The sequence below is a fragment of the Ensifer aridi genome (genome assembly GCF_002078505.1).
Lineage (GTDB): Bacteria > Pseudomonadota > Alphaproteobacteria > Rhizobiales > Rhizobiaceae > Sinorhizobium > Sinorhizobium aridi.
Genome location: NZ_LUAV01000013.1, coordinates 1 through 112,417, shown reverse-complemented (window position 1 = coordinate 112,417; position 112,417 = coordinate 1). Strand labels below are relative to the sequence as shown.

The 112,417-nt window shown below is 61.9% G+C and carries 107 protein-coding genes, 1 pseudogene and 1 riboswitch (1 of these 109 cut by a window edge); of the genes and pseudogenes, 50 read left to right on the top strand and 58 right to left on the bottom strand.

The window, feature by feature from the left end; translation table 11 throughout:
* The 5 genes from AYK65_RS13195 to AYK65_RS13175 form a co-directional block, all read left to right on the top strand.
* Nucleotides 1-522, top strand: the end of a protein-coding gene (locus AYK65_RS13195) for a helicase HerA domain-containing protein (RefSeq protein WP_081158686.1). 993 nt of this gene lie to the left of the window's left edge; only the last 522 of its 1,515 coding nucleotides appear in the window; the start codon falls outside the window, past its left edge; it ends in the stop codon at nucleotides 520-522.
* Nucleotides 523-768: 246 nt separating this feature from the next.
* Nucleotides 769-1,386, top strand: coding sequence for a 30S ribosomal protein S4 (rpsD, locus tag AYK65_RS13190; protein ID WP_081158684.1), 618 nt, complete (start codon nucleotides 769-771; stop codon nucleotides 1,384-1,386).
* 149 nt (nucleotides 1,387-1,535) lie between these two features.
* Nucleotides 1,536-2,483, top strand: coding sequence for a glutaminase (locus AYK65_RS13185; protein ID WP_081158682.1), 948 nt, complete (start codon nucleotides 1,536-1,538; stop codon nucleotides 2,481-2,483).
* Between the two features lie 120 nt (nucleotides 2,484-2,603).
* On the top strand, nucleotides 2,604-3,494 hold the full coding sequence (gene ttcA, locus AYK65_RS13180) for a tRNA 2-thiocytidine(32) synthetase TtcA (protein WP_081158680.1): 891 nt from the start codon (nucleotides 2,604-2,606) through the stop codon (nucleotides 3,492-3,494).
* Nucleotides 3,491-4,315 (top strand): inositol monophosphatase family protein, encoded by an 825-nt coding sequence (locus tag AYK65_RS13175; protein ID WP_081158678.1) that lies wholly within the window; start codon nucleotides 3,491-3,493, stop codon nucleotides 4,313-4,315. The genes ttcA and AYK65_RS13175 overlap by 4 nt, the downstream gene beginning before the upstream one ends.
* A gap of 61 nt (nucleotides 4,316-4,376) precedes the next feature.
* On the opposite strand, the gene AYK65_RS13170 is transcribed toward AYK65_RS13175, so the two are convergent.
* The 7 genes from AYK65_RS13170 to AYK65_RS13140 all read right to left on the bottom strand — a co-directional run bounded on the left by AYK65_RS13170 (nucleotide 4,377) and on the right by AYK65_RS13140 (nucleotide 12,411).
* Nucleotides 4,377-5,690: a multidrug effflux MFS transporter gene (locus tag AYK65_RS13170; protein ID WP_026613991.1), complete on the bottom strand. Its 1,314-nt coding sequence runs from the start codon at nucleotides 5,688-5,690 to the stop codon at nucleotides 4,377-4,379.
* A 72-nt stretch (nucleotides 5,691-5,762) separates the two neighbouring features.
* Nucleotides 5,763-7,001 carry a multidrug effflux MFS transporter gene (locus AYK65_RS13165; protein ID WP_081158676.1) on the bottom strand — a complete coding sequence of 413 codons (1,239 nt, stop codon included), beginning with the start codon at nucleotides 6,999-7,001 and terminating at the stop codon, nucleotides 5,763-5,765.
* Nucleotides 7,002-7,397: 396 nt separating this feature from the next.
* On the bottom strand, nucleotides 7,398-7,733 hold the full coding sequence (gene grxD / locus AYK65_RS13160; protein WP_081158674.1) for a Grx4 family monothiol glutaredoxin: 336 nt from the start codon (nucleotides 7,731-7,733) through the stop codon (nucleotides 7,398-7,400).
* Nucleotides 7,734-7,964: 231 nt separating this feature from the next.
* Entirely contained in the window at nucleotides 7,965-8,210 is a 246-nt protein-coding gene (locus AYK65_RS13155) for a hypothetical protein (RefSeq protein WP_026613994.1), read from the bottom strand.
* 6 nt (nucleotides 8,211-8,216) lie between these two features.
* The gene (locus tag AYK65_RS13150) at nucleotides 8,217-8,450 is read right to left on the bottom strand and encodes a BolA/IbaG family iron-sulfur metabolism protein (protein WP_014328481.1); all 234 of its coding nucleotides are present in this window, start codon (nucleotides 8,448-8,450) and stop codon (nucleotides 8,217-8,219) included.
* Nucleotides 8,451-8,578: 128 nt separating this feature from the next.
* Nucleotides 8,579-10,807 (bottom strand): phosphoribosylformylglycinamidine synthase subunit PurL, encoded by a 2,229-nt coding sequence (gene purL, locus AYK65_RS13145; RefSeq protein ID WP_081158672.1) that lies wholly within the window; start codon nucleotides 10,805-10,807, stop codon nucleotides 8,579-8,581.
* A gap of 185 nt (nucleotides 10,808-10,992) precedes the next feature.
* On the bottom strand, nucleotides 10,993-12,411 hold the full coding sequence (locus AYK65_RS13140; RefSeq protein ID WP_081158670.1) for an aminotransferase-like domain-containing protein: 1,419 nt from the start codon (nucleotides 12,409-12,411) through the stop codon (nucleotides 10,993-10,995).
* An 82-nt stretch (nucleotides 12,412-12,493) separates the two neighbouring features.
* On the opposite strand from AYK65_RS13140, the gene AYK65_RS33840 reads away from it, so the two are divergent.
* Together AYK65_RS33840 and AYK65_RS13130 are read left to right on the top strand one after the other, a co-directional pair.
* Entirely contained in the window at nucleotides 12,494-12,736 is a 243-nt protein-coding gene (locus AYK65_RS33840; protein ID WP_244559971.1) for a DUF1127 domain-containing protein, read from the top strand.
* 396 nt (nucleotides 12,737-13,132) lie between these two features.
* The gene (locus AYK65_RS13130; protein WP_026613997.1) at nucleotides 13,133-13,444 is read left to right on the top strand and encodes a DUF1330 domain-containing protein; all 312 of its coding nucleotides are present in this window, start codon (nucleotides 13,133-13,135) and stop codon (nucleotides 13,442-13,444) included.
* Nucleotides 13,445-13,550: 106 nt separating this feature from the next.
* Here the strand turns inward: AYK65_RS13130 and AYK65_RS13125 are convergent, their stop codons facing one another.
* The 4 genes from AYK65_RS13125 to purC form a co-directional block, all read right to left on the bottom strand.
* Entirely contained in the window at nucleotides 13,551-13,955 is a 405-nt protein-coding gene (locus AYK65_RS13125; protein ID WP_046120906.1) for a hypothetical protein, read from the bottom strand.
* Between the two features lie 51 nt (nucleotides 13,956-14,006).
* Nucleotides 14,007-14,678 carry a phosphoribosylformylglycinamidine synthase subunit PurQ gene (purQ, locus tag AYK65_RS13120; RefSeq protein ID WP_026613999.1) on the bottom strand — a complete coding sequence of 224 codons (672 nt, stop codon included), beginning with the start codon at nucleotides 14,676-14,678 and terminating at the stop codon, nucleotides 14,007-14,009.
* A gap of 143 nt (nucleotides 14,679-14,821) precedes the next feature.
* A complete protein-coding gene (gene purS / locus AYK65_RS13115; RefSeq protein WP_003531405.1) occupies nucleotides 14,822-15,064 on the bottom strand; it encodes a phosphoribosylformylglycinamidine synthase subunit PurS in 243 nt (80 codons plus the stop codon).
* A 17-nt stretch (nucleotides 15,065-15,081) separates the two neighbouring features.
* Nucleotides 15,082-15,846: a phosphoribosylaminoimidazolesuccinocarboxamide synthase gene (gene purC / locus AYK65_RS13110; RefSeq protein ID WP_026614000.1), complete on the bottom strand. Its 765-nt coding sequence runs from the start codon at nucleotides 15,844-15,846 to the stop codon at nucleotides 15,082-15,084.
* 229 nt (nucleotides 15,847-16,075) lie between these two features.
* On the opposite strand from purC, the gene AYK65_RS13105 reads away from it, so the two are divergent.
* Nucleotides 16,076-16,390, top strand: coding sequence for a DUF1476 domain-containing protein (locus tag AYK65_RS13105; RefSeq protein ID WP_026614001.1), 315 nt, complete (start codon nucleotides 16,076-16,078; stop codon nucleotides 16,388-16,390).
* Between the two features lie 82 nt (nucleotides 16,391-16,472).
* Here the strand turns inward: AYK65_RS13105 and AYK65_RS13100 are convergent, their stop codons facing one another.
* Nucleotides 16,473-17,027, bottom strand: coding sequence for an RBBP9/YdeN family alpha/beta hydrolase (locus AYK65_RS13100; RefSeq protein WP_081158668.1), 555 nt, complete (start codon nucleotides 17,025-17,027; stop codon nucleotides 16,473-16,475).
* 164 nt (nucleotides 17,028-17,191) lie between these two features.
* Here AYK65_RS13100 and AYK65_RS13095 point away from each other — a divergent pair, with 164 nt between their 5' ends.
* Nucleotides 17,192-18,022 (top strand): DUF2189 domain-containing protein, encoded by an 831-nt coding sequence (locus tag AYK65_RS13095; protein WP_081158666.1) that lies wholly within the window; start codon nucleotides 17,192-17,194, stop codon nucleotides 18,020-18,022.
* Nucleotides 18,023-18,103: 81 nt separating this feature from the next.
* On the opposite strand, the gene AYK65_RS13090 is transcribed toward AYK65_RS13095, so the two are convergent.
* From AYK65_RS13090 to AYK65_RS13060, 7 genes are all read right to left on the bottom strand, one after another.
* Entirely contained in the window at nucleotides 18,104-18,433 is a 330-nt protein-coding gene (locus AYK65_RS13090) for a PilZ domain-containing protein (protein WP_420810249.1), read from the bottom strand.
* Nucleotides 18,434-18,515: 82 nt separating this feature from the next.
* The gene (purB, locus tag AYK65_RS13085) at nucleotides 18,516-19,823 is read right to left on the bottom strand and encodes an adenylosuccinate lyase (protein ID WP_081158664.1); all 1,308 of its coding nucleotides are present in this window, start codon (nucleotides 19,821-19,823) and stop codon (nucleotides 18,516-18,518) included.
* Between the two features lie 63 nt (nucleotides 19,824-19,886).
* Nucleotides 19,887-20,444, bottom strand: a complete 558-nt coding sequence (locus AYK65_RS13080; protein ID WP_081158713.1) for a hypothetical protein — start codon at nucleotides 20,442-20,444, stop codon at nucleotides 19,887-19,889.
* A complete protein-coding gene (locus AYK65_RS13075; protein WP_081158662.1) occupies nucleotides 20,444-21,181 on the bottom strand; it encodes a DUF2259 domain-containing protein in 738 nt (245 codons plus the stop codon). The genes AYK65_RS13080 and AYK65_RS13075 overlap by 1 nt, the downstream gene beginning before the upstream one ends.
* Complete coding sequence (rpe, locus tag AYK65_RS13070; protein ID WP_139793178.1) at nucleotides 21,178-21,858, bottom strand: ribulose-phosphate 3-epimerase; 681 nt, start codon at nucleotides 21,856-21,858, stop codon at nucleotides 21,178-21,180. The genes AYK65_RS13075 and rpe overlap by 4 nt, the downstream gene beginning before the upstream one ends.
* Nucleotides 21,859-21,936: 78 nt before the next feature.
* Nucleotides 21,937-22,944: a P1 family peptidase gene (locus AYK65_RS13065; protein ID WP_081158660.1), complete on the bottom strand. Its 1,008-nt coding sequence runs from the start codon at nucleotides 22,942-22,944 to the stop codon at nucleotides 21,937-21,939.
* Nucleotides 22,941-24,029 carry a branched-chain amino acid ABC transporter substrate-binding protein gene (locus AYK65_RS13060; RefSeq protein ID WP_081158658.1) on the bottom strand — a complete coding sequence of 363 codons (1,089 nt, stop codon included), beginning with the start codon at nucleotides 24,027-24,029 and terminating at the stop codon, nucleotides 22,941-22,943. Before AYK65_RS13060 ends, AYK65_RS13065 begins: the two co-directional genes overlap by 4 nt.
* A 159-nt stretch (nucleotides 24,030-24,188) precedes the next feature.
* Here AYK65_RS13060 and AYK65_RS13055 point away from each other — a divergent pair, with 159 nt between their 5' ends.
* The 7 genes from AYK65_RS13055 (at nucleotide 24,189) to AYK65_RS13025 (ending at nucleotide 30,013) form a co-directional block, all read left to right on the top strand.
* The gene (locus tag AYK65_RS13055) at nucleotides 24,189-24,716 is read left to right on the top strand and encodes a flavin reductase family protein (protein ID WP_046120914.1); all 528 of its coding nucleotides are present in this window, start codon (nucleotides 24,189-24,191) and stop codon (nucleotides 24,714-24,716) included.
* 24 nt (nucleotides 24,717-24,740) lie between these two features.
* The gene (locus AYK65_RS13050; RefSeq protein ID WP_081158656.1) at nucleotides 24,741-25,667 is read left to right on the top strand and encodes an AAA family ATPase; all 927 of its coding nucleotides are present in this window, start codon (nucleotides 24,741-24,743) and stop codon (nucleotides 25,665-25,667) included.
* Between the two features lie 4 nt (nucleotides 25,668-25,671).
* A complete protein-coding gene (locus tag AYK65_RS13045; RefSeq protein ID WP_081158654.1) occupies nucleotides 25,672-26,934 on the top strand; it encodes a vWA domain-containing protein in 1,263 nt (420 codons plus the stop codon).
* A gap of 104 nt (nucleotides 26,935-27,038) precedes the next feature.
* Nucleotides 27,039-27,371, top strand: a complete 333-nt coding sequence (locus AYK65_RS13040; protein ID WP_046121035.1) for an XdhC family protein — start codon at nucleotides 27,039-27,041, stop codon at nucleotides 27,369-27,371.
* Nucleotides 27,372-27,374: 3 nt separating this feature from the next.
* On the top strand, nucleotides 27,375-28,079 hold the full coding sequence (locus tag AYK65_RS13035) for an XdhC family protein (protein WP_046120917.1): 705 nt from the start codon (nucleotides 27,375-27,377) through the stop codon (nucleotides 28,077-28,079).
* Nucleotides 28,076-29,692 carry an NTP transferase domain-containing protein gene (locus tag AYK65_RS13030; RefSeq protein WP_081158652.1) on the top strand — a complete coding sequence of 539 codons (1,617 nt, stop codon included), beginning with the start codon at nucleotides 28,076-28,078 and terminating at the stop codon, nucleotides 29,690-29,692. The genes AYK65_RS13035 and AYK65_RS13030 overlap by 4 nt, the downstream gene beginning before the upstream one ends.
* A 3-nt stretch (nucleotides 29,693-29,695) precedes the next feature.
* Nucleotides 29,696-30,013 (top strand): TfoX/Sxy family protein, encoded by a 318-nt coding sequence (locus AYK65_RS13025; RefSeq protein WP_026614016.1) that lies wholly within the window; start codon nucleotides 29,696-29,698, stop codon nucleotides 30,011-30,013.
* A gap of 72 nt (nucleotides 30,014-30,085) precedes the next feature.
* Here AYK65_RS13025 and AYK65_RS13020 read toward each other — a convergent pair whose 3' ends face one another.
* The 5 genes from AYK65_RS13020 to AYK65_RS13000 form a co-directional block, all read right to left on the bottom strand.
* Nucleotides 30,086-30,493, bottom strand: a complete 408-nt coding sequence (locus AYK65_RS13020) for an NUDIX hydrolase (protein ID WP_046120920.1) — start codon at nucleotides 30,491-30,493, stop codon at nucleotides 30,086-30,088.
* Between the two features lie 10 nt (nucleotides 30,494-30,503).
* Nucleotides 30,504-31,991, bottom strand: a complete 1,488-nt coding sequence (locus tag AYK65_RS13015; protein ID WP_026614018.1) for a DEAD/DEAH box helicase — start codon at nucleotides 31,989-31,991, stop codon at nucleotides 30,504-30,506.
* Nucleotides 31,992-32,188: 197 nt separating this feature from the next.
* Entirely contained in the window at nucleotides 32,189-33,517 is a 1,329-nt protein-coding gene (locus AYK65_RS13010; RefSeq protein ID WP_081158708.1) for a M23 family metallopeptidase, read from the bottom strand.
* An 89-nt stretch (nucleotides 33,518-33,606) separates the two neighbouring features.
* Complete coding sequence (locus tag AYK65_RS13005) at nucleotides 33,607-34,434, bottom strand: ferritin-like domain-containing protein (RefSeq protein ID WP_026614020.1); 828 nt, start codon at nucleotides 34,432-34,434, stop codon at nucleotides 33,607-33,609.
* A 16-nt stretch (nucleotides 34,435-34,450) separates the two neighbouring features.
* Nucleotides 34,451-34,918 (bottom strand): peroxiredoxin, encoded by a 468-nt coding sequence (locus tag AYK65_RS13000; protein WP_046120923.1) that lies wholly within the window; start codon nucleotides 34,916-34,918, stop codon nucleotides 34,451-34,453.
* 533 nt (nucleotides 34,919-35,451) lie between these two features.
* Between AYK65_RS13000 and AYK65_RS12995 the strand changes: the two genes are divergently transcribed.
* Entirely contained in the window at nucleotides 35,452-38,838 is a 3,387-nt protein-coding gene (locus AYK65_RS12995) for a YhdP family protein (RefSeq protein WP_081158706.1), read from the top strand.
* Between the two features lie 127 nt (nucleotides 38,839-38,965).
* Here AYK65_RS12995 and tyrS read toward each other — a convergent pair whose 3' ends face one another.
* Nucleotides 38,966-40,219 carry a tyrosine--tRNA ligase gene (gene tyrS / locus AYK65_RS12990; RefSeq protein WP_026614023.1) on the bottom strand — a complete coding sequence of 418 codons (1,254 nt, stop codon included), beginning with the start codon at nucleotides 40,217-40,219 and terminating at the stop codon, nucleotides 38,966-38,968.
* A gap of 166 nt (nucleotides 40,220-40,385) precedes the next feature.
* Here tyrS and AYK65_RS12985 point away from each other — a divergent pair, with 166 nt between their 5' ends.
* Entirely contained in the window at nucleotides 40,386-41,540 is a 1,155-nt protein-coding gene (locus AYK65_RS12985; protein ID WP_081158650.1) for an anhydro-N-acetylmuramic acid kinase, read from the top strand.
* 107 nt (nucleotides 41,541-41,647) lie between these two features.
* Nucleotides 41,648-42,838, top strand: a complete 1,191-nt coding sequence (locus tag AYK65_RS12980; RefSeq protein ID WP_081158648.1) for a GGDEF domain-containing protein — start codon at nucleotides 41,648-41,650, stop codon at nucleotides 42,836-42,838.
* A 66-nt stretch (nucleotides 42,839-42,904) separates the two neighbouring features.
* Here the strand turns inward: AYK65_RS12980 and AYK65_RS12975 are convergent, their stop codons facing one another.
* Entirely contained in the window at nucleotides 42,905-43,582 is a 678-nt protein-coding gene (locus tag AYK65_RS12975; protein ID WP_026614026.1) for an alpha/beta hydrolase, read from the bottom strand.
* A 222-nt stretch (nucleotides 43,583-43,804) separates the two neighbouring features.
* Here AYK65_RS12975 and AYK65_RS12970 point away from each other — a divergent pair, with 222 nt between their 5' ends.
* From AYK65_RS12970 to sufA, 7 genes are all read left to right on the top strand, one after another.
* Nucleotides 43,805-44,971, top strand: coding sequence for a cysteine desulfurase family protein (locus tag AYK65_RS12970; RefSeq protein WP_046120926.1), 1,167 nt, complete (start codon nucleotides 43,805-43,807; stop codon nucleotides 44,969-44,971).
* A 154-nt stretch (nucleotides 44,972-45,125) separates the two neighbouring features.
* Nucleotides 45,126-46,595 carry a Fe-S cluster assembly protein SufB gene (sufB, locus tag AYK65_RS12965; protein WP_026614028.1) on the top strand — a complete coding sequence of 490 codons (1,470 nt, stop codon included), beginning with the start codon at nucleotides 45,126-45,128 and terminating at the stop codon, nucleotides 46,593-46,595.
* Nucleotides 46,596-46,672: 77 nt separating this feature from the next.
* Entirely contained in the window at nucleotides 46,673-47,428 is a 756-nt protein-coding gene (gene sufC / locus AYK65_RS12960) for a Fe-S cluster assembly ATPase SufC (protein ID WP_026614029.1), read from the top strand.
* Between the two features lie 22 nt (nucleotides 47,429-47,450).
* Nucleotides 47,451-48,728 (top strand): Fe-S cluster assembly protein SufD, encoded by a 1,278-nt coding sequence (gene sufD, locus AYK65_RS12955; protein ID WP_081158646.1) that lies wholly within the window; start codon nucleotides 47,451-47,453, stop codon nucleotides 48,726-48,728.
* A gap of 13 nt (nucleotides 48,729-48,741) precedes the next feature.
* On the top strand, nucleotides 48,742-49,983 hold the full coding sequence (locus tag AYK65_RS12950) for a cysteine desulfurase (protein ID WP_046120927.1): 1,242 nt from the start codon (nucleotides 48,742-48,744) through the stop codon (nucleotides 49,981-49,983).
* Between the two features lie 10 nt (nucleotides 49,984-49,993).
* Nucleotides 49,994-50,374, top strand: coding sequence for an SUF system Fe-S cluster assembly protein (locus AYK65_RS12945; protein ID WP_026614032.1), 381 nt, complete (start codon nucleotides 49,994-49,996; stop codon nucleotides 50,372-50,374).
* A gap of 98 nt (nucleotides 50,375-50,472) precedes the next feature.
* Nucleotides 50,473-50,865 (top strand): Fe-S cluster assembly scaffold SufA, encoded by a 393-nt coding sequence (sufA, locus tag AYK65_RS12940; protein WP_026614033.1) that lies wholly within the window; start codon nucleotides 50,473-50,475, stop codon nucleotides 50,863-50,865.
* A gap of 105 nt (nucleotides 50,866-50,970) precedes the next feature.
* Here sufA and gcvP read toward each other — a convergent pair whose 3' ends face one another.
* The 3 genes from gcvP to gcvT are packed head-to-tail and all read right to left on the bottom strand — an operon-like array spanning nucleotide 50,971 to nucleotide 55,353.
* A complete protein-coding gene (gcvP, locus tag AYK65_RS12935) occupies nucleotides 50,971-53,835 on the bottom strand; it encodes an aminomethyl-transferring glycine dehydrogenase (RefSeq protein WP_081158644.1) in 2,865 nt (954 codons plus the stop codon).
* Nucleotides 53,835-54,197: a glycine cleavage system protein GcvH gene (gene gcvH, locus AYK65_RS12930; RefSeq protein ID WP_026614035.1), complete on the bottom strand. Its 363-nt coding sequence runs from the start codon at nucleotides 54,195-54,197 to the stop codon at nucleotides 53,835-53,837. Before gcvH ends, gcvP begins: the two co-directional genes overlap by 1 nt.
* Nucleotides 54,198-54,213: 16 nt before the next feature.
* Nucleotides 54,214-55,353, bottom strand: a complete 1,140-nt coding sequence (gcvT, locus tag AYK65_RS12925) for a glycine cleavage system aminomethyltransferase GcvT (protein ID WP_026614036.1) — start codon at nucleotides 55,351-55,353, stop codon at nucleotides 54,214-54,216.
* Nucleotides 55,354-55,496: 143 nt separating this feature from the next.
* Nucleotides 55,497-55,584: riboswitch (glycine riboswitch) on the bottom strand.
* A gap of 166 nt (nucleotides 55,585-55,750) precedes the next feature.
* Here gcvT and AYK65_RS12920 point away from each other — a divergent pair.
* Both AYK65_RS12920 and AYK65_RS12915 read left to right on the top strand, forming a co-directional pair.
* Nucleotides 55,751-56,146, top strand: a complete 396-nt coding sequence (locus AYK65_RS12920) for a hypothetical protein (protein ID WP_081158704.1) — start codon at nucleotides 55,751-55,753, stop codon at nucleotides 56,144-56,146.
* Between the two features lie 97 nt (nucleotides 56,147-56,243).
* On the top strand, nucleotides 56,244-57,230 hold the full coding sequence (locus tag AYK65_RS12915) for a DUF1775 domain-containing protein (RefSeq protein ID WP_081158642.1): 987 nt from the start codon (nucleotides 56,244-56,246) through the stop codon (nucleotides 57,228-57,230).
* A 64-nt stretch (nucleotides 57,231-57,294) separates the two neighbouring features.
* Here AYK65_RS12915 and AYK65_RS12910 read toward each other — a convergent pair whose 3' ends face one another.
* Both AYK65_RS12910 and AYK65_RS31670 read right to left on the bottom strand, forming a co-directional pair.
* Nucleotides 57,295-57,675, bottom strand: coding sequence for a hypothetical protein (locus AYK65_RS12910; protein WP_046120929.1), 381 nt, complete (start codon nucleotides 57,673-57,675; stop codon nucleotides 57,295-57,297).
* A 1,047-nt stretch (nucleotides 57,676-58,722) separates the two neighbouring features.
* Nucleotides 58,723-58,878 carry a hypothetical protein gene (locus AYK65_RS31670; protein WP_139015644.1) on the bottom strand — a complete coding sequence of 52 codons (156 nt, stop codon included), beginning with the start codon at nucleotides 58,876-58,878 and terminating at the stop codon, nucleotides 58,723-58,725.
* A gap of 186 nt (nucleotides 58,879-59,064) precedes the next feature.
* On the opposite strand from AYK65_RS31670, the gene AYK65_RS12905 reads away from it, so the two are divergent.
* Nucleotides 59,065-59,712 carry a glutathione S-transferase family protein gene (locus AYK65_RS12905; protein ID WP_046120930.1) on the top strand — a complete coding sequence of 216 codons (648 nt, stop codon included), beginning with the start codon at nucleotides 59,065-59,067 and terminating at the stop codon, nucleotides 59,710-59,712.
* A 28-nt stretch (nucleotides 59,713-59,740) separates the two neighbouring features.
* Here the strand turns inward: AYK65_RS12905 and AYK65_RS12900 are convergent, their stop codons facing one another.
* Entirely contained in the window at nucleotides 59,741-60,169 is a 429-nt protein-coding gene (locus AYK65_RS12900) for a GNAT family N-acetyltransferase (protein ID WP_026614041.1), read from the bottom strand.
* Between the two features lie 92 nt (nucleotides 60,170-60,261).
* Complete coding sequence (locus AYK65_RS12895; RefSeq protein WP_081158640.1) at nucleotides 60,262-64,053, bottom strand: vitamin B12-dependent ribonucleotide reductase; 3,792 nt, start codon at nucleotides 64,051-64,053, stop codon at nucleotides 60,262-60,264.
* A 441-nt stretch (nucleotides 64,054-64,494) separates the two neighbouring features.
* Here AYK65_RS12895 and AYK65_RS32385 point away from each other — a divergent pair, with 441 nt between their 5' ends.
* Nucleotides 64,495-64,632 carry a hypothetical protein gene (locus AYK65_RS32385; RefSeq protein WP_172401994.1) on the top strand — a complete coding sequence of 46 codons (138 nt, stop codon included), beginning with the start codon at nucleotides 64,495-64,497 and terminating at the stop codon, nucleotides 64,630-64,632.
* Between the two features lie 146 nt (nucleotides 64,633-64,778).
* Here the strand turns inward: AYK65_RS32385 and AYK65_RS12890 are convergent, their stop codons facing one another.
* Nucleotides 64,779-65,585: a DUF72 domain-containing protein gene (locus AYK65_RS12890; RefSeq protein ID WP_081158638.1), complete on the bottom strand. Its 807-nt coding sequence runs from the start codon at nucleotides 65,583-65,585 to the stop codon at nucleotides 64,779-64,781.
* A 79-nt stretch (nucleotides 65,586-65,664) separates the two neighbouring features.
* The gene (uvrA, locus tag AYK65_RS12885; RefSeq protein WP_026614044.1) at nucleotides 65,665-68,586 is read right to left on the bottom strand and encodes an excinuclease ABC subunit UvrA; all 2,922 of its coding nucleotides are present in this window, start codon (nucleotides 68,584-68,586) and stop codon (nucleotides 65,665-65,667) included.
* Nucleotides 68,587-68,873: 287 nt separating this feature from the next.
* Between uvrA and AYK65_RS12880 the strand changes: the two genes are divergently transcribed.
* Nucleotides 68,874-69,383 (top strand): single-stranded DNA-binding protein, encoded by a 510-nt coding sequence (locus AYK65_RS12880; RefSeq protein WP_026614045.1) that lies wholly within the window; start codon nucleotides 68,874-68,876, stop codon nucleotides 69,381-69,383.
* Between the two features lie 169 nt (nucleotides 69,384-69,552).
* On the opposite strand, the gene AYK65_RS12875 is transcribed toward AYK65_RS12880, so the two are convergent.
* Nucleotides 69,553-70,182 (bottom strand): MarC family protein, encoded by a 630-nt coding sequence (locus AYK65_RS12875; RefSeq protein ID WP_046120707.1) that lies wholly within the window; start codon nucleotides 70,180-70,182, stop codon nucleotides 69,553-69,555.
* A 297-nt stretch (nucleotides 70,183-70,479) separates the two neighbouring features.
* On the opposite strand from AYK65_RS12875, the gene gyrA reads away from it, so the two are divergent.
* Nucleotides 70,480-73,263 carry a DNA gyrase subunit A gene (gyrA, locus tag AYK65_RS12870; RefSeq protein WP_081158636.1) on the top strand — a complete coding sequence of 928 codons (2,784 nt, stop codon included), beginning with the start codon at nucleotides 70,480-70,482 and terminating at the stop codon, nucleotides 73,261-73,263.
* A gap of 148 nt (nucleotides 73,264-73,411) precedes the next feature.
* Here the strand turns inward: gyrA and AYK65_RS12865 are convergent, their stop codons facing one another.
* The 7 genes from AYK65_RS12865 to trxB form a co-directional block, all read right to left on the bottom strand.
* Entirely contained in the window at nucleotides 73,412-73,951 is a 540-nt protein-coding gene (locus tag AYK65_RS12865) for a LysR substrate-binding domain-containing protein (RefSeq protein ID WP_081158634.1), read from the bottom strand.
* A 130-nt stretch (nucleotides 73,952-74,081) separates the two neighbouring features.
* On the bottom strand, nucleotides 74,082-75,017 hold the full coding sequence (locus AYK65_RS12860; RefSeq protein WP_081158632.1) for a glycosyltransferase family A protein: 936 nt from the start codon (nucleotides 75,015-75,017) through the stop codon (nucleotides 74,082-74,084).
* A 207-nt stretch (nucleotides 75,018-75,224) separates the two neighbouring features.
* Nucleotides 75,225-76,163, bottom strand: a complete 939-nt coding sequence (locus AYK65_RS12855) for a transglycosylase SLT domain-containing protein (RefSeq protein WP_420810245.1) — start codon at nucleotides 76,161-76,163, stop codon at nucleotides 75,225-75,227.
* A gap of 289 nt (nucleotides 76,164-76,452) precedes the next feature.
* Nucleotides 76,453-77,574: an alkene reductase gene (locus AYK65_RS12850; RefSeq protein ID WP_081158628.1), complete on the bottom strand. Its 1,122-nt coding sequence runs from the start codon at nucleotides 77,572-77,574 to the stop codon at nucleotides 76,453-76,455.
* 47 nt (nucleotides 77,575-77,621) lie between these two features.
* A complete protein-coding gene (locus AYK65_RS12845; RefSeq protein ID WP_046120937.1) occupies nucleotides 77,622-77,912 on the bottom strand; it encodes an ArsR/SmtB family transcription factor in 291 nt (96 codons plus the stop codon).
* A gap of 612 nt (nucleotides 77,913-78,524) precedes the next feature.
* Nucleotides 78,525-79,421, bottom strand: coding sequence for a LysR family transcriptional regulator VtlR (locus tag AYK65_RS12840; RefSeq protein ID WP_026623134.1), 897 nt, complete (start codon nucleotides 79,419-79,421; stop codon nucleotides 78,525-78,527).
* Between the two features lie 116 nt (nucleotides 79,422-79,537).
* Nucleotides 79,538-80,512: a thioredoxin-disulfide reductase gene (gene trxB / locus AYK65_RS12835; RefSeq protein WP_026614052.1), complete on the bottom strand. Its 975-nt coding sequence runs from the start codon at nucleotides 80,510-80,512 to the stop codon at nucleotides 79,538-79,540.
* A gap of 291 nt (nucleotides 80,513-80,803) precedes the next feature.
* Between trxB and AYK65_RS33475 the strand changes: the two genes are divergently transcribed.
* The 5 genes and pseudogenes from AYK65_RS33475 (at nucleotide 80,804) to AYK65_RS12815 (ending at nucleotide 84,440) form a co-directional block, all read left to right on the top strand.
* The gene (locus tag AYK65_RS33475) at nucleotides 80,804-80,926 is read left to right on the top strand and encodes a hypothetical protein (protein WP_275531663.1); all 123 of its coding nucleotides are present in this window, start codon (nucleotides 80,804-80,806) and stop codon (nucleotides 80,924-80,926) included.
* 41 nt (nucleotides 80,927-80,967) lie between these two features.
* Nucleotides 80,968-81,438 (top strand): Lrp/AsnC family transcriptional regulator, encoded by a 471-nt coding sequence (locus tag AYK65_RS12830; protein ID WP_026614053.1) that lies wholly within the window; start codon nucleotides 80,968-80,970, stop codon nucleotides 81,436-81,438.
* An 88-nt stretch (nucleotides 81,439-81,526) separates the two neighbouring features.
* A complete protein-coding gene (locus tag AYK65_RS12825; protein ID WP_139793177.1) occupies nucleotides 81,527-82,369 on the top strand; it encodes a glycosyltransferase family 2 protein in 843 nt (280 codons plus the stop codon).
* Between the two features lie 22 nt (nucleotides 82,370-82,391).
* Nucleotides 82,392-83,423, top strand: a complete 1,032-nt coding sequence (locus tag AYK65_RS12820; RefSeq protein WP_081158702.1) for a glycosyltransferase — start codon at nucleotides 82,392-82,394, stop codon at nucleotides 83,421-83,423.
* Nucleotides 83,420-84,440, top strand: a pseudogene (locus AYK65_RS12815) (glycosyltransferase). The gene AYK65_RS12820 and the pseudogene AYK65_RS12815 overlap by 4 nt, the downstream one beginning before the upstream one ends.
* Nucleotides 84,441-84,481: 41 nt before the next feature.
* On the opposite strand, the gene AYK65_RS12810 reads toward AYK65_RS12815, so the two are convergent.
* Both AYK65_RS12810 and greA read right to left on the bottom strand, forming a co-directional pair.
* Nucleotides 84,482-85,537 (bottom strand): glycosyltransferase family 4 protein, encoded by a 1,056-nt coding sequence (locus AYK65_RS12810; protein ID WP_081158626.1) that lies wholly within the window; start codon nucleotides 85,535-85,537, stop codon nucleotides 84,482-84,484.
* Nucleotides 85,538-85,615: 78 nt separating this feature from the next.
* Nucleotides 85,616-86,092, bottom strand: coding sequence for a transcription elongation factor GreA (greA, locus tag AYK65_RS12805; protein ID WP_026614055.1), 477 nt, complete (start codon nucleotides 86,090-86,092; stop codon nucleotides 85,616-85,618).
* Between the two features lie 280 nt (nucleotides 86,093-86,372).
* Between greA and AYK65_RS12800 the strand changes: the two genes are divergently transcribed.
* Entirely contained in the window at nucleotides 86,373-87,857 is a 1,485-nt protein-coding gene (locus AYK65_RS12800) for an MFS transporter (RefSeq protein ID WP_081158624.1), read from the top strand.
* 83 nt (nucleotides 87,858-87,940) lie between these two features.
* Here AYK65_RS12800 and carB read toward each other — a convergent pair whose 3' ends face one another.
* The 3 genes from carB to AYK65_RS12790 form a co-directional block, all read right to left on the bottom strand.
* Entirely contained in the window at nucleotides 87,941-91,432 is a 3,492-nt protein-coding gene (gene carB / locus AYK65_RS12795; protein ID WP_081158700.1) for a carbamoyl-phosphate synthase large subunit, read from the bottom strand.
* A 79-nt stretch (nucleotides 91,433-91,511) separates the two neighbouring features.
* On the bottom strand, nucleotides 91,512-91,655 hold the full coding sequence (locus AYK65_RS32380; RefSeq protein WP_172401992.1) for a hypothetical protein: 144 nt from the start codon (nucleotides 91,653-91,655) through the stop codon (nucleotides 91,512-91,514).
* Between the two features lie 3 nt (nucleotides 91,656-91,658).
* Nucleotides 91,659-92,687 (bottom strand): zinc-dependent alcohol dehydrogenase family protein, encoded by a 1,029-nt coding sequence (locus tag AYK65_RS12790; protein ID WP_081158622.1) that lies wholly within the window; start codon nucleotides 92,685-92,687, stop codon nucleotides 91,659-91,661.
* Nucleotides 92,688-92,908: 221 nt separating this feature from the next.
* Here AYK65_RS12790 and ypfJ point away from each other — a divergent pair, with 221 nt between their 5' ends.
* Nucleotides 92,909-93,829, top strand: coding sequence for a KPN_02809 family neutral zinc metallopeptidase (gene ypfJ / locus AYK65_RS12785; RefSeq protein ID WP_081158620.1), 921 nt, complete (start codon nucleotides 92,909-92,911; stop codon nucleotides 93,827-93,829).
* A 38-nt stretch (nucleotides 93,830-93,867) separates the two neighbouring features.
* Here the strand turns inward: ypfJ and AYK65_RS12780 are convergent, their stop codons facing one another.
* Entirely contained in the window at nucleotides 93,868-94,866 is a 999-nt protein-coding gene (locus AYK65_RS12780) for an aldo/keto reductase (protein ID WP_081158618.1), read from the bottom strand.
* A 105-nt stretch (nucleotides 94,867-94,971) separates the two neighbouring features.
* Between AYK65_RS12780 and AYK65_RS12775 the strand changes: the two genes are divergently transcribed.
* The 3 genes from AYK65_RS12775 to AYK65_RS12765 all read left to right on the top strand — a co-directional run bounded on the left by AYK65_RS12775 (nucleotide 94,972) and on the right by AYK65_RS12765 (nucleotide 98,972).
* Complete coding sequence (locus tag AYK65_RS12775) at nucleotides 94,972-95,895, top strand: LysR family transcriptional regulator (protein ID WP_081158616.1); 924 nt, start codon at nucleotides 94,972-94,974, stop codon at nucleotides 95,893-95,895.
* A gap of 249 nt (nucleotides 95,896-96,144) precedes the next feature.
* Nucleotides 96,145-97,404: a TCR/Tet family MFS transporter gene (locus tag AYK65_RS12770; protein ID WP_081158614.1), complete on the top strand. Its 1,260-nt coding sequence runs from the start codon at nucleotides 96,145-96,147 to the stop codon at nucleotides 97,402-97,404.
* 164 nt (nucleotides 97,405-97,568) lie between these two features.
* On the top strand, nucleotides 97,569-98,972 hold the full coding sequence (locus tag AYK65_RS12765; protein ID WP_081158612.1) for an MATE family efflux transporter: 1,404 nt from the start codon (nucleotides 97,569-97,571) through the stop codon (nucleotides 98,970-98,972).
* A gap of 153 nt (nucleotides 98,973-99,125) precedes the next feature.
* Here AYK65_RS12765 and AYK65_RS33470 read toward each other — a convergent pair whose 3' ends face one another.
* The gene (locus AYK65_RS33470) at nucleotides 99,126-99,254 is read right to left on the bottom strand and encodes a hypothetical protein (RefSeq protein ID WP_026614063.1); all 129 of its coding nucleotides are present in this window, start codon (nucleotides 99,252-99,254) and stop codon (nucleotides 99,126-99,128) included.
* Between the two features lie 213 nt (nucleotides 99,255-99,467).
* Between AYK65_RS33470 and coaD the strand changes: the two genes are divergently transcribed.
* The 5 genes from coaD to tgt all read left to right on the top strand — a co-directional run bounded on the left by coaD (nucleotide 99,468) and on the right by tgt (nucleotide 103,383).
* Entirely contained in the window at nucleotides 99,468-99,959 is a 492-nt protein-coding gene (coaD, locus tag AYK65_RS12760; RefSeq protein WP_026614064.1) for a pantetheine-phosphate adenylyltransferase, read from the top strand.
* A gap of 25 nt (nucleotides 99,960-99,984) precedes the next feature.
* Nucleotides 99,985-100,557 (top strand): peptidylprolyl isomerase, encoded by a 573-nt coding sequence (locus AYK65_RS12755; RefSeq protein WP_026623150.1) that lies wholly within the window; start codon nucleotides 99,985-99,987, stop codon nucleotides 100,555-100,557.
* A gap of 25 nt (nucleotides 100,558-100,582) precedes the next feature.
* Nucleotides 100,583-101,092, top strand: coding sequence for a peptidylprolyl isomerase (locus AYK65_RS12750; protein WP_026614066.1), 510 nt, complete (start codon nucleotides 100,583-100,585; stop codon nucleotides 101,090-101,092).
* Between the two features lie 77 nt (nucleotides 101,093-101,169).
* Nucleotides 101,170-102,252 (top strand): tRNA preQ1(34) S-adenosylmethionine ribosyltransferase-isomerase QueA, encoded by a 1,083-nt coding sequence (queA, locus tag AYK65_RS12745; protein ID WP_081158610.1) that lies wholly within the window; start codon nucleotides 101,170-101,172, stop codon nucleotides 102,250-102,252.
* Complete coding sequence (gene tgt / locus AYK65_RS12740; protein WP_026623152.1) at nucleotides 102,253-103,383, top strand: tRNA guanosine(34) transglycosylase Tgt; 1,131 nt, start codon at nucleotides 102,253-102,255, stop codon at nucleotides 103,381-103,383. It abuts the gene before it with no gap.
* A 56-nt stretch (nucleotides 103,384-103,439) separates the two neighbouring features.
* On the opposite strand, the gene AYK65_RS12735 is transcribed toward tgt, so the two are convergent.
* The 6 genes from AYK65_RS12735 to AYK65_RS12710 all read right to left on the bottom strand — a co-directional run bounded on the left by AYK65_RS12735 (nucleotide 103,440) and on the right by AYK65_RS12710 (nucleotide 107,492).
* The gene (locus AYK65_RS12735; RefSeq protein WP_081158608.1) at nucleotides 103,440-104,303 is read right to left on the bottom strand and encodes an SDR family NAD(P)-dependent oxidoreductase; all 864 of its coding nucleotides are present in this window, start codon (nucleotides 104,301-104,303) and stop codon (nucleotides 103,440-103,442) included.
* Nucleotides 104,300-105,085 carry a hypothetical protein gene (locus AYK65_RS12730; protein ID WP_081158698.1) on the bottom strand — a complete coding sequence of 262 codons (786 nt, stop codon included), beginning with the start codon at nucleotides 105,083-105,085 and terminating at the stop codon, nucleotides 104,300-104,302. The genes AYK65_RS12735 and AYK65_RS12730 overlap by 4 nt, the downstream gene beginning before the upstream one ends.
* A gap of 10 nt (nucleotides 105,086-105,095) precedes the next feature.
* On the bottom strand, nucleotides 105,096-105,683 hold the full coding sequence (locus AYK65_RS12725) for a protein-S-isoprenylcysteine O-methyltransferase (RefSeq protein WP_046120949.1): 588 nt from the start codon (nucleotides 105,681-105,683) through the stop codon (nucleotides 105,096-105,098).
* A 143-nt stretch (nucleotides 105,684-105,826) separates the two neighbouring features.
* A complete protein-coding gene (locus tag AYK65_RS12720; RefSeq protein ID WP_026614072.1) occupies nucleotides 105,827-106,414 on the bottom strand; it encodes a hypothetical protein in 588 nt (195 codons plus the stop codon).
* 166 nt (nucleotides 106,415-106,580) lie between these two features.
* Nucleotides 106,581-106,721, bottom strand: a complete 141-nt coding sequence (locus AYK65_RS12715; protein WP_026614073.1) for a hypothetical protein — start codon at nucleotides 106,719-106,721, stop codon at nucleotides 106,581-106,583.
* A 189-nt stretch (nucleotides 106,722-106,910) separates the two neighbouring features.
* Nucleotides 106,911-107,492, bottom strand: coding sequence for a L,D-transpeptidase (locus AYK65_RS12710; protein ID WP_026614074.1), 582 nt, complete (start codon nucleotides 107,490-107,492; stop codon nucleotides 106,911-106,913).
* Nucleotides 107,493-107,834: 342 nt separating this feature from the next.
* Here AYK65_RS12710 and AYK65_RS12705 point away from each other — a divergent pair, with 342 nt between their 5' ends.
* The gene (locus AYK65_RS12705; protein ID WP_026614075.1) at nucleotides 107,835-108,590 is read left to right on the top strand and encodes an SDR family NAD(P)-dependent oxidoreductase; all 756 of its coding nucleotides are present in this window, start codon (nucleotides 107,835-107,837) and stop codon (nucleotides 108,588-108,590) included.
* Nucleotides 108,591-108,669: 79 nt separating this feature from the next.
* Complete coding sequence (locus AYK65_RS12700; RefSeq protein WP_046120950.1) at nucleotides 108,670-109,095, top strand: ester cyclase; 426 nt, start codon at nucleotides 108,670-108,672, stop codon at nucleotides 109,093-109,095.
* A 124-nt stretch (nucleotides 109,096-109,219) separates the two neighbouring features.
* On the opposite strand, the gene AYK65_RS12695 is transcribed toward AYK65_RS12700, so the two are convergent.
* Both AYK65_RS12695 and AYK65_RS12690 read right to left on the bottom strand, forming a co-directional pair.
* Nucleotides 109,220-110,422 (bottom strand): MFS transporter, encoded by a 1,203-nt coding sequence (locus AYK65_RS12695; protein ID WP_046120951.1) that lies wholly within the window; start codon nucleotides 110,420-110,422, stop codon nucleotides 109,220-109,222.
* Between the two features lie 13 nt (nucleotides 110,423-110,435).
* Complete coding sequence (locus AYK65_RS12690) at nucleotides 110,436-110,705, bottom strand: DUF1127 domain-containing protein (RefSeq protein ID WP_234706876.1); 270 nt, start codon at nucleotides 110,703-110,705, stop codon at nucleotides 110,436-110,438.
* 134 nt (nucleotides 110,706-110,839) lie between these two features.
* On the opposite strand from AYK65_RS12690, the gene AYK65_RS12685 reads away from it, so the two are divergent.
* Nucleotides 110,840-112,348 (top strand): winged helix-turn-helix domain-containing tetratricopeptide repeat protein, encoded by a 1,509-nt coding sequence (locus AYK65_RS12685; RefSeq protein ID WP_081158606.1) that lies wholly within the window; start codon nucleotides 110,840-110,842, stop codon nucleotides 112,346-112,348.
* Nucleotides 112,349-112,417: the final 69 nt, after the last annotated feature.

The window sequence follows — 112,417 nt, the reverse complement described above, 5'->3', positions numbered from 1 at the left end:
GAGCGGGAAGCGCTGCTCGACAGTCTCTTTGTCGAGATCCTGGGAAATCCCGAGGCTGCATTCCGGCCCGATGCCGAGCTTTTCCAGGATTTCCTCGTCCGTTGCCGCATTCGTCGCGTGCCCGGCCCAGCGCTCTCGCTCAGTGCTTTCCGCCGCAAAATGGCGATCGCCCGGTCCGGCGTCGATGCCGACACAGCGGCAAGCGAGACCTGGTCCTCCACGCTCCGGCTTGCCGACCGGGTGACGGAGGACCTGCAAGGTGTGTTCCTGATGATGGCGCAGGCGGCCCTGCGCGGGCTGCCGTGCCCTTCGGACGCGATGATCGCGCGGGCTTACGGCACACACTCCGCCCGCCGCGCTCGGCGGCTGCTTGGCTACTTCGAGGAGCAGGGGCTCATCGTGGTGCATGCGGATTTCTCAGGCAAGCGCATCGTCGCTTTCCCCGATCTTGGCAAGGAGACGGCTCCGGGCGACGCAAATGCCCCGGATATCGGCGGCTCCGAGCGCGCCGCTGCGGAGTGAGCGGTGGAATTAGCGGAAATCGCTATATTTCCGTCCCATCTCATTGACAATTCGGCGGTCAGTGCTTAAAGACCCGCCCAACGCCGGGCAGCGATGCCCGGTGTTTCATTTGACATGTCCCGTGGCTTCTCCGCGTTCGCGTGATCGCGAGAGGCCTGTCAGAGCCCCGAAAATGGGTTCAGAGGAGGGCGTGTTTCCTTGACCGGTTTGGCAACAAACCGGCGTAACTTGTTGAAAGGAAATGCGATGAGCAAGCGCGAATCGTCCAAGTACAAAATTGACCGCCGCATGGGCGAAAACATCTGGGGCCGTCCGAAGTCCCCGGTAAACCGCCGCGAATACGGCCCCGGCCAGCACGGCCAGCGCCGCAAGTCCAAGCTTTCGGACTTCGGCGTGCAGCTGCGCGCCAAGCAGAAGCTGAAGGGCTATTATGGCGACATCCGTGAAAAGCAGTTCCGCGCGATCTTCGACGAAGCTTCCCGCCGCAAGGGCGACACGCCGGAAAACCTGATCGGCCTGCTAGAGTCGCGCCTCGACGCGATCGTCTACCGCGCCAAGTTCGTTCCGACTGTCTTTGCTGCCCGCCAGTTCGTCAACCACGGCCACGTCAAGGTCAACGGCGTCCGCGTCAACATCGGTTCCTACCGCTGCAAGCCGGGCGACGTCATTGAAGTCAAGGAAAAGTCCAAGCAGCTCGTGTCGGTTCTCGAATCCGTGCAGCTCGCCGAACGCGACGTTCCGGATTACATCGAAGCCGACCACAACAAGATGGTTGCGACCTTCGTCCGCGTTCCGGTTCTGACCGATGTTCCGTATCCGGTCGTCATGGAACCGCATCTGGTCGTCGAATTCTACTCGCGTTAATCAGGCCTGGCCTGGCGAATATCGAAAAAACCGCCCGGAGACGGGCGGTTTTTTTGTACGAAGATGCCCGACGAATCCCATAGGTTGGAGCGGGCGCAGGGGACACACCGTATATCTTGCCTGGTACCGCCCTTAGTGAGGAGTGTCGCATGCACGAGCCGAGAACGCAGCAAGACCTTCAGGCGATCGTCGACGACATTTATCTCGAGCTGACGCCGCGCCTCGGAGAGGGCAAGGTCGCAGACTATATCCCGCAGCTTGCCCGCGTCGATGCGCGGCATTTCGGGATGGCGATCGTCACCACCGATGGCGCGGTGTACCGCGTCGGCGATGCGGAAGTGCCGTTCTCGATCCAGAGCATTTCCAAGGTGTTCACGCTGACGCTGGCGCTCGGCAAGCATGGCGAGAATATCTGGCACCGGGTCGGACGCGAGCCATCGGGTTCGGCCTTCAACTCGATCGTCCAGCTCGAGCATGAGGGCGGCAAGCCTCGCAATCCATTCATCAATGCGGGCGCCATCACGATCAGCGACCTCATCCTTGCCGGGCATACGCCAAAGGAACTGATCGGCGAGATCGTACGGTTCATCCGCTACCTCGCTGATGACGAGAATATCGTGATCGACCATGAGGTCGCCCGTTCGGAGACGGCGACTGGTTACCGCAATTTCGCGCTCGCCAATTTCATGCGCTCTTTCGGGCGGCTCGATCATCCGGTCGAGCACGTGCTCGGCGTCTATTTCCACCATTGCGCGCTCGCCATGACCTGCATCCAGCTTGCCAAGGCCGGGCTGTTTCTCGCTGCCGGCGGCGCCAATCCGCTGACCGGCCATTCCGTGGTCTCGCGCCAGCGCGCACGGCGCATCAATGCACTGATGCTCACCTGCGGCCACTATGACGGCTCCGGCGATTTCGCCTATCGCGTCGGCCTGCCAGGCAAGAGCGGCGTCGGCGGCGGCATCCTGGCGGTGGCGCCGGGCAAAGCTTCCGTTGCGGTCTGGTCGCCGGGGCTCAATGAATATGGCAATTCGCTCCTGGGATCGCTGGCGCTGGAGATGCTCGCCGGCCGCACCGGCTGGTCGGTGTTCGGGCCGTAGCCGAAGCCGAAGTACGGGCCTCGCGCTGTTTCCCCTTGATCTTCGGAACCGGACGGGGCAAGTGCAGCTTCAGAACCTTGGGCGCACCGTTTTCGCCCGCAGAATCCGAAGACTGCCGCCATGGAACTCGCACAATCGCCTTCGTACGACACAACGAACATCGCCCTTGATGCGGAACACGTTGGCCTTGATGCCGACGTCCATCCGCTTTTCTCGCGGATGCCGTCATCCGTCTCCTTCAACAAGCTCCGCAAGCGCCTGCTCAGGCAGGTACGCCAGGCGCTCGACGATTTCGGCATGCTGAAAGGGGCGAAGCGCTGGCTTGTCGGCGTCTCGGGCGGCAAGGACAGCTACAGCCTGCTGGCCTTATTGATGGACCTCAAGTGGCGCGGGCTTCTCCCGGTCGAGCTCATCGCCTGCAACCTCGACCAGGGGCAGCCGAATTTTCCGAAGCACATTCTTCCGGACTATCTTTCGTCGATCGGCGTCAAGCATCGCATCGAATATCGCGACACCTATTCGATCGTGAAGGAGAAGGTTCCAACGGGAGCGACCTATTGTTCGCTCTGTTCGCGGCTGAGACGCGGTAATCTCTATCGCATCGCTCGCGAAGAGGGCTGCGACGCGCTGGTGCTCGGCCATCATCGCGAAGACATCCTCGAAACCTTCTTCATGAACCTGTTCCATGGCGGCCGCCTCGCGTCGATGCCGGCGAAGCTCTTGAACGACGAGGGCGATCTGATGGTGCTAAGGCCGCTTGCCTATGCGGCGGAAGACGATCTCGCCAAGTTCGCGGCCGCAATGGCGTTTCCGATCATCCCCTGTGACCTCTGCGGTTCGCAGGACGGCCTCGAGCGCAATGCGATGAAGGCGATGCTTGCCGACATCGAGCGGCGCATGCCGGGGCGCAAGGACACGATGCTGCGCGCGCTGGGTCACGTGAACGCCTCGCACCTGCTCGATCCGAAGCTTTTCGATTTCCAATCCCTTGGCCCGGAGCCCAAAGAATGAACCAATCCATCGACATCGCCGCGCTTGCCAACCTTCTGCAGGAGGCGGCGGTCAAGGAAATCCTGCCGCGGTTCCGCAATCTCGGATCGGGCGACGTGCGGATGAAATCCGAAGCGATCGACCTCGTCACCGAGGGCGACGAGGCGGCCGAGAGGCTGATCAAATCGAAGATCGATGCGATCGCACCCGGGGCCGTGTTCATCGGTGAGGAATCCGTGGCCGCCGACCCCGCAATCCTCGACAAGTTGGCCGATGCCGAGCTCGCGATCGTCGTCGATCCGATCGACGGCACCTATAATTTCGCGGCCGGCCTGCCGCTCTTCGGTGTGATGGCGAGTGTCGTCGTCAAGGGGGAGACGGTCGCGGGGATCATCTACGATCCGCTCGGCAACGACTGGGTCATCGCGGAGAAGGGCTCAGGCGCCTGGATGTGCCGGACCGACGGCTCGCAGGAAAGATTGGCGGTCACCGCCGGCGTCGCGCTCGAAAACATGGTCGGCGGCGCATCGACCGCTTTCTACAAGGAGGACGACCGCCGGATCGTCATGGGCAATCTGGCAAAGGTTCGGATGGCCACCAGCTATCGCTGTGCTGCGCATGAATATCGCATCTTCGCCGGCGGCCACCTGCATTTCCTCATGTATCAGAAGCTGATGCCGTGGGATCATCTTGCCGGCACGCTGATCGCCGAGGAAGCGGGCGCCTACGCGGCGCGCTTCGATGGGTCGCGTTACCTGCCGGCCCACACCAATGGCGGGCTGCTTCTCGCGACCGACAAGGAAAGCTGGGAGGATCTGCGGCGAGAAGTCTTCACCGTCTGATGCCGCGATCCGAGATTGAATAGAAGAAAAGCCCGTCCGGGCAGCCGGGCGGGCTTGTCCATTACATGTGGGCACCGCCATGCTCGTGAGCGGCATCCTTGTCGCCTGGATGAGTGAAGAGTTTCCCCCGTTCCGCCCACAATGTCGCGAGGATGGTGAAGAGGCCGAACAGGGCGAAGCCACCAAAAAGGGGCTGCAGCGTGCCGTTGAACAGTTGACCGACACCGGCCCCGAGCAGCGTGCCGCCGGTCGTCGAAACGAAGCCGGTGATCGCCGTTGCCGTCCCGGCCAGATGCCCCATCGGCTCAAGGCTGATGGCGGTGAAGTTCGTCGCGATAACCGCGAAGAACATCAAGAGGATGGAGAAGAGCAGATAGCTGATCGCAAAGGCCGGTGTGCCGGCGAGCGAGAGGGCATAGCCGATCGCCGCGAGCAGGGTGAAGAGGATCATCGCTGCGTGCGAGATGCGGCGCATGCCGAAGCTGCGGACGAAGAAGCCATTGGCGAAATTCGCAACGGCGATGCCGCCTGCCGTTCCGGCAAAGGCGATCGGCAGCCAGTCGACGAGGCCGTAGACTTCTCCGAAGACCTGCTGAACGGAGACGACGTAGGCGCAGATTACGGCGGAGAAGAGCGTAAGCCCGATCATATAGCCGCAGGTTATGCGGTTCGTAAGAACGGTGCGGAAGCCCGAGAGGACGGCGCCGACCGAAAGCGGCAGGCGATCCTCCGGCGGCAGGGATTCCTTCATCCGGGTCATCGCCCAGATGAACAGGACGGCGCCAATGCCGCCGATAAGGATGAAGACCCAGTGCCAACTCGCATAGACGATGACAAGCTGGCCGAGGGAGGGGGCGACGATCGGAACGATCATGAAGACGATCATTACATAGGACATGACGCGCGCCATTTCACGACCGCCGAAACAGTCGCGGACGACCGCCATGGTGGTGATGCGAATGGCGGCGGCGCCGATTCCCTGAAGGAAGCGCAGCACGAGCAGCGTTTCGAAGCTCGCCGCCTGTGAGGCGGCGAACGACCCCAGCGTGAAGAAAGCCAGGCCGCCGAGCAGCACCACGCGCCGACCGAATGCATCGGAAATGCTGCCGAAGAAGATCTGCGAGACTCCGAAGCCGAGCAGGAAGACGCCGATGACGAGTTGCGTGTCGTTGGCGTTGGCGACGCTCAGCGACTGCCCGATGCTCGGCAGAGCAGGCAGCATGCTGTCGATCGCGAGTGCGATGCTCGCCGTCATCACCGCTATGGTCACGATGAATTCGGCGAGGCCCATCCCGAGCCGCGCAGCGCCTGAGACGCCATCTATATGTTCGGATTGCCGTTCATCGAGCGAAGATTGTTGGGAAATGGAGGTCATTGTCGAAAATCCGTAAGAGCTGATCTTGGGAGGAGAAAAATCGAGCTGGCGGATGAGGCGCTCGCGCCCCCGCTAACCCGCCGGATTGTGCGGCTCGAAAAGCCTGCCGCCTTCAGCGATCAACACGCAGGCAAGCGCGACGACGCCGACAGTGAAGAAGCCGACCGCAAGCGGTGTCACGGAACCATCGAAAGCCTGGCCGATCAGCGCACCGATCAGCGCACCGCCGATGGTCTGGGTGAAGCCCAGAACAGAGGAGGCGGTGCCTGCCACATGGCCGAGCGGCTCCATCGCCATGGCGTTGAAGTTTGCCGCGATCAGACCGAACTGAAACATCGCTGCGCCGTGGAGGACGATGAAGAGCGGCAGCGACAGCGGCCCCATCAGCGAGACTGACATCCAAACGAAGCTTGCCAACGCAAAACCGAGAAGCGCGGCATGCGACAGCGCCCGCATGCCGAACCGTTGGACGAGGCGCGAGTTGGTGAAAGAGGCCAGCGCCATCATGCCGGCGAAGGCGGCGAAGACCGCCGGAAACCAGATCCCGAGCCCGTAGACCCCCACGAGAATCTGCTGCGCCGAGTTGACGAAGCCGAAAAGGGCTCCGAGGAGAACGGAGGTCGCAAGCGTGTAGAAGAGCGCCAGCCGGTTCGTCAGAACGATGCGGAAACCGTTTGCGATCACCTTGGCCGTGAAGGCACGCCGATGGGCCGGAGCCAGCGTTTCCCGAAGCCGCAGTGCGACCGACGCCGCGACCGCGGCCGCAAATAGGGTTATCACGACGAAGATCATGTGCCACTCGGAAAACAGCATGATCAACTGTCCGATGCTCGGCGCGATGACGGGAACGATCATGAACACCATCATGACCAGCGACATGATCTCCGCCATCTGACGACCGCCAAAGACATCGCGGACGATCGAAACGGTGACGACTCGGGTTGCGGCAGCGCCTATGCCCTGCACGAAACGAAGGGCCAACAGTGCCGAGAAGGTCGGCACGAAGACGATTGCGAGCGCGCAGACGCCGTAAAGCCCCAGTCCGCCCAGTAGTGGCGCCTTTCGCCCGAAGCGGTCGGACAGTGGTCCGAAGAAGAGTTGCGCGCAGCCCATGCCGATCAGATACGCGCTGATGACGTATTGCCGATCATTTTCATCGATGACCCCGAGGCTTGCGCCGATTTCCTGCAGTCCCGGCAGCATGATGTCGATCGAGATCGCGTTGATCGACATCAGCATCGCCATAAGCGCGATGAACTGCACCTTCGTCAGTCCCGAGATGGCCGCGGTGTGGTCTATTGGCTTTGTCATTTCACATATCCCGCCGGCTGCAGGTCGGACGCAGCCGGTTATCGCCGCGCTGAGCCAACACGCGGCATGTGCAAAATTTTAAGTTCGCTGATAAACTCAGTCTTTTATGGTATTCGAGCAGAACGCAGTACGGCCGGGTTGCCGGCCCTGTGCCAAAGATCATTCAAGACGCTCACTCCCCCTAACGCACGGCAGTGAACGAGGCATTTTTCGAAAGGCGCTTCAGGCAGGCTTCCCCGTCACTGCCTTCCGTCACGATGTCTTTGTGACCCGGCTTGAGCTTCGACGCCTGCTCATGAAGCGTGCCGAAAATTAGAATCCCAGCATGTATCTCCAGAATCGAAAAAGGCGGTCACCCCGCCTTTTTGAGGATTGCGAAGATGCCGACCGGAGGTGTCAGGCGGCACCCTTGATCGAAATGCCCTGATCCTGAAGAAGAGACTGCAGTTCGCCTGCCTGGAACATCTCCCGCACGATATCGCAGCCGCCGACGAATTCGCCCTTCACGTAGAGTTGCGGAATGGTCGGCCAGTTGGAATAGTCCTTGATGCCCTGGCGCAGGTCCGCGTCAGCGAGCACGTCGATGCCCTTGTAGTCGACGCCGACATAATCGAGGATCTGCACCACTTGGCCGGAGAAGCCACACTGCGGAAACTGCGGCGTGCCCTTCATGAAGAGAACGACGTCGTTGCTCTTGACTTCGTTATCGATGAAATCGTGAATTCCGCTCATGATGTCTTCCTTCCTGCGCCGGCTTCAAGGGCCGGATGTAGATTGCAGCTTAGATAGCACGCATGCGCATGCTTTTCATCACCCAATCGCATAAATATTGATGGGCCCTCAAAGTTCGGCTTCCGCAGCACTCCTGAGCGTATCGCATCCGACTTGCCTCAGGTGAGCTTCTGTCTTCGTCTCGATGCATGTCGCTGGGCTAAGGCCCGCCACACTTTCGGTTGACCTGCATCAGGCGGAACGGCGGCGCAGCTTGCTCCGGGCCGCCGCCGTGCGGCGACGGCTCACTTGTTTCTTGGCCGGCTTGCGGATCACAGCTTCGATGATGTCCGCGACGATCCCACCGCTCGGTTTGGCTTTCCTGGTCCGGCGCTTCGTACGCCTCGTCGCCGTTCTCGTTGCGCCGGTCTTCTTGAGAATTTCCTTCAGCGCGCTGTCAACGACGCCGCTGACAAGCTCCTTGATCAGGTCGGCCATTCCGGCTTACTCCGGTGCGCTGGTCTGAAGGGCGAGTGCGTGAAGAATGCCGCCCATATTGCCCTTCAGGGCATTGTAGACCATCTGGTGCTGCTGCACGCGGGTCTTGCCGCGAAACGCCTCGGCCACGACTTCGGCGGCATAGTGGTCGCCGTCACCGGCCAAATCGCGGATCGTGACCTTCGCACCGGGGATTCCGGCCTTGATCATGTCTTCGATATCGCCTGGTGTCATGGGCATGATACGCCAACTCCCTTATTGTTCTGCAGGCGGACAGCCTTGCCGACCGCCATACGTGAAATCAAGGGAACCACGATTCAGGGGCGGAAAGCAAATGCTGATTTGACCCTTTCGAGCGGTAGCTCCGGTCAATTGTCCGGCGCGAGATCACCGCCCATGTAGTCGGGGAACCACGCTTCATGCGCGGAACGCAGTTCGTCGACGGAGACCGCCTTTGCATCCCCGAGCTTCACCGCATCGCCCCCGGTCTTGCCAATGACCGGCAGGTCGATGCCGGCGACCGCCGCCCGTGCGGCGACCGCATCGAGCTTGTCGGGAGCGACCGTAACGACATAGCGGCCCTGGTCCTCTCCATAGAAGGCCGCAATCGGATCGTTCTCCGGAACCGCGATCGTCGCGCCGATGCCGGAAGCCATCGCCATTTCCGCAACGGCAAGCGCGAGACCGCCCGAGGAGCAGTCATGCACGGCCGTAACCAGCCCGTCCTCGATCAGGGCGCGAACGAAATCGCCGATGTTGCGCTCATGCGCCAGATCGACATACGGCGCAGGGCCGTCGGTGCGGCCGTGAATGTCGCGCATATAGACCGACTGGGCGATATGCGTGCCCCATCCTTCCGGTGCTCCGGCGAGCAGAATTACCTCGCCGGCGCCGGCGAACCGGACGCGCGCCATCTTCGACCAGTCCTTGATGAGGCCGACGCCACCGATGGTCGGTGTCGGCAGAATCGCCTGGCCATTGGTCTCGTTGTAGAGCGAGACGTTGCCGGAGACGATCGGGAACTCCAGCGCGCGGCAAGCTTCGCCGATGCCTTTGATCGCATGCACGAGCTGGCTCATGATTTCCGGGCGTTCCGGATTGCCGAAGTTCAGATTGTCCGTCGCGGCGAGCGGCAGGGCACCGGTCGCCGTCAGGTTGCGCCAGCACTCGGCGACGGCCTGCTTGCCACCTTCGAACGGATCGGCCTCCACGTAGCGCGGCGTCACGTCGGAGGAGAAGGCAAGCGCCTTGGTCTCATGACCGTCGACGCGGACCACCCCGGCGTCGCCGCCCGGCAGTTGCAGCGAGTTGCCCTGGATCAGCGTGTCATACTGCTCGTACACCCAACGGCGCGAGGAGTTGTTGGCGGAACCCACCAGCTTCAGAAGCGCGTCGGCGACATCGGCCTGCGGGACATCATTGGTGGCGAGAGGCGAGGGCATCTTCGCCGGCGTCCAGGGACGGTCGTATTCCGGTGCCTCGTCGCCGAGTTCCTTGATCGGCAGGTTCGCGACTTCTTCGCCCTGGTGCAGGATGCGGAAGCGCAGGTCGTCGGTCGTCTTGCCGACGATCGCAAAGTCGAGGCCCCATTTGACGAAGATCGCCTTGGCTTCCTCTTCCTTCTCCGGGCGCAGCACCATCAGCATGCGCTCCTGGCTTTCCGAGAGCATCATCTCGTAAGCCGTCATCTGCTCTTCGCGCACCGGTACCTTGTCGAGATCGAGCTCGATGCCGAGATCGCCCTTGGCCCCCATCTCGACGGCGGAGCAGGTGAGGCCGGCAGCACCCATGTCCTGGATGGCGATGACCGCGCCTGTCTGCATCAGCTCGAGGCAGGCCTCGAGCAGGCACTTCTCGGTGAAGGGATCGCCGACCTGTACGGTGGGCCGCTTCTCTTCGATCGACTCGTCGAACTCGGCGGATGCCATCGTTGCGCCGCCGACGCCGTCGCGGCCGGTCTTGGCGCCGAGATAGACGACGGGGAGGCCGACGCCTTCCGCCTTCGAATAGAAGATCGCGTCGCTCTTTGCGAGGCCCGCCGCAAAGGCATTGACGAGGATGTTGCCGTTGTAGCGCGCGTCGAATTCGACCTCGCCGCCAACGGTCGGGACGCCGAAGGAATTGCCATAGCCGCCCACACCGGCGACGACGCCGGAAACGAGGTGGCGAGTCTTCGGATGATCCGGCGAGCCGAAACGCAGCGCATTCATCGCGGCGATCGGACGGGCGCCCATGGTGAAGACGTCGCGCAGGATGCCGCCGACGCCGGTCGCGGCTCCCTGGTAGGGCTCGATATAGGACGGATGGTTGTGGCTTTCCATCTTGAAGACGACGCAGTCGCCGTCATCGATATCGACGACGCCGGCGTTTTCGCCAGGCCCTTGGATGACACGCAGGCCTTTGGTCGGAAGCGTCCGCAGCCACTTCTTCGAGGACTTGTACGAGCAATGCTCGTTCCACATGGCCGAGAAGATGCCGAGCTCCGTGAAGGTCGGCTCGCGCCCGATCAGGCCCAGGATCCGCTCATATTCGTCTGGTTTCAGCCCGTGCGAGGCGATCAGGTCCGGGGTGATGGGGCGGGTGTTGGAAATCGTCATCGTCGACCGTCAATCCTTCGGGCGGCGCGCACCCCTTCCGAGAGGGACACGGCGCGTGCGAACCGCAAATAGACATTATGGGGCGCTTTGCGGCTTCTTTAGCCTATGCTGCCGCGCGGCGCGACAGAAAAATACGGTCGATCAACAGCGCGCGGGCAGGGCCGGCGGCGGCGCGTAGAAAGGCCTCAGTCGAAGCTGTCGTAGCCGGCGCGTCCGCTATCGAGCAATCGGCGCAGGATTTCAAATCCTGTCCGCACGTCCGATCGATTGACGGGCGAGGAGAAGCCGATGCGAATGCGATGAAAGACCCGGTCGGCGCGTCCCGCCTTGAATTCGTCCTCGTCGTCGACGAGCACGCCTTCCTGCAGCGCCGCCTGCTTGAAAGTGCCGGACAGCCAGGGTTCCGGCAGCTTCAACCAGAGAAACGGCACCTTCGGATGAGAGTTGAACGAGAAGCCTGAGAAGATTTCGCGCGCCATCGCTTCGCGGGCGCCGATCTCCTCGACACCGCGGTTGCGCAGGACCGATGCCGATCCGGAAAGTACGAGCCGGGCGCAGAGCTCTGCAAGGATGAAGGGCAGACCGCCGCTTACCATCTTGTGAGCGACGCGAATACGCTGGCTGAAATGCGGCGGGCAGGCGACCCAGCCGCCGCGCACCCCGGCGGCGACCGACTTCGAAAGGCCGCCGACAAGGAAGGTTCGCTCGGGCGCAAGTTCCGCCAGCAATGGGATCGGATCGCCGGTCATCGCGCCGTAGAGATTGTCTTCCACGAGCCAGACGCCGTATTTGCGTGCGATCTCGACGATCGCCCGGCGCCGGTCGAGCGGCATGACCGCAACCGTGGGATTGTGGGCGCCGGGCATGAGGAAGGCGAGCTTCGGGTGCTGCTGCGCGCACACGCGTTCGAAGTCGTCCGGGAGCAGCCCGAACTCGTCGCTCTCCACCAATGTGATCCTGCGGCCGATGAGACCGGCGCTTCGGCTGATCTGCGAATAGGTCAATGTCTCGAACGCGATACGATCGCCCGGCGAGGTGATGGCGGCAATCACCGCAATCACGGCGGCATGCGCGCCGAGCGTGGGCACGACGCTTTCCGGCGGCGGCTGGAAATTGCCGCATGCCAGCCACAGCGAGCCTGCTTCGAACCAATGATCCGGAAAGTTGCGGGCGTAGCTGGCGATGTCCGCGTAATGCTCGCGACTGATGTCACCCAGCAGTTTCGCCAGAACATCGCCTTGTCCGATGTCCGGCGCGGCCGTGCTGTCGAAACGCAGCTTGCCGGCCGGTGCGATAAGCGGTCGCGTTCCGGCGAGCGAGGTCGTCAAAGGGTCCGCCTGCTCGGCGGGCCTGCTCTCCGGATGATCCAAGACGTAGGTGCCGCGGCCGACCTCGCCGCTGACGAGCCCTCTCTCACGCACAATGCCGTAAGCGCGGCCGATTGTGCCGATCGTCACGCCGATATCGAAGGCGAGATTGCGTTGCGGCGGTAGCTTCGCGCCGGCGGGGAGGGTGCCGTCGCCGATTGCTTGCTCGATCTGATCGGCAATCCGCACGTAAAGCGGTCCTTGCCCCTGCTGTATGTCGGGAAGCCAAGTTGTCATAGTGACAATTATCTATATTGCTTCGCCGCCTGCGTCAATTATCTCTGTCTAGGAGAATTCAAGCAATGCAACGGTGATGACAATGAGTGCAATTGATGCAATTCAGCCGGGGCGAGACGCGGCCTATGCGCGAAGCCGATTCGCCTATGGTGGGCAAGGCGCGGAGCGGAATCTGCTGTCGCGACTCTGGCATTTCTACTGCGCATTGGCCGCCAAGAGGCGCAGCCGCTTGGCCCTTGACGAACTGAGCGCGCACCTGCTCACGGACATCGGAGTGACGGAGGCGGAGGCTCGGAGAGAGGCGGCCGTTCCGTTCTGGCGCTAATGCATGTCGCCCAACAGTGTGCAGCGGTTTTGGGTCAACGACATGCACAAACAAAGACCTAAAGCGCGTCGCATGAATTCGATTGAACGCGACGCGCTTTACAGCGCCGCGCGTCCAATCGGACGCGCAAAGGTCGCTGTAGCACGTTGAGTGCTGCATGATTTTGTCCTTAAAATCGATTCCGATTTAAGGAATCTCGCAGTAGCGCGCACGGGGAGAAGTCGGCAGCGGCTCCAACGCCGTGGCAGGAGGGAGCCACCGGCTCACCGAACAGTGGAAATCCCCCGGGGAGCGGCTCCGCAGAATGCCGCTGCGCATGGCGTATGTCGCGATACGCGTCAGAATGGTATTGTTGCAGCCCTATTGGCCCTGCCGAATAGCAATTGGAGGGAAGCGATGGCGAAGGGATACTGGGTTGCCTCTGTCGATGTGACCGATCCGGAGGGATACGAAGCCTATAAAGCGGAGAATGCGAATGCGTTTCGAAAGTACGGCGCGCGCTTTCTCACCCGCGGTGGCCAATATGAAGCGCCTGAGGGAAAGCTGCGTTCGCGCATTGTCCTGATCGAATTCCCGACATATGACGCGGCGGTGGAGTGCTATCACTCGCCCGAGTATGCGAAAGCCATGGCGCTTCGGCAGGGCAAGTCCGTGATGGACCTGGCGATTGTCGAAGGTTACGACGGCGCCCAGCCATCGGCTCCATAATGTCCCTGTTGAGCCGGCCTGCGAAAGGCGGCTCAAACTCAGGTGCCTGACGGTATGTCGAGACGGATCGTGCTGCAGGTCGAATTGCGGGCGCCCGGTGCTCGGTTTAGCTGCAGCCCTGGCCGCCGGCGGCCCAGCGGCGGACGTCCGTTGCGATGCGCGTGCCGACGGGCTCGCTCAGCAGCGGTCCGAATGCCTGCAGACGAGCGGGGTGGCCCTCGGCTTGGATAACTGCAAGCGGTCGCGCCTCGGGCGACTTGCGCGGCACAAGCAAAATGCGCGGCCTTCCGGAGAACGAATTGAGTTCCGGGGCAAGACGATAGGCCTTGAAGGCGGCGTCACCCGACTTGAACCAGCAGGCATTGGCGCCGAGCGCCACCCGCTCCATTGTCGGCAATGCTGCAGTACTCGCCGCCGGCGCGGGAGGTTTCGATTGGCAGGCGGCCACAAGCGCCAAACTTGCGGAAGCGCAAGCGAGCGCGATAAAACGTCCGTGATTCATGGATGACATTGGCGGCCCCGCTCGGCTGACGATCGATGCCGCCTTCTAGCAGCGATAAGGTTAAGCAGCGATTACGTCGAGCGCGGATGCGAAGATTCCGCGTCCGTCAGAGCCGCCATGCGCCACTTCGATTAGATTTTCCGGATGCGGCATCATGCCGAGCACGTTGCCCTTGGCATTCATCACGCCGGCGATGTCGTTGATCGAGCCGTTCGGATTCGTGCCTTCTGCATAGCGGAACACGACCTGACCGTTGCCCTCGATCGTCTTCAGCGTTTCCGCATCGGCGAAATAGTTGCCGTCATGGTGAGCAACCGGAGTGCGGATCACCTGGCCTTTGGCGTAGGCGCGGGTGAAAGCCGTTTCGGGATTGACGACTTCGAGCTTCACTTCGCGGCAGACGAATTTCAGCGAGGCGTTGCGCATCAGCGCTCCCGGCAGGAGACCCGCTTCGACGAGAATCTGGAAACCGTTGCAGACGCCGAGGACGCGCACGCCTTGCTCCGCCTTGGCCTTGATCGCCTGCATCACCGGCATGCGCGCGGCGATCGCACCGCAGCGCAGGTAGTCGCCATAGGAGAACCCTCCGGGGATGACGATCAGGTCGACATCCGGGATTTCCGTCTCGGTCTGCCACACGGTGACCGGCGCCTTGCCGGAAATCTTGGTGAGCGCCGCGATCATGTCACGGTCGCGATTGAGGCCTGGAAGCTGGACGACGGCTGACTTCATGACGTACCTACCTTGCCTTTGCCCCGGAACGGTTTCCGAGGCTGTTTCGAACGCACCGCAGGGATTGATCTTCGCGATTCGACATCGGCAACGTCGGCTGCCCACGCCAGCACATCAACCCAACGAGCGCTGTTCCCTCACGGTCAGGCGAGGGAGATGCTATAGTTTTCGATGACGGTGTTGGCGAGCAGCTTCTCGCACATGGCCTTGAGGTCGGCTTCCGCCTTGGCCTTGTCGGCTGTTTCGAGCTGCAGGTCGAAAACCTTGCCTTGGCGGACCTGACCGATGCCGTCGAAGCCGAGCGCGCCGAGTGCACCTTCGATTGCCTTACCCTGCGGGTCGAGAACGCCGTTCTTCAGCGTCACGGTTACGCGTGCCTTGATCACTTCTGCTTTCCCTGAATTTACTTGACCAGCACCGGACCAGAGCCGCGCGGCGGCTCGTTCTCGTTGATGATGCCGAGGCGGCGGGCCACTTCCTGATAGGCTTCGACCAGACCGCCCATATCGCGGCGGAACCGGTCCTTGTCCATCTTCTCCTTCGTCTCGATGTCCCAGAGACGGCAGCTATCCGGCGAGATCTCGTCGGCGAGAACGATGCGCATCATGTCGCCTTCGTAGAGGCGGCCGCATTCGATCTTGAAATCGACGAGCTGGATTCCGACACCGAGGAAGAGGCCGGAAAGGAAATCGTTGATGCGGATGGCGAGCGCCATGATGTCGTCGAGTTCCTGCGGGCTCGCCCAGCCGAAGGCGGTGATGTGCTCTTCCGAAACCATCGGATCATCAAGCGCGTCGGCCTTATAATAGAATTCAATGATCGAGCGTGGCAGGACGGTGCCTTCCTCGATGCCGAGGCGCTTGGCCAGCGAACCCGCGGCAACATTGCGCACGACGATCTCGAGCGGGATGATCTCCACTTCCTTGATCAGCTGCTCGCGCATGTTGAGGCGGCGGATGAAATGCGTCGGAATGCCGATCTTGTTGAGATGGGTAAATATGTACTCGGAAATGCGATTGTTGAGCACGCCCTTTCCGTCGATAACGTCATGCTTTTTCTTGTTGAAAGCGGTGGCGTCATCCTTGAAGAACTGGATCAACGTGCCCGGTTCCGGACCCTCATAAAGGATCTTGGCCTTGCCTTCGTAGATACGGCGGCGACGATTCATGGATTTGTCTCTGTGGTTGTTGGCGCTCTTGGGTAGCGCATTTGGGAATTTTCTCAGCGCGTCCATATCTGAAAAGAACACATTTCACAATCGGCGTGTCTTCCCATCCCCCGATTTAGATTAGGGTATCATGAAAGTCGGCAAAGACGAAAACGCACGTTGCACTTTGCGTGGCGTTTGGTTTATGGCGAGAATGCTTCCGGCAGGATTTTTTGAGGGAGATCGATTGATGACGACGATGCAGGATCGCGAGAAGGCCTTCGAGGCGAAGTTTGCACTGGACGAGGAACTGAGGTTCAAGGCCTTGGCGCGCCGCAACAAGATGCTCGGTCTCTGGGCTGCGGGCCTTCTCAAGAAGGCTGATCCGCAAGCCTACGCCAGCGAGGTCGTCGCCGCCGACTTCGAGGAGGCCGGCCACGAGGATGTAATACGCAAGATCAAGGCCGATTTCGACGCCGCCGGCGTGGCCCAGTCGGAAGACGAGATCCGCGCCCGCATGCTGGAGTTCCTGGCCCAGGCTGTCGAGCAGGTCCAGAATAGCTGATTTCCCTGCATTCTTTGGAAGATGGTGGCCGCCCGATCCCTGATTGGGCGGCCTTTTGTTTTGCCGCAGTTCAAGGCGCGGCTCATGCTTGCAGGCGGCTCAGGAACTGGGCGAAGACCATCGAGCCTTCCGGCCAGGGGCCGTGGCCCGATTCCGTGTTGATATGGCCGGCATCGCCCGCATCGATCAGCAGCGATCCCCAGGCATTGGCGATGTCGCCCGCGTGTTCGTAGGAGCCGAACGAATCGTTGCGGCTGGCGATCATAATCGACGGGAAGGGTAGGGGATCGCGGGGATAAGGACCGAAGGTCATCAGATGCTTCGGTCTGATATTGGGGTTGGCGACCTCCGGCGGCGCAACCAGGAATGCGCCGGCGATCTTGCGCGTGCAATGCGGCAGGGCGTGGACCGTTGTTGCGACTCCAAGTGAATGGGCGATGACGACGACCGGCTTCTCGGCTGCGTTGACCTCCTCGACCATTCGCGCCACCCAATCTTCGCGCACCGGCTTCGACCATTCCGCCTGCTCGACGCGGCGCGCGGTCGAGAGCTTGCGCTCCCAACGGGTCTGCCAATGGCCGGGGCCGGAATTGGTATAGCCCGGAACGATGAGAATATGAGTTTCGGAGACCTTCATGATCGCCGCGATTTGGAGGCGAAAAGAGCCGAAGTCAAGGCGGAGGCGACAGAGGCCGCGTTTTCTGTATAATCGGACTTGTCGGTCGCGGTTTGACAGCGGCCCATTTTTTTCGCCGCTGTCGTGGGTCCGTGGCCGCTCTGGTTCGTTGAGGAGTGTGAGCCATGACAACCTTCCATGTTCTGTCGGGAACGAATACGACTATCGCTCCCGGCATACGAAAGATTGGCATTGCAGATGTGTTCGATGCGTTGCGTCTCGGGCTGGATGACTTCCGCGAGAAGCCGTCGCATTATGTTTTTCTGTGTCTCATATATCCCGTCGCCGGCGTCGTGCTGATGACCTGGAGCGCGGGCGCGAATATGCTGCCGCTGCTCTATCCGCTCGCGTCCGGCTTTGCCCTCATCGGGCCGGTTGCGGCCATCGCTCTCTACGAGATCAGCAGGCGCCGCGAACTCGGTATGGACGCGCGATGGCCGCATGCCATGCGGCTCCACCGCCACCCGGCGATCCCATCGATCCTCGCGGTCGCAGGCCTGCTGTTCGTGATCTTCATTGTCTGGCTGCTGGTCGCCCAGGGCCTTTACGTAACCATGTTCGGCCCAACCCCTCCGGCCACCATTTCCGAATTCTGGAACAATATCATCGGCACGGAACAGGGGTGGAACCTGATCATCGTCGGCAATCTCGTCGGCTTCGTCTTTGCGGTGGTCGTGCTTTCGATCAGCGTTGTGACGTTCCCGCTGCTGCTTGATCGCGATGTTGGGGCGCTCACGGCGATCGAGACCTCAGTGAGGGCGACGCTTGCCAATCCTGTGCCGGTTGCCCTTTGGGGGTTGATCATCGCAGCCGGCCTGGTGCTCGGCTCAATCCCGGTCTTCGTCGGGCTTGCCGTCATCATGCCGATCTTCGGCCACGCCACCTGGCACCTCTATCGCAAGCTGGTGGAACCCGCAGGGGGCGACGCGGTCGGTAGGCGCGACCAAGCTCTCTGATCCACCCAGCACGAGACGGCGCGCGCAAAGCCGCATCGCTTTGCGCGTACCGCATCTCGATTCACTTGCCGAGGTCGCAGGTCAGCGGAAGAATTTGTAATAGGACGAGATCTGGGCCGCCGTATTCGACGACAGGTTGAGCTTGACGCCGATCCTGTCGCCGCGAACCCAGCGCACCATGCCGGTGAGAAAGCCGAGCTCTTCGCTGCGGATCGTCACTTCCTGTCCGGTCCGGGCACCGAGATCGAAGAGGAGCTGGAAGCAGATGCCTTCTTCGGAAAGGTCACGTACGATGCCGCTGCTCGAACCGGTCTTGCAGGTGACCGTTCCTGTTATCTTGGTATCGTTACGCGCTGAATGCTGTCCTTGTACGCCATGGCTTCCTCGAAACCTGATCTCGCAGGCTTCGATTTTTTCCACGCAATATCTAAGGAGCCGCTAAAGAAATCGCCCGCATTTGAGCGAAGAACGCCGATGCGGGCGACAGCAAGGCTTACGCCGTGCCGAAGACGCGATGGAAGATCGTGTCGACATGCTTCGTGTGATAGCCGAGGTCGAACTTCTCGCGGATTGCCTCCTCGGAAAGCGCCGCACGCACCTCGGCATCGGCGAGCAGTTCTTTGAGGAAATCCTTGCCCTCTTCCCAAACCTTCATCGCGTTGCGCTGGACTAGCCGATAGGCATCCTCGCGCGACACGCCGGCCTGGGTGAGGGCGAGGAGAACACGCTGCGAATGAACAAGCCCGTGGAACTTGTTCAGGTTCTTCATCATGTTCTCCGGATAGACGACGAGTTTGTCGATCACCCCGGTCAGCCGTGCCAGCGCGAAATCGAGCGTCACCGTCGCGTCGGGTCCGATCATGCGCTCGACCGAGGAATGCGAGATGTCGCGTTCGTGCCAGAGCGCAACATTCTCCATGGCCGGGACGACGAAGGCGCGCACCATGCGCGAAAGGCCTGTCAGGTTCTCCGTCAGCACAGGATTGCGCTTGTGCGGCATCGCGGAGGAGCCCTTCTGGCCCGGCGAGAAATATTCCTCCGCCTCCAGCACTTCGGTACGCTGCAGATGCCGGATTTCGGTCGCCAAGCGCTCGATCGAGGAAGCGATGACGCCGAGGGTCGCGAAATACATCGCGTGGCGGTCGCGCGGGATCACCTGCGTCGAGACGGGTTCCGGCTTCAGCCCGAGTGCCTTCGCCACATGTTCCTCGACCCGCGGGTCGATGTTGGCGAAAGTGCCGACCGCGCCGGAGATGGCGCAGGTCGCGATCTCCTCGCGGGCGGCGACAAGGCGCTGTTTGCAGCGGTCGAACTCCGCATAGGCGAGCGCAAGCTTGACGCCGAAGGTGGTGGGCTCCGCGTGGATCCCGTGCGAGCGGCCGATCGTCACCGTATCCTTGTGCTCGAAGGCTCGGCGCTTCAGCGCCTCCAGCAACTTGTCCATGTCGGCAAGAAGCAGGTCGGTCGCGCGCACGAGCTGCACGTTGAAACAGGTGTCGAGCACGTCGGACGACGTCATGCCCTGGTGCACGAAGCGGCTGTCGGGCCCGACGAACTCGGCAAGATGGGTGAGGAACGCAATGACGTCGTGCTTGGTGACCGCTTCGATTTCATCGATGCGGGCGACGTCGAATGTCGCCGCGCCGCCCTTTTCCCAGATGGTCTTGGCCGCTTCCTTTGGGATCACGCCGATTTCGGCCAGCGCATCGCAGGCGTGCGCCTCGATCTCGAACCAGATGCGGAACTTGGTTTCCGGCGACCAGATGGCCACCATTTCCGGCCGGGAATAACGGGGGATCATGGGCTTCACGCTTTCGTCGTCAGTGGAGGATGGCTGTGCCTCTATCAAAGATGACGGTGAAGCTCAACGCCGTTGCCGCGCATCCGAACGTGCGAGCGCCAGGCTTGCGACGACCAGCGCCAGAACGGCGAGCGGCAGGTAGAGCCGGACGCCCAGGACCAGAAACTGGTAAATGGCGCCAGCCGAGGTGAACGCCAACTGGAAGAACCAGGTGCGCGTGCCGGCCGCGGCGTGCCACTGCGCGTAGAACATCCGGTAGTCGAGCGCGAAGAGTAACGCCGTGGCGCCGATTGTGCCTGCGACTAGGCAGAGGAGAAAGGCGGCAAAGCGCGTTGAGGTCGTGCGCCCCCGGGCCGCATAGCGCGCGGCGAACAGCGAGGGCGGCCAAGCGAGCAGGCCACCGGAACCGTAGAGCACAAGGATGCTCTTCAAGTGGAACGTGGCGTCGTTCTCGCGAAGCCAGAGCGCAAGCCACGCCGACAGCGCCATGGTGAGACCCCAACAGGGAGCGCCGATCAGGATCTCCCGCAGGGTCGGAAAGGAATGCGTGAAACGAGAAGGCCTCGGCAGGGCCGCGTCCGGGTGCTCTGCTATGGCTCGAACCGCCGCTTCCTCCTCCATCATCCCCGAATCCGGATCGGCACCGCAATCCAGCGGCCATCCCTCGAGCCTTCGAAACCGAGCGACTCGACCAGGATCATGGCCACGTGCACCTCGGAACCATCGTCATTGGTGCGAGTGACGACGCCGCCGATGCGATAACCCGTTGGACAGCGACGGCTCTGCGGAATTCGTACGTCATCCTGAAGCACGTCCGCCGCAGGCTTATTGGCCTTTTCGGTCATCGTCAGGCGGAAGCCTTTGACCTCTTTTAGGAAATCCTTGCAGATCCCCTCCGGCTCGAAGCTCTTTTCCTCGAGCTTCAGCGCATAGGTCTTGCGGAAGGGAGCGTCGGCGGGAAAGGCGTTGTAGCGCAGTGCATGCGGCGCAGCATCCGCTTCGGTTATTGGATTGTAGGCGGCCAATATTCCCGGTGTCTGGTCGAGGCGATGGGCGTCGATCAGTGGCGCGGCGCGGCTGCGGGCTTCGCTGCGCGCCCGGTGCAGACCGCCCCCGTCCTCCTGGACCACCGCGCGTACGGGTGCTCCGGGCAGGAAGCTGTCGGTGCGCGTGTCGAGGATGTAGATCGTCGAGTACGGAAAGCCGGAGCCATCCTGGACGCCATATTCCTCGAAGGCGAAGACATTACCGTCAGATGAAAAGCCGATCGGCTGAAGCGCAGCATAGTCGCCGGCAAGAGCGTCCGCGGCAACCGCCGCGGCCAGCGCCACGCCTGCGATGGCCGAACGCATCATCATGCGCGGGCCTTCTCCGCCGGAGAGCGAATGGCTTCGATGGCGCGGCGATAGGCCTCGACCGAGTCACCCTTGAATATGGCCGAACCGGCGACCAGCACGTTGGCACCGGCCCGGGCAACGATGTCCGCCGTTTCTGGCGCTATGCCGCCGTCCACCTCGATCTCGATAGGTCTGTCGCCGACCATCGCCCTGATGCGCCGGATCTTCTCCCCCATGGCGCCGATGAACTTCTGGCCGCCGAAACCGGGGTTGACCGTCATCACCAGGATCAAATCGACCGTGTCGAGGACATATTCGATGGCGCTTTCCGGTGTCGCCGGGTTGAGCGAGACGCCCGCCTTCTTGCCAAGAGACCGCACGGTCTGAAGTGAGCGATGCAGATGGGGTCCGGCTTCGGCATGGACGGTAATGATGTCGCAGCCGGCCTTCGCAAAAGCTTCCAGGAAGGGGTCGGCGGGGGAGATCATCAGGTGGCAATCGAAAGTCGCCTGCGTGTGAGGACGCAGCGACTTGATGACGTCCGGTCCGAAGGTGATGTTCGGCACGAAATGGCCATCCATGACGTCGAGATGGATCCAGTCGGCGCCGGCATCGACGACATCGCGAACCTCCTGGCCGAGTTTGGAAAAGTTGGCCGCCAGGATCGACGGGGCAATGCGAATGGGATGTGTCATCATAGGCTCCGGCTCTTTCTGGCGCCATAGCATCCTGCCGCCGCCTGAACAACTGCAGAGAAGAAATCCGGCGGGCGACGCTCAGGAACGCGCCGACCAGGCGGGTATCAGATCGTCGCCGGTGTCACGCGCATCGTAAACCCCGCGCGCAATGGCGCGCGCCATCGTAGCCGCCGCTGCGGCGCTGAGGTCGATGAAATCCTGCAGCAGCAGTGTCTTGCCGCTGGCGCCGGTCGAAAGCGCGAAGACGAGATCGCCGTCGAGCGGTGTATGCGACGGCCACAGCGCGCGGGAAAAGCCGTCATGGGCGGCAATCGCCAAGCGCTTCGCCTCGGCCTTGGTGAGAACCGCGTCTGTGGCAATGACCGCAATGGTCGTATTTGTGCCCGCCGCCTGGCGTTCGCGGAACTTGAACCGTGGGATGCCCGCATCCTGTGGCCAGGGAGAGGGCTGGCCCAGCCCGCCGAACTCGCCGTCCAGTTCAAAGGGAGCGGCCCAGAAGTGGCGCGTGTCACTCACCGTTGCCGAACCGACCGCGTTGACGGCCACAAGGGCGCCGATGGTGATCCCATTGGCCAGTATAGTGGATGCAGAACCAAGACCGCCCTTGAAAGTGGCTGTGAGGGCGCCCGTTCCCGCACCGGCGGTCCCCGTCGCGAACGTCGGCGCCGCGGCACGCGCTGCTTCGTAGCCGAGATCACGATAGGGGGAAAAGCGTCCCCAATTCTTTTCTCCGCCATTGGCGAGATCGAACAGGATCGCCGCCGGCACGATCGGAACCCGGTGCGGTCCGACGGCAAAACCGCGCCCCATTTCACGAAGTGCCGCCTGCACGCCCGAGGCGGAGTCGAGGCCGAAGGCGGAGCCACCGGAAAGCACGACCGCATCGACGGCCTGGACCGTATTGTGCGGCGCGAGCAGATCGGTTTCGCGCGTGCCGGGTGCGCCGCCAAGCACCTGCACTGCGGCTGTCGCCGGCGGATCGCAAAGTACGGCGGTGACGCCGGACTTCAGACGGTGATCCTCGGCATTACCGACGAGCACGCCGGCGACATCCGTGATCAGATTGTTCTGTCCTTTGCGCATCATTGCGCATTGCCTGCATTCAAAGCTTCGACGAAACGGCCGTCCTTCCATTGCATCAGCCTGAAGGGCGTCTCCGCCCGCTCATGAGCAGTATTGAACTGAATGGGTCCGAGGACAGTCGGGAAGGGGCCCTTCAGGAGCGCATCCGTAAGGGCGCTGCCGTCCTTTGCTGCTTGATCCTTTGCCTGCTCGAGAATCGACATGGCCGCGAAGGCGGGAAGCACATAGCCGTCCGGTTCGATTTTCGCGACACGCATTGCATCGACGACAGCCGCTGCCTCATGAGATCGCGCCGGATCGGGTATCGTCACGGCAAGCACGCCGTTCTCGAGCGGCACGTCGAGATCGGCGGCGTTCAGCACGTCGCCGCCGAGGAGCGTTATCGCCACATTTTCCGCTTTGGCATCGCGCGCGATGATGGCCGTGTCATGCCGGTCGCCGCCGGTGAAGACGTGGGTTGCGCCGCTCTTTGCCAGCCGCCGAACGAGGCTTACCTGCTGTTCCTGGGCGGGACGGTAAGTATCGGTGAAGACGGGTGTCACCCCGATCTCGGCAAGAGCATTGCGGACGCTCTCGACAAGCTCGCGGCTATGAATCGTCCCGTCATCGATGAGGGCGAGCGGCTTGCCCTTCCAGTTCGATATGATGACGTCGGTGATCGCCGCAGCTTCGGCCTTGGCGGTTGGTGCAAGCCGGTAGAACGGCCATTTCTTCTTGAGAGCGTCTTCCATCAGGATGTCGGAACGGACGCCGACGGTGATCGCGGGGATGCCGGCTTCTGCGAGCGCCGGCAATGCTGCCTCGAGGCTCTCCGTGCAGAGGAATCCGATGGCCGCCTCCGCGCCGCTCGCAAGCAGCCCCTTCTTCAAGGCCTCGCCACCCGCCGGATCGCAGCTTTCGCCGATCGGAATCACCTCGCTGCCACGGTCCGTCGCCTGGAAGGTCGCCCCGTCCATGATCTGTTTTCCGAGCATGGCAAAGGGGCCGTCGGCGGGAGCGACGACGGCGACCTTCAATCCGGCCGCGGACGCAGGGTTGCTCAGCGCCAGTGCAGCGACGAAAAGGCTCGAAACGATTGATCTAAACATGGGTTTTCCCGCCATCGACCGCCATGTTTTAAGGATGTGGCTCCACTCGTCAAAGGAAAAGATTGTGCCTTTGTCGGGCTTTGTCGCCGCCGCAATCTCAATGGCCGCGGATCGGCAAGATTCTCGTTGCGCCGGGTTTCATATTTTCCACGAGAGTCTATGTATGAGCGAGATATCGTTCCGGAGCGAGATGTGTTGGAGAAGACCCGGCTGGACCCGATAACCTACCGCGACGCGATGAGTCGCATGTCGTCGCATGTGCAGTTGATCACTGCGGCCGACGGCGGGGAACGGCGCGGCGTGACGATCACAGCCTCCTGCTCCGTATCGGACGATCCGCCAACCGTGCTTGCCTGCCTTAACGCCGCCAACAGCCGCAACGACATCTTTTCGCGCGGCGGCAGCTTTGCGTTGAACCTCCTCGGCGGACAGCACCTCGCTTTGGCGCATGCCTTTTCGGGCCGCGATCAGCTCGATATGGACCGCCGCTTCGCACTCGGGCGATGGACGCAGCGGATGACCGGCGCCCCGATCCTCGTCGATGCGGTTGCCGCCTTCGATTGCCGCCTGATCGAGGCTAAAATCATGGCAACCCACCTCATCCTCTTCGGCGAAGTGGTCGACGTGCAGATCGGCGAGAAGCAGCCGCCGCTCATTTATGTGGACCGGGGATATCGCACGCTATAAGTTTTCCCTGCCTGCGGAGGAAATATGGCGCGACACGAGACAGGGAAGCTACCCCAGTCCATCGACGAGACGATCGCGATGCTGGAAGCGCATGATTATCTCGCCGGCACCGCCCTCGCGACCGTTCTTTTCCTGGCGCTTCGAATGAAGCGTCCCCTGTTCCTGGAGGGCGAGGCAGGCGTCGGCAAGACCGAGATCGCCAAGGTCCTCGCCCAGGCGCTCGACCGCCCGCTGATCCGTCTGCAATGTTACGAAGGCCTCGACGTCGCTTCGGCCGTTTATGAATGGAATTATCCGGCGCAGATGCTCGAGATCCGGCTTTCGGAGGCGACCGGCACGGTTGACCGGCAAAGGATCGAAAGCGACATCTTCTCGGAGCGGTTCCTAATCCGCCGCCCGGTTTTGCAGGCGATATCGACCGTCGCCGGGCGCGCGCCGGTATTCCTGATCGATGAGCTCGACCGGACCGACGAAGCATTTGAGGCATTCCTCCTTGAAGTGCTGTCCGACTTCCAGGTCACCATCCCCGAACTCGGCACGATCAAGTCCAGCGAACCACCGATCGTCATCATCACCACAAACCGCACACGCGAAATCCATGACGCGCTGAAGAGGCGATGTCTCTACCATTGGGTCGACTATCCAAAGGCGGCGCAGGAACTCGAGATCATTCGCCGCAAGGTGCCCGGCTGCAACGCGATGCTCTCCCGCGAGATCGTCGCCTATGTGCAGAAGCTCAGATCGGTCGATCTCTTCAAGAACCCCGGCGTCGCCGAGACGATCGACTGGGCGACGGCACTGACGGAGCTCGATGCGCTGGCGCTCGATCCCGAGAAGGTCGCCGATACGCTCGGCACCCTTCTCAAATACCAGGACGATATTGCCAGGATTGAAGGCGCGGAGGGGCGGCGGCTGCTTGCCGAGGTGAAGGCCGAGCTGGCGCAGGGTTGAAATCATGACTGGAGAGCCGCGTATCGATGGCCTCGAGCTTCCGTCGCTGCCCAGAGAAGGACGGCTCGCCGACAATATCGTCTTCTTCGCCCGGGCTCTCAGGCGCGCGGGGTTGAGGATCGGACCCGCCGCCATCGCGGATGCCATCAACGCCGTGAGCCTGATCGGGATCGGATCGCGTGCTGAATTCTACGCGGCGCTCCAGTGTATCTTCGTGAAGCGGCACGAAGATCAGGCGCTCTTCGACGAAGCATTTCGACTTTTCTGGCGTCCGCGGGATCTCGTCAGCAAGATGATCGCACTGATGTCGCCGGTCTTGCCGCAGCGCCGCGAAGACCGGCGGCGTCCCGGCCAAGCGCGTATCGGCGATTCGCTTCTTGCCGGACAGCATGACGCCCGGCCGCCGCGGGAGGCGCCGGAAATGGAGATCGACGCGCGCTATACCGCCTCTGGCCGGGAGCTATTCCACAAAGCGGATTTTGCCCAAATGAGCGCGGCCGAAATCGTCGAGGCCCGGAAGGCGCTCTCCTCTCTGCTGCTGCCGCTCGATCGAGTGCGGACGCGACGCTATCGGACTTCGCATCGGCCGAGGCGGATCGATCCTAGAGCGACCATGCGCGACGCCATGCGACTTGGGGGCGATTTCATCCTGCCACGTTTTCGCGAGCCGCGCCGCGTTCATCCGCCGCTGGCTGTGCTCGCGGACATTTCCGGCTCCATGAGTCAGTACACGCGCGTTTTCCTGCATTTCCTGCACGCGTTGACTGAGCAGCGGCATCGGGTCCACACGTTTCTTTTCGGCACGCGGCTGACGAACGTCACCCGTCAGATGCGCTACCGTGACCCCGATGAAGCGCTCGACGAATGCGTTGCGGCCGTTGAGGACTGGTCCGGCGGGACACGCATCGGCGAGACACTTCGCGAGTTCAATCGCCGCTGGTCGCGCCGAGTGCTCGGGCAGGGTGCCATCGTACTCTTGATAACCGATGGGCTCGAGCGCGACGACACGACCGAATTGCAGGTCGAGATCGACCGCCTGCATCGCTCTTGCCGACGTCTCATTTGGCTCAACCCGCTTCTGCGATTCGATGGATTCGAGGCGCGCGCCCGCGGCGTCAGGGCAATGCTGCCGCATGTCGACGAATTTCGGGCGGTGCACAATCTCGAATCCGTCGCAGAGTTGGTGAAATCGCTCTCCGCTCAAAGGACGCGCGACGCCGATCCGCGACGCTTCCTGAATGGAGCGAGGGGCGAACAGCGGCTGTGAGATGCGCTGCATTCGGCCAAAGGGCGATAGAGCAATCACGATCATGTGGCTTGCTTCGATCGAGAATCGCCACGATCTAAGGGAACGAAACTGGAGTGCATGCGATGCTGAATGAGCCGAACGCCCTCGACCCCTTGGAAACTGCCGAAGCCTGGCGCGGCCAGGGACGTGCCGTGGCTCTTGCCACGGTCATCGAGACTTGGGGCTCAGCGCCCCGTCCTGCCGGCAGTCATCTGGTCATCGATCGAGAGGGCAATTTCCAAGGCTCGGTCTCGGGCGGTTGCGTCGAGGGCGCCGTCATTGCCGAGGCCGCAGATGTGATCGCGTCCGGCGTTCCGAAGATCCTCGAATTCGGTGTCGCCGACGAAACCGCCTGGCGGGTAGGACTTTCCTGCGGCGGTCGGATCCGCATCTATGTCGAGCGAATTGACGGCTGAACGATGGAACTCTCCACACTCCAGACACTCAATGCGGCCCGAGCAGCGCGACGGGCGGCTGTCGTCGTCACCGATCTTGCGGAGGGCAGCGCGCAGGTCTTCTTCGAAGGAGCGGATTTTCCACACGAATGGGATGCCGCGCTTTCGGGGGCGCTCCGCACCGGTCGGCCCGGGGCTGCAACCATCGAAGGGCGATCGCTGTTCTTCAACGTCCACTTGCCGCCGCCGCGCATCGTCGTCATCGGCGCGGTTCACATCTCGCAGGCTCTAGCCCGCTTTGCGCCCGTCGCGGGCTTCGACATGGCGGTCATTGATCCGCGTACCGCCTTTGCGACCGCCGAGCGCTTCCAGGGCGTCGAGCTTGTCGCCGATTGGCCGGAAGATGTTCTGCCCGCGCGGCCGCTCGACCGTTACACGGCGCTTGCAGCCCTAACGCACGATCCGAAGATCGACGATTATCCAATCAGGGCCGCATTGGAGGCGGGGTGCTTCTATGTGGGTGCACTCGGCAGTCGCAAGACCCATGCGAGCCGCGTCGAACGCCTGCTGCAGGCCGGCGTCTCCGCGGAGGCGATCGAACGAATCAGGGCGCCGATCGGCCTCGACATAGGCGCCGCAAGCCCCGCAGAGATTGCCGTCGCCGTTCTGGCGGAAATCATTGACGCTTTGCGGCGGCGCGATCTCAGCGGCGCAGGAGGTGCGCCATGAGGTTCGGTTCCATGCCGCTCGCTGAGGCGGAAGGCGTAATCCTCGCGCATGCGCTGAAGGCCGATACATTGAAGCTCGCCAAGGGCCATCGCCTCAGCGCCGCCGATATCGCGGCGCTTGCCGAAGCGGACGTGGCGGAGGTTGTCGCCGCTCGGCTAGAGGCGGGCGATCTGCCGGAAAACGAGGCGGCGGCGCGCGTTGCCGCTGCGATCGCCCCGGATCACCTCCGTTTCTCGCAAGCGGCGACCGGTCGGGTCAACATCTATGCGACCGTTGCCGGCCTTTTCGTCGCCGATCGCGTCGTCGTCGACCGATTGAACCGGATCGATCCGGCGATCACGCTCGCCTGTCTTGCCGACCACGTCGCCGTCGACGCCGGTGACATGGTCGCGACGATCAAGATCATTCCACTTGCCGTGCCAGGCGCCTCGGTCGAGCAAGCTGCCGCTTTGTTGCGCGCCGAGCCTGCCTTCGAGGTGAAGCCGTTCACGGCGCGTCGCGCCGCCTTGATTGCAACTGAGTTGCCATCGCTCAAACTCCAGGTGATGGACAAGACGCGCGCCGTCCTTTCCGCGCGGCTCCTGCAGTCCGGAAGCCGAATCGACACCGAACTGCGAGTCGCCCATGCCGAGGAGGCGGTCGCTGCCGCAATCGCCGAGGTCAAGGCTGCTCATGATCTGATCATCGTCTTCGGCGCCTCGGCGGTGGCTGACCCGCAAGATGTCGTGCCCGCCGCCATTCGGCGCGCCGGCGGCGTGGTCGAGCACGTGGGCATGCCCGTCGATCCCGGCAACCTGCTCATCCTCGGCCGGGTGGGTGAAATCCCTGTTCTGGGGGCGCCGGGCTGTGCCCGAAGCCCGAGGGAGAATGGCTTCGACTGGATACTGGACCGTCTGCTCGCCGGCGAGTGGCCCACCTCAACCGATATTACCGGGCTCGGGGTCGGCGGCCTGCTCAAGGAGATACCGACACGGCCGCAGCCGCGGGAGAAGGCCGTCAGCGACCGACCGGGCCCGGTGGCGATCGTCGTGCTGGCGGCCGGCCGGGCAAGCCGGATGGGGCCGGAGGGCCGGCACAAGCTTCTCGCCGAGTTCAACGGTGTTCCTCTTGTTCGCCGCTCAGCTGAAGCAGCGCTTGCGGCCAGCAATGGCAAGGTCGTCGTTGTTACCGGACACCGCGAGCAGGAGATACGGGCCGCGCTCGCGGGCCTGCCGGTCACGGTCGTTTCCAATCCCGACTATGCCAGCGGCATGGCATCCTCGCTGGTGGCGGGCCTCGCATCGGTGGGGGATGCGGTTAGCGGAATCTTGGTGATGCTCGCCGATATGCCGGGCATCGGGTCCGAACATCTCTCGAAGCTGATTGCGGCTTTTGATGCCGAAGCGGGGCAAGCTGTCGTGCGAGCGGTGGCAGATGGGCAGCGCGGCAACCCGGTCATTCTGCCGAGGGAAACCTTCGCCGCCGTACGCGAGCTCGTCGGCGACGTCGGAGCGAGACATATAGTGGAGCGGTGCGGTCTTCCGGTAATCGATGTCGAACTGGGTGCGGCCGCCCGCCTTGACCTCGATACGCCCGAGGCAATCGTGGCGGCGGGCGGCGTCTTGAAGGAGTGAATAATGGACAATGCGGCGATCGAGGAAATGTTCGAAACCCTGGGACCCGTTACGATCCGCCGCATGTTCGGTGGCAAGGGCATCTATTACGAAGGGGCGATCCTTGCGGTCGAGGTGAATGGCGAGATCCTTCTGAAAGGCGACGCGCAGTCGGCCCCGGAGCTGGAGGAGGCAGGCAGCCGGCAATGGAGCTATGAAGGCAAAGGCAAGCCGGTAAAGATGCCCTATTGGAGCATTCCTGAAGTGGCCTACGACGACCCGGACGAAATGGCCCGTTGGGTGAAGTTGGCCTATGCGGCCGCGCTCAGGGCGAAGAAGTAGAACGGCTAGCTCTTTGAACCTCCGCAATTTCGGACGGAAACCGGTTACACACTTTTCCTGGAATTGCTCTCGCTAACCGAGCGCTCGAATCGCATCCGCGGCGAAGCGGGACAAAGGCTGGGGCAGCGCGGTAAGGTCGAACCAGCCGATCTCGGAGAGCTTGTCGGGCTCGGTGAGGCGCGGCTCGCCGGAGAAATCCTCCGTCACATAGATCAGCGAGATCCAATGTTGCCGATCGGATTCGATCATCTGTTCGCTGATGCACAGAAAACGCGTCGAATGAATCGAGAGGCCGCTTTCCTCCTCCGCCTCGCGTCGGGCGGCATCCTCGGAGCGTTCCATGTGGTCGACCTTGCCGCCGACGATGCTCCAGTGTTCTGCCTCCGGCGCCTTCAGGCGGCGGCAAAGCAGGATCTTGCCGTCACGCAGGATGGCGAGGCCGCAACCGAGACCGGGAAAGTCGATGCCTGGGGAGGCCATGGCCCCGCAATCAGGCCTTGCCGGCGATCAGCATGAAGGCCGGAATCTCGTCGCCGAATCCGACCGGTGTCGGACCATCGTCATGGTCGCGGCGATTCCGGTTCCGACGGTCGCGATTGTCGTCGTTGGCAGCACGCTGCGCGCGGCCTGGATGGCTCTGCTTGCTGTCGGCATTACGTTCCGTCTTCACCGCGTCAACCCTTTCCGCAATCGGTTCGAGTTCCTCTGCACCGTTGTTTCGGGCGACATCGGACCTGTGCTCGGCGCGCGCCTTGCCGGAACGCTCCGTATCCTTCTTTCGTTCCTTGCGGCCATCGCGTCCGCGATCACGCCGGCTGTCGTGGCTCTCCATGGGCTCCGGTAGCTCGGAAAGATCGCCGCTCAGCCATTCGACCTTCTGGCCGATGAGCTTCTCGATGGCATCGGAGAACTTGGCGTCGCGCTTCGTGACGATGGTGAAGGACGCGCCGGACCTGCCGGCACGACCGGTGCGGCCGATGCGATGGACATAATCTTCCGCATGGATCGGCACGTCGAAATTGAAGACATGGCTGACATCCGGAATATCCAGTCCGCGCGCTGCGACGTCGGAGGCGACGAGCAGCTTGATGTTGCCGTCCTTGAAGTTGGCAAGCATCGTCATGCGCGACCGCTGATCCATGTCGCCATGCAGCGCGCCGACGGAGAAGCCGTGGCGGTCGAGCGAACGGAAGAGCTCGGCAACATCCTTCTTACGATTGCAGAAGATGATCGCGTTCTTCAGGTCATCCTGAGCGCGAATGAGATCTCGAAGTACGGCACGCTTTTCATAGTCCTTCGCATGCGAGGCGACGAAACGTTGTGTCACCGTTGTCGCCGTAGAGGCGGCGCGCGTAACCTCCACGCGCTCGGGGTTCTGCAGGAAGCGATCGGCAAGCTTCTGGATTTCCGGCGGCATCGTCGCCGAAAAGAACAGCGTTTGTCGGGTAAAGGGGATGAGCTTTGCGATTCGCTCGATATCCGGAATGAAGCCCATGTCAAGCATACGGTCGGCTTCGTCGATAACGAGGATCTCGACACCCGACATCAGCAGCTTGCCGCGCTCGAAATGGTCGAGCAGACGGCCGGGCGTGCAGATCAGGACATCGGCGCCGCGTTCGAGCTTGCGATCCTGTTCGTCGAAGGACACGCCGCCGATCAGAAGCGCGATGTTGAGCTTGTGATTCTTGCCGTACTTGTCGAAGTTCTCCGCGACCTGTGCCGCGAGCTCGCGCGTCGGTTCGAGGATCAGCGTGCGCGGCATACGGGCGCGGGCGCGTCCCTTCTCCAGAAGAGTCAGCATCGGCAGCACGAAGGATGCCGTTTTTCCCGTTCCGGTTTGCGCGATTCCGAGAATATCGCGCCGCTGCAGGGCCGGTGGGATGGCTCCTGTCTGAATAGGCGTCGGCGTTGTGTAGCCCGCGTCGGTAACTGCGGAGAGAACTTTTTGGCTTAGGCCAAGGTCAGCAAAATTGGTCAAAGGGGAGACTGTTTCCGTTCCGGTTCAATAGAACACTGATCGATCGATGGAAAATGCACCAGCATGTGGCGGCGCTCTTAAGACGAAAGGCGTCGAAAGTCAAGAAATCCAGCACGTTGAAGCGCCAGAAGGTAAATAGGTGCGCATCTGTCGCGTTTCCTGTCAAGCGCGAGGAGGTGATGCGCGCTTCCTGATCCTCAATCCAGGTAGCCGGCGAGCCTCGTTCCGGCCTGCAGGAACTGCATTGGATCGACGGCCTCGCCATTCAGGCGAACCTCGTAGTGAAGATGGGGCCCTGTCGACCGCCCCGTGCTTCCGGACTTGCCGATGACCTGATCGGCCTTCACCTGATCGCCGACATCGACCAGGATCATCGCCAGGTGCGCGTAGCGGGTCGAGACGCCGTTGCCATGATCGACCTCGATCATGTTGCCGTATCCGCCGGCCGGGCCGGCTGCGGTTACGGTTCCCGCTGCGGTAGACCGGACACGTGTCCCGATCGCCGCGCGAAAATCGATGCCGGCATGAAGCGCTAGACGTCCGAGGAAGGGGTCTGGCCGATTCCCGAAACTGCTGGTGATGTCGCTTGCCGGCGCAGGATTGGCGAGGGGGAGCTTCCGCGCGGCGTCGCGGGTCCGGTCGAGCTCGACAAGAGCGCTATCCAGAGCCACCAGCGACTGGTCGAAGCGATCCTCGTTCTGCGGCTCGACGAAGGGGCCCCCGATCCCCGTCTGCGTTGCGGCGTCCGCCACAGGCGCTTCCGACATCGCGGGGAAAGTGAAGCCCGTGCGTTCGACGATCGTCCTGATCGCTTCCGAGGCTCTGCGCGCGCCGTCCGTCATTTGTCGCACATGGGCCATCTGGTCGTGTTCGATGCCTTTGAGCGACAGGGTGACCTTCGAGAATATCCGGTCCGCCCGGTCGGAAACGCTCTCGCCGTTTTCGTCCGCAGCGGCGGGCGGAGCAAAGCCAAGCGCAGCGCGACGGCCTGATGGTGCAGCATCCTCACCGGCCATGCCCATGATCTTTTCGATGGCCTTGATGCCGCCAGAGGTGTCGGCGCCGCGTTGGTAGGCCAGCGGCTCCGTGGTAGGCACGGCTGCTTCCTGGCCGATATCGTCCGGGTCTTTCCGGCTTTCCGCCAATACGCCAAGCTTGTCGGTTCGGGCGCTCAGCGCCAACTGCCGCTGAAGGAGCTTTTCGACTTTTTCTTCGACGATTTGCTGATCGAGCAATTGCCGACTGGTCACCCGGTCCACCTGCGCCCGAAGCGCAGTGATTCGGTCCTCGTATTCATGCTGCATGCGCGCCTGACGCGCGATCGTGCCGCCGATCAAATCGTCGCGAAGCACGAGATAAGCGGTAGCGGCAAGATAGCCGACAGCGAAAACGCCGGCGGCGGAGGTGGCGAGCGCCACCATCCAGGGACTGACCGTCATATGTCTGACCTTGTCGCCGCTCGCCAGGAGCAGGACGTGGTTTTGCCTGCGCTTTCCGAAGGCGCTGTTTGCCGACCGAACAGACACCACATCACCCCCGCCGATGCGAACCAAGTCGCGTTGCCCGGGAATGATTACACTTTATTAGGGTTAACAAAGCGTGAGTGGGCGCCTGGTCAGATGTTCGTCGATGCGGTCATCGAGCGGTAGAAGGAGGGCGTCAGCCCCGCTTCCGCCCGCGCTATGTCGTTGAACGGCGGCTTAAGCGGCCCGCGGAAATTCGCTCGCACCAGCGCCTGGAAGGTCGCGGCCGGGTCCTTCCTCTGGCGCGCGCAAAGGAAGCGGAACCATTTCGCCCCGACTGCGACGTGCCCCTTTTCGTCTTCATAGATCACGTCGAGGACGGCGGCGCTTTCGTGATCGCCGGTTTCGCGCATCTTCGCCCGTAGCGCCGGCGTGACATCGAGACCACGCGCCTCGAGGATGAGCGGAACCACGGCGAGGCGGGCCGTCAGATCGTTGCGCGTATCGTGAGCGGCCTGCCAGAGACCATCATGCGCGGGCAGGTCGCCATAGTCCGCGCCGAGATCATTCAATCTCTGCCTGACCATGCGAAAATGCTTGGCCTCCTCGAAGGCAACCTGCATCCATCCGTCGAAGAAGGAGTTGGGAACGGCCTCGGAAGCAAACCGCGCGACGATATCGAGGGCGAGGTCGACCGCGTTCAATTCGATATGAGCGATGGCATGGAGGAGGGCGATTCGCCCTTTGAGCGAACCGAGCGAGCGCCGCTTGACCTGGGTCGGCGGCGTCAGAACCGGCCTCTCCGGACGGCCAGGCCGCTCGGGAACGGAGCGATCGAGCGGCGAGCGTAACGACAGCGATCGCGCCTGCCAGCGACGGGCGGCCTCCTGCGCAAGTTCTGTCTTGACGGCAAGGTCCGCCGCGCGGACCGCCTCGACGGCTGCGCCGCGCAGGCTATGGAATTGCGGAAGCGTCGTCATCGCTTGCCCAATCGGCTCAAATGGTCTTGGCGGCGGCCAATACCTCGTCGGCGTGGCCGGCAACCCTGACCTTCTCCCAAACGCGGACGATGGTGCCCTGACGATCGATGAGGAAGGTCGTTCGCTCGACGCCCATGTATTTGCGTCCGTACATGCTCTTTTCGACCCAGACGCCATAGGCGTTGACCACCGCCTTTTCCTCGTCCGCAGCAAGCGCGACCGCGAGATTATACTTCTTGGTGAAGCGGTCATGGCTCTTGGCCGAATCGGGCGATATGCCGATCAAGGCGACGCCCGCGCGTTCGAACTCCCCCGCAAGTGCTGAGAAGGAAATGGCTTCCTCCGTGCAGGTCTTGGTGTCGTCCTTGGGATAGAAGAACAGCACCACCGGTCTGCCGCGAACCGCGCTAAGCGAAATCGTACCACCACCGTCACGGGGAAGCTCGAAGTCCGGAGCGACATCGCCTGGTCCCAATCCTGCCATGATTAAACCTTTCTTACGCCAAGTTTTGTGGACATTCCGCAGTTAGAGCCTTTCTAGCTCAATGGAAACATTCTGTCGGCTCGGAACGTTTGCTCGGCGGCCAAAGTTTTCCATCGAGCCGGGAAAAGGGCTCCAAGGGGCATATCGAAGCAGGGGCATATCGAAGATCGTGGGAGCCCGTCCAGCGGGTCTGTGCTAGATTTTTGACAGGTGCCGGACGGCTTTTTTGGCTATTGCATGTCTTCTTAGATCGACCTCGCTCTAAGAAGACATTCAGCAGTTCAAGAGCGCTACAGCGACCTTGCGCGTCTGATAAGACGCGCGGCGCTGTAGGAGTTACTATTGATGCTTCGTCGCATGCCGAGGGGAAACGGAATTGTCCTGCGCTTTCCACAGATGAGATGCGAAGCGTGGTGACTCGGTTCGATAAATTGTGGTCTACATGGGGCGAGAGAAAGTACCGGCCTTCGCACGTGACAACGGGCTGACGGGAAACAAGCATTTTGGCAATCAGGTCGAGGACGCTCGCGCCGATGAGTGATATCCGCGGCGAAAGGCTCTGCTTTCGCAAGGAAGACATCGTCGCGCTGCATGCGTTGCCCTCGGCGCAAGCTCATGACCCGGTCATTGTGCACACGCCGACGCGGCTTGGTGCCCTGCGCCTCTGCGGCAGGATTCTTCTTTGCTGCTCGCTTGTCGTCTTCGTCGTTGTTGCCTCGCTCGTCGCCGCGATCGAAAGCGGGCTAGTCGATGGACCGTTGAACGCCCGCGCACGCTCGGCACTCAATGCGGCTCTCGGCGAGAACTACAGCGCCGATGTGGAAAGCACGGTCCTGCGCATGACCGGCGGAGGGGCGCTTGCGCTCAAGGCGCGCGGCGTCACCTTGAAGGAGAGCGGTTCCGGCCGCCACTTGGCCAATCTTGACGCGATATCGATCGCGCTCGACCCCTTCGCCCTCATGACCGGCCGCATCTCCGTCTCAAAGCTTGAAGCGGAAGGAGGCGAGCTCGACACGGGCCTGTTGCCGCGCGGCGAGCCGATCGACCTTACCAAGATCCGTATCGCCGATGTCGGCGAGGCGCTCGAAGGCTTGTTCGCGCAGGTCGACCGTATGTCGCGGCTGACCGCGGGCAGGGCGACGCAGACAGTATTGCTTTCGGATTTCAGCCTGTCGGTCGCGGGATCCCGCGGACGCGTAGTTCCGGTGGAGATAAGGACGCTCGAGTTCAGCCACGACCCGGACAGTTCCATGCGCGTCGGCGGAACGGTGGCGGTTGATGGCATAGAGGCGCAGTTTTCGGCGCGGGCTCCCGGTAGCGGAGGTCGGGTCGCCGCTTTCGAGGCCGCGCTCAACGCCCTGCCGCTCTCGCCGTTTCTCTACCATGGCAAATTGGCCAAGGAGGATGCCTTCGGCATAGACGCGGCCGCCGACGTGATGCTGAAGGCCACGCGCGCGACGGACGGGAAGAAGCCGGTGCTTAGTGTCGCCGTTAAGACTTCCGAGGGCTCCTTCCATGCCGGCGGGCTCGTTTCCGCTCTTAAGCCTTCGGAACTGAACGTGTCCTATGACTTCGAGCGTGCATCCGTGGAAATACTGCCGTCGATGGTCAGGATCGGCCGCTCGACGTTTCCCTTCACCGGCGCGCTGATCGACCTCGACAAGATCGCCGAGGCCGATCGGAACGGCTTCGCCGTCGACCTTCTGCTTAAAGACGCGAGCTCGGATCCCGAAGACATGCAGGAGCGTCCACTCGCCTTTGACGCCAAGGCGAGCGGGCGCTTCGACGCCGACACCCACCGGCTGATCTTCGACCAGTTGGCGATCTCGAGCCCGCTCGGCTCAATGGTCGGTTCGCTTTCGGCTTCCTTCGGCAAGACGTCGCCGCAGATCAGTTTCGCTGCACTCAGCGACAGGATGCATTCGACGGCCGTCAAGCAATTGTGGCCTTGGTGGCTCGCCAAGGGTGCCCGCCGCTGGGCGATCGGCAATCTCTTCGGCGGCACCGTGACCGATGCACGCATCGAGGTCTCGATCCCGGAGGGGCGCATCGCCGACAGCGGCGGCGACCTCAGGCTCAACGAGAAAGAGCTCAACATCAATTTCGCCATCGATGATACGCGGATCAATATCGCGGGCGAAATTCCGCCGCTGCGCGATACGTCCGGACGCTTCACCCTGAGCGGCGAGCGGATGTCCGTCGCGGTAGGAAAGGGCGCGGCCTATTTCCCCTCCGGCCGCTCAGTCGCACTGGACGGCGGCGATTTCATCATTCCCGACGTCTACGCCAAGCCGCTGATGGCGGAGATGAAGATCAACGTCGGAGGGCAAGCCGACGCCATAGCCGAACTCGTGCGCTACAAGCCCATCCAGGCGCTGCAGAAGACGCCCTTTGTGCCTGAGGATTTCACCGGACCGATGACGGCGCTGGTCGGCGCGCGGTTCGGGCTCATATCGGACCAGAAGCCGCCTGCGCCGCTGTGGCAGGTGGAAATGCAGCTTGAGGATGTCACGATCAATCGTCCGGTCGCCGAGCGCTCGATCGCCAATCTCTCCGGAACGATGCGGATCGACAATGCACAAGCCGTACTTCAGGCGGACGCCCTGATCGACGGCGCGAAGATGCGCATCGCGCTCACCGAACCAGTGGACGCCAAGGCGAATGTGACGAGAACACGTGAAATCTCCGGAACGCTCGACGATGCGGCGCGCGCAAAGATCGCCCCGGCATTGTCCGGCATCGTGAGCGGTCCGATCGGCGTCGACGTATCGCTTACCGAAGACGGGAGCCAATCCGTTAAGGCAGACCTCGGCAGGGCCTCGCTCTCCTTGCCTTGGGTCGGCTGGAGCAAGGGCCCCGGCATCGCCGCTCATGCACAGTTCACTGTCAAGGCCAGTGAAGGCATCACCGAAATAGGCGATTTCCATCTTACGGGCGACGGCTTCGGCGCCGCCGGGGATCTGCGCGTGGACGACGCCGGTCTGGCATCGGCCCGGCTGAGCGGTGTCCGCCTGACCAAGGGCGACGACTTCGCGGTGACCGTGGACCGCGGCAAAGGCGGCTACACGGTCGCGCTCACAGGCTCGGCTGCGGACCTCAGACCAGCGCTCGCGCGCGCGAAGGAGGAAACGGGCTCCAGCGACGACGGCAACGTGAAGATCAATGCGCGGCTCGACCGGGTTACCGGCTTCAATGGCGAGGTCTTCTCTGATGTAAGCTTTGCCTATGCGAAACGCGGCGCGCTGATCGACGATATTGATCTCTCGGCGCTGACGGCGAGTGGCCAAGCCGTGGTTGCGCGGCTTGTGAAGGCCGGTGCCGACAACACGCTCGAATTGACGACTAGCGACGCCGGTGCCTTCGTGCGCTTCACCGACATCTACCGCAACATGCGCGGCGGCCTCCTCAATCTGCGGCTCCGTGATCGGGGCGGCAACTCCTGGCGCGGCACGGTGGATGTCCGGAAATTCTCCCTCGTCGGAGAACAGAGGCTGCAATCGATGGTCTCGACGCCGGCCGGCGAAGACGGGCGCAGCCTCAATCAGGCGGTGCGGCGCAATATCGATGTGAGCACGGCGCAGTTCGAGCGCGGCTTTGCGCAGCTCCTTCTCGACCGCGGCACGATCCGGGTCGGCAGCGGCGTGCTACGTGGCGTCGACGTCGGCGCCACCTTCCAGGGAACGATCCGAGACGCTAATGGCCGAATGGATATGACCGGAACCTTCATGCCGGCCTATGGCCTGAACAGGCTTTTCGGCGAACTGCCGCTGATCGGCGCTCTGCTCGGCAACGGTCGCGACCGCGGCCTGCTCGGCATCACTTTCAAGCTCACCGGCCCGTTCAATCAGCCGCACCTGACGATCAATCCGCTCTCGATCATAGCGCCGGGGGTCTTCCGCAATATTTTCGAGTTCCAATAAGAAAGGCCGGCGCAGCGCCGGCCTTGAGCTCGTTTCCGTATTCTCGTCGCAATGCATGTCGGCCAAAAGTGTGCAGCGGTTTTGGGACAACGACATGCACAAGATAAGACCTAAAGCGTGACGCGCTTTAGACCGGCCGCACGAGCATGTGCTTCTTCTTGCCGAGCGAGAGCTTGATGACGCCGTCGCCGGTCACGTCGCCGCTCCCCACGACCCTGCGCTCATCATTGATCTGGTCATCGTTGATGCGGACGGCTCCGCCTTGAACGTGCCGGCGGGCCTCGCCGTTCGAACCCGCGAGGCCGGCTCGCACCATGAGGTTCAACAGGCCGACACCCGATTCGAGCTCGGGGGCGGGGACGTCGACCGACGGGAGGTTCTCCGCGAGCGCGCCTTCCTCGAATGTCTTGCGCGCCGTTTCGGCGGCCTGTTCGGCGGCTGCGCGCCCGTGCAGCATGGCGGTGACTTCGGTCGCGAGGATCTTCTTGACCTCGTTGATCTCCGAACCGCCGAGCTTCGACAGCCGATCGATTTCCGGCATCGGCAGCGTCGTATAGAGCTTGAGAAAGCGGGAGACGTCGGCGTCCTCGGTGTTTCGCCAGTACTGCCAGAAGTCGTAGGGGCCGAGCATGTCCGGATTGAGCCAGATGGCGCCGTTCACCGATTTGCCCATCTTGGCACCGGAGGCTGTCGTCAGCAGCGGCGAGGTGAGGGCGTAGAGTTGCGGCGTTCCCATGCGATGGCCGAGATCAATGCCGTTGACGATGTTGCCCCACTGGTCCGAACCGCCCATTTGCAGCCGGCATCCAGTGCGATTGTAAAGCTCGACGAAGTCGTAGGCCTGCAGGATCATGTAGTTGAATTCGAGGAAGGACAGCGACTGCTCGCGATCAAGACGCGTTTTGACACTGTCGAAGGAAAGCATGCGGTTGACAGAGAAGTGGCGTCCCACGTCGCGCAGGAATTCGAGGTAGTTGATACCCAGCAACCAATCGGCGTTGTTGATCATCAATGCATCAGTCGGGCCGTCGCCATAGCGCAGGTAGTTCGAGAACACCGTCTTGATGCTCGCGATATTGGCAGCGATCGTCTCAGGCGTCATCAACTGGCGGGCTTCATCCTTGAAGGACGGATCGCCGACCATGCCGGTGCCGCCGCCCATCAGCGAGATGGGCCGGTGCCCCGTCGCCTGAAGCCAGTGAAGCATCATGATCTGGATAAGGCCGCCCGCATGCAAGCTCGGAGCCGTCGGATCGAAGCCGATATAGGCAGTCACGGTTTCCTTTTGGAACAACTCGTCGAGGCCGGCATCATCCGATGTGGTATGGATGAATCCGCGTTCTTTGAGGGTGTGGAGGAAATCGGACTTGAACTCGGACATAATCTGTTTCTTTCGGCTGGGTAGAACGTCTGCGGCGGGCCTTTATCATTGTTTCGCCGAAAGTGCACGTTTTTGCTCGGCCGCCGATTTGCTATGAAAGCCCAAAGCTATTCGTGGCGTTCGACCGGCATCGCGGTCCGATCAGACATTCCAGCGGAGGACGTGCATGGGGAAAATGTTGACGGCGGTCGGCCTGATGAGCGGCACGAGCATGGACGGGATCGATGTCGCGCTCGTTGAAACGGATGGTGAGACCGTCGTTCGTCGCGGACCGTCGGCCGGATACCCCTATGATGCGCGGTTCCGGGATCGCCTGAAGCGCGGCCTCGAGGATGCGAGGTCGATTGCCAAGCGAGATGAACGGCCAGGGTCGCTCGCCGATCTGGAGCGCGACCTGACGTTGCGCCATGCCGAGGCTATCCGGACATATCTAAAGGATAACAACGTTCTACCGGAAAACATTGATGTAATAGGTTTTCACGGGCAGACCGTGCTGCACCGTCCCGATGAAGCGCTGACGGTGCAGATCGGCGACGGCAACCTGCTCGCGAGGGAAACGGGAATCGACGTCGTCTACGATATGCGGGCCAATGACATGGCCCATGGCGGCCAGGGAGCGCCGCTCATTCCGGCCTATCATGCGGCCCTGGCGCGCGGCCTCTCGGCAAGGAAGGAAATCAGCGCACCCGTCGTCTTCGTCAACATCGGCGGCATTTCCAATCTCACTTTCATCGGCGCCGGTGATGAGCTCGTCGCCTATGACAGCGGGCCGGGCAATACCCTGATCGACCAATGGGTCGAGGCCCATGCCGGCATCCCCTACGATCAAGGTGGCATGATCGCGAGCGAGGGCCATATTCTTGCCGAGCTTGCCGACCGCTACCTTTCCCATCCCTTCTTCACCGCGGAAAAACGCCGCTCGCTCGACCGCAACGACTTCGTGCCGCCGACGGGCAATGAGGCGAGCCTCGAGGACGGCGCGCGTACGCTCGCCTATGTGACGGCGGCCGCCGTCATCCGGTCCGCGCGACACCTTCCGACAGCACCCAAGACTTACATCATCTGCGGAGGTGGTCGTCTCAACCCCGTCATCATGCGCGATCTGAGCTCGCTTGCGGAGGCAGCAGAAGGGCGAGTAGTCGCGGCGGAGGCACTGGGGCTCAACGGCGATTCCATGGAAGCGGAGGCCTGGGGCTACTTGGCCGTTCGATCCCTCACGGGACTGCCCCTGACATTTCCGGGAACGACAGGCGTCGACCAACCCGTAAGCGGTGGGCGGTTGGCTTCGAAGCCGGCCGATGCTCTGAAGGGACACGGCTGAGCCTCGTTTTAATGGTTTCTTCGTGCACGCTCGCTAAGCTGCTTCACGGTCCACAGGCGCGAGAGTCGCGGATCGATTGAACTGCGGCTGAGGTTTGGATTCTGTCGATGGGTGGTGCGATTTCCCTGCTGGCGGTGAACTTCATCATTGCCCAGGTCTTCGTCGTGGCTTTTTTGGTTGTCGCAGCGAAGAGTCAGGCGAAGCGGCCGGCGATCTGGTGCGCCTGTGGTTTCGCAGTCGCCTCGCTCTCTGCCGTGTTCGAGACCGTGCTGCCGTTCTCGCTCGTGCCGAAGCTTTTTGCCGTCGGCGCCTTTGCAAGCGTGCTTGCGGGCTTCATCCTGATCCGCTTCGGCCTCGGCTTCTTCTACCGTGTCCCGGCGAACTTGCCTTTCGCGACAGCCCTTTTCGCCGGTTCGGTGGTGCTCGATCTGCTCATTTACGACCTTCCTCGCGGAACGCTTAAGCACGCCTTCTTCTATCAGATGCCGTTCTGCCTCGTGCAAGCTTGGTCGGCCTCGACCATCATCCGGTCCGAGCGCCGCTCCCGTGCCGACTGGAGCCTGTTCTGTCTCCTGGCCCTCAGCTCGATCTATTACGTAGTGAAGGTCTACGCTGCGATCGCTGCCGAATCGGGGACCACGGCGGCGGATTACCTCGCAAGCCCGTTTGCGCTCGTATCGCAGGCCTTGGGCGCCATGCTGATCGTGGCAACCGGCATGGCGATACTTGGGGTGATGGTGAAGGAAATCATCGACGAGGCGCGAGCCAGCTCGGAGCTCGACGCGCTATCCGGTCTCTGCAATCGTCGCGGCTTTGCCGACCGAGTCGCTCCGCTCTTGCAGGAGGGAGGCGATGACGGTCCCGGCACGCTGATCCTTACCGATCTCGACCGCTTCAAGCTGGTCAATGACACATACGGCCACCACGCCGGCGACGAGGTGATCCGGCAATTCTCGTGCGTACTTCGCGAGCTTATGCCGAGCAGGGCTGTGGCGGGGCGCCTCGGGGGCGAGGAGTTCGCTGTATTTCTTCCGCGGATCGGGCCGGCTGACGCCCGGGTGCTCGCTCATGGCATGCGTGCCGCGATCGCGTCGACGCGGATCATTGGTCTTCCGGAGGTAGCTGCGGTCACCGCGAGCTTCGGCGTTGCGGTCGTTGCTGCTGAAGAACCGCTGGAATTGGCGATGCAGCGGGCCGACAAGGCGCTTTATGCTGCCAAGGCGGGTGGGAGGAACCGGGTGGAATGCGCGGAGGCGCCGGTACACGTCGTCGCAAATCCACGTAGAGCAAGATCATAGGTGCAAAGCGGCCCGGAAACCGATCACGATCTCCGGGCCGTCCGAATTAGCTGAGCAGGTGACGTATTAGCGAATGCGTTTGGCCGCAGGCTCCGGCACCAGCTCGCCATTGAGGCGGCGGTCGAGATAGTCCTCGCATTCCGCCATCAGGGTTTCGATCTGGCCGTTGAAGAAATGGTTAGCGCCGGGGACTGTCTTGTGCGTGATCAGAATGCCCTTCTGCGCCTTCAGCTTCTCGACGAGACCGTTGACATCCTTCTCCGGCGCAACCTTGTCCGCATCGCCGTTGATGATCAGGCCGGATGAGGGGCAGGGCGCCAAAAACGAGAAGTCGTAGATGTTCGGCTGCGGGGCGACTGCCATGAAGCCTTCGATCTCCGGGCGGCGCATCAGGAGCTGCATGCCGATCCAGGCGCCGAAAGAATAGCCGGCCACCCAGCAGCTCTTGGAATCCGGGTGGAGACTTTGCACCCAGTCGAGCGCGGAGGCCGCATCGGAAAGCTCGCCGGCGCCGTGATCGAACTCGCCCTGGCTGCGCCCGATGCCACGGAAATTGAAGCGCAAGGTCGTGAAGCCGCGCTTCTGGAACATGTAGAAGAGCTGATACACGATCTGGTTGTTCATCGTGCCGCCGAACTGCGGGTGCGGATGCAGGATGATCGCAATCGGTGCGCTCTTCTGCTTCGAAGGCTGATAACGGCCCTCGAGGCGACCGGCCGGTCCGTTGAAGATGATTTCGGGCATTGGCTCTCCGGGAATGTTTCTGGTTCAAATCGTGGTTCTTAGCGCCAAGCTGTCTTGACTAAAGCAGTCAGCTTTTCTAAAACCTACTTTAGAACCGTTCAAAACTTCGGTGCGGACATTCCGCATGCGCTTCGTCTCATAAGGCAAGCGGCGCGGAGAATTCAAGGAAAATGCAACGGCGTAGCTCATAGGGATGAGCCGTTCGCTCGGGCAAAGGAAGCAATGTCGGGACAGCGTATTTATATGGACTGGAACGCCACGGCGCCGCTTCTGCCGGAAGCGCGTGAGGCCGTTCTGTCCGCGCTCGGCCACATCGGCAATCCGTCATCGGTGCACGGCGAAGGTCGGACGGTCCGCGCCCTCATTGAATCTGCCCGGCGTGATGTCGCCACCCTCTGCGGCGCGCAAGCCTCGGCGGTCATCTTCACCAGCGGCGCGACGGAAGCGGCCAATCTGGTGCTGACGCCGGATTTTCGCATGGGGCGCACGCCGCTCAAGATCGGCAAGCTCTATGTTTCGGCGATCGAGCATCCGGCCGTCCGCGAAGGCGGGCGGTTCCCGCGCGAAGATGTTTGCGAGATCCCGGTCACCCCCGCCGGCATAGTTGATTGCGCGGCACTGGAAACATTGCTTCAGGCGCACGACCGTCAGGCCGGCTTGCCGATGGTGGCGGTGATGCTTGCCAATAATGAAACCGGTATCATCCAGCCCGTCACCGAGGTCGCCGCCATCGTCCGTGCGCATGGCGGTCTGTTGGTTGTCGATGCGGTACAGGCGGCCGGCCGCGTGCCGCTCTCGATCGAGGCTCTTGGCGTCGATTTCCTGATCATCTCGTCGCACAAGATCGGCGGCCCGAAAGGAGCGGGGGCGCTCGTCGCCCGTGGCGAGATCATGATGCCTGCACCGCTGATCCGCGGTGGCGGACAGGAAAAGGGACATCGTTCGGGAACGGAGAATGTGCCGGCGTTGGCAGGTTTTGCGGCTGCGGCCCGTGCCGCGGCAAGGAACATCGATGGGCGCATGGCGGCGGTGGCAGCCCTGCGCGACGGCCTCGAAGTGGCAATGCAGTCCCACGCGCCGGATGTGATGATCCACGGGCGCGGCGCTTCGCGGCTCGCCAACACGTCTTTCTTTACGCTGCCCGGCCTGAAGGCAGAGACGGGGCAGATCGCTTTCGATCTCGAAGGCGTGGCGCTCTCGGCAGGCTCGGCATGCTCTTCCGGCAAGGTAGGACAGAGTTATGTGCTGACGGCGATGGGCTATGATCCGCGTCAGGGGGCACTGAGGATTTCGATCGGCGAGCGGACGACGCAAGCGGAGATCGAGCGCTGCGCCGCCGTGTTCGCGAAAGTGGCGGCGCGACGCCGCTCGGCCGGGCAGGCCGCCTGACGACGGAAGGGATTGAACGAAATTGCGGAAAAGCAATTTTCCGCTTGGCAAATGGGGTGAAAACCGCCTTTTAGCCATTACATAAGCGGTGCGCAGAATTTGCACCGCGTTGACAAGCCACCGGACCTTGTATCCGGCGAGATTGGAGAACGACATGCCTGCCGTGCAGGAAACCATTGATCAGGTCCGCCAGATCGACGTGGACCAGTACAAATACGGCTTCGAGACGAAGATCGAGATGGACAAGGCTCCGAAAGGCCTGTCCGAAGATATCATCCGCCTGATCTCGTCCAAGAAGAACGAACCGGAATGGATGCTTGAGTGGCGCCTCGAGGCCTATCGCCGCTGGCTGACCATGGACGAGCCGAGCTGGGCGCGCGTCAAATATCCGAAGATCGACTTCAACGAGATCCACTACTATGCCGCTCCGAAGGGCACGACCGGGCCGAAGTCGCTCGAGGAGGTCGATCCGGAGCTCTTGAAGGTTTATGAGAAGCTCGGCATTCCGCTGAAGGAGCAGGAGATTCTCGCCGGCGTCGAGAAGTCGAAGATCGCCGTCGATGCGGTGTTCGATTCCGTTTCCGTCGTCACCACCTTCAAGGAAGAACTCAAGAAGGCCGGCGTGATCTTCATGTCGATCTCTGAGGCGATGCGGGAGCATCCGGATCTCGTCAGGAAATATCTCGGTACGGTCGTACCGCAGTCGGACAACTTCTATGCGACGCTGAACTCCGCCGTCTTCACCGACGGTTCCTTCGTCTACGTGCCGAAGGGCGTCCGGTGCCCGATGGAGCTTTCGACCTATTTCCGCATCAACGAGCGGAACACCGGCCAGTTCGAGCGCACGCTGATCATCGCCGACGAAGGCGCCTATGTCTCCTATCTGGAAGGCTGCACGGCGCCGCAGCGTGACGAGAATCAGCTTCACGCCGCGGTAGTCGAGCTGATCGCGCTCGATGACGCCGAGATCAAGTATTCGACGGTGCAGAATTGGTATCCGGGCGACAAGCACGGCAAGGGCGGCATCTACAACTTCGTGACCAAGCGTGGCGATTGCCGCGGCAAGAACTCGAAGATCTCCTGGACCCAGGTCGAGACCGGTTCGGCGATCACCTGGAAATACCCGTCCTGCATCCTGCGCGGCGACGGCTCGCGCGGCGAGTTCTATTCGATCGCCGTTTCGAACGGCCATCAGCAGGTCGACTCCGGTACGAAGATGATCCATCTCGGCAAGAACACGTCGAGCCGCATCATCTCGAAGGGTATCGCCGCCGGCGTCTCGGACAACACCTATCGCGGTCAGGTCTCCGCCCACCGCAAGGCGGAAAACGCCCGCAACTTCACCCAGTGCGACTCGCTGCTGATCGGCGACAAGTGCGGCGCGCATACGGTGCCCTATATCGAGGCGAAGAACTCGACGGCGCAGTTCGAGCACGAAGCGACGACGTCGAAGATCTCCGAGGACCAGCTCTTCTACTGCCTGCAGCGCGGCATCCCGGAAGAACAGGCGATCGCGCTGATCGTCAACGGCTTCGTCAAGGAAGTTATCCAGGAACTGCCGATGGAATTCGCCGTCGAGGCGCAGAAGCTGATCGGCATCTCGCTGGAAGGCTCGGTTGGTTAAGACCCTGGCCCGATGAACGAACCGGCGCGCACGGGTTTGCGCGCGAGAAATTATTCGCCCAAGAGGACGATTTGAAAATGCTTGAAATCAAGAATCTGCATGCACGTATCGCCGAAGACGGCACCGAGATCATCCGCGGCCTGGACCTGACCGTGAAGGCCGGCGAGGTTGCCGCGATCATGGGCCCGAACGGCTCCGGCAAGTCGACGCTCTCCTATATCCTTTCGGGGCGCGAAGACTATGAGGTGACCGAGGGCGATATTCTCTACAACGGCGAGAGCATCCTGGAACTCGACGCTTCCGAACGTGCGGCCAAGGGCATCTTCCTCGCCTTCCAGTATCCGGTCGAGATCCCGGGTGTGGCGACCATGCAGTTCCTCAAGGTGGCGTTGAACGAGCAGCGCAAATATCGCGGCGAAGACGAACTGACGACGCCGGAATTCATGCGTCGCGTCAAGGAGGCCGCCGCCGAGCTCAAGATCGCGCCGGAAATGCTGCGCCGTCCGCTGAACGTCGGCTTCTCGGGCGGTGAAAAGAAGCGCGCGGAAATCCTCCAGATGGCGCTGCTTGAACCGAAGCTCTGCATCCTCGACGAGACCGACTCCGGCCTCGACATCGACGCGCTCAAGGTCGTGGCCGACGGCGTCAACGCGCTGCGTTCGCCGGATCGCGCCGTCGTCGTCATCACACACTACCAGCGCCTGCTCAACTATATCGTTCCGGACTCGGTCCACGTCCTCTACAAGGGCCAGGTCATCAAGTCCGGTGACAAATCGCTCGCGCACGAACTCGAAGCCAACGGCTACGCGGATATCATCGAGGCGGCAGCCTGACGCCTGTTGAAGGAGTGTTCGAATGAATATGCAACAGGCTATCAAGATGACGGCAGCCGAAACGGCGCTCGTCGACGCCTACACCGCGCAGATCGGCGATCTGCCGGGTGACGGTGCCGTGCTGTCGCTTCGCGACATGCTGGTAGACGAGCTTAAGACCGCCGGTCTGCCGACGCGGCGCGTCGAGTCCTGGCATTATACGGACCTGCGCACCTTGCTGCGGGCCGTGCCTTCCGCCGACCCGTCGGCCTTTGCCGACCGCGTCGATCCGATTGTTCCGGGCTCGTCGGTGCTTTCGGTACGCAATGGTCAGGCCGATCTCAAGAGCGTTCCCGAAGGCATAGCCGCGCGCTCCTATACCGAGAGCCTGATCGATGGCTCGGCTGTGGCCGGGCTTGCCGTGCTCGGCGCTGACGACGCGATCGGCCGGATCAATGGCGGCCTCGTTCGTGGCGGCCTTGAAATAACGATCGCCGAGGGAGCGGAATTCCAAGCGCCGATCGAGATCCAGGTCGCCCAGAGCCATGGGCAGGCGCATACGCGCTTCCCCATCTCCTTCGGAGCCGGTTCGAAGGCAACCGTGATCGAGCGACACTTGTCGACGAATGCGGAAGCAAGTTTCGTATCTTCGGTCAGCGACGTTACGCTTGCCGAAGGCGCAGACGTAATCTGGATCATCGTGCAGCAGCAGGGACCGGCCGACACCCATCTCGGTCAGATCCGCTTCGATCTCGGCAAGAGCGCGAAGCTTCATCTCTTCGTCATCAATGCCGGCGGCAAGCTGGTACGCCAGGAACTGCATGGCAGGGCGAGCGGCGAGGGCGCGGACCTGACGCTGCGCGGCATCAACCTGCTCGGTGGCGAGAGCCACACGGACGTGACCTTCACGCTCACCCATGCCGTGCCGCACACCACCTCGAGCGAGATCATCCGCAACGTAATCTTCGATCGTGCGAGGGGCGTGTTCCAGGGCAAGATCCTGGTTGCGAAGGACGCGCAGAAAACCGATGCGAAGATGGCCTGCAACACGTTGCTGCTTTCGGACGAGGCCGACATGTCGGCGAAGCCGGAGCTGGAAATTTTCGCTGACGACGTGCAGTGCGGCCACGGCGCGACCGTCGCGGATATCGATCACACGCAGCTCTTCTACATGCTCGCTCGCGGCATTCCGGAAAAGAAGGCGCGTGCGATGCTCGTCAATGCCTTCGTTGCCGAGATCGTCGAGGAACTGGAAGATGATGAGGCGCTGGTCGAGGCGCTGGAAGGCGTGATCTCGGCCTGGCTCGAAAAACACGCCTGATTGGACGAAGGACATGGAACATACTGTGCCGGTGCCGACCTATGACGTCGAAGCAGTCAGAAGGGATTTCCCGATCCTTTCGAGGACTGTCTATGGCAAGCCGCTCGTCTATCTCGACAACGGCGCATCGGCGCAGAAGCCGCAGGTCGTCATCAATGCAGTCGCCCATGCCTACGCCCAAGAATACGCCAACGTCCATCGCGGCCTGCATTTCCTCTCAAATGCCGCGACGGAAGCCTATGAAGGGGCGCGCGAGAAGGTCCGTCGTTTCCTGAATGCGCCGTCGGTGGAGAACATCATCTTCACCAAGTCCTCGACGGAGGCGATCAATACGGTCGCCTATGGCTACGGCATGCCGAAGCTCGGCGAGGGCGACGAGATCGTGCTTTCGATCATGGAGCACCATTCCAACATCGTGCCTTGGCATTTCATTCGCGAGCGCCAGGGTGCGAAGCTCGTCTGGGCGCCGATCGACGACGACGGCGCGTTCCACGTGGAGGATTTCGTCAAGTGCTTGACGGAGCGGACGAAGCTCATCGCCATCACCCACATGTCGAATGCGCTCGGCACTGTGGTGCCGGTGAAGGAGATCTGCCGCATCGCTCGTGAGCGCGGCATTCCGGTGCTCGTCGATGGCAGCCAGGGCGCGGTCCACATGCCGGTGGACGTCCAGGACATCGATTGCGACTGGTACGTGATGACGGGCCACAAGCTCTATGGCCCGTCCGGCATCGGTGTACTCTACGGCAAGACGGAGCGGCTCAAGGAAATGCGTCCCTTCCAGGGCGGTGGCGAGATGATCGAGGAAGTGACCGAGGACCGTGTCACCTACAACGATCCGCCGCACCGCTTTGAGGCGGGCACGCCGCCGATCGTTCAGGCGATCGGGCTCGGCTATGCGCTCGACTACATGGAGAAGCTCGGCCGCGAAGCGATCCGGGCGCATGAGGCGGACCTCACCGCCTATGCCCGCGAGCGCCTGTCGTCGGTCAACTCCCTCCGCGTCTTCGGTGACGCGCCCGGCAAGGGCAGCATCTTTTCCTTCGAGATCGCCGGCGTCCACTCGCACGACGTTTCAATGGTGATCGATCGCGCGGGCGTGGCCGTCAGGGCAGGCACCCATTGCGCGCAGCCGCTCTTGAAACGCTTTGGCGTCACCTCCACATGCCGTGCATCCTTCGGCCTCTACAATACCCGGGCCGAGGTCGACGCGCTGGCGGAAGCGCTCGAACATGCGCGCAAGTTTTTCGCTTAGGGAGACGGATATGAGTCTCGAGCAAACGCAAGAAAAGGTCGATGTCCGCGAAGGCATCGTGCATTCGGCCATTCCGGCCGAGGAACTGGCACGCCTCAGCGACGACATCATCGCCGCGCTGAAGACGGTTTACGACCCGGAGATTCCTGCCGATATCTTCGAACTCGGCCTCATCTACAAGATCGACATAGAGGACGACCGTATGGTCAAGATCGACATGACGCTGACGGCACCCGGCTGCCCCGTTGCCGGCGAAATGCCGGGCTGGGTCGAGAACGCTGTCGGCGCCGTCGAGGGCGTTTCGGGCGTCGAAGTGACGATGACCTTCGACCCGCCGTGGACGCCGGACCGCATGTCGGAAGAGGCGCAGGTCGCGCTCGGCTGGTACTGAGCCCGCGAGCGGCATATTGATCCGTTAACACACGGGCATTACATTCAATCTGGAAAGCGCCGGGCCTTTAACCCGGTGACATGAAGGAGACCGAGCCTATGGGCTTTGCCGTGATGAGCCTCACCGACGCCGCTGCCGGCCGCGTCCGGTCGATCGTCGAGAATGCCGGCAATGATGCCAAGGGCATTCGCTTGAGCATCAAGAAGGGCGGTTGCGCCGGCATGGAATATGCCGTCGATCTCGTGACCGATCCCAACGCCAAGGACGATCTCGTCGAACATGAGGGCGCCAAGGTCTGGGTCGCGCCGGAAGCCGTGCTCTATCTGCTCGGTACTCAGATGGATTTCGAAGTGACCGCCTTGCGCTCCGGCTTCACCTTCAAGAATCCAAACCAGACGTCCGCATGCGGCTGCGGCGAATCGGTCGAACTGAAGCCCGCAGACCTCGCAGCACTTGCCGCCCAGGGCAATCCGGTGGTGCGCCCGAACTGAGCGGCTGCGCACGTCTCTTGCATTGAGAAAAAAGCCCGGCTGACGCCGGGCTTTTTTCTTTGCCGAGAGTGAGGGGGCGTGCGCGGGTCACGCCTCCGGCTCAATTTACTCCGCCGCCTCCGCGTAGCTTTCGATAGGCGGGCAGGTGCAGACGAGATGGCGGTCGCCATAGACATTGTCGACTCGGTTGACCGGCGACCAGTATTTGTCGACGCGGAAGGCCCCGGGCGGGAAGCAGGCCTGTTCGCGAGAATAGGGCCGATCCCAATCGCCGACGAGGTCTTCCACCGTATGTGGCGCATTCTTCAGCGGATTGTTGACCTGGTCCATCCGGCCTTCCTCGATCGCGCGAGCCTCTTCACGAATCGCCAGCATCGCATCGCAGAAGCGGTCGAGTTCCGCCTTTGTCTCCGATTCCGTCGGCTCGATCATCAGCGTGCCGGCGACCGGCCAGCTCATCGTCGGCGCATGGAAGCCGCAGTCGATCAGCCGCTTGGCGACATCGTCAACCGTCACGCCGGCGCTTTCGGCGAGCGGCCGCGTGTCGATGATGCACTCGTGCGCGACGCGCCCCTTGGCCGACTTGTAGAGCACGTCATAGGCGCCCCTCAGCCGTGCCGCGATATAGTTGGCGTTAAGGATCGCCACCTTCGTCGCCTGGGTGAGGCCTTCGCCGCCCATCATCAGGCAGTAACTCCAGGAGATCGGCAGGATCGACGCCGAACCGAAAGGAGCGGCGGAAACCGCGCCTTCATGCCCGCCGGTTTCCGGATGGCCGGGAAGGAAGGGAGCCAGATGCGCCTTGACGCCGATCGGCCCCATGCCGGGCCCCCCGCCGCCATGCGGAATGCAGAAGGTCTTGTGCAAGTTCAGGTGGCTGACGTCCGCACCGATGTCTCCCGGGCGGGCAAGGCCGACCATGGCGTTCATGTTGGCGCCGTCCAGATAGACCTGGCCGCCATGCTTGTGGACGATCTCGCAGAGCTCGCGGACATTCTCCTCGAACACGCCGTGCGTCGAGGGGTAGGTGATCATGCAGCAGGAGAGGGTGTCCGCATATTGCTCGGCCTTGGCGCGGAAGTCGCCCATGTCGATCTCGCCGACGTCGCTCACCTTGACGACGACGACCTTCATGCCGGCCATTTGCGCGGAGGCCGGGTTGGTGCCGTGCGCCGACGTCGGGATGAGGCAGACGTCGCGATGGGGATTGCCATTGGCGATGTGATAGCCTCGGATTGCAAGCAGCCCGGCATATTCGCCCTGGGCGCCTGAATTCGGCTGCATCGAGATCGCGTCATAGCCGGTAATGGCGCAGAGTTTTTGCGACAGGTCTTCGATCATGTGCCGGTAGCCGAGCGCCTGGTCGGTCGGCACGAAGGGGTGGATCTCCGAAAATTCAGGCCATGTGATCGGCAGCATCTCCGCCGTCGCATTGAGCTTCATCGTGCAGGATCCGAGCGGGATCATCGCGCGGTCGAGCGCGAGATCCCGGTCGGCGAGGCGGCGCATATAGCGCGTCATCTCGCTTTCTGCGCGGTTCATGTGGAAGATCGGATGGGTGAGATACTCACTGGTCCTGAGCAGCGCCTGCGGCAGGCGATAGCCCGGCTCGAACTCCTCCACCTTGAAATCGCCGCCGAAGGCGCGCCAGACCGCTTCGAGCGTGACGGGCCGCGAGCGTTCGTCGAGGCTGATGCCGATCTTGGTCGAGCCGATCTTGCGAAGGTTCACTTCTTCGGCGACTGCGGTCTTCAAGATGATGCCTTGCAGCTTGCCGACTTCGACGGTGATCGTGTCGAAGAACACGTCCGGCTCGACGGTATAGCCGAGCTTTTCGAGCCCCATGGCGAGGCGGACCGTCTTCTGGTGCACGCTCTGGGCAATCGCCTTGATACCCTGCGGACCATGGAAGACCGCATACATCGAGGCCATGACGGCCAGCAGCACCTGGGCGGTGCAGATGTTCGACGTGGCTTTTTCGCGGCGGATATGCTGTTCACGCGTCTGCAACGACAACCGGTAGGCGCGGTTGCCGCGCGAATCGACCGACACGCCGACGAGGCGGCCGGGCATGGAGCGCTTGTAGGCATCCTTGACGGCCATATAGGCAGCGTGCGGGCCGCCGTAGCCGACCGGTACGCCGAAGCGCTGGGTCGAACCGACCGCAATGTCGGCGCCCATTTCGCCCGGAGACTTCAGAAGCGCCAGTGCCAGCGGATCGGCTGCGACGGCGGCGATTGCGCCCTGCTCATGCAGCTTCGCGATCAGGCCGGAGAAGTCGCGAACGTGGCCGTAGGTGCCGGGATACTGGAAAATCGCACCAAAAACGCCCGCGGCGTTCAGATCCTTGAAGGGATCGCCGACGACGATCTGCCAGCCGAGCGGCTCGGCCCGGGTCTTCAGAAGCGCAATCGTCTGAGGATGGCAGTTCTCATCGACGAAGAAAGCCTTCACCTTCGACTTGGCGACACGCTCGGTCATGGCCATGGCTTCGGCCGCCGCCGTCGCCTCATCGAGCAGCGAGGCGTTCGCGACATCGAGACCCGTCAGATCACAGACCATCGTCTGATAGTTGAGCAGCGCTTCCAGCCGCCCCTGGCTGATTTCCGGCTGATAGGGCGTGTAAGCGGTGTACCAGGCCGGGTTCTCCAGAATGTTGCGCTGGATCACCGGCGGCGTGATCGTGCCGTAGTAGCCCTGGCCGATGAGTGAGACGAGTTTCTGGTTGCGGTTCGCCGTCTCGCGCAGCTTGTCGAGCGCTTCGCGCTCCGTCATCGGCGTGCCCCAGGCAAGCGGCGTCTTCTGCCGGATCGACGGCGGCACGGTGTCGTCGATCAGCGCGTCGAGGCTCGGATAGCCGACGACCTTCAACATCTCTTCCATCTCGGCCGGCGAGGGGCCGATGTGGCGTCGGTTGGCGAAATCGTAAGGCTTGTAGTCGGTAAAGGTGAAGTCCTTGGGCATGCTCATCAGCCGATAAGCTCCTTATAGGCCGCCTCGTCGAGAAGCGCGTTGGCTGAGCTCGGATCGGAAAGCTTCAGCTTGAAGAACCAGGCCGCGCCCTGCGGGTCGCTATTGACGAGCGAGGGATCGTCGACGATCGCCTGGTTGACCTCGACCACTTCGCCGTCGAGCGGACAATAGACGTCCGATGCCGCTTTGACGGATTCGACGGTCGCGGCCGAGGCGCCCTTGGAGAAAGCGGCACCGGCTTCCGGCAGCTCCACGAAGACGAGATCGCCGAGCTGACTCGCTGCATGTTCGGTGATGCCGATGGTCGCGATGTCGCCGTCGATCTTCAGCCATTCGTGTTCTTCGGTGAATTTCAGCATACGCACTTCTCCTGGGTCAGCGCTTGTAGGTTTGTTTGACAAAGGGCAGGGCAGAGACGGTGAGGGGCAGATATTTGCCGCGCACCTCCGCGAAAAGCCTAGTGCCGTTTTCCGCATGCTCGGCGTCGACATAGCCCATGGCGATCGGGCCATCGACGCTCGGGCCGAAGCCGCCGGATGTGACGGTACCGGCCGCCTGCTTGCCTTCCGCATCGATGAAAAGCTTGGCCCCACCGCGAACCGGCGCTCGGCCTTCCGGCTTCAGGCCGACGCGGCGACGGCTGACGCCATCGGCAAATTCGGCAAGGATCCGGTCCGCGCCCGGAAAACCGCCGGCCCGCGTGCCGCCGGAGCGCCGGCTCTTCTGGATTGCCCATTCGAGCGAGGCTTCGACCGGCGTCGTGCCCGTGTCGATGTCATTGCCATAAAGACAAAGGCCGGCCTCGAGGCGAAGCGAATCACGCGCTCCGAGACCGATCGGCATCACATCCGGGTGTTCCAGCAGGCGCTGCGCCACATCCACCGCCGAGGCCGCGGGAACCGAGATCTCGAAGCCATCCTCACCGGTATATCCGGAGCGCGAGATGATGCAGCTCACGTCGTGGAGGTCGGCCTCAGTCACGTCCATGAAGCGCATCGATGCGACATCCGCCCAAAGCTCTCCGAGCACGGCTTCGGCGCGTGGCCCCTGAAGGGCGAGCAAGGCGCGGTCGTCAAGGAGCGTGACTTCGCAAGTGTCGCCGACGCCGCGCTTCAAATGCGCGAAATCGGCATCCTTGCAGGCAGCATTGACGACGAGGAAGAGATGGTCGCCGCGGTTGGCGATCATCAAATCGTCGAGGATTCCGCCTTCGGCATTGGTGAAAAGTCCGTAACGCTGGCGATCCTCAGCAAGACCGAGAACATCGACCGGCACCAGCCGCTCGAGCGCGAGTGCCGCATCCTCGACGCGCCCGGATTTCGGGCGAATCACGATCTGTCCCATGTGGGAGACGTCGAAGAGACCGGCTGCGGCCCGCGTATGCAGGTGTTCCTTCAGCACGCCTTCCGGGTATTGCACCGGCATGTCATAGCCGGCGAAGGGCACCATGCGCGCACCAAGCGAAAGGTGCAGCGCGTGCAACGGCGTGTGCTTCAGATGGGAAAGGTCTTCCAAGTCCGGCCTCCAGGTCTGGCGCATTCGCGCGCCGGCTCACACTACCGGCGTGAAAACGCCGACAAATTCGAGCCCCCTCTGTCCCTTTGCCTGAGATTGTTATCCCTTCGGCGAGCGTAAACGCTTCTCTCCAGAGTCCTACCGGCACCTTGCTGGTCCTTTGGCCTGAGAGTTTCCGGGGCGGTTGCTCCTTCGGCACCGGATCGAACCGGTTTCTCCCAACAAGGTCGTCTCCAGATAACGGCGAAGGCCGGATTTTGGCAAGTGCCTATGTCGCGACCGAACATATTTTTGTCGCCGTCGCTTCACCATCGTCCGCGGGGAGCATCCTGCGACAAATCAGCCTTTGCAAATCCTGCCGGTTGTGGGTAACGAGAAACGGGACAATGAGGCGGAAATGATCGGGCGTGGGAAAAAATGGCGGATGACGGTGCGGCTGGTCGCAGCCTTTGCACTCGTCTTTCTTTCCTTTGCCCACAAGCCGGCCCTTGCAAAGGGGCTAAGTCTCGCGACGTCCGCCGAATATCTTCTTCCCGATGGCACCTTCGCCGATATCTGCTTCGGTACCGAAGGCGTCGACCATGACGCGGGGCGTGGCAAGTCGTCTTCAAGCGCCCCGATCTGCGAAGCCTGCCGTCTCGCGGCATCCGTCCTCCTGCCAACGCCGACCGGCGAAAGCATGCCAGCCGAAAGGGGCAACTGGCTTGCAAAAGCACCAATCGTCGAGGCAGAGGCAGCGCTGGCGCCCCTGCGCCTGCTGCCGCCCTCCCGTGGCCCTCCGCGTCTGTCGTAACGCACTGAAACCATTCCACTATCGCAGCCGCTGAGGCGGTATCGACCACGAGCGCCGGAGCTTCTCGTTTGAAGGCGCGTGGTACGGGGATTACGACATGACCAAGATCAGATTTGCTTCTCTCACCACCGGCCTGACGCTCGCTGCCGCCGGTTTCGCTCATGCTCACGCGACGTTCGAAGTCGACAAAGCACCCGCCGAAAAGACCTTCAAAGCGGTTCTGCAGGTGCCGCACGGCTGCGACGGCAAGGCGACGACGGAAGTGCAGGTGAAGCTGCCCGAGGGCTTCGTCTTCGCTAAGCCGCAGCCCAAGCCGGGCTGGGAAGTCGAAATCGTCGAGGGCGGCTATCAGAAAACCGACGACGATCACGGGACGAAGGTTTCGTCCGGTCCTATCGAGATCCGCTGGAAGGGCGGCAATCTGCCGGATGAATATTACGACACATTCGTCATCCGCGGAAAACTCTCAGGCTTCGACCAGGAAACCGTGCTCGCCTTTCCGACAACGCAACTTTGCGGCGCCGACGGCAAGGTCGTCTGGGATGAGGTGCCGGCCAAGGGGCAGGACGCCCATTCGCTGAAGAACCCGGCGCCGACCGTGACGGTAACGCTTGCCGGTGGAGACGAGCACGCGGGACATGGCGGAAAGCAGGGGCAGGAAGTGACCGCTGGCCCGGTCGAGGCCGGCGATCTCCAAATCTCGGGCGGGGCGGTGAAGGCGATGCTTCCGGGCGCCAAGGTGGGTGGCGGCGGCTTCGTCGTCAAGAACAACGGCGACACCGACGACCGGCTGCTTGCCGTGGAAAGCCCGGCCGCCGGACGCGTCGAACTGCATGAGATGACGATGGAGAACGACGTCATGAAGATGCGTAAGCTCGACGATGGCATCGCGATCCCTGCCGGCGAGACCGTCGAACTCAAGAGCGGCGGCCTGCACCTGATGTTCATGGAAGTGAAAAAGCCCTTCGCCGAGGGCGATGGCGTGCCGGTGACGCTCAGCTTCGAGAAGGCTGGGAAAGTGGACTACGTCCTGCCGGTCGGCGCCGCAAGCGGCCACAATACGCCCGGTCATGAACATAAATAGTCCCGAGCGGCGGCATTGACCGCGCAATGCGCCGTGGTTCGCGCGAGCCCGCTTTCTGACCGGTTCATTTTCCCTGAATAAACCGGTCAAGCATCTCGGCGATCTCGTCGCTTTGCTGCCCTTCGTCTTCGTCCGGATTCTCGTCCGGCAGGCTCTCCTGTTGGTCGCCACTCTCTTCGTCTTGCATATATTCGAGATAGCGGCGCAGCGCCTCGGCCTCGCTCTCCTGCGGCGGGCGACGGTTGGCGCTGATCAACATGAGTGCCAAGGGCAGAGCGCTCCTTATCGTCGGGATTGCTCCCTGGTGGCGCGGCGGCTCTTTGCCGACCGAAAGGAGCGTGATCGCCTCATCGGCCGGACCATCGCCGCGCACGCGCGCGGATGGCTTGACGGCTTCCGCCGCGTAAGCCGCCGTCGTCGCGGAAACGGTAACGACTTGGGTCATCCTCTTCACCCTGGATCACGAATGTTCTTCCTGTGCCAGATTTCGCTTGCGGCCTGGTGAAGTCGAGTGCTCGGGTTTTAGGCAAATCCTAGTATTTGGTGGCTCGGGCTGAGAACAGTTGCGGAGCTTGTTGGAGAGACCGAAGGCGAGGAGGCAACCACATCGTCGAGGGCTGCGCAGCGTTTGCTCTCCACTACACGCAAATTTCTATACCGACGGTTGAGCAGCATGTACAATCGCCGTCGCAATGAAGAAAACGACGCAGTCCTGCGCAGTGCAAGTGCATCGGGGAACAATAATCAGGAAAGGACGAAGCTCTATGCGCGCGATCGTATTATTGCTAGCGATCTCTACTTTGTGCGCGTGCTCGCAAACAGGGAGGCCCGACACCGAGCGCTACAGAGAGCGCTATTATGGGGGGCAAGGGGAGTATTACACCGGCGTCGTACCGCCGACGCCCTTCTAATGAGATTGCCCGTACCTGCATCAAAAGAAATGGCGCGCAATGGCCGCACGTGGACAGGCGATCCTGCGCCGTCGCTTTGGCGGGGCTCGGAGCCCAACATCTTGCGATCTTCCCGTGGCCTGCCGCAAGACCGAGTGACGAGTGGGTGCGACCGCGAAGTTGGAATTGATCCTGCGCGTATGGCGGAATATCAATGGTCATCAATCTGTTAGGAAAGGTACGAGGCCTATGCGCAAAATCGTATTGCTGCTCGCACTCGCAACGCTAGCGGCGTGTTCGCATACCGGAGTCGGCTATGTCGGCGGCGAGGGTGAGTATTATCAAGGGATCGTTCCGCCGCGGTGATTCTGCGGCCGTGCGAGCCTGACATCAGCCGCCGGCAGGCCACCTCATCATCCAATATCGGTCCTGTCTTCGACGCATTTCTGCGGCGATCATGGTCTCGTCGCGCCGCAGGGAAAGGCGCTGCGCCGCGGCCATACCGTCTCGCCAGACGGACATGGGCGCGGTCCTCCATTTCATGCAGCCAGAGGGAAACACCCGACCAGAGAGAGGAGCGCTTCGCTCTTTACGTGTTTTTCTCAATACCCAACCCGCAGCCCGCCGGGGCTTGCAGCGCCGAAATCGGGAACCGGGTTCGGCCCATACCACTGCGCGTAAGTCGTGTTGCCGGCGCCAGTGCTTGCGCAGCCCGACAGTACAACAAGCATCAAGATCGTCAGATATTTGAGGGGCATGGACTCTCCGATTCGGCTTCGTCAGACACGGCCAAATTGCGGCATCCGAAGCGCCTAGTCCATTGGTTTGACATGACTCTCTTGCTTTTTCTTACGGTCAAGGTTGCAACCATCTGGTTCAATCGCACACTGTAGCCTTGAAGATCGGGCAAAGGCTCGAAGTCGTCCGACAACGGGAGAGCAGCAGTGATTGAAAAACCACGCGTGTTCGGAGCGGCGTACAGCGTTTACGTGCGGATCGTTCGGCTTACGCTGGTCGAGAAGGGTGTGGATTACGATCTCGTTCCTATCGATATCTTTGCGAGCGACGGCCCGCCACCCGCCTACCTAGAACGGCATCCGTTCGGGCGCATTCCTGCCTTTGAACACAATGGATTCAGGCTGTACGAGACCGGTGCGGTAACGCGCTACGCCGACGACGTGTTCGACGGGCCGAAGCTTCAGCCTGCCGATGTTCGGGAGCGAACCCGTTGCAATCAACTGATGAGCATCGCTGACAACTACGCCTATCCCACCTTGGTGTGGAGTATTTATGTGGAGCGAATCTCCAAGCCGGCGAAGGGCGCGACCGCTGATGAAGCCACCATTGCCGCAGCGCTTCCGAAGGCGCGGATATGCCTGAAGGCCATGTCAGACATCATGGGGACGGCGCCCTGGCTTGCCGGCGAGACCATATCGCTGGCCGACCTCTATGCCGCACCGATGTTCGATTACTTCCTCGTGGCGCCGGAAGGCCGGGAGATGATCCGGCAATACGACAATCTGGCGGGGTGGTGGGCCCGAATCGCTGCCCGGCCCTCGATGAAGGAAACTCAGCCAATCCACATGGACTGACCGCTTCGACCGTCGCCAACGCCGGTGGTCAGAAGCGCTTCTTGAGAAAATAGCGCGGAATAGAGCCCGGTCCGCCTTCGAGTTCGCCGAAGAGCTCGAAGCCGAGCTTCTCGTAGAAAGGTCGCGCCTGGAATTCGAAGGTGTCGAGCCACAGGCCGATATAGCCGCGCGCCTTGGCGATCTTCTCCGCTTCCTCCATGAGCCGCCGGCCGAGCCCGTGCCCGCGATATTCTTCGGGGATCGCCAGATAGCGGATGAAGGCCCAGCCATAACCGTCGACGGCATAAAGCCCACCGACGGCCGCTCGCGTTTCCGGATCGCGGATGATGACGGCAAAGCCGGGCTGGTCGGCCATGCCGCTGTTGGCAGTGTTATAGACGTTCAGCGCCGCGACGATGGCGCGGATGTCGTCAGGATTAGGATCGGTGGGGATGATGTCGAGGAGGGGAGTGGGCATATACCTTTGCTCTCTCTTTAGACGGCAAAAGCCCAAGGTGTGACCCTTGGGCTTTCCCGGAGTAGTTCAGCAGCAGCAGCCGGCGCTGCTAATCAGGAGCACCCGCTCGTCGCACCACACGTATCGCACTTCTCGCACGTACCATTCCGCACCATCGTGAAGTTCTGGCACTCGGAGCACATGTTGCCGGTGTAGCCCTGCATGATAGAGCGGGCGCGGCGTTCGGCTTCGACCTTCTTGGCCTCGCTCTTGGCGGACGCAGCCTCCGCCGCCGCCTTGTCGGAGAAGAGGGCGGTTACTTCCTGTTCGACCTCTTCAGCGATCTCCTCGGCAAGCTCGGCGGCGCGCTCCTCGTAGTCGCGCTTGAAGGCGACGACTTCCGAGGTGGTCGCAGCCACTGCTGGCTCCAGCCTGCGGGCGGCATTGCCGGCGATCGAGGTCACCGTGGCGCCGCCGGAGGCGCGGGCAGGGGCGGCGGTTGCGGCACCCTTCGGCTCGGAGCGGTCGCCCGAGCCGCCGACGAGCGTCGGCTTGTAACCACGGGTCCAGCCGGTCGAGACGAGATTGGTCTTGCCTTCCTGGATGCCGCGACCGAGCGCCGTGTTGCTGAAGTCTGAGGTATCGACATGCGCAAGGTCGTGGCGGCCGAGATAGGAGACGGCGAGCTCGCGGAAGACATAGTCGAGGATCGACGTCGCGTTCTTGATCGCGTCATTGCCCTGGACCATGCCGGCCGGCTCGAACTTGGTGAAGGTGAAGGCCTCCACATATTCCTCGAGCGGCACGCCATATTGCAGGCCGAGCGAGATGGCGATGGCGAAGTTGTTCATCATCGCGCGGAAGGCGGCACCTTCCTTGTGCATGTCGATGAAGATCTCGCCAAGACGACCGTCGCCGAATTCGCCGGTTCGCAGGTAGACCTTGTGGCCACCGACGATCGCCTTCTGGGTATAGCCCTGGCGGCGGTTCGGGAGTTTCTCACGGGCACGCACGACCTTTTCGATGACGCGCTCGACGATCTTCTCGGTGACCGCGACAGCCTGGGCCGCAGCCGGCGCCTGCATCAACTCTTCGATCACTTCCTCGTCCTCTTCGTCCTCGATCAGCGAGGCGTTCAGCGGCTGCGACAGCTTGGAGCCGTCGCGATAGAGGGCGTTGGCCTTCAGCGCCAGCTTCCAGGAGAGCATATAGGCGTTCTTACAATCCTCGACGGTCGCCTCGTTCGGCATGTTGATCGTCTTCGAGATCGCACCCGAGATGAAGGGCTGAGCGGCTGCCATCATGCGGATGTGGCTTTCGACCGAAAGGTAGCGCTTACCGATCTTGCCGCAGGGATTGGCGCAATCGAAGACCGGCAGGTGCTCGGCTTTCAGGAATGGCGCGCCTTCGAGCGTCATCGCGCCGCAGACATGGATATTGGCGGCTTCGATGTCCTTCTTCGAGAAGCCCAGGTGCTCGAGGAGGTTGAAGTCCATCGAGGCGAGCTGCTCGTCCGTGACCTTGAGCGTCTCCTTGAGGAAATCGGCGCCGAGCGTCCACTGATTGAAGACGAACTTGATATCGAAGGCCGATTTCAGTGCGGCGTTGACGGCATCGACCTTCTCGTCGGTGAAGCCCTTCGCTTTCAGCGTCGCCGGGTTGATGGCGGGCGCCTGGTTGAGGTTGCCGTGGCCGACGGCATAGGCCTCGATCTCGGCGATCTGGCTCTCCGTGTAGCCGAGCGTGCGCAGCGCTTCCGGCACGGCGCGGTTGATGATCTTGAAATAGCCGCCGCCGGCGAGCTTCTTGAATTTCACCAGCGCGAAGTCAGGCTCGATGCCGGTGGTGTCGCAATCCATGACGAGGCCGATTGTGCCGGTCGGCGCGATCACCGTCGCCTGGGCGTTGCGGTAGCCGTGCTTCTCGCCGAGCTCGACCGCCTTATCCCAAGCGCTCTTGGCATGCGCGATCAGCTCCTGATCGGGGCAATCGCCATGGACGAGCGCGACCGGATTGACCGAGAGCCCCTCATAGCCGGCCGTCTCGCCATGAGCCGCACGGCGATGGTTGCGCATGACGCGCAGCATGTTGTCGCGGTTCGGCGCAAAGCTGGGGAAGGGGCCGAGCTTGGCGGCGATTTCTGCCGAGGTGGCATAAGCGACGCCGGTCATGATCGCCGTCAGCGCGCCGGCGATGGCGCGGCCTTCGCGCGAATCATAGGGAATGCCGGATGACATCAGGAGACCGCCGATATTGGCATAGCCGAGGCCGAGCGTGCGGTATTCATAGGAGAGCTCGGCGATCTCGCGCGACGGAAACTGCGCCATCATCACCGAGATTTCGAGAACGATCGTCCAGAGCCGGACGGCATGTTCGTAATCGCCGATGTTGATCCGCTTGGTGGCGGCATCCTTGAACTGCATCAGGTTGAGCGATGCGAGATTGCAGGCCGTGTCGTCGAGGAACATGTATTCCGAGCACGGGTTCGACGCGCGGATCGGGCCGGCAGCCGGGCAGGTGTGCCAGTCGTTCATCGTCGTGTTGAAGTGCAGGCCCGGATCGGCCGAAGCCCAGGCGGCATAGGAGATCGACTCCCAGAGGTCGCGGGCCTTCACGGTCTTCATTACGCGACCGTCCTTGCGGGCGGTCAGGTGCCAATCGCCATCGGCCTCCACGGCGCGCAGGAAGTCGTCCTTGATCGAGACGGAGTTGTTGGAGTTCTGCCCGGAGACGGTCAGATAGGCTTCAGAGTCCCAGTCCGTGTCATAGGTCTTGAACTCGATGTCCTTGTAGCCCTGGCGCGCGAACTGGATGACGCCCTTGACGTAGTTTTCCGGAACCAGAGCCTGCTTGGCAGCGCGGATCTCGCGCTTCAGAGCCGGGTTCTGCTTCGGGTCGAAGCAGGCATCGTCGCTGCCGTCACAGTTGACGCAGGCCTTCATGATCGCCTTCAGGTGCTTGGCGACGATCTTCGAGCCGGTGACGAGAGCGGCGACCTTCTGCTCTTCCTTCACCTTCCAGTTGATATATTCCTCGATATCCGGATGGTCGATGTCGACGACCACCATCTTGGCGGCGCGGCGCGTCGTGCCGCCCGACTTGATGGCGCCGGCAGCGCGGTCGCCGATCTTCAGGAAGCTCATGAGTCCCGACGACTTGCCGCCGCCCGAGAGCTTCTCGCCTTCGGCGCGCAAGTGCGAGAAATTGGAGCCGGTGCCGGAGCCGTATTTGAAGAGGCGCGCCTCGCGCACCCAGAGATCCATGATGCCGCCTTCGTTCACGAGGTCGTCGGCAACCGATTGGATGAAGCAGGCATGCGGCTGCGGGTGTTCGTAAGCGGACTTGGACTTCGTCAGCTTGCCGGTGAAGGGATCGACATAGAAGTGACCCTGGCCGGGACCATCGATGCCATAGGCCCAGTGCAGGCCGGTGTTGAACCATTGCGGCGAGTTCGGCGCGACGCGCTGGGTGGCGAGCATGTAGGCGAGTTCGTCACGGAAGGCGGACGCATCTTCCTCGGTATCGAAATAGCCGCCCTTCCAGCCCCAGTAGGTCCAGGTGCCGGCCAGGCGATCAAAGACCTGTCGGGCATCGGTTTCGGAGCCGTACTGCTCTTCCTTCGGCAGCGCCTTCAGCGCTTCCGCGTCCGGAACCGAGCGCCACAGGAAAGAGGGCACGTCGTTTTCCTCGACCCGCTTCAGCTTCACAGGCACGCCGGCCTTGCGGAAATATTTCTGCGCGAGAATATCGGCGGCGACCTGCGAGAACTGCGCGGGCACGTCGATATTCTCGAGCCGGAAAACGATCGACCCGTCTGGATTCTTGATCTCACTCGTCGCCTTGCGGAATTCTATCTCGGCATAGGCGGATTGCCCTGCCTTCGTGAAACGACGCTCGATCTTCATTGTCCCGTCCTTTGTTGCCGTGCGCCAAGGCGCAGTTAACCCCGCCCGGCCGCGAGGGTTCCCGCAGCCAGCTTCAGCTTCCATCGATGTGAGGAAACCCAGCTCCTGGGTAACCCTGTATCTTGTGATGATGCTGGCCGCAAACACTAAATATAGTATTAACAGGTTGTTTATGCCAGCGCGAAATGCTGCTTCGGCGCCCTAAAATTCGCGCAAAATTCCTCCATTGCGGCAGCAGGGGAGCCCCGCCGGAGCCACATGTCAGAATCGACGATTTGGGGAGAAGAACCGGCCTCTGAACTTTCCGGTCCGCCGCCGTCGCAACGTAAAATCCATTAACCGTGAATCGCCTCGGGGCGTCAAGGGGTGGTTTGTGACGGAAGTTTGAGCGCTAGATGTTGTGTGGACCGACTGTGGAAAACGGGGACATCGATCAAGCCCTTGAAAATCAGGGGCTTCCCGAATTTGCTTGCGAAGATGCCGCAGCGACAGGCGGAAAATCAAATTTTTATGGATGAAAAAGCGGGTAACTGGAATGCCGTTGCGCTACCCGCGATTGCGAAGCCGCCGGGAATGTGACGTAGGGACACGTGATTCGTTGGCGCGACCTATAGATCCCGACGAATAGGCGACCACAACATCTTGAACGAGGCGTCCTTTCGCCTTTTGTGCGCAAGATGCCCGGTGGAAACGCCCTCCCGGCGGGCCGCCGGATGCGCACGGCCTCAGCCGTCCACGCGCTTCTGCAATTCCCTGGCACCGTTCGGCGCGTTGACCTTGCCCGAGGTGATGAAGAAGGCGAAGACGTTGCGCGGTGCCTCTTCGGGTTTACGCTCCGGCGCACTCTTCTCAAGATCGTCCGGCTCGCCGCCCGCCGCAAAGGTCTTCAGCCGATCGGCCCAGAGATCGAGCCCCTTGGGCGGGTAGCAGGTCTTCACGTCGTCGCTGCCTTTCTGCAGCCGCGCATAGACGAAGTCGGTGGTGACGTCGGCAATCATCGGGTAATCCGCGTGTTCGGCGAGAACGACGGCCACCTTGTACTTCTCGAGCAGCTTCACGAAATCCGCCACTTGGAAGGTCGGATTGCGGACCTCGACGACATGGCGAAGCTTCAGCCCGTCCTGCTTTTCCGGCAGGAGTTTCAGGAAGCCCTCGAAATCATCGGGATCGAACTTCTTGGTCGGCGCGAATTGCCAGAGGATGGGCCCAAGACGGTCGCCCAGTTCCGTCAGCCCCTGCGTCAGGAATCGCTCCATGGATTCACCGGCTTCGGAGAGGACCCTGCGATTCGTCACGAAGCGGCTGGCCTTCAGCGAAAAGATGAAACCGTCCGGCACCTCCGCTGCCCATTTGGCGAAGGTCTCGGGCTTCTGCGAGCTGTAATAGGTGCCGTTGACCTCGATGGTCCGCAACTCCTTGCCAGCGAATTCGAGCTGCCGCTTTTTCGGAAGATCGGAAGGGTAGAAGGTGCCCTCCCAGGGCTCGAAGTTCCAACCACCGATGCCGACGCGGATCTTTCCTGAATTTGCCATCCTCTCCTCCCTCAAAGCCGCCTTGATCAATTCTCAAAAGCTCGACCGTCATGAAGGGCAGCTTCAGTCGCCACCCGAATCACTCCGCCGCCACCACCTTTTTCACCGGCCGGCGCTCCAGAAGCTCCTTCAGGAAGTGTCCGGTATAGGAGCGCGGCTCCTTCACAACCGCCTCGGGCGTACCCTGTGCGATGACCTCGCCGCCACCGTCGCCACCCTCCGGGCCGAAATCGATGATCCAGTCGGCCGTCTTGATGACTTCGAGATTATGCTCGATGACCACTACCGAATTGCCCTGGTTGACGAGTTCATGCAGAACTTCAAGAAGCTTGGCTACGTCATGAAAATGCAAGCCTGTCGTTGGCTCGTCCAGAATGTAAAGCGTGCGTCCGGTGGAGCGTTTCGAGAGTTCCTTGGCGAGCTTCACGCGCTGGGCTTCGCCGCCCGAAAGCGTGTTGGCCTGCTGCCCGATCTTGATATAGCCAAGCCCGACCTGATTAAGCGTCACTAGCTTGTCGCGGACCGCCGGAACGGCCGAGAAGAATTCGACGCCTTCCTCGACCGTCATGTCGAGCACGTCGGCGATCGACTTGCCCTTGAAATGAACGTCGAGCGTTTCGCGGTTGTAGCGCTTGCCGTGGCAGACGTCGCAGGTGACATAGACATCCGGCAGAAAGTGCATCTCGATTTTGATGACGCCGTCGCCCTGGCAGGCCTCGCAGCGGCCGCCCTTGACGTTGAACGAGAAGCGACCCGGTTGATAGCCGCGCGCCTTCGCCTCCGGCAGCCCGGCGAACCAGTCGCGAATCGGCGTGAAGGCGCCGGTATAGGTGGCCGGATTCGAACGAGGCGTGCGACCGATCGGCGACTGGTCGATGTCGATCACCTTGTCGATATGCTCGAACCCGTCGATGCGATCGTGATCGGCCGGGTTTTCGCGCGCGCCCATGATGCGGCGCGCCGCCGCCTTGTAGAGCGTTTCGATGAGGAAGGTCGACTTGCCGCCGCCCGAGACGCCGGTGACGGCGGTGAAAACGCCGAGCGGGATAGACGCGGTGACATTCTTCAGATTGTTAGCCCGCGCGCCTACAACCGTGATTTCCTTCTTCTTTTTTGGTTTGCGTCGTTCGCTCGGCACCTCTACCGACAGCTCGCCCGAGAGATATTTTCCCGTCAGCGACTTCGGATTGGCCATGATGTCGGATGGCGTGCCTTCAGCGACGATCTCACCGCCGTGGATGCCGGCCGCGGGGCCGATATCCACGACATGATCCGCCGTCAGGATCGCATCCTCGTCATGCTCGACGACGATCACCGTATTGCCGATATCGCGCAGGTGCCTCAGCGTGTCGAGCAGCCGGGCATTGTCGCGCTGGTGCAGGCCGATCGAAGGCTCGTCCAGCACGTAGAGAACGCCGGTCAGTCCGGAACCGATCTGCGAGGCGAGCCGGATGCGCTGACTTTCGCCGCCCGAAAGCGTGCCGGAATTGCGCGAGAGACTCAAATATTCGAGGCCGACATCGTTCAGGAAGCGCAGCCGTTCGCGGATCTCCTTGAGGATGCGCACGGCGATCTCGTTCTGCTTCGGGCTGAGGTGATCAGGCAGCGCCTCGAACCAGTCTCGGGCGGCGCGGATCGACATGTCGGTGACCTCGCCGATATGCAGCCGATGGATCTTGACGGCGAGCGCTTCCGGCTTCAGCCGGTAGCCGGCGCAGGCCGGGCAGGGTGCTGCCGACATGAAGCGCTCGATCTCCTCGCGCGCCCAGGCGCTGTCGGTCTCCTTCCAGCGCCGTTCGAGATTGGGCACGATGCCCTCGAAGGTCTTGGTCGTATTGTAGGAGCGGGCGCCATCCTGATAGTGGAAGGTGATCTTCTCCTCCGTGCCGTAGAGGATCGCCTTCTGCGCTTCCTCGGAGAGTTCGCTCCAGCGGCTGCCGAGCTTGAAGCCGAAGACCTGGCCAAGCGCTTCGAGCGTCTGGTTGTAATAGGGCGAGGTCGACTTCGCCCATGGCGCGATCGCGCCGTCCCGCAGGGTCCGGTGCGGTTCCGGCACGATCAGCGCCTCGTCGATCTTCTGCTGGCTCCCGAGACCGTCACAGGTGGTGCAGGCCCCGAATGGATTGTTGAAGGAGAAAAGCCGCGGCTCAATCTCGGGTATCGTGAAGCCCGAGACCGGGCAGGCGAACTTCTCCGAAAAGAGCACGCGCTCATGCGTCTCGTTCAGCGACTTGTTGGCCGAACCGCCGGCCGCCGTTTCTTCCGGGGGCAGCGGCCGGTCGGCGAACTCGGCGATCGCCAGCCCATCGGCGAGCGTCAGGCAGGTCTCGAGACTGTCGGCGAGGCGCGTCGCGATATCGGGCCGCACGACGACACGGTCGACCACCACATCGATGTCGTGCTTGTACTTCTTGTCGAGCGTCGGCACGTCGGCGATCTCATAAAACTGGCCGTCGACCTTGACGCGCTGGAAGCCCTTCTTCATCAGCTCGGCGAGTTCCTTCTTGTACTCGCCCTTGCGGCCGCGAACGAGCGGCGCCAGGATGTAGAGCCGCGTGCCTTCGCCGAATTCCAGCACGCGGTCGACCATCTGACTGACGGTCTGGCTCTCGATCGGCAAACCGGTGGCCGGCGAATAGGGCACGCCGACGCGCGCAAAAAGCAGGCGCAGATAGTCGTAGATCTCGGTCACGGTGCCGACCGTCGAGCGCGGGTTGCGCGAGGTCGTCTTCTGCTCGATCGAGATCGCCGGCGAGAGCCCGTCGATCTGGTCGACATCCGGCTTCTGCATCATCTCCAGGAACTGGCGGGCATAGGCCGAGAGGCTCTCGACATAGCGGCGCTGACCTTCCGCATAGATCGTGTCGAAGGCCAGCGACGATTTGCCGGAGCCGGAAAGGCCGGTCATCACGATGAGCTTGTTGCGCGGCAGATCAAGGTCGATACCCTTGAGATTGTGCTCGCGCGCACCGCGAATGGAGATGGTCTTGAGTTCACTCATCGGAAGCCAGTTTTGAATATCGGTTGAAAGCCTCCTATGTAATGACGACAACGCCCATGTCGAGGCGCAATCGGCAAAAGAGGGGCTCAATTGCGATTCGGTTGACAGGATCATAGAGAAACATTAGAACAAAAAAAGAACAAAATGTCAGCGGTGTTCCTGGACAAATCAGTTGTGGATTACGGGCGATGCGGGGCGTATCCGCGGCGGCGGGCCGTTAAGATGAGCACTCTTGAGAGATTGGAAAGCCGGACCGGTGGTGCGGCGACAAGTACGGGAAAAGCGATATGGCTGGTAGCGTCAACAAGGTGATCTTGATCGGAAATGTCGGGGCGGACCCCGAAATCCGGCGCACGCAGGATGGCCGGCCGATCGCCAACCTCAGGATCGCCACATCGGAGACCTGGCGCGATCGGAATTCGGGCGAGCGTCGCGAGAAGACCGAGTGGCACACCGTGGTCGTCTTCAACGAGGGGCTCTGCAAGGTCGTCGAGCAATATGTGAAGAAGGGCGCCAAGCTTTACATCGAAGGCCAATTGCAGACGCGCAAATGGCAGGACCAGAACGGCAATGATCGCTACTCGACCGAAGTCGTTCTGCAAGGCTTCAATTCGACGCTGACCATGCTCGACGGCCGCGGCGAAGGCGGCGGTGCCGGTCGCGGCGGCAGCGACTACGGCGGCGGCTATGAAGATTACGACCAGCCGCGGCAATCCTCAGGCGGACGCTCCGGCGGTCAATCCAACCAGGGCGGCGGCAATTTCTCGCGCGACCTCGACGACGACATTCCGTTCTGATCGGCAGGTTTGAACCCGCCTCCGCGTTCGGCCCGCCCCTGAGCGGGCCGTTGTGTTTTCCCAGCCTAATGCATGTCGCCCAAAAAATTGCAGCGGTCTCCGGGACAACGACATGCACAAAAACAAGCACTAAAGCGCGTCGCATGAATTTGGTTAAACGCGACGCACTTTAGACGCGAAACGCTGAGCGCACTCCGTCGAGGACGAATTGCACGGCGAGCGCCGCAAGGATGACGCCAAGCAGACGGGTGAGGATCGCCCGCCCGGTTGTGCCGAGGAAACGGTCGATGCGCTCGGCGATCACCAGCGCCAGGAACAGCAACGCCATCGAGGCGGCGATGACGACGAGCAGTTGCACGCGGTCGATGATGGAGGGGAAGGAACTGCCGAGGAGGATGGTCGCCGAGATCGCTCCCGGTCCGGCGATGAGCGGCAAGGCGAGGGGAAAGACCGCGATATTGTGGATATGGTCCTTCGTAATCGCGGCTTCTCCCGTCTTTTCTTTTCGCTCCTGGCGCCGCTCGAAAATCATCTCGAAGGCGATCCAGAAGAGCAGCAGGCCGCCAGCGATGCGAAAAGCGCCGATCGAGATACCGAGCAGACCGAGAATGCCGTCGCCGAAGAGCGCGAAGGCCGCCAGGATGAAGAAGGCAATCAGCGAGCCGCGGGTTGCGACCTGAAAGCGCTCGTGCCGGCTCATGCCAACCGTGAGGCTGAGAAAGATCGGTGCGAGCCCGGGCGGATCAAGCGTGACGAGCAGCGTCGTCAGCGCATTGACCAAAAGATCGGCATTGAACATCCGTATCCCCTCTCCGGATTTTGACCCCGGTTCTCCTGGTGATGTCGGCCGCATTCTTAGGCACGCGACGGGTGCTTGGAAAGGGGCGGGTAGCCAAGCGCCGCACAATGGCTTAAACCGACTTTACGACCGGGCAGAACACGGCCTGCCAGGACCTTCCGATTCGTGGGCGTCTGCCCTAGAAAAGCCCGCTCCGGCGGCAAAAGACTGTTCAAAACCACCCGCCGAAAATTGGCGCTGAAGGCCGCCTTCGGCTATAAAAAACCGACTGATTCTGAACAAAGATCGTGATCAACATTGACTGAGCAAAGCAATCCAGGCGGCGGGAAAACTCCGCCAGGCATCGAGCCGATTTCCATTATCGAGGAAATGCAGCGGTCCTATCTCGATTACGCAATGAGCGTGATCGTATCTCGCGCGCTTCCCGATGTGCGCGATGGCTTGAAACCCGTTCATCGGCGCATCCTCTACGGGATGAGCGAGCTCGGCATCGACTGGAACAAGAAATACGTCAAATGCGCCCGCGTCACCGGTGACGTGATGGGTAAATACCATCCGCACGGCAACATGGCGATCTACGACGCCTTGGCTCGCATGGCGCAGGACTGGTCGCTGAGGCTGCCGCTCATCGACGGCCAGGGTAACTTCGGTTCTGTCGACGGCGACCCGCCGGCGGCAGAGCGCTATACGGAGTGCCGGCTGCAGAAGGCAGCGCATTCGCTGCTGGACGATCTCGATAAGGAAACGGTCGATTTCCGCGACAACTACGACGGCACCCTGCAGGAGCCCGTCGTCGTCCCGGCGAAATTCCCGAACCTGCTCGTCAACGGCGCCGGCGGCATCGCCGTCGGTATGGCCACGAATATCCCGCCGCACAACCTCGGCGAAGTCATCGACGGCTGCATCGCGCTGATCGACAATCCTGCGATCGAATTGCCGGAATTGATGCAGATCATTCCGGGGCCGGATTTTCCGACCGGCGCGCTGATCCTCGGCCGCGCGGGCATCCGCCAGGCCTATGAGACCGGCCGCGGCTCCGTCATCATGCGCGGGCGTGCCCATGTTGAGCCGATGCGCGGCGACCGCGAGCAGATCATCATCACCGAGATTCCCTATCAGGTGAACAAGGCGACGATGATCGAAAAGATGGCCGAACTCGTGCGCGACAAGCGTATCGAGGGTATTTCGGACTTGCGCGACGAATCCGATCGTCAAGGCTATCGCGTTGTCATCGAGCTGAAGCGTGACGCCAATGCCGAGGTCATCCTCAACCAGCTCTATCGCTACACGCCGCTGCAGACCTCCTTCGGCTGCAACATGGTAGCGCTGAACGGCGGCAAGCCGGAGCAGATGACGCTGCTCGACATGCTGCGCGCCTTCGTCTCCTTCCGCGAGGACGTCGTTAGCCGGAGAACGAAATACCTCTTGCGCAAGGCGCGCGAGCGCGCGCATGTGTTGGTCGGCCTCGCGATCGCCGTCGCGAATATCGACGAGGTGATCAAGCTGATCCGCCAGGCGCCGGATCCGCAGACTGCACGCGAACAGCTCATGGAACGCCGCTGGCCGGCGCATGACGTCGATGCACTGATTCGGCTGATCGACGATCCGCGCCACCGGATCAATGACGACGGCACCTATAATCTCTCGGAAGAGCAGGCTCGCGCCATACTCGACCTGCGCCTGCAGCGCCTGACGGCACTCGGCCGTGATGAAATCGGCGACGAGCTCAACAAGATCGGCGAGGAAATCAAGGACTATCTCGACATCCTCTCCTCGCGGCTGCGCATAATGCAGATCGTCAAGGATGAGCTTGGGGCAATCCGCGACGAATTCGGCACGCCACGCCGCACCGAGATCGCCGATGGCGGCCCGGACATGGACGACGAGGACCTGATCGCTCAGGAGGACATGGTCGTCACCGTGTCGCACCTCGGCTATATCAAACGCGTGCCGCTCACGACCTACCGCGCACAGCGCCGAGGTGGCAAGGGCCGCTCCGGCATGGCGACCCGCGACGAGGATTTCGTTATCCGGCTATTCGTTGCCAACACCCATACGCCTGTCCTGTTCTTCTCCTCCCGTGGCATCGTCTACAAGGAGAAGGTCTGGCGGTTGCCGATCGGCACGCCGCAGTCGCGCGGCAAGGCGCTGATCAACATGCTGCCGCTGGAGCCGGGCGAACGCATCACCACGATCATGCCGCTGCCCGAGGACGAGACGACCTGGGAAAACCTGGACGTGATGTTCTCGACCACCCGCGGTACGGTCCGCCGCAACAAGCTCTCCGACTTCATCCAGGTCAACCGTAACGGCAAGATCGCGATGAAGCTCGAGGAGGAGGGCGACGAGATCCTCTCGGTCGATACCTGCACCGAGCTTGACGACGTGCTGCTGACGACGGCATGCGGCCAGTGCATCCGCTTCCCCGTCTCCGACGTGCGCGTCTTTGCCGGCCGCAACTCGATCGGCGTGCGCGGCATTTCGCTTGGCGACGGCGACCGGATCATCTCGATGGCAATCGTCGGCCATGTCGATGCCGAGCCGTGGGAGCGCGCCGCCTATCTGAAGCGCTCGGCGGCCGAGCGCCGCGCCACGACCGGCGAGGACGAAGAGATCGCGCTTGTCGGCGAAGAGGTGACCAACGGTGGAGAGCTCTCCGACGAACGCTACGAGGAGCTGAAAGAGCGCGAACAGTTCGTTTTGACGGTTTCGGAGAAGGGCTTTGGCAAGCGCTCGTCCTCCTACGATTTCCGCACTTCCGGTCGCGGCGGCAAGGGCATCCGCGCCACCGACACGTCGAAGACAACGGAGATCGGCGAGCTCGTCGCGGCTTTCCCGGTCGAGCACAACGATCAGATCATGCTTGTCTCTGATGGCGGCCAACTCATCCGCGTGCCGGTCGACGGCATCCGGCTGGCGAGCCGCGCCACCAAAGGCGTCACCATCTTCTCAACCGCCAAGGACGAGAAGGTCGTGTCGGTCGAGCGGATCAGCGAGCCGGACGGCGAAGACGAGATCGAGGAAGTCGTCACCGCCGGTGAGGCCATCGTGGCGGAACCACCCGCTGACGCCGAGGATTGATCGCGGAGTGCGACAGAGCAAGAAAAGCCCGTCATCCACGGCGGGCTTTTTTTGTGGGCGGATGGCGCTACAGCGCCGCGCGTCTTATCAGACGCGCAAAGGTCGCTGTAGCATTGCTGCATGTCTTTGTCCTTAAATCGAGGTCGATTTAAGGAGACATGCAGGAGGCAGCCTGTTGGCGGATATAATTCTGCAGCGCCTCCGCAAGCGCATCGAAAACGACCCGGCAGCGCGGCGTCGTGCGCAGGCTTTCATGCATGACCAGCCAAGTTTCGAGCTTCATCTCGAAGCGGTCCGCCAGGACGTGCGCGAGTTGCGGATTGCTGGCGGCGAGCGCGTTCTGGCAGATGCCGATCCCGAAACCGGCGCGGATGGCCGAGAGCTGGGCGAGATTGCTATCGGCTTTGAGCGCAAAACGAAGCGCCGGCAAGTTCGGCGCCCTCGCCAGGACGGCGCGGATCGCCGCCGTCCCATGGTCATAGCCGATGAGATCGTGACGGGCGAGGTCGTCGAGCGTTTCGGGCACGCCGCGTCGGTCGAGATAGGACCGATGTACGTGGAAGCCGAGCGGAATTGCGCCGACATGGCGGGCGACGAGCGCACCCTGTTCTGGCGCGACCATGCGCACGGCAATATCGGCCGCCTGACGCAGGATGTCCTCGACCGCGTCCGAGGCTGACAGTTCCATGCTCAGTTCCGGATTGCCGACTGAATTGCGAAAGCCGGTGATGCCCACGAAGATGAAGGATACGGATTGGGCAAACGCGCTGGACGCTTTCCGGGCTCGAACCGCTTGACGGTCGCAAAATCGATCGACGCTACAGAGGACAGGTTTCGGGAACGGAACGGGCGAAGAAGACACGGCAGGCGGGGCGGTAGAGCGAGAGATGCAGCCGCCAATTGAAGATCAGTGATTTCACCTCGGAACGAACGAAGTCCTGCACATTGGTTCGAAAAAGGTTACGGTTCTTTGTTTGCGCCACAGCGGACCGCGCGTCGGCGAGCGGCTGTACGAGCCTGTGAAAATACGCATTTGAAATCCGGCTCCTCGAAAAGCCCCGCGTGCCTACGGGCTGTCGACGGAATATGTTGAGCCCGTCGTCGAGCCGCATCGTTACCTCGTTGCGAAAACATACCTTCGATGTTCTGCGGGCGCATTGGAGGAAATACATCTGGTCCTCCGATGACAGCCGCAGGCGCTCGTCGAAACGGACGCTCCCAAGGACGATCGCGTCGAGTACTGTCGCCGAAATGTGGACGGGCCATGAAGTCAGGATGATTTCGAAGAAATCGGCGTCGAGGGCGAAAAGCCTGCCTCCGTCGTCCAGTGCCCGGCCATACTCGGTCAGGCGCGTCTGGGTGAGACGCGTCGAACTGCGCGAAGGCCAGGTATAGTCAGAAAAATAGAAGTCGTAGCCGCGCCCGAGCGCTTCGATGGCATATTGCAGATGACCTTCGGTCCAGACATCGTCGGAATCCAGGAAGGCGATATAACGGATCTCCGGGGTAATGGAGTCGAGTCCGGTGTTGCGGGCGCTTCCCGGTCCACCGTTCTTGCGCGATATGATCCTTATGCGTGTACGCTCGCTTTCGGGACGGCGCTCGACTTCCGCCGCTGGCGATAATGGGCTTTCATCATCCACGACGAGGACGAGGACGTCTTTGTAGGTTTGGCGGAATATGCAGTCGAGAGATCGCGTCAGGATACCGGATTCGGCTTGATAAAATGGAACGATTACAGCAACGCCCATCATTCCGCCCGCTCTTGCGAGAGTAAAACCTAAAGTAGATTTCTGATACAATAATACAATAAGTTGATAAGGCAATCAATCACTTCGGCGGTTGGGCCGGACTTGGCCAAGCGGGCGGTGAGAACGACGAAGAATGCGAAATTGCGCTTGGTTTTCTCACAGCGTAGCGCGACCGACGACAGCCCGGACGGGCGGCAGCACTTGTGTAGATCAGTTCCTGAAAACGATACAGGCGCCGCCGCTCTTGCGAATGGCGGCGCATAGCTTGTTCGCTTCAGCGCGCGTCTGTCGGCCTATGCGGGCCGCGTAACGGCTTCTGGCGCCAAAACTGCCGTTGCGCTCTCGCACAAGAACCGCCTTTTCGCTGTTTATCGGCGCCGGCAATCTTCTGATGGCGTTCAGGAACAACCGCTGCGCCACGGATTTCCGATAGTGCGCCGACACCTGAACACCCCAGGGTGCCCAGGCGGCCTCGTCGGCTATGACGACTTCGCGCAAACGCCGCGTATTGGCGAGCGCAACGCAGCCATCCAGGAAGCTCTTGTCCTTGTCGAGCTCGATATTGAGGGCCTTCGGGGGATTGTCCCGCCAGTCTTCGACGGGATGAGCTGTGATCGCCAGGACGTAATCACGCGTCTCGTACGGTAGGCGGTCGTTTTCCAGGAAGCGCTCGAGGCCAGCCTCGCCGGCATTGTAGGCCGCTGCCGCAAAGCCGAGATTACCATAGCGCGACTTGAGTTCGCTTAAATACTCGGCAGATTTGCCAAGGGCCGCCACGGCGTCGAAACTGTTCGACAAGCCGCGCAGCTTTGCCGTTCCCGGCATGAACTGGGCAATTCCCTCCGCGCCCTTCGGACTGATGGCGTCCGGCTGGAAAAGGCTTTCACGCCAGATCAACCGGGCAAAGAAAGGAGCCGGCAGGTCGTTCGCCTCGGCATAGTGTTCGATGATGCCGCAGACATCCCGGGCGAAATTATCGGGGCTGATGCAGAGACGAATGGATGGGTGTACTGCGGAAACGCCCGAATAGAGGCACTTTCGCGGAGGAACCGGCGCATCGGTGCGGGCCTCGGCAACACCGGAGACGGCGGCGATAGAACACCCTGCAACGGACAACACCGCCGCAGCAGCGCGCGCCAGACGTCCCATTCGGTTATCCCAGATGCGGCATCTGCCCGCTCTGCCTTGCTCGACCATACGGCTCCTCAGCGACGAACGAGTGCCTATAGATAACACCTTCGACGGCGGTGAAAAACCACGGTGCGCGATTTCAGTCCGGAGATTCCGTGGGTATCCGGAGATTCCGTGGGTAATGGTCGGCTCCCCCTCGGGCTCAAGGGTCCATTGTTCGATGTGGTGCGTAAACATCGGCGCAGAATAGGCGACTGGTGTGCAAAGAACCCCGTGCATGACGGGGTCCTCTGTTCTTTGCGGCTTCTCAGGCGACCTCATCGAGCGCAGGGTAATCGGTATAGCCCTTGGCGCCGCCGCCGTAGAAAGTCGCCTGGTCCGGTGTGTTGAGCGGCGCGTTATTCTTCAGCCGGCGCACGAGATCCGGATTGGCAATGAAGGGCTTGCCGAAGGCAACGAGGTCGGCTTCGCCGCTTTCGATGGTACCGATCGCCAGATCGCGGTCATAGCCGTTGTTCGTCATCCAGGCCGCCTTGCCGCCCGCGGCCACATAGGCGGCGCGAAGCGCCTCGTAATCGAATGGACGATCGCCTTGCTGATGGTCGCGCGGGCCGCCGGTCGCGCCTTCGATGATATGGATATAGGCAAGGGGATAACGAGCCAGTCGCTCGACGACATAGCTGAAAAGCAGCTGCGGCTCTGGATCGAATGCGTCGTTCGCCGGGGTCACGGGCGAAATGCGGATGCCTACCCGGCCTGCGCCGATCTCGCCCGTGATCGCGTCGACAACCTCGAAGAGGAATCGGGCGCGGTTCTCGATCGAACCGCCATAGGCATCGGTGCGCCTGTTGGAGCCGAAGCGCAGGAATTGATCGATCAGGTAACCGTTGGCCGCATGGATTTCGACACCATCAAAGCCCGCCTCGACCGCAGCGCGCGCCGCTTTGCGGTAATCTTCGACGATCCCTGCGATTTCGGCGAGTTCCAGCGCCCGAGGTTCCGACGTTTCCGCGAAGCTGCCTGTTCCGTCCGGGTTGACGAGGTATGTCTTCGACTTCGCACGGATCGCCGACGGCGCCACCGGCTTGCCCCCGCCGGGCTGCAGCGATTCGTGCGATATCCGGCCGACATGCCACATCTGCACGACGATCCTGCCACCCGCCTCGTGCACCGCATCCGTCACCTTGCGCCAGCCCTCCAACGCCTCGGGCGTGTAGAGCCCGGGCACGTCCGCGTAGCCCTGGCCTTGCTGACTGATCGCCGTCCCCTCCGTAATCAGCAAGCCCGCTGACGCTCGCTGCTCGTAATAGGCGGCGTTGAGGGCGTTGGGGACGGCTTTTGGCGACCGATTCCGGGTCAGCGGCGCCATTACGACACGGTTCTTGAGCGTGATGTCGCCAATGGTGATCGGGTCGAAAAGAGAGGCCATGGATTGTCCTTTCCGTTGGGTTCAATCTAGGGAGGTGAGGGAGTTCGTTAGAGGTCGCCGATAGCCTTCAGGAACTCGGCGATCGTCTCTTCATTGCGCCTGTAGAACACCCACTGGCCGACGCGGCGGGTCGTCACGAGACCCGCGCGCTGCAGCACGGCGAGATGCGAAGAGACCGTCGATTGGGACAGGCCGCATCGCTCGAACTGACCGGCGCAAACGCCCATCTCCAGCGGATGCTCCTGAGCCGCGAAATGCGCCTGTGGCTCCTTCAGCCACGTCAGGATATCCATTCGAGTCGGATGTGCCAGCGCCTTTAGGATTTCGTCTCTGTCCATAGTATTTCGATGTATCGAATTTTACCGATATATGTATCGAAAAGCGGCGATATACAAGTCACAAGAGTGTGATGCGCGAGTGGGCAAAAAAAGAGGGCCACAAGAAAACTTGGGCCCTTTCAGTTGTGAAGGTTTCTAACCTCCAGAGGGGAACAGCTGTTGCAGCGGCTGGGGAGGAGAAAGCCGCTAGATGCATCAGCCAAGAGAGATATGGGGGGTGTCACGCCGGGTTTCAATAGCCGTGCCCAAGAATTTCGCAACTGGGGGCTGCAGGCCGCAAGAAGGCAAAAAAAGAGGGCCACAAGAAAACTTGGGCCCTTGTAGTTGTGAAGGTAATAAGAACCTCCAGAGGGGAACAGCTGCTGCGGTGGCACTGGGAGGAGAAGCCACCAAAGATGCATCAGCTGGGTGTGGTATGCTGTTTTTTTGGGCTTGCAGCAATCATTTAATATGCATGACAGCCATGCCATGTGCGCATCCCTGCACATTTTTGCAGCGCACAACCAGGCTGCTTCACGAAAAAATTTCACCCATGAAAAAATACGATATGAGAAACAGCAGCTTAGTATGATTATTGGCAAATGCTCACAAATCGGGCAACCGAAGCGACGATCAGAAATTCCAGTTCCGAGCCTTGGCGACGATGTAATCGCGGAAGACTTTCAGCTTCGCAGAGTTCTTCAATTCGTCGGGATAGCAAAAATAGGTGTCGAAAGACGGAATATCGGCGCTGATCGGAAGCTGGATCAGGCCGGGGTCGCGACCGACGATATAGTCCGGCAGCATGGCGATGCCGATGCCGAGCAGGCAGGCACGCTTGATCGAGGTCTGGCTGTTGATCTGAAGATGCGATATCCGCGGATTATCCGGGTCGCGCCCTGCGATCTCCAGCCAATTCACATCGAGTAGATAATTGGGCGCCGGCTCGCCGAAGGTGATGATCCGGTGATTGTCCAAGTCGTCGAGCGATTGCGGCTCGCCGTGCTTGTTGATGTATGACGGCGCCGCATAGATATGCATGTGCACGGTGAAGAGCTTGCGCTGGATAAGGTCCGACTGCTGCGGCTGACGCAGCCTTATGGCGCAGTCGGCGTGACGCATGTTCACGTCAAGCTCTTCGTTATCGAGAATGAGCTGTACCTGGACCTCGGGATACAGCGACATGAATTCCTGTATCTTGTCGGTCAGCCAGCCCTGGCCGAGGCCGACGGTCGTGGTGATGCGCAGCTTGCCGCTCGGCTTGTCGGTGGTCTCGCTGAGCTGCGCCTTGACGCTTTCAAGCTTCATCAGCACTTCATGCGCCGTGCGATAGAGCATTTCGCCTTGCTCGGTCAGGATAAGACCGCGTGCGTGGCGATGAAACAGCTTGATGCCCACGTCCTGCTCGAGAGCGCTAACCTGCCGGCTGATCGCCGATTGCGAGAGGTGGAGCTTGTCTGCCGCGTGCGTGAACGAGCCGGCCTCGGCCGCCGCATGAAATATGCGCAGTTTGTCCCAGTCCAGCGACATAAAATCCCCCATAGAGGGTCAATCGGAGAAGCCTAGTACCTTCCTCCGGATATGACCGATGCATCTGTTCCCATGCGGGGCCACTCCGTTCTGGCGTGCGCCCCTATTTGCAGCTTCTATTCGGCCGCAATTGCGACGGGCATATGACCCGCCAGATATTTCTCCGCTTCGAGCGCCGCCATGCAGCCCATGCCGGCGGCCGTCACGGCTTGGCGATAGACGTCGTCCGTCACATCGCCAGCGGCAAAAACGCCTGGAACATCCGTCGCCGTCGAATCCGGCGCAGTCCACAGATAGCCGTTCGGCTTCTGGCGAAGCTTGCCCTTGAAAAGTTCTACGGCCGGCGCATGACCAATGGCGACGAAAACGCCGTCGATTGCCATGTCGGTCGTCTCGCCGGTCTTCGTGTTGCGAAGCTTCACGCCGGTGACGGAGGCAGGCATTGGCGGCTTGGCGGCTGCGCCGAGATATTCGACAACCTCATGATCCCAGATGATCTTGACGTTCGGCTTGGCGAAGAGGCGCTCCTGCAGGATCTTCTCGGCCCGGAATGCATCCCGGCGGTGGACGACGGTAACGCTCTTCGCAAGATTTGAGAGATACAGCGCTTCCTCGACCGCGGAGTTGCCGCCGCCGACGACAATAACATCCTTGTTGCGGTAGAAGAAGCCGTCGCAGGTCGCACAGGCTGAAACGCCGAAGCCCATGAATGTCTGCTCCGTCTCGATGCCGAGCCATTTTGCCTTGGCGCCTGTGGCGATGATCAGCGCGTCCGCCGTCCAATCCGTTCCACTGTCAGTCTTGATGCGGAAGGGGCGGACGGAAAGGTCGACATCGGTCACGAGGTCATTCACGATCTCCGCGCCGACATGAGTCGCCTGCTTCAGCATCTGCTCCATCATCCATGGCCCCTGGACCGGATCAGCATAGCCTGGATAATTCTCCACATCCGTGGTGATCATCAGTTGTCCGCCCTGTTCCATGCCGGCGATCAGCACCGGCGAGAGCATGGCCCGCGCTGTATAGATCGCGGCGGTGTAGCCGGCCGGGCCGGAGCCGATGATCAGCACTTTGGTGTGGCGGGCGGTCATGCTCTTGTCCTTTCGTCATCGGAGAGCCGGGGGCGGTCGTCCGGTGCGATTCAATAATGGCAAAATATTGCCTTACTTTAGGTATTCACAGCGCGCACTTTCAAGGGCATACGCGCTGATACACACAAGTGGTTGCGTCACCAACGTCAATTTGACACCAAATCGGACATTTTCGCATCGGTTTGATGGTGGCCACTGGCGTAAAGATCGCCGCCGTGGAACGCTGCGTAAGGTTTTTGTGCATGCAACCGTAAGTACCCTCGTGTCGGCATCCGATAACGTGCTACCCACATGCGAGACAGCACTGGCGGGCTCGCTACAGCCACGCAGCAGATCGATGGGGCGCTCGTCGAACGCAACGAGGGCGAGCTCTGCGATGTCGCGGCAGCCGAACGAATACCGGCGGACATATAAGGCCTTATCCGCCAGGCCGACGAACGTGGGGATGTTGGGCAATGGTCGTACGCGTCGAGCTCGATGCCATCGATATGAAAATATTGCGTGAACTGCAGGGCAACGGCCGGATCACGAATGTGGAACTCGCCGACCGCGTGGGAATTTCCGCGCCTCCTTGCCTGCGCCGGGTTCGCAAGCTCGAAGAGGCCGGCGTCATCCGCGGCTACCGCGCGCTCCTCAACGCTTCCGCTCTGGGCTACGACCTCGTCGCCTTCTGCATGGTCGGGCTGAAACACCAATCGGATGCCAATCTGAAGGCGTTCGCCGCCCGCACCGCCTCCTGGCCACTCGTCCGGGAGGCCTGGATGGTGTCGGGAGAATCGGACTTTCTGCTGCAGTGCGTGGCCGAGAACCTTGCGAGCTTTCAAGATTTCGTTATTGAGGAGCTTACCGCAACCGAGAATGTCGATACGGTGCGGACCATGCTGACCATCCGTCAGGTAAAGGACGCGTGTCAGGTGGAAATCTAAGACGCGGACCGTGCGGCTGCGGCGCATTCGGACCAGAGTTTCGCTAGGCGTAAAGAATTGATACATCTTCAGGACGCAAGCGTGCATTCTGCGCGCAGGGGGCCAGCCGGGGCGGCCACATGACGCCGAAGCTCCGCTTTCCGCCTTTATCATCTGCCTAAACGAGGAAGCCTATCTCGGTAACTGCATCGCGAGCCTGGAGCAGTGCTCCGAGATCGTTATCGTCGATTCAGGCTCCACCGACGGTACTGCAGCGCTAGTGCAATCCTACGTCGATGCGGGCTGGCCCATCCGGTTCATGCATGAGCCATGGCGCGGTTACGCCGGACAGAAGCAATTCGCCCTGGAGCAGTGCAGTGAGCCCTGGTGCTTCAATATCGACGCCGACGAGAGACTGGACGAAGCGCTGCGTAGGCTGCTCCCCAGCCTCCTTGCCGCGCCAGACGACATCGTTGGATGGCGGGTGGCGCGCCGTCCCTATCTGATCGGCTATGGATACACTCCTGAAAACGTCCGCGAGCGGCGGAATCTGCGACTGATCAGGCGGGGAAGGGGACGCTACGACCTTAGCCAGAAAGTCCATGAAGGCATCATACCCGATGGCAAGATCGGAGATGCCCGCACCGGCAGCCTGCTGCATTACCGCCCATTGGTGATGGATGAACAGGTGCTAAAGGAGAATAAATACTCGACGCTGAAGGCAGACCAGCAGGTCGAAGCAGGAAAACCGCCCCGCTTCTACAAGCTTGTCTTCGGTCCGCCGCTCTATTTCCTCAGGCTTTACTTCCGCAACGGCCTCTGGCGCTGCGGCTTGTCCGGTTTCATCGAAGCCATGACGGGCGCGGTCTATGCGTTTCTAACGGCGGCCAAGATCTATCAACGGCATGCGCTCAAGGCTCGTCCGAACGTGGACGATGCGCCTTCGCGCTGACGGCTGCAGGGGTTTGTTCGGCATGAAAGTCATGCACATCCATTTCGGCAAAGAAGGCGGAGCCGAGCGCTTCTTCGTCAATCTCGTCAATGCGCTTCACGACAGAGGGATCGAGCAGCGCGCATTAATCCGGCCGGACCGTAGCTGGCGCAAGGACATTGAGGGCAGCGCGACGATCTATGAGGGTGTTTTTCGGCGTATTTCGCTTTCGCGCTTCCTGCTGAAATGGCGGATGAACCGCATCCTTCACGACTTCAAGCCGGATGTAATCATGGCATGGCAGTTGCGGGCCAGCCGGTTCATGCCGGCACGCGCCAAGTCCTTTCGCATCTCGCGCCTCGGCGATTACCCCGAGCATCTCGGCTACTACACCAACGTTGAAACGCTCGTCTGCATCACCCCAGACATCGCCACGAAGGTTCGCGAACTCGGTTGGAAACGCGACGTCGAGGTGATCGCGAACTTCACCCGCGCCAAGCCGATTGCCCCTGTCGACCGCGCCAGCATGCAAACCCCTGCAGACGCATTCGTCGTCGTCGGCATGGGCCGCTTCGTCAAGCGAAAGGGCTTTGACGGGCTTATCCGCGCTGTAAAGAAGGTGGAGGGAACCTATCTGTGGCTCGTCGGCGACGGGGCGGAGCGAGCGCAGCTCGAACAGTTGACGGACGAACTCGGTATGCGCGATCGCGTCCGCTTTGCGGGATGGCAAACCAACGCCTATGGTTTTCTCGCCGCCGGGGACGTCTTTGCGATAAACTCCTCGCATGAACCGCTCGGCAACGTCTGCTTCGAGGGTTGGGGGGCGGGGAAGCCGACCATTTCCTCCCGCGCCGAAGGTCCGTCCTGGGTGATGACCGATGAGAGCGATGCGCTGATGGTCGATTGCGGCGATGACGACGGCCTCGCCGACGCCATTCGGCGCCTGCGCGACGATGCTGTGCTTCGCGAGCGGCTGAGCGCCGGCGGGCGCGAAACTTTGCGCACCCGCTTCTCCGAAAAGGCCATCACCGACGCTTACCTCGATCTCTTTGCCAGGGGCACCGCAAAGCGATGAAGGTGATCCACTTCCATTTCGGCAAGGACGGCGGCGCCGAGCGCTTCTTCGTCCATCTCGCCAATGCACTCGCGGAACGCGGTGTCGAGCAGACGTCCATCATCCGACCGGGACGCGCCTGGCGCCGGGAGATCGAAGGCGCCACGAAGATCAAGGAGAGCCATTTTCGCAACCTCTCGCTCGATCGCCTCCTGCTGCCGTTGAAGGTAAGGCATATGGCGCGGCGCGAGAAGCCGGACGTGCTGATGGCCTGGGCGCCGCGCGCAAGCGAGTTGATGCCCGACTACAAAGATGCGCTCAAGATCTCCCGTCTCGGTGACTATCCCACCCGTCTCAGCTATTTCAAAAACACAGATTGCCTCGTCTGCAACACGCCTGGTATTGCCGAGCGCGTCCTAAGCCTGGGATGGAAACGGCAGGTCAAGGTCATTTCCAATTTTACCGACGCCGAACGTGTCGAGCCGTAGACAGGGCAATGCTCGACACGCCTGTCGACGTGCCCGTCGTCATTTCGATGGGACGCTTCGTCGAGCGCAAGGGATTTCACACCTTGATCGAAGCAATCGCCAAACTGCCGGGCGCCTATCTATGGCTGCTCGGCGACGGTGAAGAGCGGGACAGCCTGCAGAAGCTCGCAGCCGATCTCGGCATCTCCAACCGGGTGCGCTTCGCCGGCTGGCAAAAGGATGCACGGCCGTTCCTCGCAGCCGCCGACGTCTTCGTCATGGCCTCGAGCCACGAACCACTCGGCAACGTGGTCCTGGAGGCTTGGGCACAAGGGACACCGGTCGTATCGAGCTGCTCCGAGGGGCCGGAATGGTTCATGCGCGATGGCGAAAATGGCTGATGGTCGACATAGGAGACGCAGATGGTTTTGCGCATGCGGTCGAGCGGATCATCAATGCGCCCGAGCTGGCAAAACAACTGGCCGAGCGCGGATACCAAACTTTGGTCAGCCAGTTCTCCAAGGAAGCAATCACGGACGCCTATCTGAAGCTCTTTGCCTCGCGACGGTAAGACGGCTCTGCGTTCTCCTCATACGCGGACAAGAATTTCAGTCAGCGCATAAGGTTTTCGTAGACCGCTCCGATCGCTCGGGCTTCCGCTTCTATGGCAAAATTTTTCGACGTCCGCGCGAGCCCGTTGGCTCCGGCTGCCGCCAGTCGCGGCAGATCGTCCATGAAGACGGCCGCGCCGTTGACCATCGCCTCGAGATTGTCGGCCGCAATGATGAGACCGGTTTCCTCATCGCCGACGGCGATCAGCTCGGAAAAGGCACCGACTTCCGTCGCCACGACGGGCACGCCGGTCGCCATGGCTTCGAGCGGCGTCAGGCCGAAGCCTTCCCAGCGCTGCGGGGCGATGAAGAGATCGAGCGCCTGGTACCAGTCCGGAATGTTTGTGTGTTCGCCGACGAAGAGAATACGATCGGCGAGCCCTGCTTTGACGACGCGTTCCTTCAGTTCGGACTCGAAGGCGAGGTGGGAACCGGTGGCCCGCCCGGCAACGATCGCACTCCATTCGGGCCGGCCGGGCAGGAGAGCGATCATGCTGTCGACGAAAAGGTCGGTCCCCTTCTGGCGACGCACGCGCCCGAAGCATCCGACGAACTTCTTCGACGGATCGAGACCGAGCCGACGTTTGGCTTCTGCCTTGTCGCCGGGCGGCCGGAAGCGCTTGGTATCGATGCCGTGCAGGACGACGGTATTCGGCACCTCCAGATAGGCGGCAGTTTTTGCGCTCGTCGCGATCACCGCATCCATCCGGCGAATGAGGAACTTGCTCCACCCGGTGTGCCGGCGCTGCGAAGCCGAGGTGAAGACAATCCGGATCTTCATGCGCAACAGATCGCGCAGGAGGATCGCGGGCAGCATTTCGACGTTGCGCCGCGCGTGCCAGACACGGCACGGACGTCCCGCCGGTCTCCTCCATAGATGGATCAGGTCGCGGTACCGGACAGACGGCAAATTCTTGGGGAGCCCCGGGCCGAGCACCGCGATCTTCTGGCCGAGAGCGCGCTGCACCGGAATGAGCTGGATGATCGTCGAAGTAACGCCGGAGAGCCGGCGCTTGAAATTGGGCGCAATCACCTCGACGTCGCGTATATCGACCACGTGTGCGCTCTCCTCGCGCATGCGACAATCACTATTGGGAAAAGGGGCGGAGCGGGGACGCGCGCCAGTGCGGGGCGGTCAGCCCCAGTGAATGGCGAGAATTTCGTATGCCTTGGAGCCGCCGGGAGCGTTGACTTCGATCGAGTCGCCCACTTCCTTGCCGATCAGCGCGCGAGCGATCGGGGAAGAGATGGAAATGCGTCCCGCTTTGACGTCGGCTTCCTGATCGCCGACGATCTGGTAGGTCTTTTCCTCTTCGGTATCCTCGTCGACGAGCTTCACCTTCGCGCCAAACTTGATCTTCGAACCGGACATCTTCGACAGATCGATCACTTCGGCACGCGCAATCAGATCCTCGAGTTCGCCGATGCGACCCTCGTTATGGCTCTGAGCTTCCTTGGCCGCATGGTATTCGGCATTTTCCGACAAGTCGCCATGAGCGCGAGCCTCAGCGATCGCTTCGATGATTCGCGGGCGTTCCTCCTGCTGGCGCCAACGCAGCTCCTCCTGCAGATTGACGAACCCACCCTGTGTCATCGGCACCTTGTCGACCATTTCATCATCCTTCATCAGACACGCGGCGCCGCCTTTCGGCGGCGCCCACGCAAAAGAAAACGGTCGCCGGAGCAAAAGCACCGGAACCGTCCGAAACATCCGAACCGTTCTTATAACAGAAACGGAAGCGCGAAAGCCAGATTTTTCGCGGTCCTTCCCCGCGGTGGCCGAGCCGAACACAATCCGACGCCGGGTGAAGGAAAGCCTCTTTACCTCAACCGCAGTTGAGGTTGTATCAGTGCTGGTTCCATCAACGAAGGAACGATACGGAACCGACCCCATGAGTTTAGCCGAACAGAATTTAGGTGCCGATACGACGCAGCAGGCGGAGGCCGAGGGCCGCTGGAGCGAACTCTTGCAACCCCGCCACTTGGCGGCGACCGTGACCTTGTGCCTCGGTGTCGCACTCTTTGCCTTCAACGAATTCTTCGTCTCGACGGCGCTGCCGACGGCAGTCGAGGAATTCGGCGGGGCTGCCCTTTTGTCTTGGGCGTTCACGCTCTACCTCGTGTTCGCCATCGTCGGCGGCGCCATGGCGGCCAACCTGAAGACGGGGTTCGGCGCGCGCAAGACGCTGATCGCCGCAGCGCTTGTCTTCGCCACAGGAACCGTGATCGCTACGACGGCGAGCGGCATGCCGCAGGTGCTCGCCGGCCGGTTGCTGCAGGGCTTCGGCGAAGGCATAGTCGCGGCCGTCTGCTACGCACTCATTCCGGAGCTCTTCCCGCCGCGCCTCGTGCCCAAGGTCTTTGGCGCGGAAGCGATCGTCTGGGCTACCGCCGCCTTTGCCGGCCCGCTCATCTCCGGGCTGCTCACGGAACATTGGTCGTGGCGCGCAGCGTTCTTCGTCAATATCCCGGCCGTGGCGATCTTCGTCGCACTCGTCGTTGCGATCGTTCGTCAACCGGCGCGAGGCGCAAAAGTGGCGGTAGCGGTTCCGTTGCCGCGGCTCATCGCCTTCGGCTTCGGCGTCCTGCTGATTTCGCTCTCGAACACTGCAGACAACGGCTATGCGATGGCGGCCCTGCTGGTGGCGGCGCTCGCGGTTTTCGTCGGTACGATCCGCTCCGATCGTCGAGCACCGCGCTCCATCCTGCCGCCAGACGCTTTTTCGGTCAGCAAGCCGCTCGGCACCGGCCTCTGGGTCGTTCTGCTGATGCCGCTGGCCCAGTCCTCGGGCTCCGTCTACCTCGTCTATGCGCTGCAACGCCTGTGGGATTTCGGCCCGACTGCCGCCGGGTTCTCAAGCGCGTTGATGGCCATGTCCTGGAGCGGGACGGCGATACTGGTGGCGAGCCTGCGATCGCATGCGATGCGCGTTCGATTGATCTCCACGGGCCCGTTGCTTCTTTGCCTCGGCCTCGTTGGATTGACACTTGCCGTCGGCGCCGGCGAGTACCGCCTGGTCTTCATCAGCCAGATCGCGATCGGCGCGGGTTTCGGTGTTTGCTGGGGGACGCTCAGTCAGCTTTTGATGGACGTATCGAGCATTGAGGAGCGCGACAAGACGTCCGCTCTGCTGCCGACGCTGCAATCGGCGGGTTATGCGATCGGCGCCGCCGTTTTCGGGGCGACCGCCAATGCGCGGGGCTTCGACGAAGGCGCCAGCGATCGCGTGATCTCTGCGGCCTTGCTCGCGGTGTTCGCCCTCGCTTGCATCATCGCCGCCGCATCGCTCGTCTTCGGCATAAGGACCCGTAGCCTTGTGCGGCAGAAGGCGCGTGCCGCGCCGCACGGACAGGCAGGGACGCGGGGATCGGTTTGAGCCGTTGCCTGGCCGGGGAGCCTGTCGCCTGTTGCTTCCCGCAGCGATGTGCGCACCCGTTTTCGGGTGCGCAAGCGGAGGCGTCAGGCGTCGAAATAGCTCTGCAGCGGGCGCACTTCGAGATTGCCCGCCTTCAGCGCCTTGATAGCAAGTGCCGCCGCCTCGGCGCCTGCCATCGTGGTGTAGTAGGGGACCTTCTGCATAAGCGTTGCGCGGCGAAGCGACTTGGAATCGGATATCGCCTTGTTGCCATCCGTGGTGTTGATGACGAGCTGGACCTGTCGGTTACGGATGGCGTCCTCGACATGCGGCCGGCCTTCCAACACCTTGTTGATCTTGGTGGCGGTAATGCCGTGCTCTCCAAGGAAGCGGGCAGTGCCGCCGGTGGCCATGACCTTGAAGCCGATATCCGAGAGAACGCGGATCGCCGGCAGGACACCCGGCTTGTCCTCGTCGCGAACCGAGACGAAAACTGTTCCATCACGCGGCAGATCGACGCCAGCGCCAAGCTGCGATTTGGCGAACGCGAGCGCGTAATCCGTGTCGAGCCCGATGACTTCGCCGGTCGAACGCATCTCCGGTCCGAGCAACGTGTCGACGCCCGGGAAGCGGGCGAAGGGGAAGACCGCTTCCTTGACCGCGATATGTTTCAGCTTGCGCGGGTCCGGCCATTTGCCGTAGGCGGCGACTGCTTCCTCCAGCGTCTCACCGGCCATGACACGCGCGGCGATCTTCGCGATCGGCGCGCCGATTGTCTTGGCCACAAACGGGACCGTGCGCGACGCGCGCGGGTTGACCTCGAGCACATAGATAGTGCCGTCCTTGATGGCGAACTGCACGTTCATCAGGCCGCCGACATTCAGTGCCTTTGCAAGCGCCGTCGTCTGGCGCTGGAGCTCGTCGACTGTCTCGGAGGAGAGGGTGTGGACCGGGAGCGAGCAGGCGGAATCGCCCGAATGGATGCCGGCCTCCTCGATATGTTCCATGATTCCGGCGACGAAGACATCTTTGCCATCGCACAGGCAGTCGACGTCCACTTCCGTCGCGTTCGTCAGATAGCTGTCGAAGAGGAGCGGGTTCTTGCCGAGCAGCGTGTTGATCTGCCCGGTCTTGTCGTTCGGGTAGCGCTGCTTGATATCCTCCGGCACGAGCCCCGGAACCGTGTCGAGCAGGTAGCTCTGAAGCTGGCTTTCCGAATGGATGATCTGCATGGCGCGACCGCCGAGAACGTAGGACGGGCGGACAACCAGCGGGAAACCGATTTCGGCGGCAACGAGGCGCGCCTGCTCGACCGAATAGGCGATGCCGTTGTTCGGCTGGTTGAGGTCAAGCTTCATCAGGAGCTTCTGGAACCGGTCACGGTCTTCGGCGAGGTCGATCGCGTCCGGCGCTGTGCCCAGGATCGGGATGCCGTTCTTTTCCAAAGCCTCTGCAAGCTTCAGCGGCGTCTGGCCGCCGAACTGCACGATGACGCCGTGCAGCGTGCCGTTTTCCTGTTCCGCGCGCATAATCTCGATGACATCCTCGGCCGTCAGCGGCTCGAAATAGAGCCGGTCGGAGGTGTCGTAGTCTGTCGAAACCGTTTCCGGGTTGCAGTTGACCATGATCGCTTCATAGCCCGCATCCTTCAACGCGAAGGCTGCATGGCAGCAGCAATAGTCGAACTCGATGCCCTGACCGATTCGGTTCGGGCCGCCGCCTAGAATGACCACCTTCTTGCGGTCGGATACCTGCGCCTCGGAACGCGCGACGCCGACGAACGGGGTCTCATAGGTCGAATACATATAGGCGGTCGGCGAGGCGAACTCGGCAGCGCAGGTATCGATGCGCTTGTAGACAGGGCGGACCTTCAACGCGTTGCGCAGTTCGGCCACTTCCTTCGGGCGCTTGCCGGTGAGCGTCGCAAGCCGGGCATCGGAGAAGCCCATGGCTTTCAGCATGCGCAGGTTCTCCGCGTCCTGAGGCAGGCCGTGTTCGCGGATACGCGCCTCCATGTCGACGATCGCCTTGAACTGGGCGATGAACCACGGATCAATCTTGCAGGCTTCGTGCACCTCCGCCTCGCTCATGCCAAGACGCAGCGCCTGGGCGACCATGCGCAGGCGGTCCGGCGTCGGCGTACCAAGCGCGGCGCGGATCGCATTGCGGCCGTCGCCATTCTCGTCGAAGTCGGGAATCTCGATCTCGTCGAGGCCGGTGAGCCCCGTCTCCAGCCCGCGAAGCGCCTTCTGCAGCGATTCGGCAAAGGTACGGCCGATCGCCATGACCTCGCCGACCGATTTCATCGCGGTCGTCAGCGTCGGTTCGGCGCCCGGGAACTTCTCGAAGGCAAAACGCGGGATCTTCGTGACGACATAGTCGATCGATGGTTCGAAGGAGGCGGGTGTGGCGCCGCCGGTGATGTCATTGTCCAGTTCATCGAGCGTATAGCCGACGGCGAGCTTGGCAGCGATCTTCGCGATCGGGAAGCCGGTGGCCTTGGATGCAAGCGCCGAGGAGCGGGAAACGCGCGGGTTCATCTCGATGACGACGAGGCGACCATTTTCGGGGTTGACCGCGAACTGCACGTTCGAGCCGCCGGTTTCGACGCCGATCTCGCGCAGCACCGCGATCGAGGCGTTGCGCATGATCTGGTATTCCTTGTCGGTCAAGGTCAGCGCCGGAGCGACGGTGATCGAATCGCCCGTGTGCACGCCCATCGGATCGATGTTTTCGATCGAGCAGATGATGATGCAATTGTCCGCCTTGTCGCGGACGACCTCCATTTCATACTCCTTCCAGCCGAGGACCGACTCCTCGATCAGGACTTCCGTCGTCGGCGAGGCATCGAGGCCGTTGCCGACGATCTCGAAGAATTCCGAACGGTTATATGCAATGCCACCGCCCGTACCGCCAAGCGTGAAGGAGGGGCGAATGATCGCCGGCAGGCCGACCTCGTCGAGCGCCTGGGCGGCAATCGCCATGGCGTGGTTGACATAGCGCTGCTTGCGGTCGCCTTCGCCGAGATTCCACTGGTTCTCCAATTCGTCGAGGGCACTGTCGAGTTCAGCGCCGGAAAACTTGGCCTTGAGCGCGGCGCGCTCGGCCTCGTGCACCTTGCGATCGTGATCCTTGATGTCGGTGGCGTTGGCCAGTTGCGATTTCGGCGTCTCCAGCCCGATCCGTGCCATTGCCTCGCGGAAGAGGGCGCGGTCCTCCGCCTTGTCGATCGCTTCGGGTTTGGCGCCGATCATCTCGACATTGTAGCGGTCGAGCACGCCCATGCGGCGCAGCGACAGCGCCGTGTTGAGCGCCGTCTGGCCGCCCATCGTCGGCAGCAGCGCGTCGGGACGCTCCTTGGCAATGATCTTGGCGACGACCTCGGGCGTGATCGGCTCGACATAGGTCGCGTCCGCCAGCCCCGGGTCGGTCATGATCGTCGCCGGGTTGGAATTTACCAGAATAACGCGGTAACCTTCCTCCTTCAACGCCTTGCACGCCTGGGTACCGGAGTAATCGAATTCGCAAGCCTGACCGATGACGATCGGCCCCGCGCCGATGATGAGGATCGATTTGATATCTTGGCGCTTCGGCATGGCAATCATCCGTTTCTGGCTGCGCGAAAAACCGGCCAGGTTGGGAGGTCACCGGCCGGGTCGCGCATTGATGGTCTTTTCAGGCTAAAAGCGGCTTATAGGCAAATGTTTCTGCAAGCGAAACCCCGAAAATTCCAGAATCGACAATAAAGCGAACATATTTGCGCCGGCCCTTCAAAGTGCCGACCTGCGGCGAAAAATCACCTTCGATGCCGTCAAGCACAGACTATCCGCAAGAAGGGATAACCAGCACCTTGACCTCTCCAGCAGCGGCCGGACAGGTGATGATGCCCGGCGCCTCCGCGAGCGGCACGCGACGGGAAATCAGCCGGTCGATTTCGATCGCACCGGAAGCAACGAGATCGGCGGCACGGCGATGGACAAAGGGATTGATGAAAGAGCCGAGCACACGAAGTTCGCGGAAGAGGATGTCGAAGGGCTCGATCTCGACCTTTTCGCCCTGCGGCAACACGCCCAGGATCACGACCGTGCCGCCCGCTTTGGCGAGCCGCGTCGACTGCTGCACCGTTTCCGCGACGCCGGCGCATTCGATCACCACGTCGACGCCTCCCGGAACGAGACCTGCCGGGCCGGCGATCGCTTCCACGACCTCAGTGGCCACCGGATCGACGGTCGCGGTCGCGCCGACCTCTTCGGCCAAACGGCGCTTCGATGCCTGGCGCGTCGAGAGAATGACCGTCGTCGCGCCGGCGAGTCTCGCGAGTTGAACCGTCAGGAGGCCGATCACGCCGCCACCGAGGACTGCCACCGTCGAGCCCGTTTTTATCCCCGCAATATCGATGCCGTGCAGGCAACAGGCGAGGGGTTCACAGAAGGCGCCATGCACGGGATCAAGGGCAAGCGGGATCTCGAAAGCCTGCTTCTGCGGCACCAGGACGTATTCGGCGAAGCCACCGTCGCGATGGATGCCGATCGCGCGCAGATTACGGCAGAGATTGACTCGCCCCGCCTGACACTGGGGACAGCGGCCACAGGAAATATTGGGATCGCCGGTGATCCGGGCGCCGGGCGCGATGCCCCGGACGGCGTCGCCCGCCTTTACGACGATGCCGCAGAATTCGTGCCCGAGCGTGACCGGTGGCGTGGACGGAAATTCGCCATGAAGAAGATGGCGGTCGGTCCCGCATATGCCGCAGGCCTCCACTTTGACGAGCAGATCGTCGGGCCCGGGCTCAGGCACCTCGACGTCCCGAACGGAGATATTACCCACCGACTCCAGACGCACTGCCTTCATCTGCCCCTCCTGCCGTTCTGCTTCTTGGATCGGAACACGGGGAGGGCGAGGCGTCAATCCTGCCACCTACTCTCAAGGCACATAGCCGTCGACGGCACCCGACAATACCGCCCGCAGCATGCAACCGGCTGCCGGCGATTGCGTTTTACAAGACTCGTCGTCCGGACGTATAAATCATTGGGCGCGCTGAAGTAGAGGCGACGCCTTCTGGAGGAAAGACCATGGAATGGAAGGGCCGCCGCCAGTCCAGCAATGTCGAGGATCAGCGCGGGGCAAGCCCCGGGGGCCCGTTCGGGCGCGGGGGCGGATTCCGTATACCTGGCGGCGGAATGCGCCGTGCCGGCGGTGGTATGAGCTTCGGCACGCTGATCTTCCTCGTCATCCTCTATTTCGTGCTCAGGGCAATGGGCATCGATATGCTCCAGATCCTTGAAGGCGGGCCGGTGAACATGCCGGGTTTCGAACAGAGCGATGGCTCGCAAGCGCCGCGCGGTTCGGCCGAGGAAGAGGAGATGAAAGCCTTCATGGCCACGGTGCTCGCGGAAACGGAAGACACCTGGAACGGCATTTTCCAGGCGAGCGGCGAACAATATGAAGAGCCAAGGCTCGTGCTCTTCAATGGCGCGGTTCGCTCGGCCTGCGGCTTTGCCTCGGCTGCATCCGGTCCCTTCTATTGCCCCGGCGACCGCAAGGTCTACCTCGACATGAGCTTCTTCGACGAGCTCGCGCAGAAATTCGACGCCTCCGGCGACTTCGCCCAGGCCTATGTGCTGGCGCATGAGGTCGGTCATCACGTCCAGAACCTCATCGGGGTCCTGCCGAAGTTCAACCAGATGCGCCAGCGCATGAGCGAGGCCGAGGCAAACCAGATGTCGATCCGTGTCGAACTCCAGGCCGACTGCTTCGCCGGCATCTGGGGCAAATACACCGAACAGAAAGGATTGCTGGAGCGCGGTGACCTTGAGGAGGCGCTGAACGCCGCGACCCAGATCGGCGATGACACCCTGCAGAAGCGGATGCAGGGCTATGTCGTACCGGAAAGCTTCAACCACGGCACGTCCGAGCAGCGGATGCGGTGGTTCAAGCGAGGTTTCGACAGCGGCAAGATGTCGGACTGCGACACCTTCTCCGGCTCCGTCTGATCGCTCGGGTTCCGACAGCGGCGCTCCATCTTCCTCGTTCATCCGTGCCTTTCGCTGTCCATGTGCGCGAGTTGCGCCTCGGGGTAGCGGGCGCCGGCGGCGGCGCCCTTCGGGACGGAGCGCTCGATCGCCGCCATGTCATCCGCATCGAGACGAAGCGATTGGGCGCCGAGCGCCTCGGAAAGCCTGTCGCGACGGCGTGCGCCGATGAGCGGCACGATGTCCGCCCCATGCGCGGCGACCCAGGCGATGGCGATCTGCGCCACGGTCACGCCTTTGGCGTCGGCGACGCGCCTCAGCGCCTCGACCAGCGCGAGGTTCTGATCGACATTGCCCTCCTGGAAGCGAGGGCTCATGGCGCGGAAGTCGCCGCTTCCCGCCGCTCCCTTCTGCCAGTGGCCGCTTATCAGCCCGCGCGACAGCACGCCGTAGGCAGTGATGCCGATCCCGAGCTCGCGGCAGGTCGGCAGGATCTCGTCCTCAATCCCGCGGGAAACCAGCGAGTATTCGATCTGCAGATCGCATATCGGATGGACGGCGGCCGCGCGCCGGATCGTCTCCGGTCCGACTTCGGAGAGGCCGATATGACGGACATAGCCGGCTTTCACCATTTCCGCTACGGCACCGATGGTGTCCTCGATCGGCACGTCGGGATCGAGTCGGGACGGGCGATAGATGTCGATGTACTCGACGCCGAGGCGCTGCAGCGTATAGGCGAGGAAGTTGCGCACCGCCTTTGGCCGGGCATCGTAACCGAGCCAGGCGCCGGCTGCATCACGCATGGCGCCGAACTTCACGCTGAGCAGCACTTGGTCGCGATCGCAATCCTTGAGCGCCTCGCCGATCAGCATCTCGTTATGACCCATGCCGTAGAAGTCTCCGGTGTCGAGCAAATTAATACCGGCATCTAGCGCGGCATGGATCGTGGCGATGCTCTCCGTGCGGTCTGCGGGACCGTACATGCCCGACATTCCCATGCAGCCGAGCCCGATGGCGGAGACTTTCGGACCGGATTTTCCAAGCGAAACCATTTGCATCTCGTCTCTCCTTTTTGAGGCCGTGCGTTCGGTGCAAGGTTTACTTCCGATTTGGCTGTGCGATAATCAGGCAGAAACCAAACAGCTTGTGCGGAATATCGTACAATGAGCGACCTTCCACTTGCAGACCTCGATGCCTTCGCCGCCGTCGCGCGCGAACGCAGCTTTCGAACCGCTGCCCGCAAGCGCGGCGTCTCGGCCTCCGCCCTCAGCGAAGCGCTGCGGCGGTTGGAGGCGAGGCTGGGCGTGAGACTGCTCAACCGCACGACCCGCAGTGTCACCGCAACGGAAGCGGGCATGAGACTGTTCGAGCGGCTGTCGCCCGCACTTGGCGAGATCGCCGGCGCGCTCGATCAGGCCGCAAGCGAACGCGACAAGCCGGCCGGAACATTGCGGCTCAACGTCCCCACGATTGTCGCGCGGGTCATCCTGCCGCCGATTATCGGGCGCTTTCTCAAGGCCCATCCGGCGATCAGTTTGGAAGTGGTCGCTGAGGACGGCTTCATCGATGTGCTGGCTGCAGGATTCGACGCCGGCGTGCGCTATGAGGAGCGTCTGGAAAAAGACATGATCGCCATCCCGATCGGGCCGCGAGTGCAGCGCTATGTTACCGCTGCGGCCCCGGACTATCTCGCCAAGCATGGCGAGCCGCAACATCCGCGCGACCTCCTGGAGCACGCGACGATACGCCACCGTTTCCAGAACGGCATTGCGCTCGCCTGGGAATTCGGCGAGGGCGCGGCGGCAATTACTGTCGCGCCCCCCGCGACCGTGCTCGCCAATGCGATCGATCTCGAAATCAGCGCCGCCGTCGGTGGTCTAGGAGTGATCAGAAGCTTCGAGGAATTCCTGCTGCCTGAGATCAAGGCGGGCCGCCTCGTTCCGATTCTGGAGGCTTGGGTTACCAGCTTTCCAGGGCCGTTCCTGTACTACGCCGGCCGTCGGCATCTTCCGGCTCCGCTTCGCGCCTTCGTCGATTTCCTGAAGGCCGAACAGCGGCACTCAGAGCGCTACGGCATGTTTCCTTAAATCGTAGCCGATTAAAGGAGAAAAACATGCAGCACTTCAAAGTGCTACAGCGTCTCTTTGTGCGTCTGAAAAGACGCACGGCGCTATAGGGTTGCAGCCAAAGGCCAGCAAGCCATCAACAGACGAGATCATTTCGATCATAAACTTTGAAATGTTCACGTATTGTTTGCGTCGTGACAACACGATACACCTTATTTGGTAACGTCGTTCACGTTCTGTCCCGCTTGCGGACAACGGGAGGGAAGACTCATGCGGGACAGCAAATTTGTACGGCGTGGTCTGTTCCTCGTCTTCCTCATCCTCTTTCTCGACATCATGGGCATCGCGATCATCGTGCCGGTGCTGCCGAGCTACCTGGAGGAGCTGACGGGCGCGGATGTCGGCGAGGCGGCGATCGACGGTGGCTGGCTGCTGCTCGTCTATTCGGCGATGCAATTTCTCTTCGCACCGCTGATCGGAAACTTGAGCGACCGATTCGGGCGTCGGCCGATCCTGCTTGCCTCGGTGCTCACCTTCGCGATCGACAATCTGATCTGCGCGCTTGCGACGAGCTATTGGATGCTCTTCGTGGGGCGCATTCTCGCCGGCATCAGCGGCGCGAGCTTTGGAACCGCGTCCGCCTACATCGCCGACATTAGCGACGACGGAAACCGCGCCAAGAATTTCGGCCTGATCGGCATTGCCTTCGGCACGGGCTTCGCCCTCGGTCCGGTGGTCGGCGGCTTTCTCGGGGAGTTGGGGCCCAGAGTGCCCTTTTACGGCGCGGCGGGGCTTTCCTTCCTCAATTTCGTCGTCGGGCTCTTTCTCCTGCCGGAGACGCTTGCGCGCGCACACCGGCGGCGCTTCGAGTGGCACCGAGCCAATCCACTCGGTGCACTCAAGCAGATGCACAACTATTCCGGGATCGGTTGGGTGTGTCTCGTCTTCTTCCTCTACTGGCTGGCCCATGCCGTCTATCCCGCCGTGTGGTCGTTCGTATCCTCCTATCGCTATGGATGGAGCGAAGGGCAGATCGGACTCTCGCTCGGCATCTTCGGCGTAGGCGGCGCGTTCGTTATGGCGGTTGTCCTGCCGCGTGTCGTGTCGAGACTGGGCGAAAGACGAACGGCAACGCTCGGGCTCGTTTTCACGGCGCTTGGAATGACCGGCTATGCGGCCGCGTGGGAGGGCTGGATGATCTACGTCGTCATCGTAGCAACGGCACTCGAGAGCCTCGCGGATCCGCCGTTGCGCAGCATCGCATCGGTCCACGTCCCGCCGTCGGCGCAGGGCGAATTGCAGGGGGCACTCACCAGCATATCGAGCATAACGACGATCCTTGGGCCTTTGATCTTCACTCAGATCTTCGCCTATTTCACCAGCCCCGTGGCCACCTATTCGTTTTCCGGCGCGGCTTATGCGCTTGCGGGCTGTCTGATCGTTGCCGCGCTTGTGGTCTTCCTCTCCAAGGTGCGCAGTGTTCGCGGCGACGCTTTCGAGGAGACGGTCCCGAGACCAACGCAGGCCTAGCGGCTCCCGGCAGGTCATGCCTGCAAATTGATCAATTTTCTTGATCCATCGATGAAAAATCGAGCAGTTCGGTCTTTATTGCTGGCGCTCGCGCCGGTGGTGCTCTAATTCGAATACCCTCCTTCATTTTCCGACTTTTTGCCGCTGCAGAGCCAGGATTTTCCATGCTGACCGCAAACAAAGACCTTGTGCTTCCGCAAACCGACAATTCGTGGGGCATGCATTTTCGCGCCAGCGTGTATCTCGGCGTTCCCTTCATCGGCGCCCAGCTTGCCCAGCTTGCAATCAATACGACCGACGTTCTGATGGTCGGCAAGTTGGGTGCGACGCAGCTCGCGGCCATCATCATTGCGACGCAGGTGTTCTTCACGGTCTTCATCTTCGGCAGCGGCTTTGCAAACGCCGTCGTGCCGATGGTCGCGCAGGCGCAAGGCCGGGGTGACAAGATGTCCGTACGACGTTCGGTCCGAATGGGCATGTGGGTGGTGCTGCTCTACGGCATCCTGACCGCACCGGCACTCTGGATGGCCGAGCCGATCCTGCTGTTGGCCGGGCAGAAGCCAGAGGTCGCAAAGCTCGCCGGGGAATATCTGCACGTAGCGCAGTGGGCGATCTTTCCCAGCCTCGTCTTCATGGTATTGCGCGCCTTCCTAAGCGGCCTCGAACGGGCAGGGGTGATTCTGTACGTGACGCTCGCGACCTTGGTTCTCAACGCCGTGCTTTGCTACGTCCTGATCTTCGGTCATTTCGGCTTTCCGGCGCTCGGCATATTCGGAGCCGCCGTCGCGGCACTCGGCGTGGCGCTGCTCGGCGCCGTGCTGACAATCGGCTACATCCGCAACCGGCCGGAACTCAACGGATATGAACTGTTCGTGCGTTTCTGGCGGCCGGACTGGCCCGTCTTCCGCGAAGTCATCCATCTCGGCATTCCGATCTCGCTGACGATCCTAGCCGAAGTCAGCCTGTTTACCGTCGCTTCGCTGCTTATGGGAACCATCGGCACGATCGAACTCGCGGCGCACGGCATCGCGCTTCAATTCGCGTCGATCGCCTTCATGATTCCGCTCGGCCTGGCCCAGGCCGGGACCGTGCGTGTGGGCCTGGCCTATGGCGGTGGTGATATGCTCGGCGTCAAGCGCGCGGCGATCGCCGTCCTTGCACTCGGCTGCGGCTTTGCCGCCGTCGGCAGCACGATTTTCGCGCTGTTTCCCTATGAGCTCGCAGCCCTCTATCTCGATACGAGCCGCCCGGACGCCGCCGAGGTTCTGGCCTTCGCGGGGCCGCTGATCGTGATAGCCGGCGCCTTCCAGCTCGTCGACGGGCTTCAGGCGATCGCCGCGGGGATGCTGCGCGGTCTCAAGGACACGACCGTGCCGATGATTCTGGCGATGATTTCCTATTGGCCAATCGGCTTCTTCTGCGCCTGGGCCTTCGCCTTTCCGCTGAAGTTTGGTGGGGTCGGCGTCTGGTTCGGCTTCGTGCTCGGGCTTGCAGCAGCGGCGCTATTGCTCAATTGGCGCTTCTTCCGCCTGCTTCGCTTCACGCGCACAGCGCCTGCCGTTGCCTAGAAAAGAAAAGCCGGACGGGCAGGGGAGGCCGTCCGGCTCGTAAGAGCGACCACATCAGGGGAAAAATGAGGCCGCTTATTCTGAAGCTTCCCTGTGGGAAGCTTCCTGGAGGCATTCACATCAAGAACTGGAGACGACAGGCGCCCGATCACGTCATCTGCGCCGCAGTCGATCGGTTCTCACCGGCACGGCCGTCGGCTCGCGAGCCTCGTCGCGAAGTGCATGGATAGTCGCAACGACCATTGCGAAGAACATCGCCACCGAAAACAGAGCCAATCCCATCGCCGTCTCCCTTCCATCGCTAAACGGCACGCGCTTGAAAAAAGTTCCGTCACTGTGGCTTCACATTACAACTTCCGGTATGAAGCCCTCTTGAACGTTGCGTTCATCTAGCATTCATTCTTTCTGTGCCGCTGTTTCCCCGGGAACATCGCACGAGCCTTGCGGTTCGCCGTCGTCCATGACAAAAGGCTTCACCAAACGGAAACAGGCGCAATGACCACGGCTTTTTATCCCGGCTCCTTCGATCCGATCACAAACGGCCATCTGGATGTGCTCGTCCAATCGTTGAACGTCGCAGGGAAAGTAATCGTGGCGATTGGCGTCCATCCGGGAAAGGCCCCGCTTTTCTCCTTCGAGGAGCGGGCGGATCTCATCCGCCGCTCGCTCAGCGACTTGCTGCCGGAGAGGGCAGCGGACATCGCTGTCGTCTCCTTCGACAATCTTGTGGTCGACGCCGCCCGTCAGCACGGGGCAAGCCTTCTGGTGCGCGGCCTGCGGGACGGGACGGACCTCGACTACGAGATGCAAATGGCGGGCATGAACCGGCAGATGGCGCCCGATATTCAGACCCTGTTTCTGCCGGCAGGCACCGCATCCCGGCCCATTACGGCCACATTGGTCCGGCAGATCGCGGCTATGGGCGGTGACGTCAGCGCCTTCGTTCCCAAGGCGGTCCACGAGGCGCTGCAAGCGAAGCGCAAGTAAGCTCACATCACGGCAAGGAGACTCCATGAAAATCCTCCAACTCGCGTTCGCAGGCGCCCTCGCGCTCGCCACTTTGACGGGAGGCGCCCTGGCGCAGTCGAGCGAAAACATCCTTACGATCCAGCTCAAGGACGGGCCCGTCGTCGTCGAGCTGCGTCCTGACATCGCGCCGAAGCATGTCCAGCAGATCAAGGAGCTCGCTGCCGCCGGCGAATACGACAACGTCGCCTTCCATCGCGTCATCGAGGGCTTCATGGCCCAGACCGGAGACGTGCAGTATGGCGACATGAAGGCCGGTTACCAGGCTGAGCTCGCAGGAACGGGCGGCTCCTCCAAGCCCGACCTGCCAGCCGAGTTCTCCAACGTTCCCTTCGAGCGCGGCACAGTCGGCATGGCGCGCTCCCAGGACCCCAATAGCGCCAACTCGCAATTCTTCATCATGTTTGCGCCTGGCGACTTCCTCAACGGACAGTACACGGTCGTCGGCAAGGTCGTCGAAGGCATGGAGAATGTCGACAAGATCAAGCGTGGTGACGATGCCAATAATGGCGCCGTCACCGATCCAGACCGCATGATCAGCGTCAAGGTCGGCAGGTAAGACTGAAAACAGAAGGAGAAGAACCATGGCCGAGATCAAGGATCCGGAAAACACGATCATCATGGAAACCACAAAGGGCAGGGTGGTGATCGAGCTGCTGCCGGACGTCGCTCCGGGCCATGTCGCCCGCATCAAGGAACTGGCGCGCGAAGGCGCCTATGATGGCGTGGTCTTCCACCGTGTGATCGAAGATTTCATGGCCCAGACCGGCGACGTGCAATACGGCAAGACCGGCAGCGAGAGCTTCAACCCGGCACGCGCCGGCATGGGCGGTTCCTCCAAGCCGGATCTCAAGGCCGAGTTTTCCGATGTGTCGCATGTGCGCGGCACCTGCTCGATGGCACGCAGCCAGATGCCGAACTCGGCGAACTCCCAGTTCTTCATCTGCTTCACCGACGCTCCCTGGCTCAACAAGCAGTACTCGGTATGGGGTCAGGTCATCGAAGGCATGGAGAACGTCGATAAGATCAAGCGCGGCGAGCCGGTGCGTGATCCCGACTCGATCGTGTCGATGCGGGTTGCCGCCGACGCCTGATTTGGGCTAATGCACAGACCCGCCCTGGTCGCGCGCAGAGCCGCCGGGGCGGGTTTTGCTTTTGTTTGACATCTTCGATGCGCGTAGACCTGTTCGATTTCGACCTGCCGGAAGCCTCCATTGCGCTCAGGCCCGCAAGCCCGCGCGACAGCGCGCGCATGCTCGTCGTGCGGCCGCAGGGTGAGCCGGCCCTCAGCGACCATGGCGTTCTCGACCTTCCGTCGTTGCTGAGACCCGGCGATGCCTTGGTATTCAACGATACCAGGGTCATCCCCGCGCAGCTCGAGGGCATCCGCCATCGCGGCGAAGATATAAGCACGCCGGTTTCGTTGACACTGCACATGCGTATCGCGCCCGACCGTTGGAAGGCTTTCGCGCGTCCGGCGCGCCGGCTGAAACCGGGGGACCGCATCAGCTTCGGCCACGGCGGTAATGCCTGCCTCCTCGGCTCCCTGGAGGCGACGATCGAGGAGAAGGGCGATGCCGGCGAAGTGACGCTTCGTTTCGATCTCTCCGGCCCGGTGCTCGACGAAGCGATCATGGCCGTCGGTCATATTCCGCTGCCGCCTTATATCGCTTCGAAGCGGGCGGATGATGCACAGGACCGAACCGACTACCAGACAATCTATGCGCGGGAAGAGGGGGCGGTCGCGGCTCCAACCGCAGGACTTCATTTCACAGACCGCCTCTTCGCCAGGCTTGACGAAGCCGGTGTCGAGCGCCACTTCGTGACCTTGCATGTCGGGGCCGGGACGTTCTTGCCGGTCAAGACGGATGATACCGACGATCATGTGATGCACGAGGAAATCGGCCATGTCGACGCGGCAACCGCCGAGAAGCTGAATGCCGTCAGCGCGCGCGGTGGTCGCATCGTCTGCGTCGGAACGACATCGCTTCGGCTGATTGAGAGCGCGGCCACCGAGGATGGCACCATCCGTCCCTGGTCCGGACCGACCGGCATCTTCATTACGCCGGGTTACCGCTTCCGCGCCGTCGATATGCTGATGACCAATTTCCACCTACCGAGATCGACATTGTTCATGCTGGTCTCGGCCTTCGCCGGCCTTGATACGATGCGTGCCGCCTATGCACACGCCGTCGCGACCGGCTATCGCTTCTATTCCTATGGCGATGCAAGCCTGCTTTTCCGGAAAGACTGAATGACCGAGACGTTTCAATTCAAGCTGCTTGCGACCGACGGCAACGCTCGCCGCGGCGAGATCTCGACGCCGCGCGGGACGATCCGCACGCCGGCCTTCATGCCGGTCGGAACCGTCGGCACGGTCAAGGCGATGTATCTCGACCAGGTGCGCGAGCTCGGCGCCGATATCATTCTCGGCAATACCTACCACCTGATGCTGCGCCCGGGCGCCGAACGCGTTCACCGGCTCGGCGGCCTGCACAAGTTCATCGGCTGGGAGCGGCCAATCCTGACCGATAGCGGCGGCTTCCAGGTGATGTCGCTCTCCAGTCTGCGCAAGCTCAACGAACAGGGTGTAACCTTCAAGAGCCATGTCGACGGCGCGCTCTATCATATGTCTCCCGAGCGCTCGATCGAAATCCAGGGCCTCCTCGACAGCGACATACAAATGCAGCTCGACGAATGTATCGCGTTGCCGGCGGAGCCCCAGGAAATCGAGCGCGCGATGGAGATGTCGCTGCGCTGGGCGGAGCGCTGCAAGATCGCCTTCGGCGACCAGCCGGGCAAGGCGATGTTCGGCATCGTGCAGGGTGGCGACATTCCGAAGTTGCGCGAACGCTCGGCGCAGGTGCTCAAGGACCTGGACCTCAAGGGCTACGCCATCGGAGGCCTTGCCGTCGGCGAGCCGCAGGAGGTCATGCTCGACATGCTGGACGTGACTTGCCCGGCACTGCCTGCAGAAAAGCCGCGCTACCTGATGGGGGTCGGCACGCCGGACGACATTTTGAAATCCGTCGCGCACGGCGTCGACATGTTCGACTGCGTGATGCCGACCCGCTCCGGTCGTCACGGCCTTGCCTTCACCCGCTTCGGACGAATCAACCTGCGCAATGCCCGCCATGCCGAAGACACGCGCCCGCTCGACGAGCAATCATCCTGCCCGGCGACGCGCGACTATTCACGCGCCTACCTGCACCATCTGATCCGCTCGAACGAATCGCTCGGCGGCATGCTCTTGAGCTGGAACAATCTCGCCTATTATCAGGAATTGATGGCCGCCATCCGCAAGGCGATCGGGGAGGGGCGTTACGCCGATTTCATGGCGGAGACCCTGGAGGGCTGGCAACGCGGCGATCTGCCGCCGGTGTGAACGGTTAAGCTGCGGACCGGCAGGGCGCCTGCAGACGACGCAAGCCACCCAAGTTCTCATCCCGTGCGGGCGCCGCGACGGGCACCGCAGCATGACGTGAACTTTTTTCCCGAGCCGCAGGGGCAGGGATCATTGCTCCGACGCTGCAAGCGGCCGATCAAGGGCAGGAGAACTGCGGAAGGCATCATCGACGCCAAAAGAGTGGTCAACTTGGCCGATATGCCTGGCACGACGAGGCGGCGCCCGGATTTGAACCCGCGCCAGGCGCGTTCGGCGACGTAAGATGCATCCAGCTTTGGCAAGACCTTGAACAGCGCAGCCCGATTGGCGCCGGACGTCGCAAGGAACTCCGTCGAGACCGGTCCCGGAGCGACGCACGTGACGGTCACCCCTGTGCGGCGTAATTCCTGATGAAGCGCCTCGGAAAAGGAGCGCACAAAGCCCTTGCTGGCATAGTACAAGGCCATGTACGGGCCGGGAGTGAAGCTCGCGACCGACCCCAGATTGATCACGCCGCCACGGCCGCGCGCTACCATGCCCGGCAGAAAGCGCAGCGTGAGATCGGTGACGGCGCGGATGTTGAGATCGACGATTCCGATTTGTTCCTCCACAGGCAATAGCGTCGCGCTGCCGCGCAGGCCGTATCCGGCGCTGTTCACCAGAACGTCGCAGATCAGGCCGTTTGCGGAAAGGAAATCCTCGAGACGCTTTGCAGCGTCCTGGGCCACAAGATCCAAGGCGAGTGTAAGGGCCTCGCCGCGAGTCTTTTGAATATCGGCGGCGGCCGCCGCCAATCCCTCGGCCGAGCGCGCGACCAAAACCACCGTTGCGCCATCCGCGGCAGCAACTTCGGCAATCGCCTTGCCGATGCCGCGGGACGCGCCGACCACGACGACCGCTGGCCGGAGTTCGCCAATCATGTCTGCGCTCCCGAAGCAGCCGCGGCCTGAACATTCTCGCTCGAGGCGTAATTTTGCACTTCGGCAGCAATCTCGCCGTTCAAAATTCTCTCGAATCGCTCCAATGCGCGCGCCACATTGGCGCCGTCCATCACCCTGTGATCGTAGTGAATGCGGACGGTGACCAAACCCTTCTCGTCGATCGGGCCGTAGTTGAGGAGACTGGTCAAGGGCGTCAATGGATTCAGAGATTCGGCACCGAGGCCCGAATAGACGGACAATTGGAACGTCCCAAAATGGCGCGCCCGCTGCCGTCCGATATTCAGTCCGAGCCACATCAGCAGCCATCTGATCGGCGCCGGCAGGCGGGCGATCTTCAGGGCGCGCCGGAACTCCTTGACCTCGAGCACCGGGCGCGTTCGCGCCGCCTGGATCAATGCGCCGAGCTCCGCAATCGAACGGCGCTCGGGATTCTTGATGGAACTCAGCAGAACGACTCGCTCTCCGTGGAACTCGCGCTCATGCGCGATGGAGGCAACACTTGCCGGATATTCGTAGAGCTGCGGCCTTGGGAATTTGACGTAAGCACGCCGCAGCTCGGGCGTCTCCAGGGCAAGGAGAGCATAACCTTTCAGGAAAAGCGTCGTCCAGGAAGGCCTGCTTGGCTGTGCCATTCGCGCCTTCAGGAGCGGGCCGAGATCCATCTGCCGCTGCACGCTCACCCGTGGCACGCGCATCGAGAACCGCATCAGGTCCCCGACAAGGCGCCGCGGCGCCGAAAGCTTGAGAGCTCGGCCTCGCATCATGCCACCTCTAGTAAATGTAGGGAATGATTCGCTTGGTGCTCTCCATATAGTCGCGATATTGAGAGCCGAATATTTCCAACATCATGCGCTCCTCCTCGTTCACCCTCAACAGGAAGAGGACTGCGAAACCGATCAGGCCCGCCAGCCCCACGACCCAGTTCGACAGCAGGAACGCCTGGCCGAGGCCCATGAGCAGGAACGAGGTGTACATGGGATGCCGCACAAGGGCATAGGGACCACCGCGAATCAGCTCATGCTTGTCGCGAATCTCAAGCGTAATCGACCAGTTGCGGCCGAGCTCCTTGTGGGTTCTCCGAAAGACCCACATCGCAAGCGAGAAAATTGCCGTCCCAACCGTGATTGCCCAGACGCGGGCAGGGTAGTCGGCCGCTCCCGGGATGCCGGTAGCTACGTAAAAGCCGGGAAAGATCGCAAGACCGCACAGCGCTGCGACGAGCCCGATGATCTCGGAAGGCGAACGGCGGTGACTTACGACGCGCACGCGCTTCGCCCGACGTTCGTACGGACGCCGAATGAAGTACCAGGCGACGATCCCGAGCACCCAGATGATCTCGCCGATGGAATCTACCGACATGTTCACTCTAGTTCACCAAGGCCCGCCACCATTCGAGAAAGCCGCGCCAAACGGCGACGATGGTGGCCGGGCCTCCCTTCGACAGGCCGTTCTTTGACGACGCTCGGATTCGGCTGGATGACGAGCCTCGTGACCGGCCGCTCTCACCCTGCGTTCATCTCCCGCAGCTTTGTAATGAATTGTTGTGGCCTAAGCCAGATGCCGGGAGTCTTATATCCCATGGAGCGGGCAATTTCCGCCACGAAGGCATTGCAGTTGTAAAACGTAGCGTGCCAGAAACGCGACTTGGTCTTCAGTTCTCTGATGAAGGCGACGACCTTCTTGTACTCCGCTTCCGTCAGCATGACGCGCCAGCTTGCGGAACGATATTCTTCCTCGAGATCGCCATCGCTCGCGCCGGTCTCTGCCGGGACCGGCACGAAATGACCGACGACGTAGGGTGTTGGATCAACGGTGGCCGGCGCGAGTCCCGCGACCTCGCGTTGAACTATCGCCCCGGCTTTGTTTGTTCGCCCGAAGATGACATAGGTGTGGCCATAGCTGAGTGCATATCGCGAGCGAAACTCGATGAAGTACCCTCGCTCTCTCGTTTGCGATGCCAACTTGGCCGGCGCGCCATACGGGCTACTCGAGACGTAAGCGGGCTGGGGACCCTTGTCTTGCGTCTGGCAAGCTACTGCCGCGAATGCGAGCAAGACGACAAGCGATATACGGCCGCGTACAAGCGTCATCTCATTAACTGCGCTCTATCATCCGAGCCCTGATCAATCCAGACCTCGGGCCGGCTCCTGATAACTGCCGGCACCCTTGGCCGTCAGCCTCGGAGCCGATCTAGTATTGAATAACGTGCCGCGGGGAAATGCTCCTTAGAACTTCCCCACGGCACAAAGTCACCTGTTACTTATAAACCGGCGCAGGCTCTGCTGCTACTGGCTCTGCAGGCGGCGGGGCCTTGCCCTTGCCCTTGCCGATCGTATCGCACGCGGTGAGACCGGCAATCGAAAGCAACGCAATCATCACGACTAGAATTCTGCTCATCAAGAAGTCCTTTCCTCAATAGTCGGAATGGGTTATCGAAGGCAACACTCCAAGTAATAGTGGCGATTTGCGCCCGGGCCTAGTGCAGAAAGGACACACTTGATATCCGCTTTATGGTTACCGGGTTATCAACCGCGCCTGAACACACAAGGCTTAGTTATTTATACCGAAAAATTAGGGAAAACACCATCAGATGAGCAGCACAGTCGTACCCACGGGGACACGGCTGTAGAGATCAACGATGTCTTCGTTCGTCAAGCGCACGCATCCGCTCGATACCGCTTGACCGATCGTCCACGGTTCGTTCGTTCCGTGCAAGCGGAACATAGTGTCGTTTCCGCCGCGGTAAAGATAGAGGGCAGCCGCCCCCAGTGGATTGTGAAGCCCGCCGTCGACTCCGCCGGCATATTGCGCGAGCCATGGCTTGCGCTGAATCATGTTCGCGGTCGGTGTCCAGGAAGGCCACTCCGCTTTGCGACCGATCGTCGCTCTTCCCTTGAGTGTACGTCCTTGTTCGCCGACGCCGATGCCGTATCGAATCGCTGAACCGCCGTTCTGCACGAGATAGAGATATCGCTGCTCCGTATCGACGACGATCGTTCCCGGCGGCTCGCTTCCATTAAAGGCCACTTCCTGCCGCCGGAATTGAGGGGCTATACGCGTTCTGGCTTCGCGAGGGCCCCTTGTCGGTTGCCACGTGCTACATCCAGAGGCCAAAAGAGCCAGACCGCCCACCAAGAGGGCCCGGCGCGCAATACGGTCGTTCTCCATTCTCACCTGCTGAGTTAATTGTGAGTCCCTACCGGATTCGTGTTTAACACCCAAGCGCGTGCCGGCCAAGTCTCGCAACGCCGATGGCGGCTGGAAGCGGTCCAAAGTTGCCTGGGCGCACAGGTGCCCTCGAGTTGCAGTCGCCATGTCCGCAAACCTATTGCGCTGATTCGCTTTGCTAGGCCTCCCGGAGAGATGGGGCAGATATTCTGTTGGCGAGCGCGTCTGGCGCCAGACTGTGTCGTTTTGGGACGAAGTCGATCGGCTCCGATGGATGAAACCTCTTGCGACAAGCATCCCCGTCTGCTCGACTGGATTTGGGTAGGGGAGGAAGGAGACACGATGAAGCTTGGCTTCGAAGGCAAAGTCGCGATCGTAACCGGAGGCGGTTCCGGAATAGGCGCTGCCATTTCCCGGCAACTTGGCGCCGAGGGCGCCGAAATCGTCGTCGCCGATCTCGACGCCAATGCAGCCAAGAGCGTGGCTGCCGAGATTCGAGCGAACGGGGGAAAGGCCGGTGACTTCTGCGTCGACGTTGCCGATGCCGGAGCCGTAGCGGAACTGGTCGCGTTCGCTGTCCGGGAGTGCGGCGGTCTACACCTCGCGGTCAACAATGCGGGCATCGAGGGACCTCGGAAAGCGACGGCAGACTATCCGCTCGACCACTGGCACCGGCTGATCGACGTCAACCTGAACGGCGTCTTCTACTGCATGAAACACGAGATCGCCGCCATGCTGAAAAGCGGGGGCGGCGCCATTGTCAACATGTCCTCCATTCTCGGGTCTGTCGCATTACCGACCGCCTCAGCCTACACGGCAGCCAAGCACGGCGTCGTCGGACTGACGAAGGCCGCCGCGATCGAATACGCAAGGATGGGTGTCCGCATCAACGCCGTCGGCCCTGGCTGGATCGAAACGCCGCTTCTGTCGGAACACTCCGAGCTGGCAAGCAGCCGCCGCCTGGAGGCGCTTCAGCCTATGGGCCGGCGCGGGAGGCCGGAAGAGGTGGCGGCACTCGTCTGTTTCCTTTTGTCCGAACAGGCGAGCTTCATCACCGGCAGCTACCATCCGATCGACGGAGCCTATACAGCACATTAGGGCAGGCTGGCTGTCGTGGCCGATGCTTTCGTAAATTTAGAGAGGGGCAGCCGGCGAGAGGGGCGAAGAGGATTAGCGAATGTCCGTGCTTGCGACAAAGCGGCTTGTCACGCGCTTTTATGCCGACATGTTTCGCGACCTGTCTGCCGCGGCAAAATGGGTGCATCCGGAGTACGTCGATCACAACAATCCGAGCGGCGAGCGTGGCCCCGAGGTCTTACGCGCGCACGTCGATGCGCTCCTGCAGACGTTTCCGGATTTTGAGCTCAGGATCGAAGACCTGATCGCCGAACGCGACAAAGTCGTCACCCGAGTGGCCGGCCGAGGAACGCACAAGGGAACTTGGATGCAAATCGAACCTACCGGATTGGTCATCGAGGTCAAAGGCATCAACATCGAACGCGTCGCCGATGGACTGATCATTGAACACTGGGGCGAGGCGGACACGATCGGTATGCTCATCCAGATGGGCGTCAATCCCTTTGTCGGCCGGCAGCCACGCTGACCGCTCGCGATCTGTTCGGAAGAACAGTGCGTCTAGGCGCGTTGTCTCTCACAAGTCGTTTACCCTCAGACCCACCCGGTGGAGAATCTAGGCCGGCAGCACGAGGCAAGTGCCTCGATCAGCCTCACCGTCTCTCTGCCATCAGAAACAGCGCCAGTGCACAGCACAGCAGACCAAGGGTCAATGGCAGGCCCTGATGCCCGATCAGCTGCATCGCCAGTCCCGCCGCGGGCGAGCCCACGATGCCGCCGACGCCCCATACGGACGCGAAGGCCGCATTGCCGGCGATCAAGGCTTGACCGGTGAAACGCTCGCCGAGTTGGATCAGCGACACGGTGTAGATCCCGAACGAGACCCCGCCCCAGACGAAAACGAGCGGCCAGATGAGCCAAGAGTTGAAGATCGACGGCAGTAGCAGGCAGCCGGCCAGCGAAACCAGGGCACAGAATAACATGGTGTGCGTCGAGCCGAACCGTTCGGCCAAGCGCCCGATCAAAACCTGCAGCGCGGCATTGCCTGCGATGAAACAGGTGATGAGCGAAGCGATGCGCTCCTCGGCGCTGCCGAGCGCGGCGCCATAGACCGCGAACAACGAAAGCAGGACCTGCTCCAAGGCGGCTGCGGCGAAAACCGCAAACAAGAGGAGCGGCGCCAGCGCGAAGAAGGCGCCGACCGATGTTGCTTCGCCTTCATGCGGCATCTTCGGCAGGCGCGGCACGACCGCAAGCACGGTCAGGCCGCAGAGAAGGAAGGCCACGATGCCGATCATGAAGGGCGGCCAACCCTCAGTGCCGACCAGGCCGAGCGACAGCGGGCCGATGGCGAAGCCACCCGAAACGATCGATGAATAGAGGCCCATGATCCGGCCCCGGCGTGGCGCGGGCGCGATCGAGATCAGCCAGGTTTCGCTGATCACGTAAAGCGGATTTGCGAAGAAACCGAGCAGGAAGCGCAGCGGCATCCAGGCCCAGACTTCCTGCGTCCAGGCAATCGCGAGCAGGGTGAGCGCAGCCAGGATCGAACACAGGATCGCGAATCGCGCCCCGCCCACGCGCCGGGCCAGCGGCGGAATGAAGGGCGCGGATACAATGAAACCCAGCGGCGTCATCGCCGCCGACAAGCCGATTAGGCCGGGCGTCGTCCCCTGCCGCTCCAGGATGAAGCTGAGCAGCGGATAGGTGAGCCCCTGTGCCAAGGCGAACACCGTGACGGTCGCGATGATGCCCGCCATCGCGGCCCATGGCGTCCGATCCTCTCGCGGTGATGTCGTGCTGTGCAAGTGCCGGCGAGCCACCGCGGCACGCGGAAACTGGCGATCCGGTGTCATTACGGCATTCGCCTCATAAAGGGTTTGACACTTGCCAGAAGGGCTTGGCGATCTCTGCCTCGACCTCGCGTCTCGTCAGACCGATATCGTCGATCAAATGGGGATCGTCCCTCAACTTTTGCTCGAGTTCCCAGCGAAAGCGTATCCGCTCGCCCCAGGTCGCGATAATGCTTCGCAGGGTCGCCAGGCTGTAGTGCCGACGCGACACTTCCGCCGGCTCCACGGGCGTTCCCGGCTGCGCCGCCTGAAGCGGGGCCGACGCAAGGGTAGGGGTATCGTTCATGGCAACCTCCACATGGTTTGAAGGCCCGGGGCCCAGACCTGAAAGAGGCTGAATTCTGCAGGATACGAACGGCGCGGTAATTAAGGTCTCCCAAAAAGTTCTCAAAGACTTCTAAACGGGCTATAGAGCGCCCTATGCGGGGATCACGTTTCGCCTTTGGTCCGTTCGTGCTTGATTCCGGTGCGGGAACGCTGCTTCGGAACGATGATCCCGTTGCCGTAGGCCACCGCGGGCTGAAGCTGCTTGCGGCGCTCGTCGGACGGCCCGGTGAAATCCTGGGTAAGGCCGAGTTGATGGATGCGGCGTGGCCTGGCACGGCCGTCGAGGAAGGTAACCTCACTGTCCAGATCGCGCTGCTCAGGAAGCTGCTTGGTCCGGCCGCAGACGGTGGTCAATGGATCTCCACGATTCCGCGCGTCGGCTACCGCTTCGCGGGAGCCGTCGAACGGCTCGGTGGCGCGAGGCGAGAGCCTTTGCCGCTGCCCGACAAACCATCGATAGCCGTGCTGCCCTTCGTGAATGTCAGCAACGATTCCGAGCAGGAATCCTTCGCGGATGGGTTGACCGAAGACCTGATCACCGATCTATCCAGGGTCTCCGGCCTGTTCGTCATCGCACGCAACTCCGCCTTTGCCTACAAAGGAAAGGCGATGGACGTGCGCGCGATCGCTGAGGATCTTGGCGTGCGCTACCTACTGGAGGGTAGCGCACGACGCGCCGCGGGACGCGTGCGCATCAACGCCCAGCTGGTCGACGCGATGAGCGGCGACCATCTATGGGGGGAACGCTTCGATCGCAGCCTGGACGATATCTTTGTCGTCCAGGACGAGGTCACCGGCAAGATCGTGGAGGCGTTACTCGGCCGGCTGCGCACACCGCCGCCGCGCAATCGTCCTAAGAATCTCGAGGCTTACGATCTCTGCGTGCGGGCGCGCAAGGTGATGGATGATTCGCCGCAGATGGCTCAGGAAGCGCATCTGATGCTCAGGCGCGCCGTTTCGCTCGATCCGGAATACGCCGAGGCCTATCGCTGGCTTGCCATAAACCACTGGATGGGATGGGTGCATTCGGGCGGACCAACTGAAGCTAACCGCAGCATTGCTTTGGAACTGGCGCGCAAAGCTGTCGCGCTCGATCCCAATGATGCTGGCTGCCGCTGGGTCCTGGCTTACCTGCTGGCCTACGAGCGCAACTTCGCAGAGGCGGATGCGGAATTCGCCAAGGCGATTGAACTCGACCCGAACGAGGCCGACACCTGGGCGGCATTGTCCGACATCACGGTCTTGGCCGGGCGGGTGGAGGAGGGCCTTGACCACATTCGAAAGGCGTTCCGCCTGAATCCGTTTCCGGCAAGTTGGTACTATCTGACGCTCGGCCAAGCGCAATACGCGGCCGGCGAATACGAAGCCGCTGTCGAGACACTGCGCCAGGACGAGACGTATCGTACAAGCTCACGCCGCTTCCTGGCGGCAAGCCTCGCTCAGCTGGGCCGGCTCGACGAGGCGCGCGCAGAGGTCGAATTGTTCCTCGTCGGTAACCCGCATTTCACAATCCGCCACTGGGCCACGACGGAGCCATTCCGCCACGCTGCGACGCTTGAGCATTTCGTTGATGGCTTCCGCAAGGCCGGCCTTCCGGAGTGACGCGCCGGCGTGTCGCACTTCATCCTTGAACCCACCCGGCTACACACCTGTGGCGGCCAGGTTGAAATG

Bases quoted from the DNA above. Each gene is read 5' to 3' on its own strand.
- AYK65_RS12690 (WP_234706876.1), bottom strand. From the start codon at position 110,705: ATGAACGATACCCCTACCCTTGCGTCGGCCCCGCTTCAGGCGGCGCAG.
- purC (WP_026614000.1), bottom strand. From the start codon at position 15,846: ATGAATCGTCGCCGCCGTATCTACGAAGGCAAGGCCAAGATCCTTTAT.
- AYK65_RS13030 (WP_081158652.1), top strand. From the start codon at position 28,076: ATGAGGTTCGGTTCCATGCCGCTCGCTGAGGCGGAAGGCGTAATCCTC.
- AYK65_RS13005 (WP_026614020.1), bottom strand. From the start codon at position 34,434: ATGACGACGCTTCCGCAATTCCATAGCCTGCGCGGCGCAGCCGTCGAG.
- AYK65_RS12980 (WP_081158648.1), top strand. From the start codon at position 41,648: ATGGGTGGTGCGATTTCCCTGCTGGCGGTGAACTTCATCATTGCCCAG.
- gcvH (WP_026614035.1), bottom strand. From the start codon at position 54,197: ATGCTGAAATTCACCGAAGAACACGAATGGCTGAAGATCGACGGCGAC.
- sufC (WP_026614029.1), top strand. From the start codon at position 46,673: ATGCTTGAAATCAAGAATCTGCATGCACGTATCGCCGAAGACGGCACC.
- queA (WP_081158610.1), top strand. From the start codon at position 101,170: ATGCGCGTAGACCTGTTCGATTTCGACCTGCCGGAAGCCTCCATTGCG.
- AYK65_RS13020 (WP_046120920.1), bottom strand. From the start codon at position 30,493: ATGGCCTCCCCAGGCATCGACTTTCCCGGTCTCGGTTGCGGCCTCGCC.
- grxD (WP_081158674.1), bottom strand. From the start codon at position 7,733: ATGAGCGGAATTCACGATTTCATCGATAACGAAGTCAAGAGCAACGAC.
- AYK65_RS12945 (WP_026614032.1), top strand. From the start codon at position 49,994: ATGAGTCTCGAGCAAACGCAAGAAAAGGTCGATGTCCGCGAAGGCATC.
- AYK65_RS12715 (WP_026614073.1), bottom strand. From the start codon at position 106,721: ATGAGCAGAATTCTAGTCGTGATGATTGCGTTGCTTTCGATTGCCGGT.
- AYK65_RS12700 (WP_046120950.1), top strand. From the start codon at position 108,670: ATGTCCGTGCTTGCGACAAAGCGGCTTGTCACGCGCTTTTATGCCGAC.
- AYK65_RS12685 (WP_081158606.1), top strand. From the start codon at position 110,840: ATGCGGGGATCACGTTTCGCCTTTGGTCCGTTCGTGCTTGATTCCGGT.
- rpsD (WP_081158684.1), top strand. From the start codon at position 769: ATGAGCAAGCGCGAATCGTCCAAGTACAAAATTGACCGCCGCATGGGC.
- AYK65_RS13000 (WP_046120923.1), bottom strand. From the start codon at position 34,918: ATGGCAGGATTGGGACCAGGCGATGTCGCTCCGGACTTCGAGCTTCCC.
- AYK65_RS13055 (WP_046120914.1), top strand. From the start codon at position 24,189: ATGTATGAGCGAGATATCGTTCCGGAGCGAGATGTGTTGGAGAAGACC.
- AYK65_RS13040 (WP_046121035.1), top strand. From the start codon at position 27,039: ATGCTGAATGAGCCGAACGCCCTCGACCCCTTGGAAACTGCCGAAGCC.
- carB (WP_081158700.1), bottom strand. From the start codon at position 91,432: ATGCCGAAGCGCCAAGATATCAAATCGATCCTCATCATCGGCGCGGGG.
- AYK65_RS13130 (WP_026613997.1), top strand. From the start codon at position 13,133: ATGGCGAAGGGATACTGGGTTGCCTCTGTCGATGTGACCGATCCGGAG.
- AYK65_RS13075 (WP_081158662.1), bottom strand. From the start codon at position 21,181: ATGATGATGCGTTCGGCCATCGCAGGCGTGGCGCTGGCCGCGGCGGTT.
- AYK65_RS13050 (WP_081158656.1), top strand. From the start codon at position 24,741: ATGGCGCGACACGAGACAGGGAAGCTACCCCAGTCCATCGACGAGACG.
- AYK65_RS12830 (WP_026614053.1), top strand. From the start codon at position 80,968: ATGGTCGTACGCGTCGAGCTCGATGCCATCGATATGAAAATATTGCGT.
- AYK65_RS12710 (WP_026614074.1), bottom strand. From the start codon at position 107,492: ATGGAGAACGACCGTATTGCGCGCCGGGCCCTCTTGGTGGGCGGTCTG.
- trxB (WP_026614052.1), bottom strand. From the start codon at position 80,512: ATGACCGCCCGCCACACCAAAGTGCTGATCATCGGCTCCGGCCCGGCC.
- AYK65_RS12920 (WP_081158704.1), top strand. From the start codon at position 55,751: ATGATCGGGCGTGGGAAAAAATGGCGGATGACGGTGCGGCTGGTCGCA.
- AYK65_RS12775 (WP_081158616.1), top strand. From the start codon at position 94,972: ATGAGCGACCTTCCACTTGCAGACCTCGATGCCTTCGCCGCCGTCGCG.
- AYK65_RS13140 (WP_081158670.1), bottom strand. From the start codon at position 12,411: ATGACAACTTGGCTTCCCGACATACAGCAGGGGCAAGGACCGCTTTAC.
- rpe (WP_139793178.1), bottom strand. From the start codon at position 21,858: ATGATGACACATCCCATTCGCATTGCCCCGTCGATCCTGGCGGCCAAC.
- AYK65_RS13100 (WP_081158668.1), bottom strand. From the start codon at position 17,027: ATGAAGGTCTCCGAAACTCATATTCTCATCGTTCCGGGCTATACCAAT.
- AYK65_RS13025 (WP_026614016.1), top strand. From the start codon at position 29,696: ATGGACAATGCGGCGATCGAGGAAATGTTCGAAACCCTGGGACCCGTT.
- uvrA (WP_026614044.1), bottom strand. From the start codon at position 68,586: ATGAGTGAACTCAAGACCATCTCCATTCGCGGTGCGCGCGAGCACAAT.
- AYK65_RS12755 (WP_026623150.1), top strand. From the start codon at position 99,985: ATGAAAATCCTCCAACTCGCGTTCGCAGGCGCCCTCGCGCTCGCCACT.
- AYK65_RS12750 (WP_026614066.1), top strand. From the start codon at position 100,583: ATGGCCGAGATCAAGGATCCGGAAAACACGATCATCATGGAAACCACA.
- AYK65_RS33475 (WP_275531663.1), top strand. From the start codon at position 80,804: ATGCGAGACAGCACTGGCGGGCTCGCTACAGCCACGCAGCAGATCGAT.
- AYK65_RS12910 (WP_046120929.1), bottom strand. From the start codon at position 57,675: ATGACCCAAGTCGTTACCGTTTCCGCGACGACGGCGGCTTACGCGGCG.
- AYK65_RS12800 (WP_081158624.1), top strand. From the start codon at position 86,373: ATGAGTTTAGCCGAACAGAATTTAGGTGCCGATACGACGCAGCAGGCG.
- AYK65_RS33840 (WP_244559971.1), top strand. From the start codon at position 12,494: ATGAGTGCAATTGATGCAATTCAGCCGGGGCGAGACGCGGCCTATGCG.
- AYK65_RS33470 (WP_026614063.1), bottom strand. From the start codon at position 99,254: ATGGGATTGGCTCTGTTTTCGGTGGCGATGTTCTTCGCAATGGTCGTT.
- AYK65_RS13080 (WP_081158713.1), bottom strand. From the start codon at position 20,444: ATGGAGGAGGAAGCGGCGGTTCGAGCCATAGCAGAGCACCCGGACGCG.
- purB (WP_081158664.1), bottom strand. From the start codon at position 19,823: ATGATCCCCCGTTATTCCCGGCCGGAAATGGTGGCCATCTGGTCGCCG.
- AYK65_RS13170 (WP_026613991.1), bottom strand. From the start codon at position 5,690: ATGACCTCCATTTCCCAACAATCTTCGCTCGATGAACGGCAATCCGAA.
- AYK65_RS12915 (WP_081158642.1), top strand. From the start codon at position 56,244: ATGACCAAGATCAGATTTGCTTCTCTCACCACCGGCCTGACGCTCGCT.
- AYK65_RS12985 (WP_081158650.1), top strand. From the start codon at position 40,386: ATGGGGAAAATGTTGACGGCGGTCGGCCTGATGAGCGGCACGAGCATG.
- AYK65_RS13045 (WP_081158654.1), top strand. From the start codon at position 25,672: ATGACTGGAGAGCCGCGTATCGATGGCCTCGAGCTTCCGTCGCTGCCC.
- AYK65_RS12790 (WP_081158622.1), bottom strand. From the start codon at position 92,687: ATGAAGGCAGTGCGTCTGGAGTCGGTGGGTAATATCTCCGTTCGGGAC.
- purQ (WP_026613999.1), bottom strand. From the start codon at position 14,678: ATGAAGTCAGCCGTCGTCCAGCTTCCAGGCCTCAATCGCGACCGTGAC.
- AYK65_RS12705 (WP_026614075.1), top strand. From the start codon at position 107,835: ATGAAGCTTGGCTTCGAAGGCAAAGTCGCGATCGTAACCGGAGGCGGT.
- sufB (WP_026614028.1), top strand. From the start codon at position 45,126: ATGCCTGCCGTGCAGGAAACCATTGATCAGGTCCGCCAGATCGACGTG.
- AYK65_RS12995 (WP_081158706.1), top strand. From the start codon at position 35,452: ATGAGTGATATCCGCGGCGAAAGGCTCTGCTTTCGCAAGGAAGACATC.
- purL (WP_081158672.1), bottom strand. From the start codon at position 10,807: ATGACGATTTCCAACACCCGCCCCATCACCCCGGACCTGATCGCCTCG.
- gcvP (WP_081158644.1), bottom strand. From the start codon at position 53,835: ATGAGCATGCCCAAGGACTTCACCTTTACCGACTACAAGCCTTACGAT.
- AYK65_RS12950 (WP_046120927.1), top strand. From the start codon at position 48,742: ATGGAACATACTGTGCCGGTGCCGACCTATGACGTCGAAGCAGTCAGA.
- AYK65_RS12880 (WP_026614045.1), top strand. From the start codon at position 68,874: ATGGCTGGTAGCGTCAACAAGGTGATCTTGATCGGAAATGTCGGGGCG.
- AYK65_RS13105 (WP_026614001.1), top strand. From the start codon at position 16,076: ATGACGACGATGCAGGATCGCGAGAAGGCCTTCGAGGCGAAGTTTGCA.
- AYK65_RS13185 (WP_081158682.1), top strand. From the start codon at position 1,536: ATGCACGAGCCGAGAACGCAGCAAGACCTTCAGGCGATCGTCGACGAC.
- AYK65_RS12975 (WP_026614026.1), bottom strand. From the start codon at position 43,582: ATGCCCGAAATCATCTTCAACGGACCGGCCGGTCGCCTCGAGGGCCGT.
- sufA (WP_026614033.1), top strand. From the start codon at position 50,473: ATGGGCTTTGCCGTGATGAGCCTCACCGACGCCGCTGCCGGCCGCGTC.
- AYK65_RS12730 (WP_081158698.1), bottom strand. From the start codon at position 105,085: ATGCGAGGCCGAGCTCTCAAGCTTTCGGCGCCGCGGCGCCTTGTCGGG.
- tyrS (WP_026614023.1), bottom strand. From the start codon at position 40,219: ATGTCCGAGTTCAAGTCCGATTTCCTCCACACCCTCAAAGAACGCGGA.
- AYK65_RS13175 (WP_081158678.1), top strand. From the start codon at position 3,491: ATGAACCAATCCATCGACATCGCCGCGCTTGCCAACCTTCTGCAGGAG.
- AYK65_RS13065 (WP_081158660.1), bottom strand. From the start codon at position 22,944: ATGATGCGCAAAGGACAGAACAATCTGATCACGGATGTCGCCGGCGTG.
- AYK65_RS13150 (WP_014328481.1), bottom strand. From the start codon at position 8,450: ATGCCCATGACACCAGGCGATATCGAAGACATGATCAAGGCCGGAATC.
- AYK65_RS13095 (WP_081158666.1), top strand. From the start codon at position 17,192: ATGACAACCTTCCATGTTCTGTCGGGAACGAATACGACTATCGCTCCC.
- AYK65_RS31670 (WP_139015644.1), bottom strand. From the start codon at position 58,878: ATGCCCCTCAAATATCTGACGATCTTGATGCTTGTTGTACTGTCGGGC.
- AYK65_RS12845 (WP_046120937.1), bottom strand. From the start codon at position 77,912: ATGGACAGAGACGAAATCCTAAAGGCGCTGGCACATCCGACTCGAATG.
- AYK65_RS12850 (WP_081158628.1), bottom strand. From the start codon at position 77,574: ATGGCCTCTCTTTTCGACCCGATCACCATTGGCGACATCACGCTCAAG.
- AYK65_RS13060 (WP_081158658.1), bottom strand. From the start codon at position 24,029: ATGTTTAGATCAATCGTTTCGAGCCTTTTCGTCGCTGCACTGGCGCTG.
- AYK65_RS12895 (WP_081158640.1), bottom strand. From the start codon at position 64,053: ATGAAGATCGAGCGTCGTTTCACGAAGGCAGGGCAATCCGCCTATGCC.
- AYK65_RS12820 (WP_081158702.1), top strand. From the start codon at position 82,392: ATGAAAGTCATGCACATCCATTTCGGCAAAGAAGGCGGAGCCGAGCGC.
- ttcA (WP_081158680.1), top strand. From the start codon at position 2,604: ATGGAACTCGCACAATCGCCTTCGTACGACACAACGAACATCGCCCTT.
- AYK65_RS13125 (WP_046120906.1), bottom strand. From the start codon at position 13,955: ATGTCATCCATGAATCACGGACGTTTTATCGCGCTCGCTTGCGCTTCC.
- AYK65_RS12860 (WP_081158632.1), bottom strand. From the start codon at position 75,017: ATGATGGGCGTTGCTGTAATCGTTCCATTTTATCAAGCCGAATCCGGT.
- AYK65_RS12840 (WP_026623134.1), bottom strand. From the start codon at position 79,421: ATGTCGCTGGACTGGGACAAACTGCGCATATTTCATGCGGCGGCCGAG.
- ypfJ (WP_081158620.1), top strand. From the start codon at position 92,909: ATGGAATGGAAGGGCCGCCGCCAGTCCAGCAATGTCGAGGATCAGCGC.
- AYK65_RS12720 (WP_026614072.1), bottom strand. From the start codon at position 106,414: ATGACGCTTGTACGCGGCCGTATATCGCTTGTCGTCTTGCTCGCATTC.
- sufD (WP_081158646.1), top strand. From the start codon at position 47,451: ATGAATATGCAACAGGCTATCAAGATGACGGCAGCCGAAACGGCGCTC.
- AYK65_RS13165 (WP_081158676.1), bottom strand. From the start codon at position 7,001: ATGACAAAGCCAATAGACCACACCGCGGCCATCTCGGGACTGACGAAG.
- AYK65_RS12780 (WP_081158618.1), bottom strand. From the start codon at position 94,866: ATGCAAATGGTTTCGCTTGGAAAATCCGGTCCGAAAGTCTCCGCCATC.
- AYK65_RS12875 (WP_046120707.1), bottom strand. From the start codon at position 70,182: ATGTTCAATGCCGATCTTTTGGTCAATGCGCTGACGACGCTGCTCGTC.
- AYK65_RS12695 (WP_046120951.1), bottom strand. From the start codon at position 110,422: ATGACACCGGATCGCCAGTTTCCGCGTGCCGCGGTGGCTCGCCGGCAC.
- AYK65_RS12735 (WP_081158608.1), bottom strand. From the start codon at position 104,303: ATGATTGGCGAACTCCGGCCAGCGGTCGTCGTGGTCGGCGCGTCCCGC.
- AYK65_RS12765 (WP_081158612.1), top strand. From the start codon at position 97,569: ATGCTGACCGCAAACAAAGACCTTGTGCTTCCGCAAACCGACAATTCG.
- AYK65_RS12970 (WP_046120926.1), top strand. From the start codon at position 43,805: ATGTCGGGACAGCGTATTTATATGGACTGGAACGCCACGGCGCCGCTT.
- AYK65_RS13035 (WP_046120917.1), top strand. From the start codon at position 27,375: ATGGAACTCTCCACACTCCAGACACTCAATGCGGCCCGAGCAGCGCGA.
- tgt (WP_026623152.1), top strand. From the start codon at position 102,253: ATGACCGAGACGTTTCAATTCAAGCTGCTTGCGACCGACGGCAACGCT.
- AYK65_RS12865 (WP_081158634.1), bottom strand. From the start codon at position 73,951: ATGGAACTGTCAGCCTCGGACGCGGTCGAGGACATCCTGCGTCAGGCG.
- AYK65_RS12725 (WP_046120949.1), bottom strand. From the start codon at position 105,683: ATGTCGGTAGATTCCATCGGCGAGATCATCTGGGTGCTCGGGATCGTC.
- AYK65_RS12890 (WP_081158638.1), bottom strand. From the start codon at position 65,585: ATGGCAAATTCAGGAAAGATCCGCGTCGGCATCGGTGGTTGGAACTTC.
- coaD (WP_026614064.1), top strand. From the start codon at position 99,468: ATGACCACGGCTTTTTATCCCGGCTCCTTCGATCCGATCACAAACGGC.
- AYK65_RS12900 (WP_026614041.1), bottom strand. From the start codon at position 60,169: ATGCCCACTCCCCTCCTCGACATCATCCCCACCGATCCTAATCCTGAC.
- AYK65_RS12855 (WP_420810245.1), bottom strand. From the start codon at position 76,163: ATGGGACGTCTGGCGCGCGCTGCTGCGGCGGTGTTGTCCGTTGCAGGG.
- AYK65_RS13155 (WP_026613994.1), bottom strand. From the start codon at position 8,210: ATGGCCGACCTGATCAAGGAGCTTGTCAGCGGCGTCGTTGACAGCGCG.
- greA (WP_026614055.1), bottom strand. From the start codon at position 86,092: ATGGTCGACAAGGTGCCGATGACACAGGGTGGGTTCGTCAATCTGCAG.
- AYK65_RS12770 (WP_081158614.1), top strand. From the start codon at position 96,145: ATGCGGGACAGCAAATTTGTACGGCGTGGTCTGTTCCTCGTCTTCCTC.